The sequence below is a fragment of the Paracidovorax valerianellae genome, assembly GCF_900102625.1.
Classification (GTDB): Bacteria; Pseudomonadota; Gammaproteobacteria; order Burkholderiales; family Burkholderiaceae_C; genus Paracidovorax; species Paracidovorax valerianellae.
Genome location: NZ_FMZC01000018.1, coordinates 1 through 83,915, shown reverse-complemented (window position 1 = coordinate 83,915; position 83,915 = coordinate 1). Strand labels below are relative to the sequence as shown.

The following is an 83,915-nucleotide window of genomic DNA, read 5'->3' as shown; positions in this document are numbered from 1 at the left end:
AAACGCCCACGCTTATCGGCTGTATATTTTTAAGGAACCGAAACCAGAATTTCTTCTTTGTTTCAAACTCTACCGCAATCAGCAGAGCCTCGAATTCTAACAGGTTTTTTTAAGTCCTGTCAAACTTGAAGGTCTTTCGCTTTTTTGATCAACTGCCACTTTCAGCAATCAACCCAACCAGCGAAGCCTCGAATTATATACCGAATTTTTACCCGGCCACAACTCAAAACCAACCTTTCTTGTCAGACACTCCAGACAACTTGCATCGCCCTTCCCTCCTGCCAAGCCCGCTAGTATAGACCACAAACCCCTGCAACGTAGGAATTCGATGACAGGAAGATGTCTATTTCGGCTCTCATGGCGTAAGAGCGAAGACATTTAAAGCTAGCCCGGATAATTGAGCTATGGCACTTATTACCTTACTTGACGCCCAACTGGCCTTTGGGCATGTTGCACTACTAGACCATGCTGGATTTTCTCTGGAGGCGGGTGAGCGTGTCGGACTCATCGGGCGCAATGGCGCTGGGAAGTCATCACTGCTGAAGATCCTAGGCGGCCTTGCCAAACCTGATGACGGAGCCATGCAGCTTCAGCAAGGCCTTCGAGTTGCTTATGTTGCACAAGAGCCTGCGCTCGAGATGAGTGCCAGTGTTTTTGCCGCTGTGTCCGAAGGGCTACAGGCGGTCGCGCAGCTGAGAGAGAAATATCTTTCTGGCGAACCTGGATTGGATCTCGATGTTTTGCAGTCCCAGATAGAAGCGTACGACGCATGGAACTGGGAGCAACGAGTGGAAGAGACCCTTCAGCGCCTTCGCCTGGATGCCGATTCCATCGTGAGCACTCTGTCTGGGGGCACGAGGAAAAGAGTGGCGCTCGCCCAAGCTTTAGTTACCCGTCCCGACGTGCTACTGCTTGACGAGCCTACCAACCATCTTGATCTGGACTCAATTGAGTGGCTTGAAGACTTGTTGACCGATTTCAAGGGAAGTGTGATCACCATCACGCACGATCGCTCATTTCTAGACAGAGTAGCCACAAGAATCGTCGAGCTTGACCGGGGGCATCTTCGTTCCTATCCAGGAAATTTTGCTCAATACGTTATTCAAAAAAGTGAGCAACTTGCGCAAGAGGCAGTCATCTCTGCAAAAGCTGACAAGCTACTTGCACAAGAAGAAGTTTGGGTTCGAAAAGGGGTCGAGGCACGAAGAACCCGGAGCCAGAGTCGCATTGGGCGCCTTGAAGCTTTACGTGCTGATCGCAATGCTCGAAGAGAAGTGCTAGGCAGCGTAAAAATGGACCTCGCATCAGGCGCACAGAACGGTTACCAAGGAAAAATCGTCGCTGAACTCTCAGATGTCAAAAAATCTTTTGGCGATAAAGCGATCGTCAAAGGCTTCACTGGGACGATCCTGCGTGGCGACAAGGTCGGCTTGATTGGCCCTAACGGGGCTGGAAAGACCACGCTTCTAAAACTCATCCTCGGCGACTTAGCGCCCGATGAAGGTACGGTTCGGAGAGGTGGCAAGTTACAGGTCGCGTACTTCGATCAGATGCGCCACTCCATCAACTTAGATGCAACCCTTGAGGACTTCATCAGTCCAGGTAGCGAATGGATTGAAATTGGTAGCCAGCGTAAACACGTCAAAAGCTATCTCGGGGACTTTCTCTTCTCTCCAGCTCGCGCACATTCTCCGGTGCGATCTCTTTCGGGGGGCGAACGAAACCGGTTGTTGCTAGCACGCCTCTTCGCACGTCCTGCCAACGTGCTGGTACTTGACGAGCCCACGAACGATCTCGACATCGATACGCTAGACCTGCTCGAGGAGTTGCTTCAGATGTACGACGGCACGGTATTTCTGGTAAGCCACGATCGGACCTTCCTAGACAACGTGGTCACCAGCACCATTGCTTACGAAGGAGATGGGCTTTGGCGAGAATACGAAGGAGGGGTTCAAGACTGGCTTACTCAATCGCGTCGTAGCCGAGCACTCAACGCCATTGCCCCGACTACCGCGAAAGCTTCTGCCGGGCCGGTCGTGACGGAATCACTGAAGAAGCCAGAGCAGCAAGCGAAAAAGAAGCTGAGCTACAAGGAGCAACGAGAGCTAGAACAACTTCCCACGCAAATCGCTGCGCTTGAAGCAGAACAGCAAACCATCCAAGCGGAATTGGCAGATGGTTCCTTGTATGTAAAAGACGGCGCTAAAGCTGCATCGCTCCATGCTCGCGAAGGCGAGATCGAAAAACAGTTGATGCTTTCCTTGGAGCGTTGGACTGCTTTGGGTGCTTGATTCAAGCAGTGAGGAGCCGAAGATCAGATGCGATGGTGCAATCGGTCCGTCGCTCCCCGCAGCCGGGCAATCAATGCTGATGCAATTTGCGTTAAGGGCAATACCTCGTCCGCAGCACCATGAGCGATGGCTTCGCGAGGCATGCCGAAAACAATGCAGCTGGCCTCATCCTGCACGTAGTTATAGCTACCCGCGTCTTTCATTTCTCGCATTGCGGCAGCTCCGTCATTTCCCATACCCGTAAGCATGATGCCGAAGACATTGCGCCCTGCTACAGCAGCCGCCGACTTGAACAAAACCTCTACCGATGGCTTATGCCTGTTGACAGGAGGCCCATCGTCGACAACGGCAACATAGTTGGCTCCACTGCGGGCAAGGTGAAATTGTTTTCCGCCGGGTGCGATGTATGCATGACCCGGCAAAATCCGCTCTCCACTCGACGCCTCTTTCACGGTGATCTGGCATAGACCGTTGAGTCTTGCGGCAAAACTCGTTGTGAAGCCAGGCGGCATGTGCTGGGTAATGACGATCGCAGGCGAGTCCGCAGGCATTTGCATCAACACTTCGCGGATAGCCTCAGTTCCGCCGGTAGACGCGCCAATACAAATCAACTTCTCGGTGGACAGGCGGCCCAGAAGTGTCGTTGTATGGGTTGGAGCGTGGGAGCCGTCCGGCGTAGAGATGGCCGGAGAATGAGCGCGAGCCGAATCCTGAACAGGGGCCCTTCGTACCCTCGCAACTGCCGCGACACGAATCTTCTCGACGATCTGCGTTGCCAGTTCATTCAATCCAGTGGACAAACCAACCCGGGGTTTGGCCACAAAATCCACAGCACCGAGTTCCAGTGCCTTCATCGTCACCTCGGCACCTCGCTCGGTCAAGGTGGAAATCATGACGACGGGCATGGGGCGCAGCCTCATGAGGCGACCCAAGAAGTCAATACCGTCCATGCGCGGCATCTCAACGTCCAGCGTAATGACATCGGGATTCATTTCCCGAATCATTTCTCGTGCAATCAATGGGTCATTGGCGGTTCCAATGCACTCCATATCACGCTGGCGATTGATGATTTCAGCCAGCAGGCTACGCACCAGCGCCGAATCGTCCACCACGATCACTCGGATCTTCCTGCTCATTCCCTCGTGTCCTTGTTCATTTCTCAAAAGAGGTCAACCGACCCGCCGGCGGTGGCCTTCGCCACGGTCGCAGCATTGCCTCGAACCTCTTGCTCCACCAGCGTCTCGGGGTGCGCATGGGCGAGACGCTTGACCATGGCTTTACCCGTCACGGGAAAGAAGACGACCTTGCGTGGATAGATGTCGAGCACATCTTCCGAAACGATCGGTATGCGCTCCGTCTGCAGGTAATTCAGCACGAAGCTCGTATTGCGCTCTCCAACGTTCATGGTCGTGAAGTTGTGCATCACTTGAGCGCCTCCAAAAATTTTGGCCTGCATACTTTCTCGCCGCGCGCCCAGCTTCAGCATTTCATTGATCAAAAGTTCCATGGCGTAGGAACCATAGCGACCAGACACATCCGAAGAATCTCCGTCTGGGAGCATGAAATGGTTCATACCACCGATTCGGCTGCGGCTGTCCCAAAGGCAAGCTGCAATGCACGAACCGAGAACGGTCATGATGACCAAATTTTCATCCGATACGAAGTACTCGCCTGGGAGCACCTTGACTGCGTTGTGCTGAAAATGATGATCGAAGAAAAAAAATGAAGCCTCGCCCGGGCGACGGGACTGTGACTTGAGTTCTGCCAGGCTGGACTGTTTCGTAACTGCGGCTGACGTTCCGGTATAGATATCAGCACTCAGCGGAGCGATCCGTGGAGCACGCCGACGCTCAACGCCACCCCCAAGGGCAGAAGGCGGCGCACCAGCGGGAGGAGGAAAGCCAGGTCGGGTATTGGTCATGGGGCTTCTTACAAGACTGTCCGTTCAACGGCGCTCGTACACGGTCTTGCCGCGCAGAGTAAAAAGATCACGTGACTCACTGAAGTTTTCGGCATGTCCCACAAACAGCATGCCTCCAGGTTTCAGCACGCGGTGGATACGCTCCAGCACTTTGCGCTGGGTGGGCGCATCGAAATAAATCATGACATTGCGGCAAAAAACGACGTCGAACGGCTCTCGAAAGGGCCAGTCGTCGCGGATCAGATTCACGCTCAAAAAGTCGATGCTTCGACGCAACTCCGGCTTGGCGCGGGCAAAGCCCGCATTGGAGGCTTTCCCCTTGAGGAAAAATCGCTGGAGGCGTTCGGCACTTAGACCTTTCACGCTATCAAGCCGGTATACGCCTTCTGCAGCAGTAGCCAACACGCGGGAATCAATATCGCTAGCCGTCAACTTGAATGCGTTATGGCTGCTCAACGACTCCATCGCCGTCATGACGATGGAATATGGCTCTTCACCCGTGGAAGCAGCATTGCACCAGACGCTCCACGGGCCAGCCGGCCGTGTACGAAGAAGATTGGCAAAAATCTCGAAGTGATGCTGCTCTCTGAAAAAAGCAGTGAGATTGGTCGTCAGAGCGTTGACGAACTCTTGCCACTCGGGACCGTCGTGGGTCTCCAACCAACTCAGATACTCGTGAAAACTCGTGTGGCCGGTGTCGCGCAACCGACGAGATAGGCGGCTGTACACCATTGCATGTTTACCGTCGTGCAGGCTGATGCCTGCCCTTTGGTAAATCAATGCCTGAACGCGTGAGAAATCTGCATTGGTCCAGACGAACTCTCGTCCCTGCGCCAACGGCCCCGATGTCGCTGCGCTCGGTGATTCAACTGCGCCTCGTGCAGAAGGAGAGTGACTGGAGGTCTGGCGCATGTTGCTTTTCACTTCACAAGTTCGGTGGTTCGCATGCCAGTTTTACTGACAGGGCAGGTCATTCAAGCCTTCGCAGGTTGCGCAATGCCGGCCTGTCTATCTCAGTCGTTGGAAGAGACCAGACCCATGTCCATGCTGGCCATCAGCTTTTCGATATCCAGCAGGATCAGCATGCGTTCACCCACTGATCCCAAGCCAAGAATGCAGTTGCTGTCGATCGTACTTTCCACGTCAGGAGCAACACGGATCTGATCAGACGCCAACTCCATTACGTCACTCACCGAGTCGACTACGATTCCCACAACCCGATTGCGCAAGTTCAGAATGATGACGACTGTGAAACTGTTGTATTCCGCTTTGGAACAACTAAATTTCAGACGCATGTCGACGATGGGAACAATGGTGCCACGCAGATTTGTCACGCCCTTGATGAAATCTGGCGCGTTCGCAATGCGCGTTGGCGGCTCATAGCCTCGAATCTCCTGCACTTTCAGGATGTCGATTCCATATTCTTCCTGGTCGAGCCTAAAGGTTAAATACTCCCGGGCGCCAGAGACAGTCGCTTCATTGGTTTTTTCCATCACTCCAGCCATGAGGGCTCTCCTTAAATCAATGGGTCACGGGTTCAGTGACGAGCACGTCGCACCAAGGCACCGGTGTCCAGGATCAGCGCCACAGTGCCATCGCCAAGAATGGTGGCACCCGACACATTGGGAACTTTGCGATAGTTGGTTTCCAGATTCTTGACCACCACCTGGTGCTGACCGAGCAACTCATCCACCAACAAAGCGACCCGGCTGCCGTCCGCTTCTACCACCACCATGATGTTGCTGGACTTGTTCTGGTCCAAGCGAGGAACCTGAAAGGTTTTCTCCAGCGCAATGACCGGCATGTATTCATCCCGAACCTTGACGAGTTGGGAGCCTTGCGCAACGGTATTGACGTCATCCGGATTGACCTGGAATGACTCGACGACTGAAGAAAGAGGAAGAATGTAGACTTCTTCTCCAACCCCGACCGACATGCCATCCATGATGGCCAGCGTCAGAGGCAGCCGGACGGAAACGCGCATTCCGTACCCCTCCGCGGAGTCGACTTCCACCGAACCGTTGAGCGCCGCGATGTTCCGCTTCACCACATCCATGCCCACACCGCGCCCCGACACATCGGTGACCTCGTCGGCAGTAGAGAAACCAGGCGCAAAGATCAGTCCCCACACATCTGCGTCTGTCATCTGATCAGACACGTCCAGGCCGCGTTCTCTGGCCTTGCGCAGGATTTTCTCGCGTGACAAGCCTCGGCCGTCATCCCGCACTTCGATCACGATGGAACCCCCTTGATGGGACGCCGACAGCGTAATCGTTCCATGCTCGGACTTGCCTGCGGCAAGCCGATCCGCCGGCATTTCAATGCCATGGTCACAACTGTTGCGAACCAAGTGCGTCAAAGGATCGGTGATTTTCTCAACCAGGCTTTTGTCCAGTTCCGTGGCCTCGCCCAGCGTGACCATCTCCACCTTCTTGCCCAGCTTGTTCGCCAAATCTCTGAGCATTCGCGGAAAGCGGCTGAAAACGATCGACATGGGAATCATGCGGATCGACATCACCGATTCCTGCAGGTCACGTGTGTTGCGATCCAGATCGGCCAGCCCTGCAAGCAATTGCTGGTAGGCCCCAGCGTCGAGTCCCCGGCTGTTTTGGGCCAGCATGGCCTGAGTGATCACCAACTCGCCGACCAGATTGATCAGCTGATCCACCTTGTTCACCGCCACACGAATGGTGGTGGACTCCATCTGCGCTTGGCTGACGGCCTTCGGCTCTGCAGCACGGGCCGCATTGGCAGGCTTGGCAGAAGGCACGTCCGCTACATTGCCCGCCGGCACCACTGCTTGATCGCCAGGCATTCCAGGAGAACCGTTGAAGAATCCGTAGGGTGCTTCAGCAGATGCTTCTGACCCCACTCCGTGCAGCAAAGCCGCCTCAGGATCCGGGTCTGCCTCCGCGCCTACGCCCTCACCATTGATCTTGACCTGATCTTTGGACACGTGAAATGCAAACAGATCCAACAGATCGTCGTTGGTCGAAGTCGTTTCGACCGCAAACAACCGGAAACCCGACTCAGCGGAAGGAACATCGCGGATCGAACCCAGCCCTGGAATATCGCGGAACAATTCCTTGATGGCATCGGCCTGCTCCAATCTGTCCAGCGGACCGATCCGGATCTCCAGCGATCGCGCACTTCCTGGTACAGGTGCCGCAGCAGAGAAAGAAGGTGCAGCCACAGCAGGCGCAGGTGCCGGCGCTGGCGGCGGTGGGGCAGCGATCGCTACGGATTCCTCAGGAACCTTGCCAGCCGCCAAATCGCTGATGCGGCGGACCAATTCCGCGGTAGATACCGCCTCGCCCTGACCGCCCGCCTGGTGGCGTGCCAGCAAGCTGCGGGATGCATCGGCAGACTCCAGCAGTACATCCACCATCTGTGGAATAGGCTGGAGTTCATGGCGGCGCAACCGATCCAGCAGCGACTCCATCTGGTGGGTCAACTCCGCTACGTCGGAGAATCCGAATGTAGCCGCTCCACCCTTGATGGAGTGGGCGCATCGGAATATTCCGTTCAGCTCTTCATCATTGGCAGCGCTCAGATCCAGATCCAGAAGCATGTGCTCCATCTGATCCAGGTTTTCGCCCGCCTCCTCGAAAAAGATTTGATAGAACTGACTGAGATCGAAGTCCGCGCCGCCGCCCGCGCCTTCTTGGTAGGTATCCGCCATTTAGGGGCTCCAGTACTTGAGTTATCTGCGCGCGATTGCGTTAACGAATCACTTTTTGAATGACTTCAATCAGGCGGTTCGGGTCAAAAGGTTTGACAAGCCATCCCGTGGCACCTGCGGAGCGTCCGGCTTGCTTCATCTGATCGCTCGATTCCGTGGTGAGAATCAGAATGGGAATGGTCTTGAACCGGGGATGCTCACGCAGCTTTCGGGTCAAGCCGATTCCGTCGAGCCTTGGCATGTTCTGATCAGCCAGCACCAGATGGATGTCATGGGTTTCGGCCTTCTCGAGCGCATCCTGCCCGTCCACCGCCTCCACCACGTGATACCCCGCCCCAGTCAGGGTGAAGGACACCATCTTTCGCATGGACGGTGAATCATCAACGGCGAGAATCGATTGCATGTAGGGCTCCACTCACTTGAATATATAAAGTAACCGGTTACGGGCGCGTGCTCAGAACAGGTCAATAGATCCTGCGTCCATTTCGCTCTGCGTGACAGGATTGGGACGGTCGGGTGCCATTTCGGCGAAAGGTGCGGCTTCTTCGCCTTCTTCTGTGCCCATGGCTTCGGAGGCCAAGCGGAAAGCACAGCCCTGGAGCACCTTCGTGGTGTGCCAGATCAATTGGGAAGCCATGTCTTGGAATTGCAATTCGGTCACCGCGCTGCGCAAAGCGGTTCGCAGAGCGGCCAATTCGGCGGAGTTACCCACCACGTCATCGGTCAATGCGCCATTGGCTTCGCCGAAACGCGCCAGTAGATTGTCGGTGGCGTGGCTGAGGAGGCCTTCCAAACGGTGTAGATCATGCATGACAACCAACAACGAATCCTGCAATTCTGCGGCCACCATGACTGGCACCTGAACCCCTGGGCCGCCAGGGCTAGTTAGCGTAGATTGCATCGTTTCTCCAGAGCTGCAAGCGGCTGCAAGGCACACAAAATCCAATCCAAGACGCTGGTGACGAAGTCATCAGCAACACGTCCATGCAAACCATTCTCACGGCTTTCGTCGGTGACCGCCGCAGGGGACAAACACCCTTGTTTGTTCCAATATGTATCCTATGATAGCGTTCCCCATGACATCAGGAGTAACGGATCGACCCTTGCGCATCCTGCATCTAGAAGATTCTGTAGCGGATCATGAGTTGGCCTGTATTACGTTGCGCCGCGCCAACGTGGTGTATGAAATCCACCACGTAGACACCCTTGATACGTTCATACAGCAGCTAGAGGCAGCGTCGTTCGATCTGATCCTTGCGGACTACCGGCTGCCAGGCTTTACCGCGCTCGATGCCTGGCGTCTGGTGGCGCAACGGGAGCGCCATCCTCCATTTGTGTTGCTTTCCGGAGCCATCGGAGAAGCGGCTGCAGTCGATGCCATGCGGTTGGGTATTGCCGACTATCTTCTCAAGGACGACATGTCGAGGCTGCCCCACGTCATCGATCGTGCCATCGAAGTGCATGAGGCCAGGCGAGCTCGTGAGCAGGCCACCGCTGAATTGGCGGCATCCGAACGAAGGCTTGCTGAACTCACTGAACATCTGCAGAGCTCGATTGAAAAGGAACGCGCCGCGATAGCCCGCGAGATTCACGACGACATCGGTGGCGCATTGAGCGCGGTCCGCTTCGATGTAGGCTGGATCAGCCGGCATGCGAAAGATGACGGCACCCAGGCCCACGCTGCAGCAGCGACAGAGATGCTGCAGCACGCGATCGAAGCCAGCCAGAGAATCATGATGAATCTCCGGCCTCCTATCCTGGACCAGGGTCTGGTCGCCGCAGTGCAATGGTTGGCCGAGAGTTTTGAGCGACGCACCGGTATTCCCACCAGGGTACACACCAGCAAAGACACCATTCATGTGGATGCGGCCATTCAACTCGTGGCCTATCGCACCGCGCAGGAAGCACTGACCAATGTCTTTAAATACGCCGATGCTAGGCAGGTGGGTGTAGATTTGTCGGACAGCGAGGGCGTGCTGACGTTGGAAGTCACGGACGATGGCCGCGGAATGGAGCCTGCCATGCGGGAAAAACCCAAATCTTTCGGGCTCAAAGGTCTTCAAGAGCGAGCACGCATCGTCGGGGGCTGGCTCGACATCAGCAGCCATCCGGGCCGTGGCACGGCTGTCATCCTGTCAGTGCCGCTGACACCCCAGAATATTTCGGAGGAGGAGGCGCCATGATGATTCAGGTCGTACTTTGCGATGACCATGCAGTCCTGCGACGGGGCATTCGCGACACGCTGTCGGAGGCGCCGGATATCCAGGTCACTGGCGAAGCCGGCGGCTATTCTGAATTGCGGGATGTCTTGCGCACAGCCCCCTGCGATGTGCTGCTGCTCGACTTGAACATGCCGGGCCGCAGTGGCCTGGAGGTATTGGCCAGTCTTCGAGAGACGGACTCCGCCGTGAAAGTTCTCGTCGTATCGATGTATCCGGAGGACCAATACGCACTGCGCTGCCTGCGTGCCGGGGCGCAGGGCTATGCCAACAAAGCGGGAGATCCCGTGGAGCTGATCGAAGCGGTTCGAACCGTGATGAAAGGGCGCAAGTACCTTACCCCCGAGGTGGCGCAGATGCTTGCCGACAGCTTGGCGCAACCCAGCCCCGAGTTGCCGCATGAAGCTCTATCGGAAAGGGAGTTGCAAACCCTGGTGAAAATCGCCTCCGGCAGGCGCCTATCCGACATTGCGGAAGAACTTATGCTCAGCCCCAAGACAGTCAGCGTGTATCGCTCTCGCGTGTTGGAAAAACTCAAGCTCTCGAACAACGCAGAGTTGACGGTTTACGCCATTCGCAATCAACTCGTCTGAATGGCCGGGCGCTGCGCTACCGCTGCGAAGCGAAGAGGTCGATGGACTGCTGCATCAAGGCCATGACCGGTTGCTCCAGCATGGGCAGCGTTGCGGCAATGCCTAAAAGGCCCACCGTCAGAGTGACCGGAAAACCAACGGCATAGATATTCATCTGGGGCGCAACGCGCGAAATGATCCCCATCGCCATGTTCACGAACAGCAGGAGCGCGATCATGGGCAACGCGATCCACAAAGCGCTGGAGAAAAGCGACGCACCCAGATCGTGCAAACGCAGTTGGCCCAGCGCCTGCATGAAATGGCCATCCACGGGAAAGCTGTCAAAACTCTTCACCACGGCCATGAGTACCATCAGATGCCCGTTGATCACCACGAACAGCAGCATGGCCATATGCCCGAAAAAGCGGGCCACGGCACTCACCTGCGTGTTGCTGGAAGGATCGAAGAACGAGGCAAAGTTCAACCCCATTTGCAGGCCGATGACTTCTCCCGCGAGCTCGACAGCGGTGAACACGAGCCGCACCGCAAAACCGATGGCGGCGCCCACCGCCAGTTGCTGCGCCACCGCACCGAGCGCTTCACGGCCGTTGACGCTGATGACCGGCTGTTCGGGCAACGCGGCCTGCGCGCACACCGAAATGAGGAAGGCCAGCCCTATCTTGACGCGCATCGGTATCACACGCATCGAAAACACAGGCGCCACCATGAACATGGCCAGGATGCGCAAGAAAGGCCACAAGATCGGTGACAGCCATGCCACCAGTTGCGCCTCTGAAAAGGTGATCACGACACGACCGAAGGAATGGATTCGATGGTTCTGCGAATGAAGTCCACCAGCGAGGTGATCATCCAGGGACCGGCGATGGCGAACACCACCATGGCCGCAATCAACTTGGGCACGAAAGCCAAGGTCGCCTCATTGATCTGGGTGACGGCTTGAAAGATGCTGACCAGCAGGCCCACCACCATCACGGCGCCCAATACCGGCATCGAAATCATGAGCAGCAGGGTCAGGGCATCGCGCCCCATTGTCAGAACCATCTGCGAGGTCATGCGCACTCCTCAGGTTGCAAAGCTGGCGGCGAGAGAACCGATCAGCAGGTTCCAGCCGTCGGCCAGCACGAACAACATCAATTTGAACGGCAACGCGACCAGCACGGGGGACAGCATCATCATGCCCAGCGACATCAGAATGCTGGACACCACCATGTCGATGACGAGGAAGGGGATGAAGATCATGAACCCGATCTGGAACGCGGATTTGAGTTCGCTGGTCACGAACGCCGGCACCAGCACACGCAAGGGTGCCGTTTCAGCCGTGGCGCCAGGCTGCAACTTCGCCAAGCGTGCGAACAGGGCGAAGTCAGACTGACGCGTTTGCTTCAGCATGAAAGTCCGCATGGGTGCCTCCGCTTTTTCCAGGGCCTGCTCGAACGTGATGGTGTTCGCGGTGTAAGGCACATAAGCATCCTGGTACACGCGATCAAAGGTCGGCCCCATCACGAAGAACGTGAGGAAAAGCGACAACCCCACGATCACCTGATTCGGCGGCGCGGACTGCGTCCCGATGGCCTGGCGCAGCAGCGATAGCACGATCACGATGCGGGTGAACCCCGTCATCATGAGCAGTACGGCCGGCAGAAACGACAGCGCCGTAAAAAACAGCAGCGTCTGGATGGGCACCGAATAGCTGGCGCCGGCATTGCCGGTTCCCACCAGCACGGGCAACGAGCCTGCCGCTGCCTGTGCAAACGCCGCGGGGGCAGCCGCCGTCGCTGTGGCCGCTACCGCCCAGGTGCTCCAGGCGCGCAAGCGATCAGACATTACGGGGCGCCTCTTGCTCTCTCAACCGGGCTGCGGCAACCTCCTCCGCAAAGGAAGCGGTTGGCACGGTTCCGGCGCTGACCCGCGCGGATGAGGGATCGATCACGTGAAGGCATCGAATCTGTTGGGCCGTTACGCCCAGGACCAACCAGGTCCGCTGGTGTTCCGGGCCCACTTCCACGGTGATCACACGCTGCTGCGGACCGATGCCAACCGTCGACACGACCTTGGAGGCCGCAGTGGCTGCGGCCCCGAGTCCAACGCCATGACGTTGTTGCAGGCGCCGAATCCACCAAGGCAGCGTCGCAATAGCCGCCACGAACAGAACGACGATGACCAGCGTCTGCGTCATGTTGCCGCCTGCGCTATCCACGGCTGACCCTTCGCAAGCGCTCTGAAGGCGTGACCACATCGGTCAAGCGGATACCGAACTTGTCGTTCACCACCACGACTTCGCCTTGGGCGATCAGGTAGCCGTTGACCAGCACATCCATGGGTTCGCCCGCCAACGCATCCAGCTCGACCACCGAGCCCTGAGCCAGTTGGAGGATGTATTTGATCGGCACCTTGGTTCGGCCCAGTTCCACCGACAGCTGAACCGGAATGTCCAGCACCATGTTGATGTCATTGACCGGAGAGTCGGCGTTGCCGGAAAAAGGTCGTATGGGGTCGCCCGCCAACGGTCCGCCCTGATCGGCAGTGCCCGGTTCGTCGGTGCGCTTTTGCTCTTCCAGCGCTTCGGCCCAGCCTGCGAACGGATCGTCCGCGCTGGCATCCTTGTTGTCGTTATCGCCTTCAGTTGACATTCTTTTCTCCCAACCAGCTCATGTCGGAATTGCGCAGGCATTCCTCGATGCGGATGGCGTATTTCGCGTTGTGCGTGCCGTACTGGCACTCGAAGATAGGTACGCCTCCGATGGAGGCGAGGATGCGAGGCTCCCGGTCGAGCTCGATGAAATCGCCCGGTTTCATGGCTAACAACTGTTCCACCGTGGCATCGGCCTTGGCCAGTTCGGCCACCAGCGTCACCTCGGCGGCCTGGATCTCGCGGGTCAGCACCCGCACCCAGCGGCGATCCACTTCGATGGAGTCGCCCTGGGTGGATGAATACAGTACGTCGCGAATGGGCTCCAGCGTCGCATAGGGCATGCAGATATGGATCGCGCCGGACAGGTCGCCGATTTCAAGCTGGAACGCCGTAGACACCACGATTTCGCTGGGCGTGGCGATGTTGGCGAACTGGGGCTGCATTTCCGAGCGCTGGTATTCCAGGTCGAGCGGATAAATGCCATGCCACGCCTTCTTGTACTCGGCGCAGATCACATCGACCAAACGGTTGATGACCCGTTGCTCGGTCGGGGAAAAATCCCGCCCTTCGATGCGCGTCTGAAATTTGCCCACGCCGCCGTACAAAGTGTCGATGATGCCGAACACCAAGGAGGGCTCGCACACGATGAGGCCGCTGCCGCGAAGGGGACGGATGGCAACGATGTTGAAATTGGTCGGCACCGCCAGTTCGCGCAGAAAAGCGCTGTAACGCTGCACGGACACGGTTCCGACCGAAATTTCCGGACTGCGGCGGATGAAATTGAACAGGCCGATTCGGAAGTTGCGTGCAAACCGCTCGTTGACGATTTCCATCGTCGGCATGCGGCCACGCACGATCCGCTCTTGGCTGGAAATGTCGTAATTGCGAACCGCGCCGGTCTCGGCCACTTCCTCGACCGACTTCTGGCTTTCGCCGGTGACACCCTCCAAAAGGGCATCGACCTCTTCCTGCGACAGAAATGAATCACTCATGGCAGTCTCCCGTCGCCGTCACTGGATGATGAAACTGGAGAAAAGGACCTGCCGCACGGGATTCGTATCGGCAGCGGGCTTGGCGCGTGGCGCTTCTTCCTCGTCTTCGGCCTCTTGGCTGGCCGGGCGTTTGCGGGGCTTGGGCACCGTGAACCCCAGGGGTTTGGAGACTTCACGCCGGATGTCGGTCGCCAGCTTTTCCTTGCCTTCACGTCCCAGCAGTTCTTCGGAGGTGCGCTGCGACACCAGCATGAGCACCGCGCTGCGGATGCTCGGCAGATAGAGCTTGACCTGCTCTGCGGTTTTGGCATCGGCCAGTTCCAGCGTGATGCCGATCTGCGCAAACCGCTCACCACCCGGGTCCGCCAGATTGACGACCATGTTGTCGATCGGCAAGAACGTGGGCGCCACCTTCGGCGCAGCCGGGGCATGCGGCTTGGCCTCGGCCCCTTCTTCGTCGTCGGCAGCATGGCGGCTGCTCATGACGAACCAGGCAGCCGCCCCGCCAGCAATGACCAGCAGGGCAACGACCACACCGATGATGAGCATCTTCTTGCTCTTGGCCTTGGGCGGCGCTGCGGCGGCAGGATTGGCAGACACGTTGGGGTTCCTTGCGCAACAAATTCAGGAAATGGCGGCACAGCAAAGGCAGCACATGCGGCGCACTTCGCTCGATGGCCCCATTATTGGGCGCCCTGGCTTTCGATAATAGCCAGAATAAAAGCCCAAAACCATGGCTTTCAGCCACGTAGGGCCGGCGCTACCTCTGAACCGGTGCCAGAACCGTCGCCACGATTTTGTAACGCGTGACGCTCAGCCGGCCAAGAACGCAACCCGCCTGCAGCCTCAGGCGAACACGTCCAGGGCTCTGGTAGAGGCTGCCGTACTTTTCATGCCGAGGCCGTTTACGCTGACACCTGTGGCCGCCTGGACCTGGGTGTGGCGGGCAGTACCATCGCGATCCGGCGGCGAGCGGCGGCCATCTCCCGCCGAAGCGCTGGCGCCCTCGCTGCCTGATTGGCCCACGGTCACGCCGGACAACTCCAGCCCCTCGCCGCGGAGCAGATCCCGCAACTGCGCTGCACTGGCGTCCAACCACTCGCGCGTTTGGGCCTGGTCGCTGCGGAATGTGACATGCGCTTCATTGCCGGACAGCGAAACCATGACCTCCACCGGCTGGCCGTCGCGGTCGATAGTGAGTTCGGCGTTCTGCGTGTTCTGGTGGACCCAGTACGCAACCTGCTCTGCAATCTGATCTTCCGCCCCCACTTGCGAAGGGTCAGCCAGTACGCCGGTGCCGTCCGTAGCGATCGGCGCATCGCCCATGGAAAAGCCCATGCCGCCCTCGGCGCCGGAAGCGCCGCCCTGTGACGACGGATTCCCAGAGCCCTGCTCGCCGCCGCGCTCCGAGCGAAACGCCACCGCCTCTGCCAACACCCCTGCGACAGGAGCGGGCGATAAGGCATCGCTGGTTCCCCGCGCAAACGCGGGACCACCAGCCGCGCCAGCACCGTCACGCCGATCGGGCGCGATGGAGGCGACGGCCGAGGCCAACACACTGGGCATTTCTGCCGACGAAAGCTTTCTGTCTTCTTTCCCCAATGCACTGCGCAGGGCTGATGCACCCACAGCGCCCCCAGTGGTATCCAGGCCCATGGCAGAACCAGCAGCCGAGGAAAGCCTCGCCTGCAGTCCTTTGTACGGCGCGGCGCCCGGCGCTGTCGGCGCAGGTGCATCGGACAAGTCCGTGGCTCGGTCCATCCACGCGGTTTGCCCCACCAGACTGCCGGAATCCATCAAACTGCTGAACGCGGTGTGCCACGGTGTGCTGATGCTCGCCAGCGAAGCCGCGGAAAGCGATTGGCCCACGATCCCCTGTGACGCACTGCCCTGCGCCGGCAGGGCGCCTTGTGCCTGAACAGACAACTGCCCGGGCAATGCCCCTTGCAGGGCAGCCAGCGTGGCCGGGTCGCCGGACACAGGCAAGGCAGCAGCATCGGCCGTCATGGACAAAGGGGAAAGCCCGGCGCCGGCATCGGCAGTCAGCGACCCGGGAGCAACATCCGTGGCCTGGGTATCCATGGCAGCCAGCAGAAGAGAAAAACCGCCCTGCCCTGCTGCCTGCTGCGTTCCGTCTTGTGCTGACGTGCCCGCTTTGCCGGCAGCGCGGGCACCGCGCGTTTCGTGGGCGGTATGCGAGCTGTTGATGCGTGTTGGTTCCATGTTCACCACTCCTGCGGCCCCTGATGGCCCTGGGTTGCGTTTTCCTTGCCGAACTGCAGCGCTGCGCGCTCGTCGGTTTGCTTCTGATCGCGGCGCGCCTGGAGCCTGTCCATCTCCAGTCGCCGCTTTTCGACCACTTTCTTCAGTGCCGCCAGCCGTAATTCGGCTTCCAGCACGGCCCGGGTGGCGTTCTCGACACGTCCGGACTGATCGCCCACCACTCCGGTCTGCAGCCCGATGGCGTGCGCGAGCCGGTCCATGAACTGATAGTGGTGGTACATGACCTCGGGCTTCACCGTAGTGTCGGCCTGTGCGCCCCAACGGCCTTGTGTTTCCAGCGAATAGCCTTCCAGCTGCTGGAGCTGCGCCTGCGATGCCTGGCGCGCCCGCTGCACGTCCTGCAGCACCTGCCGCGCCTCGTCGCGCTTGCGCTCGGCCATCTCGACCGCCACCAGGAACGCATTCAAGGAAGACATGGAAGGATCACCCCAGGCCCATCAATGGTTGACCACCGAGGCCATGAACCCCAGGCTTTCGCCCATGGGAGCCGCTTCGAACATGTTCTGCTGCAGGAAGTCGGCCATGGCCGGCTGCAGGCGGATCGCCTCGTCCAGTGCAGGGTCGGAGCCGCTCATGTAGGCGCCGACCTGGATGAGGTCGCGGCTCTTCTGGTAGCGCGAATACACCGCGCGAAACCGCCGCGCCAACTCGAAGTGTTCGCGCGAAACGACGTTGTGCATCACGCGCGAGGCGGATTGTTCGATGTCGATGGCCGGGAAATGCCCCGTTTCCGCCAGCGCGCGGGACAGCACGATGTGCCCATCCAGAATGGCGCGCGCAGCGTCGGCGATCGGGTCCTGCTGGTCATCGCCTTCGGAGAGCACCGTGTAGAAGGCAGTGATCGAGCCCACTCCGTGCAATCCGTTGCCGCTGCGCTCCACGAGCGCAGGCAGTTTGGCGAAGCAGCTGGGGGGATAGCCCTTCGTGGCCGGTGGCTCCCCGATGGCCAGAGCGATCTCGCGCTGCGCCATGGCGTAGCGGGTCAGCGAATCCATGAGCAGCAACACGTGCTTGCCCTTATCGCGAAAGTGCTCGGCGATCGCCGTGGCATAGGCTGCACCCTGCATGCGCAACAGGGGCGGCGCATCGGCGGGCGCAGCCACCACGACGGCGCGGCCCCGGTCTTCCTCACCGAGGATGTCCTCTACGAATTCCTTGACTTCGCGGCCGCGCTCGCCGATCAGGCCGACGACGATCACATCGGCCTGCGTATAGCGCGCCATCATGCCCAGCAACACGCTCTTGCCCACGCCAGAACCTGCGAACAACCCCAGGCGCTGGCCGCGCCCGACGGTGAGCAACGCATTGATGGCCCGCACGCCCGTGTCCAGCGTTTCCCGGACGGGATCGCGGTCCATGGCATTGATCTGGCGCCGGTCCATGGGCTCCGAAGTCACGTTCAGCACGGCACCGCCATGGTCCAGCGGCACGCCCTGCGAATCCACCACACGCCCCAGCAACCCGTCGCCCATGGGCAGACGCAGCACGCCGGCCGTCGGCGATGGCCGGCGGCTCTCGCCCAACCGAGGCTGGGGCACGTAAGCGGCCGCAGGAACGACGCTCGCCCCGCTCGACAGCCCATGGATATCGCCGGCCGGCATCAGAAAAGCGCGATCGGCCGAGAACCCGACCACTTCCGCCAGTACCGGTTCGTGCCCAGGCATCTTCACCATGCACTGCGAACCCACCGGCATGCGAATGCCGGCAGCCTCGAGCACCAGCCCCGTCAGCCGGGTGAGCGTTCCGCGGGTTTCCAGCGGCGCACCCTGCGCCACGCGGGCCCGCGCATCCGCCATGAACTGGCTCCAGGCGCTGTCCGCAGGAAGCGCCGAGCCCGCTTCGGCATCCGCACTCGAAGGCGCTTCAACAGCGGAAAGCGAATCAGCCATGGTCTTCATCCTTGCCGGCGTCCCAAGGCGACGACAGGCCCAGCGATGCGATGGCACGCTCCCAGCGACGGCCCAGCGAGCCATCGATCACCGTGCCGGCCGACTCGACGAAACAGTCGCCTTCGGCCACGGCCGCGTCGGGCAGCCACTGCACCTTGGCACCGGCATACGCTTCGCTCAAGGGTTTTTCCAGCACGTTGAAATCCGCCGGGTTCATGCGCACCGTGGCGGGGCGGCCTTCAGCCACCAGCATGCCCAAAGCCTCACGCACCACCGGCAGCAAGGTGAGGGGCTGACCTGCCAGTTCCTGGCGGATGACCTGGCGGGCGATGTCGCACGCCAGCTGAAGCACTTCCTGCGCGACGTGCTGCTGCATGCCGGCCAGGCTGGCATCCGCCGCCTGCACCGCCTGCTCCAGCCGCTGAGCGACTTCGCGGCCTTGGCCTGCGATGTAGTCGTCCATGCGCTGCTGCCATTCCAGCCCGGCCTTTTCTTCGCCATGGGCCTGCCCCTGTTCGAAGCCTTCGGCACGCGCGGCCTCCAGGGCCGCCAGATGGGTCGGCTCGTCGAAAACCACCGGCAGCGGCTCAGGCTCGGGTTCCGCCACCGGAGGCAGCAGGTCCGACCCGTCCACGGCGCCGAACTGCCATTGCGTGACGTCCCCGACCTCTTCGCTCGGGATGAAGCGGCTGTAACTGCGAGGGTTATACGAATGCGTCATCACCGCCGCCTCCGATCACGATCTGGCCTTCATCCGACAGGCGCCGCACCGTCTTGAGAATTTCCTTCTGCTGGGCTTCCACTTCGGACAGCCGCATCGGACCGCGCGATTCCAGGTCTTCGCGCATGGCTTCGGCAGCACGGGACGACATGTTGGCCAAAAACTTCTCGCGCAACTCGGGCACAGCACCCTTGAGTGCCACGATGAGGGTTTCGGACGCCACTTCCTTGAGCACCGTCTGGATCGCACGGTCGTCGAGCTTGAGCACGTCGTCGAAGACGAACATCTTGTCCATGATCTTCTGGGCCAGATCGGGGTCGTACCCGCGGATCGACTCCAGCACCACGCTGTCCATGTTGGAGCCCAGCAGGTTGATGATTTCGGCCGCGGCCTTGACGCCACCCAGCGAGCTCTTGCGGATCTTGTCGCCGCCGGCGAGCACCTTGAAGAGCACCTCGTTGAGGTCCTTGAGCGCGGTGGGCTGAATGCCTTCCAGCGTGGCCACCCGCAGCAGCACTTCGCTGCGCTGCCGATCAGTGAGCTGCATGAGCACGGCGGCCGCCTGCTCCGAATCCAGGTGCACCAGAATGGCCGCGACGATCTGCGGGTGCTCGTTGCGCAGCAACTCGGCCACCGACAGCGGGTCCATCCACTTCAGGCTTTCGATCCCGGACACATCGCCGCCCTGCAAGATGCGGTCGATCAGCAGCGCGGCCTTGTCGTCGCCCAGCGCGCGCTTGAGCACCGCCCGCACGTAGTTGCTGGTGTCCGACACCAGCAGGCTCTGGGCAGCGGCGTCACCCGAGAAACGGTTGATGACCGAATCCACCTTCTCGCGCGAGACGGAGCGCATGCGGGCGATGGTCTCGCCCAGTTTTTGCACTTCCTTCGGCGACAAATGCTTGAAAACCTCGGCGGCTTCCTCTTCGCCGAGGGACATCAGCAAAATCGCGGCATCGTTCAGGCCTTGGTCATCCATGGAAAGCTCGTGGTTTCATGCGTCGGTCGGAAATCATCGCATGCGTTGCATCACGACTCGCCGTTAACCCACGTCTTGAGAATGTTTGCCACCGCCATCGGGTTCTCCTTGGCCAGCACACGGGCTTCTTCAAGGCGCAGTTGCTCGGGCGTCTGAACCGCGTCCTCGGGCTTGGTCGGTGCGGCCAGCGCGGGGCGCTGGGGCTCTTCGGCCTCGATGGCATCCAGCTGGCCGCCTTGAGCCACCACCGGAATGGCACGTGGCTTGCCCATGCCCTTGATGGCGGGGCGCACCAGTCCGAGCAGCACCATGGCGGCGAACAGCGACATTCCCACCGGCCAGCCCAGGCTCTTGGCCAGTTCGATCATTTCAGGCTGCTTCCACAGCGGCAGGTCCACCACGGGCGTGACATCCACCAGAAACGGCGTGTTCATCAGGTTGACGGAGTCGCCACGGTCCTTGTTGAAGCCGATGGTTTCGCGCACCAGCGCCGTCATCTGCTCCAGTTGCGCGGCCGACAGCGCCTTGTTGGTCGGCGCCTTGCCAGCGCCTTCGGCCACGGCCTGGTAATTGACCACCACCGCCGCGCTCACCCGCTTGAGGGCTCCGCTGCCACCGCGCGTCACACGGACCGTCTTGTCCACTTCGTAGTTGGTGATGGACTCGCGTTTTGCGCCCGTTCCCTGAGCGCCCTGCTGGCCGTTCGCGGTAGTCGGGGCGGGATTTGCGCCGTTGATGGGCGCCGTCGAAGGCTGGGGCGGCTGGTTGCTCGTTGCGCCAGGCACGCCGCTGGGCGGCTGGTTGCCCTGGGCACCGCCGCTTTCCACGACCTGCTGGCTGCGCACCGCACTCGCGTCGGGCGTCTGGTTAGGGCGGTGCTGCTCGGACGTGGATTCGGTCTGGCTGAAATCGACCTCGGCCGTGACCTGCGCCTTGACGTTGTTCTTGCCCACCACCGGCTCGAGGATGTCCAGAATGCGGCGGGTGTATTGCTGCTCGATCTGCTGCACGTAGCTCAGCTGCTGCGCATCGACGCCCGAGCCCGCTGCCGTGTCGGGCGATTGGGACAGCAGCTTGCCGGTGTCGTCCAGCACGCTCACGGCCGCCGGAGACAGCTCAGGCACGCTGGAGGCCACCAGGTGCACGATGCCGGCCAACTGGGTGCGGTCCAGAAAACGGCCGGGAAACAAGCTAAGCAGCACGGAGGCCGAAGGCTTTTGCTGCTCCCGGAAAAATCCGTTCTGATTGGGCAGGGCCAGATGCACGCGTGCGCTTTGCACGGAAGACAGCGCCTGGATGGAACGGGTGAGTTCGCCTTCGAGGCCGCGCTGGAAATTCAGACGTTCCTGGAACTGGGTCACGCCGAACCGGTTCGTCTCCATCAATTCGAAGCCCGTCACCGAGCCCTTGGGCAAGCCTTGGGTGGCCAAGCGCAACCGCACGTCGTGCACGCGGTCGGCAGGAATCAGGATGGCGCCACCGCCCTCCGCATACTTGTAAGGCACGTTCATCGTCGAGAGCTGGGCCACGATGGCGCCGCCATCCTTGTCGCTCAGGTTGGCGAACAGCACCCGGTAGTCCGGCTGGCGACTGAACACAGCCGCAGCGATCACCGCAGCGATGAGCAGCACCATGCCGGCACCCAGCCGCATCCGCTGGCCCCGTTCGAGCGCGGAAAACCGCTGCATCCACGAAGGGTTGGCGGGAGTGATGACAGGGATTTCAGCAACTGCGGACATGGTGCTTTCCAAAAGGACCGACCCGGCAGAGGGTTGGCGTGGGGCGATTATTGGACGAGCCCGGTTCCCGCATCGCCGAGATAAGGCCGTCGTTTCACCATCTATTCCCCAGGATGAAGCGCCGCGGCGCCCCTAGGATTGCACCATCCCGCCATACCTTCGGACACAGCCATGGACCTCCGCATATCAAGCCCCACCACGCCACTAGCAGGCGCTGGCCTGGCGCGCCGTGCCACGGCGCCGCAGGACTCTCAGGAAGTCGGTTTTTCCTCAGCGCTCAAGGGAGCCCTGCAGTCAGTCAGCGCCTCGCAGAACAAGGCAGCGGACTTGCAAAAGGAAGTGCAGATGGAAAACCCGGCCGTGAGCCTGGAAGAAACCATGGTGGCGATCCAGAAGGCCCAGATCGGGTTTCAGGCCACGCTGCATGTACGCAACCGCATGGTTCAGGCCTACACCGACATCATGAACATGCAGGTGTGATGCCTGACTGCAAAACGCATTGAAAGCGCGCCCGCGCCATTTGCTATTATTTTCATAGCGCACTGCCGTTGATTTCATTGCGCTAGAGGCCAATTTGGCTGATATAGCCATCAGCTTGCCTCGTTCATCCCGCCACCCCATCCAGCTTTGCACTGGTGCGGCGTTGGCGGGATTTTTCATCTTCGCCGTACCCAACAGGACCAGCGCCACGGCTGTTCCATAAAACAACACTGCGTGGTCTCAGGGTCTGAGGCTTGCGCCGACGGTCGCCGGCCCATCACGCAGGAAGCAAACCCTGCCAACGCCTGCCCGAGCCCGAGGCCCCGGGGCAGGCAGGCATCCGTCAGTGCATCATCTGCGGCTGTCGCTCCAGCAGATGCTCGAACTGCGACAACCAGGGTTCCGCCAGGCAGCGGATCTGCGCGTCGTTGCTCAGGATGCGCTGCATGATGCGCGTCTTTTCCCGGCGGTGTTCAGGCAGCAGGTCGTGCTCCTGGGCCTTGAAGCGCAGTTGCTCGATCAGCACGGCACAGGCGCCTTCATAGCGCACCACCCCGTCCCAATCCTTGAGCTTGGCAGCCTCCAGCATCTTGGCGCTGCTGTCTTCGATGGCTTTGTAGTAATCGATGAGCATTTCAGACATTCTTAATTTCCTCCGCCCTGGCCCGCTGGACGGCCACCAGAACCGATCTCTCCCCAACCTTGCGCCACCGGCGTGATCAGGTTGACGACTTCTTCCACCAGCGTCACGTCGTTGCGCAGGTTGGCCATGGTGAGCCGACTCACACAGTAGTCGTACAGCGAACGCAGGTTGGCGGCCAGTTCCCCGCCTTGTACGGGGTTGAGGCCGCCCTTGAGCCCCTCTTCGATGATGCGCACCGCCTTGCCCAGATGGCGACCCTTCTCCTCGACGTCGCCACGCTGCATGGAGCCGCGGGCGGCGTTGAGCGATTGCACCAGGCCATCGAACAACATCTGGATCAACTGATGGGGGGATGCACCATCCACACTGGATTGCACACCGACCTGCCGATAGACCGAGGCGGCGCGGGAACTGACTGGCGTGTACATCGAGAACTCCTTCATGCTACTTACAGTCAATATCGGCAAATCAGGAAGGAACTCAAGGACATTTGCGAGGTGTTTTGGCGTTTCGGCAAGGCAGTGTTGCAGTGCATCGTCCAGCGCTCAGCCGAGCCGAAAAGTGTCGGCTGGCGTGAGCGAAAGACTCACTTGTTCCACTGCGCGACCTGCTGCGTGATGTAGCTGTTGAGCGCAGAAAGATTGCCCATCTGCTTGTCGAGCGCTGTGTACTGCGCTCGCATCCGTTTTTCCAACACGGCCGCGCGGTCGTTCACTTTGTCTTGGTCGGAAGTGTTGCGCTTGACTTCGAGGTCCAGTGCGTCGGACTTGTTGTTCATGAGCCCGTCGAGCGCCAGCAACCCGGACGTGAACGTCTTCATGCGCACGGCGGCCCCCGTGCCGACACCCCCCGTAGCGGGATCGGCGGCGAACAATTGCTTGAGCGTGTCGGGCGTCTTCAGAGCGTTGTCCAGCTTGGTGTTGTCCACCGTCATCTTGCCGCCGCGCTGCAATTCCAGCCCGATATCGGAAAGCGTCTGCAACGAAGAGCTACCGCCCGTCGCGGCACCAATGGCCGCGCGCAGCGAATTCTGCAACCCCACCGCAGTGCTGTCGCCTTGCAGTACGCCCTTGGATTTGGTCTCGCTGTCGTATTTGGTGGAAGACCCCAGCAGATCGTTAACGGCGTTGTAGGCGTTCACGAAGTCCTGGACGTTCTTCTTCATCGTCGCCGTATCGGCCTTCACGCCCATTTCCACATCGGCCGTGGTGACCTGCGATACCGTCAGCGTGAGACCGGGGATGGCTTCGGTGAACGTGTTGTCCTTGGACGAAACGCTGATGCCATTGATCTTCGCCAACGTGTTCTGCGCGTACTGAACGGTATTGGCAGCAAGGCCCACGCCCGGAGAGTTTTGCGGATCGAACGCCAGCTTCGACAATCCTGGCGCTGCAGAATCTTCGGAGACCTGCACCCGGAACCCGGACTCTTCACCCGTGGTCTTGGAGCGCAATAGAAGCCGCTCGCCCGATGCATCGCGCAGCACGGTCGCGGTAACGCCAGCGTCGCCCTCATTGATCTTGGCTGCGATATTGGTGATCGTGTCGGTCGCGCTGACCGAGATATTGACCGGCTTGCCAGACCCGACACCGAACGTCGGCGGGTTGGCAGTCGAATCCCAGGTACCCAGCTGAATGCTCATGCTGCCGGCGCCGACCACGGAATCCTTGGCCACCGCAGTTGACGCATTCGACTGCGCACGGGCCAGTTGCTGCACGCTGACGCCGAAGGATGAGGCGCTGGCGATGCCCGACACCGTGGCCGTGACCGCTGCACTGTTGGAAGAACTGACCGCCATGCCATTCCAGGCGCTGTCCCGGGTGAGCTTGGCCGCCGCATCCGACAAGGTCGACAGCAGCGATTTCACCTGGGAAAACGTGGAAATCTTGGTCTGAATGGTGTCCGCTCTGGATTGCAGCTGCACGAGAGGCCGCTTTTCCAGCGCCACCGTCTGGCTGACGATGTTTTCCACGTTGAGCCCGCTGCCAATGCCTATCGAGGTAATACCCATTTTTGGTCTCCCAGGCAGCCGAGGCCACCATCAACAATCAATACACGATTGTGGCGAGAATCGCTTCGATCTAAAAGCAGGAAAAGCGGCGACAGGAGTGGCCCTGTCGCCGCTTAAGAGGGTTCGGACCGATCCGTTACCCCTTATAAGCCACCGATTAACGCAGCAGGGACAGCACGCCCTGGGGCAGCTGGTTGGCCTGGGCCACCATCGCGGTGCCAGCCTGTTGCAGGATCTGCGTGCGCGACAGGTTGGCCGTTTCCTTGGCGAAGTCGGCGTCCACGATACGGCCGCGCGATGCGGACAGGTTTTCAGCCTGAATGTCGATGTTGCCGACCGAATTCTCGAAGCGGCTTTGCAGAGCGCCGAGGTCGGCACGGGCGGAGTTGACCTGGTCGATCGCGCTGTCGATCTTCTTCAGCGAAACCCAAGCGTCCTTTTGCGTCGCGACGGTCACGGTGTCGATACCCTTCTTGTCGGTGCCTGTGGCTGCCGCGAGCGTGGGGGCTGCAAAGCCCGTGTTCGCTACGGAGAAGCCGGTGGTGCCGCCGAACGTGATGGTTTCAGGCACTGGAGGCGTTGCGCCAGTCAGCTTGGAAGACGCGAACTCCAGGTCATACGTGCCGTCGTCCTTCTTGGTCAAGAAAGCGGTCACACCGGTATCGGCGGACTTGTTATTGATTGCGGATACCACTTGGCCCAGGCGTTCCACGCCAGAACCCGCTGCCTTGATCTCGCCCAGATCGATGGCGGACGACGAGCCCACCTGGATCGTCAGGCCACCGGTTGCGATCTTAGTGCTGAAGCCCGTGACCGTGGCATCGGAAGCGTTCAAAGCCGTCACGCTGCCCGTGGAGTATTCGATGTTCGACAAGCCGGAAGCCGAAGAATTCGTCAAAGCGCCGACAGTGATGTTTTCACCAGAGTTGGCACCCACTTGGAACAGGGCTCCAGCGAAGCTGCCGTCCAGAATCTTTTGGCCGTTGAAGCTGGTTTGCTTGGCAACGCGGTCGATTTCATCGGTGAGCTGCTTCACTTCGGACTGCAGGGCTGCGCGGTCCTTGGTGCTGTTGGTGGCATTGCTGGCCTGCACCGACAGTTCACGCATCCGTTGCAGCATGTCGCCGACCTTGCCCAAGGCGCCTTCAGCCGTTTGAGCCAGCGAGATGCCGTCGTTGGCATTGCGGGCTGCCACGGTCAGACCCTTGATCTGGGTGTTCATGCGCTCGGCGATCGACAGGCCGGCGGCATCGTCCTTGGCGCTGTTGACGCGCAGGCCGGAAGACAGGCGCTGCATCGAGGTGGTGAGAGAGTTCGCCGACATGCCCAGATTGCGTTGAGCGTTGAGCGAGGCAACATTGGTGTTGATGGTAGAGGCCATTGAAATGCTCCTTGGTAACTTAAATTCCGGCTAGACCGCCGATCACAACGCTGACCCCCATGGTCAGCTGCCAAGACCGGGGCGGCAGTCACGTGAACCAATCCATCGCTTGCCGGTCAACAAATTCGCTTGAACCTGTTGGTTAGGTTATCGGGCAGCCCCTGCAGAACTTGAGCCTCCTCGTGCAAAAAAAATGCGCGTTCCCTCTGAGCGGCATCTGCGCCGTAGCCATACAAGGGTGGAGATGGGCGGTTTTCTGCCCTTTTTTCCCAACGCCGGGAAACAGCCATCTAGAGAGAATTCTCCCAACGCTAGGGTTACCGCTGACGGAGAGGTGTCCTTGGCCACGGCAACTGTGCCTTGTCCCTTTTGCGAAGGAGTTCCGTAATGGCCTCGACGATCAACACCAACATCGCTTCACTCAACGCCCAGCGCAACCTGGGAATGTCGGCTGCATCCTTGACGACTACGATGCAGCGGCTGTCTTCCGGCCTGCGCGTCAACAGCGCCAAGGACGATGCCGCCGGCCTGGCCATCGCCGAACGCATGAATACCCAGGTCAAGGGGCTGGCGGTGGCATCCCGCAATGCCAACGACGGCATTTCCCTGGCCCAGACCGCAGAAGGCGCCCTGGGCAAGGTCGGCGACATGCTGCAACGGATGCGCGAACTGGCCGTCCAGGCCAGCAATGCCACCAACAGCAAAGCCGACCGGGCTGCCTTGCAATCCGAAGTCAAGCAGCTCACCGACGAAATCGACCGCGTCTCCAAGCAGACCAGCTTCAACGGCCAGAAGATTCTGGACGGCAGCTTTGCTGGTGCCTTGTTTCAAGTTGGCGCCAACTCCGGCGACAACGTCACGCTGGGCGCCCTAGCAGACACGCGCGCCTCGGGACTGTCCAGCATCATGTTCTCCAGCACGAGCACGGCCATTGCCGTAGATGCCTCCGACGCATCCATCTCGGCCTTCGGAAGTGCCATTCCGGCAGGTGGGCTGACCATTCAGGTCGGTACCGCCTCCGCCATTGATCTGGGCAGCATCAAAGCAGCCGGCTCCGGCGTGGAGCGCCTGGGCCAGGTGATTTCGGCCATCAATAACAAGACGGCCGACACCGGCGTGACCGCGTTCCTCACCAAGAACGACGACGGCAGCTACGGGCTCGAATTCGCATCGTCGAAACTGACGAATGCCATCCCCCCCGTGCCAGAGGCCGTCACATTTGGCGGAACGACCGGGTTTACCGTGGCCACTACGGGTTTTGTTCCTCCCACGCTGACAAATGCCACGGGCAGTGCACAAAAAGGGATCGACAGCGTCAATATCGGGACGCAAAGCGAAGCCTGGGTGGCCTTGAAGAAGATCGACAGCGCGATCGACCAGGTGAACTCGGCCCGTGCCGATCTGGGCGCCCTGCAAAGCCGCTTCGAGAACGCGATTGCCAACATCGACATCCAGGGCGAGAACATGTCGGCGGCACGCGGCCGGATCATGGACGCTGACTTTGCCAAGGAAACGGCCAACCTTTCGCGCACGCAGATCCTGCAACAGGCTGGCACCGCGATGGTGGCCCAGGCCAACCAGTTGCCACAGCAGGTGCTGAAGCTGCTGCAGGGATAAGGAGCCGCTGAAATTCGCGGCTACACTGCCGCGCAACCATTTCAAGCCTTGCCCGGCGGCATTCGCCACCCGGGCTCTTTCTTTGCCCTGGAGCCACTATGTCCACCCCCACCATCGAGCAATTCATCGAAAGTTTTCTGGTCGCGGTCGACTTCCAGGACCCGGTTGAGGTCACGCCTGAGACACCCTTGCTCAGCCTGCCCGAGTGGGACTCGCTCGCCGCTTTGGGCGTGATCGTCATGTTCGATGTCGACTACGGCAAAACGATCGTCGGAGACGATCTGAAGAACTGCGCCACAATCACCGATCTGTACAAACTCTTGGGTTAGCACCATGGGGCTGTCCACGCTACGCAATGTCCGGTTCGCAGGCATGGCCAGCTGCGTTCCTAAACGCATCCTGCACAACATCGACGACGCCGCCCCAAAAATCCGATCGGAGCGCGAGCGTCTGGTACGCAACATCGGCATCCAGCAACGCCGCATTTGTCAGGAATGGCAGACGTTTTCCGATCTGGCATTCGACGCCACAGGCACCTTGCTCGACACACTGAATTGGCAACGCGAGGAAATCGACGCGCTGATTGTCGTTACCCAATCGCCGGACTACCTTATTCCGGCGACAGCCATCATCCTGCAAGATCGGCTCAAACTTTCGCAAGCTACCATTGCCTTCGATGTGAATCTAGGCTGTTCTGGCTATCCGTTCGGATTGCATATCTTGGGAAGCATGATTGCCTCCGGTGCAATCAAAAAAGGGTTAGTGCTGGTGGGCGACCGTTGCGCCACCTTGAACGATCCACTTTTTTCGGATGCAGGGACAGCAACTGCGCTTGAGTTCGATCCCGCTGCGCCGCCAATGCACTTCGACCTCAACAGCGACGGCAGTGGCTACAAAGCCATCATGCTGCCGGTAGGCGGGCATCGTGAACCTTTTGGTCCCCAGCACAGCGTTCCGACACGCGACGAAGACGGCACCCTGCATTGGCCGTCCGAACTGATTCTGGATGGCCCTGCCGTATTGAGTTTTTCAACGCAACAGGTTCCTCCTTCCGTGCGGCGCGCGCTGGAATACGCGAATCTCACTGCGGAAGACATCGACTTCTTCATCTTTCACCAAGCCAACCGGATGATCAACGAGACCATTCGCAAGAAGCTGGCGCTTCCCCCTGAAAAGGTGCCTTCCACTTTGGCGGATTTTGGCAACACCAGCGGCGCGTCGCTTCCGGTGACTATGACAGCCCGCATCGCTGAGACGTTGGCTCACGGGAGCCACAAGCTCTTGCTGGGCGGTTTCGGAATCGGCCTGTCCTGGGGGACATGCATTCTTGACATCGAAAACGCGGTGTTCCCACCGCTTTTGATCTCGTGATTAACGAGCCCACGGCCCATTTCAGCCTGCATGGCCGCCGGGTTCTTGTGACGGGGGCTTCTTCCGGAATCGGTGCTGCTGTAGCCAAGCTCTGCTCAGAACTCGGCGCCGAGCTGTGCCTGAGCGGACGGGATTCCGAACGGCTGGAAATTACTCACGCCGGTTTAGCGGGATCAGGACACACCGTGGTCGCGGGCGACATCACCGACCCTGCCACGCTCGATGCGCTGGTGCAGTCGGCCCCGCATTTCGATGGTCTGGTCTCGTGCGCCGGCGTCGCGACCCTGGTGCCGATGCGCATGGCCAGTGAAAAATACCTGCAGCAAATGCTTGCGGTCAACTATCTGGCGCCGATCGGGCTGGCGCAACGCTTGCTGCACAAGCGCAAACTGCGCGAAGGAGCTTCGCTGGTTTTCATCAGCGCTCTGTCGGCTCGGGCTGCGCCGCAGGCCGCTGGTGCTTACGCTGCCTCAAAGGCAGCGCTCGAGGCAGCATCTCGGACTTTGGGACTCGAGCATGCAAAGCAACGCATACGCTCCAACTGCATTGCGCCTGGTTATGTCGATACCCCCATGCTCCAACGCCTGGGAAGCGCCGCCGACATGAGTGAAAAAATCGCATTGACCCCTCTCGGCACAGTGACCCCGGATGATGTCGCTCCTGCAGCGGCTTGGTTGCTTTCTCCTGCCAGCCGCTGGATCACGCGAACCACGTTGACCCTTGATGGCGGCATCTCTCTGCCGATCCGGCTATGAATACCGTCGTCACCACTGATGCCGCGTTCGCCGCAGCCAGGCGCATCTTCGGTCTGGAAGGCAAAACAGTGCTGGTGACCGGCGCCTCGAAAGGCATCGGTCAAGAGGTAGCGAGGCAATGCGCCGCTGCCGGCGCACAGGTGGTAATTGCAGGACGCGACGCCGCACGCCTGCAAGAGACGCTGGACAGCCTGGAAGGTTCCGGCCATCGGGTGTTGGCGGCTGAGCTAACCGATGTGGCTGCTCGCAAACAATTTGCCTCCGACTGCGGCCCGCTCGATGGAGTGGTGCATAGCGCCGGGATTCGCGGTCTTGCGCCCATGAAGATGGTGGGTGACGCTTTTCTGGCCCAGGTCATGGAGACGAATTACGTCGCGCCGATGATGCTGACACGCCACCTGCTAGCCAAAGGGCAGATTCGTCCCGGGGGATCATTGGTATTTCTGTCATCCATCGCAGCGCTGACGGGCACCGTCGGCGTCGGTCCCTATGCGGGCTCTAAGGCCGCGCTGGTGGGGACGCTACGCCCACTGGCGCTCGAACTGGCCAAGCGGGGAATTCGCGCCAACGCCCTTTGCCCAGGCCTGGTAGAAACCACGCTGATCACCGAGGACAAAGATTGGTTTGAGGAAAGCCGTAAACGCTACCCGCTGGGAATCGGTCTGCCTGCCGATGTAGCTCACGCTTGCTTATATTTCCTGAGTGGAGCCAGCACCAAGGTCACTGGCGCCGTTTTCAGCATGGATGGGGGCGTGGAGTTTGTATGACCACGGAGCAAAAGACTGTCTCCAATCATGTGCTGATCGTTGGCGCAGGCGGCTTTGGCCGTGCAACTGCCAGCTTGGCGCGCTCCGACCTGGCCTGTGGCGTGGCCTGGGACGTCAAAGGGTTTCTCGACAATCGAGTGGACCTTCACAACCCCAGTGACTTGCCTATCCTCGGCGACCCTCTGACGTATCAAGTGCAAGAGGGCGACATTTTCGTTTGCGCATTGGGTGACCCAGCTGCCAAACGACAGTACAGCGCCAACCTGCGAAAGCAGGGCGCCAATTTCATCATTCTGCGGCCCGACCTGACAACAGGTGAGCGGGTACAGCTTTCGCCCGGTGGACTTTTTGAACGCAAGGTATCGTTGGGCCCCGACGTGCAGGTCGGTGAACTCGTCACTATTTTGTCTACCACCATCGTTGGATACGATGTGCAAATCGGCGACTACTGTCAAATCGCCAGCTTCGTCTTCATCGGCGGTGGTGCACGGATCGGAAACGACGTCGTGATTCATCCCCATGCCACTATCCTTCCAGGAATCACCATTGGTGATGGAGCCGTAGTTGGTGCAGGCAGCGTTGTCATTCGCGATGTGGCGCCAAGAACTACCGTAATGGGCAACCCTGCCAAGCCATTTTCCTTTCGGTAGCACCATGCTGTCGCGGCTCTCACCAGCGCACTATTTGGATCAGGAAATCTTCGCGCGCGAGCAGACCCAGGTCTTTCGCAAGCTGTGGCTGTTTGCAGCCTTCCGCACGGCTTTGGCAGAACCTGACGCATTCGCCACCCGCGAACTGGGAGGCCTCCCGGTACTGCTGCAGAACTGCGATGGCGAAATCCGAGCCTTCGAAAACCTGTGCCCGCATCGCCAAATGCCTTTGCAAAAGGAAGCATTCGGCCAGGCACGCATGGCATGCCCTTACCACGGATGGGTCTTCGACCCTGAGGGCAAGGTCAAGACGATTCCACACGAACAGCGCCTATACGCCTATTCCCCAGAAAAGCGTAAAGACCTTTGCTTGAAGCGATACGCGGTGCGGGAAGTCGGCAACCTGATTTTTGTGAACCTAGATTCCGAACCGCTACCCTTTGACGAGCAGTTCAGCCCTGAATTACAGCGGGCACTGGCGGACATCACCAGTCACTTCGGTACGCAGGCAGTGCATGCCGATCTGCCCGCACGCTACAACTGGAAGCTCAACTATGAGAACGTGCTCGATTACAACCATGTTCCATATATTCATCCGAAGACCTTCCAACCGCTGTTGCGAGAAGGCATTTCGGATATCCGCCAGGACGCGGACGCAGCCGATGGGAACTCAACATCAAGCACTGCCCATCCATTGACCCGTAGCTTGGCAGCACAGAGTTTCTGGACCCGATCGCCCATTCGTATAGAGCCGTGGCCCTGGCATGCTGCAGTGCGCCGATATGGCGACGGTGACTTTTACTACAACTTTTTTCTATACCCGAACGTCAACTTCATTTCGCTCGGGGGCCTGACTTTTCTGCTGCAGCAGTTCCACCCCGTGGCACCCGATCGCACGGAAGTGCGCTTCACTTTGTGTGCAGCCAAGGAAACACGTCGACTGCCCGCTCTGCCTGCCATCCTGTGGGGCCACCTCAAAAGCGAGGTGGCGGTATTGCATGAGGATTTGGGCCATTTGGAGGCACTCCAATCTCATCTGTATGTTGGCGCACCGCGTGCAAGGCACGGCATCTACGAAGAGCGGCTGATAGCTGCGGCCGATACTTATCTGCGCTTGATGGGAGAGGACGTTTAATGAATCCCACCAAGAGCTTTTGCCTAATCGGGGTGGGCGAAGTGTTCCAGGCGATCGCCAGCGATGCTCCGGGCCATGGGCTGCCAGAGGGCTGGCAATTGCGGGCGGCCAGCAGTGTGGCGGCTCTGTCAGCCTCCGCGAGCGAATTGATCGAAGGGCTGGATCCTGCAGCCACGACTCTCTTTGTGGCGGTGGACCACAATGCACTCAACTACGCCCGGCTCGAACTCTATGGGGCAGCACGTCTGCGCGGATTGCGTATGGCCACACTGGTACATGCAAAAGCCATTGTTGCGCCGGACGCCCGATTGGCTGACAACGTTTGGATTGGCGCAGGTACGCTGATTGGTAGAGCAGCGAGTATCTCCAGCGACGTGCTGATTCATCCTGGCACACGCATCGATGCAGGTGCCAAGATCGGGATGCACAGTTGGCTAGGGCCGGGCGCCTCAGTTGGAACAGGCGCCGAAATCGGAGCGCACAGCGTGATCGGAGCGGACCAGCGTTTGCGAGCGGGTTTGCACATCGGCCGCCACTGCGTCATAGATGGGGTGGATGCACCATCCGAACACTTGGGGTCTGGCACTTTCATTGCCCCGCACTTTGCGCGTCCAGCACGGATGATTGGTGCTGGGTACAGTTTCGAAAAAAGACGCTAACAGCATGCGCTCGACCATTCCTGCAGAAGCCTATATCGACGAAACCTGGTTCGCACGGGAGCAGCAATTGCTTATGCGCCCGCTTTGGCAATTCGTGACGCCGCGCATGCTGCTTGCAAAACACAATGCCTTTGTTACCCGAAACATCTGTGGCATTGAGGTCGTAGTTCAGAACTTCCATGGGGAATTGAAGGCGTTCGAAAACATATGCCTTCATCGGCAAAACCCGTTGCAGCAGCAGCCTCAGGGTATCCGGCCTCTCGTGTGCAGTTACCACGGCTGGGGTTACGACTCGGAAGGTAGGGTAGACAACATACCCTTTCAGGACGCGGCTTACCGGCTACCAAAGCAGGAGCGCGCATGTTTGCGGTTACGGCGCTTTCCGGTGGAATGCATCGGCAACTTAGTATTCGTTAATGTGGCAGACCGTCCCCTGTCGATTGAACACCAGTTTTCGATGGAGGCGTTGTCTTCGCTACGCGATGCATCCGAGCATTTCGACAGCGAGGTTTTGGTGGCTACGCTACCGAGCCACTTCAACTGGAAACTTGCCTATGAGAACCTCCGTGACAGTTTGCATCCTCGCTATCTGCATCAGCAGAGCGTCTATCAACAGGTGAAATTTCAAGTCCAGATGGATGAAGCTGCAGTGGCCCAAGCGCACCAGTACCATCGTTTGGGAGCTTCAAGCCAAGCTGAACACTTGTATGTATTGCGCACTTTAAGCAATGGAGGGCTGAACGAGCCGCTGGTGCATGCCACCCATTACGCTTGGCATGATCATGTAGAGCGCTACGGCACTGACGACTGGTACTTGAACTGGCTGGTCTTCCCGAACCTTCATGTCGCTTCAGGTTCGGGCGGCTATTCCTTCATCATTGAGCACCACCAACCAGTGTCCGCCAACCGCACCGATTTGGTCATTTATTACGTCACTGCGCGCAAAACACGCCGCTACTCCACATCGGAAGCTGTATTGCTGGCCCACTTGGAAGGGGCCGAAAAGGTCCTAAAGGAAGATATTGCGGTGATGGAAAAGGTGCAGTCTGCATTGCATGCAGACGCACCACGGGCCACACTTGGCGACTTCGAGTTTGCCAACATCGGAGTTGAGCGCTGGTATATGGACGTAATGGAGGGCCGTCATGTCCTCTAGAAAATATGTCATCGGGACAGGTCCGTCACTCGATTGGGCAATGGCCCACTGGGCCGAGGCAGCCACGGAAGAAACCCTCTCCCGAATCGATGTGGGCCAAGACAAGGACTATCGCTTTGATCGCTCGGGGCTAGATGCTTTGTCTTCACAGGGAGCAACAGCTTTCGTCGCTTGGGGTCCGCAATTTCTTAACTACCGCAGGTTGGAGTTGATGGGAGAACTCAAGGGGCGGGGTTTCCGTCTACCTCCACTCATTTGCCGAGGGGCAATAATTGCCCAAAGTGCCGTGATAGGAGAGAACTGTGCTATCGGCCCCGGGGCAGTGATTGGAGCGCTCTGCAAACTAGACTTCAACGCAGTGATTGGATGTGCAGCAGTGATCGGCCATGGATGCCGCGTTGGCGCGTCGGTTTGGATCGAGGATGGTGTTCAAATCGGCGCAGGCTCGATCATCGGCGCCCATGCCACCCTTGGCAGTGGCGTACTTCTCGAAGCCGGCATTCAGGTCGGCAAACGCTGCGTTGTCGATGTGCCCCGTCGTTACACGGCGTCAATCGCGAACGGCACTTTTCATTTGCCAGCGTTTCCTTCGCCTGTCGTAATACTGAACGGCTGAATTCCCACCGCTATGAAAACCGCCACACCGTACAGTTTCGAAGGTTTTGATTTCGACCTGCTCCGCCATTCCTACATTACCCGCGCGAACGCCTTGCAACTTAACCCATGGGTGGATTTGCCAGATTGGGTCCAAGCCGATCCTGGCGGAAGCCTGAATGGCTGCAAAATCGTGTTGTGCGGCAGCAAAATGCCGGGCGAACTCAGATTCCTTGCTAATCACTGTGAGGTGATTGGCATCGTGGACGATTTCCTCTTGCGTTCGCAGCAGGAGTGCATGGGAATTCCTGTGTTGTCCACAGACCAATGGATAACACTTGCTCAAAGCGATGCAGACATCGTCTCGATCATCGCTGTGGCCACCGTGGCAGGGGACAACCACTTCTCTCGAGCTATGGCACAGAATGGCTTACGGGGACTGCGAATGCTCGAGGCTTTCCGCATTCTCACAGCGAACACTAAGCGGGTGTCAGGTGTTGGTAACACTTTCGTATATGGCTTGCCCTTCTTTCGACATGCAGTGCAGCATGTCGATCAATTCCTGCGCTGCGCACAATTACTGGACGATCCGTATTCAAGATTTACTTACTTCAGCATCTTGAATTACCGGCTGAGCGCCGACCCTCGCATATTGCAGCAGTGCGCCGTGGGGTACAACACCGACCGTATCGGACACGGCAGCTATCTTTTCAATCGTTCATTTTTCACTTTTTCCGATGAAGAGATTTTCGTGGATGGAGGCGCTTTTGACGGGGACAGCGTGGAGCAATTCCTGCGTGCTGTGAAGGGGCGTTTCCGTAAGATCTATGCGTTCGAGCCCTCCCCAGATGTCGCACAGCGTTGCCGCGAGCGTATTTGCAGGTTGCAGGCCGAATACCTTCCCGAACTGGTAAGCCGCATCGCAGTCGTCGAACGTGGTCTCTGGAGCAAAGAAGCGAACCTGCTGTTCAATCCCACTCAGTACGCTCCCAAGGAAACGGCGCTTGCTAGCCAAGCGCCTCTGGCAGGGCATGTGATCGAAGCTGGAATGAGCCAGCATCTCTACGCCCCGGAAGAAGAAAGCGATGGCAGCTTCAGCATCCCTACGACATCGATCGATGCTGCTTGCGAACTTCCTCCGAGTCTTATCAAGCTGGAGGTGGAGGGTAGCGAATTAAAAGCGCTAGAGGGCGCGCGCAATACGATCGAGCGCCATCGACCAAAGATGGCGATTTCGGTCTATCACAAACCCGAGGACTTGATCACGCTGTTGGACTTCGTAGCGCAGACCGGTAAGGAATATCGCATGAGCCTACGCCAGCACAACCCTCATGTGCCGGACGCGATGGTTTGCTACTGTTATTGAACTGGGCTGCTCTGCTCTTCACGCCCTCCACCTCAAGCGGCTCTTACACAACTGCTTTCATGAACTCCACCCCGCTTCCTGCATGCGATCTGGTCACCCACCTTAACCTAGGAAGATTGACTAATGAAGAAATTCTCCAGCAAACTTTAACTGCCTATAAAGACGATCCTCTATTCTGCATCCCGGAAAAAGCCCGTGAGATTTTTGCACGGCGGGGCTGAAACACCTTTCATTTTGCTAGGTACCAAGGATTTTGCAGCCATCTTCATTTCGAATGTCGGGGACCGAGCAAGGGTACTTTACGTAGTGGATGACTTTAAATGCCACCGGGGCGAGCTCTTCTATGGCATAGAAATTATCTCAACCGACAAATTTTTGGAACTCGTGCGGCAGAGCCCTGACGTGGTGGCATTGAACTGTTGCCGCGTCGATTTTTCACGCCGCTTTTTCGAAAATCTTTGCCGCTTTCACGATGTGCCATGTCTGAATCATGAACAAGCCATACGGCTTTTGGGCATGAACGATATCATCGATTACCGCATCTGTGACTGGGGACCTTCTATCGCATCCAGGTTCCATGACTATTTGGCGATAGGCCAGCGGTTTGCAGACCCATACTCGCTGGAAACCCTGCATGGGGTAATGATGTTCCATTTAACTTGCAATCCGGAATGGCATCTAAACATTGCTCGACCATATTCAACGCTATATTTTCGTTCTGGACTTTTTTCTCTCACGAATAAAGAGAAATTTGTCGACTGCGGTGCTTCTGTGGGTGAATCAACGAGTGGCCTGATCGATGTGACCCGAGGTCAGTTCACCCACTCATGGATGATTGAACCTGATCGCCAAAACATCGAAACGCTGCGTAAACTGCAACGAAAGTACGCGGGCACGCCATTGGAAAGCAAAATCACATTGCATCCAGTAGCCGTAGGTGACCGCGTCACTGAGGTCCCCTTCCATCATTTAGGTGGTCATGCTGGCGTAGTTGCGCCAAACTTGGATGCCACTCCAGACCGCGTCAGCGTTCAACCGGTCGACATGATCATTGATGACATTCCTACTTTCATCAAAATAGATATTGAGGGTTTCGAACTGGCCGCCTTGCGCGGCAGTGCCAAGGCAATTGCAGGGGGAAAACCGAAGCTTGCGTTATCGGCTTACCACCGCCCGACCGATCTGCTTGATTTAACAAACTATGTCGATAGTATTTCGACCGGGTACGTACTAGGTCTGCGTCACCACACTGAGGAACGGTGGGACACCTGTTTGTACTTTTACTAAGCCGCTTGATTTAAGTATTGAAATCTGCGCTGGAGAAGAGAACCATGGCCATCGTCCGAGGAGGACTATCTCGCGTCCTCATGAAATATGCCGATCTCGACCTGGCCAATATCCGCTTGATTGGCTGGGGAGCAGGACAAGCTTTCCGCGACTACTTCCCCCACACGGCCCTGCCGCTCGAATACACCGTTTGTCCTCGCCAAGAAAACCAGGGAAAGACGATCCACGGTATTCCGGTCCGTCCACCGGAAGCGCTGCTGGAGGAAAAGCACGACGAAGTACTGGTCGTGGTTTTCTCGGCCTATGCGCCCGAGATCATGAATGCCATACGCAATACCTATGGCAACTACCGCACGGTGCGTGCGGTGGACTTCGGCGATGACGCAGGGCTGATTGAAGAATTGCAGGCTTTTCAATCCGCCGTCCGGGGTGGTATGCGGCTGGAGAAACCGCATGCTGTGCAGCCTGCGGAGCTAGGTCTATTCGTGCAAGGGCCCATCACCGAATTCACGCTGCTGGCACTGGCTTATCACCGCATGCGCTACCCTGCAGCGCACCTTGCGCTGGTGACATGGACCACAGAAGATTCGGCGTTGGTCGATGCCTGCCGTCCATGGGTGGATGAGCTCGCACAAATAGATCCACCGCCTCCCAACGGCTATGACACTCGTAACTACATCACCCGGTCGTGCAAGGCTGGCAGCCAATTGATGTTGAAGGCCGGCGTGCGCTATGTCGTTCGGCTGCGCTCCGATGCTGTGCTGGTTGGGTCGGTCTATCGCACGCTGGATCGGCTCTTCGGCAACGGAGGCAAGAACGTGGGAAAGATGGGTGTGCTGCTGCAGGCTTCATGGGCTTACATGCCGTTCCACTTCTCGGACAAGCTGATGATTTCGCGTGCAGAGGACATGGCGCAACTGTGGTCCATGCCCGAAGACCCCCGCGGTGCGGAGAGCTTCCCGGCTTCGCTGGCCGATCCGGCATTCCTCGACATGCCGTTCTTGGATTTCCGCCATTTGTCCTATGAGTCCTCGCTTTGGATGCACTATGCGCAAACGCTGGGATACCCCGCGGATACGCTGGAAGACGCCTATCGTTTCGCTCGCGACCGGTTGGTGGAAATCGATTCCGACACACGGATGTTCTCCATCAAGCATGTACCCCTTTTCAACCTAAAGCTGCGTCCCATGCTGGAGCCCTCGCTGGGATGGTGGCAAGAGATGCAGGGTGATTTTGAAGGCACGCTGGAGCAATTGCGCAGCGTGTCGTCCTCGGGAATGACGATGGCTGATTTTTTTGCCCGTCGGATCGGATGACCTTCACCTTCCATTTTCAAGAGCGGCGCAAACCTCAGGATTGGCGATGGCCCCGGCTTTGACCGTATTGGGTGCGGGAATTGCGGGCTTGGCCGCCAGTCACGCGGCGGCAGCGCTTGGGCGCGATTGCATTTTGTACGAAGCCGCACCGCGTGCTGGCGGGCTCCTTGATTCGATCACGGTGCACGGCTACCGTTTTGACCGCGCAGTGCACCTCTCGTTCGCCGACCAACCCGAAGTACGTGCGTTCTTTGACCAGACAGAGCATGCGACATTCGCGCCCAGTCCTCGCTGCGTGGAGCATCCTTACTGGCTCAAACACCCCGTGCAGAACAACCTTTACCCTCTACCGGTGGACCAGCGGATAGAACTGATACAGGGTTTCGTGGAGCGGCCCGACACGCCAGCCGGAAACTACAGGGAATGGCTGATTGGCCAATACGGACGACCAATCTCTGCGCGCTATGCCGAGCGCTACACCGAAAAATACTGGACGGTGCCTGCCGACAAATTGGGCATCGACTGGGTGGGCCCCCGCATCCACCGCCCGGCCCTGCCAGAGGTGCTGCTCGGTGCAATGACTGAGGACACGCCCAGCGTTTATTACGCTCCGCAAATGCGCTACCCCGCACGCGGCGGCTACCGGGCCTTCATCGAACCCCTGATCGCACAAGCCGACATTCGACTGGACCATCGCCTTTGCCGCATCGACGTCCAGAGCCGCCACTTGCATTTCACCAATGGGGAATGGGCAGGCTATGAGCGCCTGATTTCGACCCTGCCGCTGCCTGTCTTGGCGGGAATGGTGGATGGCATGCCGGAATCGATTCGACAAGATGCCGACAGCTTGGTTGCGACCACGGTGGACCTGGTGTGCATTGGCATTGCGCGCCAGGACGTCTTCAAGGACTTGTGGTTTTATATCTATGACGAGGACGTAGCAGCAGCACGCGCCAGTTGCCCAGGCGTGCAGGCTGCCGACAACTGCCCGCCGGGATGCTCCTCGATCCAATTTGAAATTTATGGATCCTCCCGGCGCCCCGTGGCGCAGAGTGTGCAGGCGCTCCAGCGCAACTGCGTTCAAGCCCTGCAGAAATGGGGCTTTGCGATCGAAGCCGACATCGCAGTGATTCACCATCAGCATGTGCCCCATGCCAATGTGGTGTTCGAGCAGGGTATGGAGCAACGCCGCAACCGTGTGCTCGATTGGCTCGCCAGCCTAGGCATCGCCAGTGCTGGCCGATTCGGCGAATGGGACTATTTGTGGAGCCACCAAGCCTTTCAGAGCGGTGCGGATGCTGCACGCCGTGTGCTTGCGGTGTGAGGCTGAAACCGATCGCAGGTTCAGGCCTACATCAGCCCACCAGCAAATCCGGACCGGATCGCGGGACGCAGCGCATCAACTCATTGGGCCGGTACGGCAAGGCCCCCACCAGCAAACGCCCCGGTGCATTCCAGCGACTCCACCAATGCTCGGCAAATGCCTTCATCGACACTGGCACGCCGGAGCCCACATTGCGCACCCACGGCACGCCAGCCTTCACATCGCCAGCCTCGATCGCCCGTAGGAAGGCACGCCCAACCTGCTGCACGTCAACATAGTCTCGTACCTGCGCTCCAGGTGTCATCGGGAAATCCTCGCCCGCATGGGCAGCTTTGTGCAAGGCAGGCCAGAAGTTCTGCGAGTACTGTCTTTCGCCGAATGCCGAGAAGATGCGCAAGTAGCAAAGTTCGATACCGCGTTCGATGGCAAATGCGCTGGCAGCGTGAAAGGCAGCCGCCTTGGAGGCTGCATAGCCGTGGGTAGGCTGCAGCGGAGCTTGGCAAGGAATGGTGTCGTAATCCTCGAACGAACGCCCATATTCGGCGAAGGTCCCCGCGATGACTATCCGGCGTACACCGCCAGCCTCAGCAGCTAAAAGCAGCCGCACCAGGATCTCGACGTTCCAATAAAAAAGAGATTGCCATTCCGAAGGTCGAGGCGGCACGTTCGGCGATGCCAGATGCACAAGCACGTCGATGCCACGCAAATCAGCGGCCTCCAGCGTGTCCATCGGTTTGCACAGCCAACTTCTGCGTAAGGCTGGCTTCTCGGTGAACAGCTCAGGCCGGCGGCACAGTGCAGTCAACTGATGGTCTGTCTTGTCCAATAGGTCGAGCAGATGGCCGCCGATGAAACCCGTGCCGCCCGTGATGAAGAGGCGCATGGTCAATCTCTCAAAGCGTCAGCCATCGTGAAAGGCGTGGCGTAATCCCGCCAGTGTGGCAACGCCAAATCCTTCGCAGAAAGGATAGGAGCGCGGTCAGGCCAGGGTATCCCAAACGAGTCCCATCGCACGCCAGCGTCGTGATCAGGCGCAAATTCCGTGGTGACTTGATAGGCTACGGCTGCGTGGTCCGTCAGCGCATAGAAGGCGTGGGCAAACCCGGCCGGAATGTAGAGCATGGTGGCTTGCTCGGCAGTCAATTCAAGGGTGAAAAACTGACTTGCTGTCGGAGAGCCCCGGCGAATGTCCACTACCGCGTCCAGCACAGCACCGGCCGTGCAATGCACCAGCTTGGCGTGCGCGTGCGGAGGTGTCTGAAAATGAAAGCCTCGCAAAACCCCTTTGCGTGACACGCTGTAGAAGGTTTCGGTAAACCGATCCTCCAGTCCATGAGCACGAAAGATGCTGGCCTGAAAGGTTTTGACGAAGTGGCCTCGATGATCGTCCATCACACGGGGCTGGATCCGGTAGCAGCCGGGAAGTGAGGTAGGTTCGATCTTCATGAGTGGAAAGCACTGATCACTTCAGACGAGGGGTCCGGTTCATTGAAAGTGCAAGCCGAAATACGATTCGAGCCGGTCTGCCATGAAATCGATCATGTCGCTGCTTAACCCAGGATGCACCCCGATCCAAAAGGTATCGTTCATGATGATGTCGCTTTGGGTCAGGGGGCCGACGACGCGGTAGTGTTGCCCTTGCATGGAGGGTTGCCGCGTCAGATTGCCGGCAAACAGTAAGCGGGTGCCAATTCGGCTTTGCTCCAGGTACTGCAACAGATCGAGGCGCCGGCTTCCGGCGGCCTCGCGCAGGGTCAACGGAAAACCGAACCACGACGGTATGGCCTCTTCCGTCGCGCGGGGCAGAACCAGGAACTCTTCACAACGCTCAAGACGTTTGTAGAGGTGATCGAAGTTCATCTTGCGGGCGGCAATGAAGCCTGGCAATCGATCCATTTGCGCCAAAGCACAAGCAGCCTGCATGTCCGTGATTTTCAGGTTGTATCCAATGTGCGAGTACGTGTACTTGTGGTCGTACCCCGTTGGCAGATCGCCCAGTTGCCATTCATAGCGCTTGCCGCAGGTGTTGTCCTTGCCAGGCTCGCAGTAGCAGTCACGCCCCCAGTCTCGAAAGGAGGTGACGATGCGGGCAAGCTCGTCGTTGTTGGTGAATACGGCCCCGCCCTCTCCCATGGTGATGTGGTGCGCCGGGTAAAAGCTCAGCGTCCCGATATCGCCGAACGTGCCGACCAGTTGGCCGTTATACGTGGAACCGAGTGCGTCGCAGCAGTCTTCAATCAGCCACAAACCGTGCTGGCGGCACAGTGCTTGTACGGCTCCGAGGTTGTAGGGATTGCCCAGCGTATGAGCGAGCATGATCGCTTTGGTCTTGGGCGAAATGGCAGCTTCCAGCTGCTGTACATCGACGTTATAGGTGCCAAGTTCCACATCGACAAATACGGGCACCGCGCCGGCTTGCAGGATGGGATTGACGGTCGTGGGAAAGCCGGCAGCCACTCCGATCACCTCGTCGCCTGGACATACCCTGCGCTCTCCCAGCAGTGGGGAGGTCAAGGCAGAAAACGCCAGCAGATTGGCCGACGACCCACTGTTGGTGGTCATCACATGCTTCACCCCCAGAAATTCCCGCATGCGCCCTTCGAAGGCGTCGTTGAATCTCCCTGTAGTCAACCATCCGTCCAGCGCGGCCGACACCATGTTCTGCAGTTCGGCCTCTCCGATCACCTTTCCGGATACCGCCACGGAGGTGGCTCCGGGCAAAAAAGGCTGTGGGCGGTACGCGCGTGCCGCGTATTCCTGGACAAGCGTGGCGATCTGTTCGCGAATCTGGTTCAGTGGATCCATCAGGAGAAATCTGGAATATCGGTTGCGTGAAAGCCCGGAGCCACCGTTGGCAAAGTGGCTGCTGCGCGGGTGTATTGATCGATCTGCGCACGGGTCACGGTGCCCATGCAGTGCCCTGCAAGATGAGCCAAGTGCCAGTCCGCTGTGCGGCTCAGTGCGCGCTCAAGGTTCCAGCGAGGCTGCCATCCCAGTTGGGTACGGGCCTTTGTACTGTCCAGGCGAAGGACACTGGTTTCGTGCTGCGAAGGGTCGCCACCACTGCAAAGAACCTTCACATGTGCCGGCCACTGGGTGGCCAGTTGCCGAACGACCTCACCGACGGTTTGCAGGCCGTCGCCGTTCGGACCAAAGTTCCATGCGCCTGAAACCAGAGGCCCACGTTCCATCAGTTGCTGCGCCAACCGGAGGTATCCGGCCAGCGGCTCCAGCACATGCTGCCAAGGACGGACTGCATCGGGATAGCGCAACTCCAATGCAGTGCCGCCTTGCGCCGCCCTCAGAAAATCAGGCACCAGCCGGTCCACGGCCCAGTCGCCTCCTCCGATCACATTGCCAGCACGCGCCGTGGCGATGGCAACGCCATGATTGCCGTAGCGTGTGATCGGAAAAAAAGAATCCCGAAAACTCTGTGCGGCCAACTCGGCGCAGGCCTTGCTGTTGCTGTAGGGGTCGCGCCCTCCCAGCAGATCATTCTCCCGGTAGCCCTCAGCCCATTCCCGGTTTTCATAGCATTTGTCCGTGGTCACGATCACAACAGCCCGCACGCTCGGTGTGGAACGCACCGCCTGAAGAAGATGCACGGTCCCCATCAAATTGGTGGCGTAAGTCTCTACCGGATCGGCATAGCCCTGACGGACCAAAGGCTGAGCTGCCAGGTGGATCAAGACCTCCGCCCCACTGCCCGTCAAAGCTTTCTGCAGCGCAGCCCCGTCACGCACATCCCCCAGCAGCGAGTGCATTCCGGCCTCAACACCTGCCAAGCGGAAAAGTGACAACGCTTGGGGCTCCAAGGCGAATCCTGTGACGTGTGCTCCCAGTGCCTGCAGCCACAAGCTGAGCCAGCCGCCCTTGAAGCCGGTGTGCCCTGTCAGAAAAACACGCCTTCCCTGCCAAAACCCGGTGTCGATGACAGGTACTACCACGTCTTCCATGGTGCCTTCCCCGCAGCCCACAGCCCTTCCAGCAAGACCTTTTCGCGCAGCGTGTCCATCGGTTGCCAAAAGCCTGGATGGCGGTATGCGGCAAGCTGTTTGCGCTGCGCCAGAGTTTCGAGTGGCCCACGCTCCCACACGGTGCTGTCGTCTTCGATCAGATTCAGCACTTCCGGAGAGAGTACGAAAAATCCTCCGTTGATCAAGCCGCCATCGCCTTCCGGCTTTTCTTTGAACAGGGTGACGAACTGCTGATCGTCCAAATCCAACGCTCCGAATCGTCCGGGCGGCGGTGTAGCCATCAGGGTGGCGAGCACGCCTGCGTTGCGGTGAAACGCGATGAGCGCGCCGATATCGATATCGCTCACTCCGTCCCCGTAAGTGAAGCAGAAAGCCTCTTCGCCACGCACATGCTCGCTGACGCGCTTGAGGCGCCCGCCGGTCATCGTCGCTTCGCCGGTATCCACCAGCGTCACCCGCCAAGGTTCGGCGTAGCGCCCGTGTACTTCCATGCGGTTGTTTGCCAAGTCGAAGGTCACATCCGACATGTGCAGGAAGTAGTTGGCGAAATACTCCTTGATCATGTAGCCCTTGTAGCCGCAGCAGATCACGAAGTCGTTAATGCCGTGGTGGGAATACATCTTCATGATGTGCCAAAGGATCGGCTTGCCGCCGATCTCCACCATGGGCTTGGGCTTTTGCAGGGTTTCTTCGCTCAGCCGTGAACCGAACCCGCCAGCCAAAATGATCGCCTTCATGCGCTGCGCCGTCTCTCGCCCCGCGCGGCGCTACCCTGCGCACCCGTAGCGGCATGCACCGCTTCGGCTATCCGCTCTGCATCCCCCTCTTCCATGCCCAAGTAGAAAGGCAATCCACAAAGATCGGTGGCAATGCTTGTCGCGGCAGGTGCAGGCAGGCACACACTGTGCCCATCGAGCGCAGGCATGGCATTGAGCAACGGCTGGTACCAGCGCCTCACCATGATGTTTCGCTCAGCGCAAACTCGCTCCAGACGCTCGCGGCTTTTTGCACTTGGCAACCGCACGCACAGCAAGGTGGGGGCAGCTACTGGCTCCGCCATTGCCTGCCATCGCAGTAAGGCGGGGGTGGCCGCTGCATCCAGCCGGGCACACAAATCCGCGTGTGCCGACCGGCGCAGCGCAGCGCGTGCGTCCCAGTGGTCCAGCGATGCCAAACCTACGGCGGCGTGGTATTCACTCATTTTCGCGTTCGTACCGATGCGGGCCAGCATTCCCACCGGTACGCCCGCGGCGGGATTCAGATTGATGCCGAAGTTGGTCAACTGCCGCACTCTGGCGATCAATTCCGGCCGGGTGGACACCACGAAACCGCCCTCTCCAGCAGGAAGGCACTTGGTGGCGTGCAGGCTGAACACAGCGGTTCCAGTGGGTGCATCCAGCCATTGGCTACCGAAAGCGGCGGCTGCATCGATCACTACAGGGATGCCAGTGTCCAACTCGAACTCGTGCCAGCCAGCCATGCCGTGGGGCACACCAAAGGTGGCGACCGGCAGCACCGCATCGACTTTTCCCTGCGTGGCCGCCTGGCGCGCAATCTCGGGAGTGAGCAGCCAACTCTGCGCGTCTACATCCGCCAGAACTGGAAGATGCCCCGCCCGCAGAACGGCAGTGGCCGTGGCCACGAAGGTCAGCGCGGGCAACAATACGCGGCTGCGGGGCGGAAGATCCAGCGCCGTCAGTGCAAGCTCCAACCCCAGCGTGGCGTTGGCCACGGTCGTCAGCCGCAAGGGCACAGGCGACTGCGCCGAAAAACGGGACCGCAAGCTGGTTTCAAATTCGCAGACCAACGGACCGAAGTTGGAATACTGCCGCGCTGCGTGCATGCGCTGCAAATAAGGCATGAGTGCCTCAGGCGCAGGCAGGTCCGGCACCAAAAGAGGAATGGCGGCGGGGACTGGCGCAGCAGGCATGGGTGTCATCCGTTGCCCACCAAACGCTGCGATGCAGGCACTACGTTCTCAGTTTGGGCCATGGCAGCCTCCAGATCCACTTCCACATCCAGCCAGCGCGGGGCGCGGTTCAGGTAGTTCAGCCACATGAGGCGGTAGGCTTTCTCCAGCTCGGCGGTGCGTGTTGCGTAGTCCATCAACACGCTTTTACCCATCCATTCGCGCGCATTGCGGCGCAACTGGAGCAAGCCCTCGGGGTCGGCCATCAGCCGCAGGGCGGCAGCCACGTATGCGTCTTCGTCTTGCGCCACTTCGCCACCGAAACCCAGCCCCTGCAGAGTGCGGGCGGACGAGGCATCGATGCCCCGTTCGGCATCCATGGCGACGATGGGCAAGCCCATCCAAAGCGCATGCAGCGTTGTCGTTCCGCCCGAGATCGGAGAGGTGTCCAACGCCACGTCTGCAATGTGGCCCAGTTCCATGAACTGGTTCAGGGGCTGCTGGTGCAAAACGAATACGCGATCGAGCGGCATGCCGGCGGCTTCGACACGCATCTGCATGTTGGCCTGTGCGGCTTCAGCAGATCGCTCCTTCACCATGATGACGAGGCGCGCGTCGGCACGCTGCTGCAGGATTCGCGCCCATAGACCCAGCATGCGATCGGTGACCTTGGCGGAGTTATTGAGCGAGATGAGCGTGGGGTAGCCATTGCCCAGCATCGGCGACGCCTCGCATAAAGGCGCATACGTAGGGGGGGCATAGCTTGCCATGCACGCCAGCCGGAACAGCCGCTCGCTGTATAGCGGTTCATGGCCCGCCGGCGTGATGCCCGCGTCGGTCAGCCGGTAATCCATGGCCTTCATGCCCAATGGGTTCATGAACCCCAGCCATGTCACCTGGACAGGTGCCGTGCGGCGTGCAAAGACCAGCAGCCGATTGCCCGCCGTATGGCCCGAGAGGTCTACCAAGATGTCGATGCCGTGCGAGCGGATCAGCGCATGAAGATCGTCGTCCGACAGGTGCATCATCTCGTGCCAGTGGGGCACGCACTGCTGCAAGGTGTCGGTAATGGCGTCGCGCCGGCCCCCTGAGTACACATGCACCTCGACCTTTTCAGGATCGTGGTGGCGAAGCACGGGCAGCATGAAGAACGCCACCGAGTGTTCCCTAAAATCGGCCGTGACATAGCCGATTTTCAGGCGCTTGCCTGGCCGGCGGTCGGCCACGTTCAGCGACGCCGCCTTGCGCGTCAGTGGATCGGCGTAGCGGCGGCCCCAGTCCCGGTAGACCTCCAGTGTCTTGACGGGATCACGGTTGATCTGGCTGTGCAGAAAGGCCCGCATGACCCACATGGCCGGGTTGTTGCCTCGGCGACACACATCGTCGATCATTTCCAACGCTTCGGCGTGCCGCCCCAAATTGAACAGCGCAAACGACAAGCCATGCTGGGCATCCGGCATACCCGGTTGCAGGGTGATGGCGGTTTCCAGTGCTGGAATCGCCTGCGCCCAGTTCTCCATCTTGAGATAGGTGCGCCCCACCTGCATCCAAACATCCGCGTTGCGTGGCTCGAACGCGAGGGCTGCAGTGAACTTCGTCAGCGCGCCCACCAGGTCCTGCTGCGCGAGGCACTGCTCCGCCTGGTAGAGCGCGATCAGCAACTCGGCATGCGCTTGCACATCGGCATCGTCGGAAGAAGTGGGCATGGAGCACATCGGCGGCGGCAATGGGAAGAAAGAGGAATCTTTAGCGAAGAAGAACCGAAACGGCCGGGTTCCATCTTAGGCGTTGGAATGCAATGTGATGGCCTCAATAAACCATGGTTTGCCCGGCTGTTCCAGCGCGTGTACATCCGGTTTCATCATCAGGCTGCGCGCTTGTCAAGGGGAACGAAATAGGGTGTATCCCACCCGCATTTCCGTTTTTGCGCTTCAAAAGGACTCTGCCAGAATGGCCGCATGTTTGTAATCATCGGTTACCTGGTCTGCCTCGGGTGCATTTTCGGCGTGTACGTGGTGCACGGCGGAAACGTGAGCGTGATCGTCAAAGCGCTGCCCTTCGAGATGATCACGATCTTCGGCGGCGCGCTGGGTGCTTTCGTGGTGAACAACCAGCCGAAGGTGCTCAAGTCCACGCTGAAGGCGCTGCCCATGGCGCTCAAGGGGTCCAAGTACACCAAGGCGCGGTACATGGAGCTGATGGCCATGCTGTACGACATCCTGCAGAAAGCGCGCAAAGAGGGCCTGATGGCCATCGAAAAGGACGTCGAGACGCCCCACGAGTCGGAAATCTTCAAGAAGTATCCGACGGTCGGCAACGATCACCATGTGATCGAGTTCATGACCGATTACCTGCGCATGATGGTGTCCGGCAACCTGAACGCCCACGAGATCGAAGCGCTGATGGACAGCGAAATCGAAACCCACCACCAGGAAGCACATGCCCCCGTGGCGGCGCTGGCTCGCCTGGCGGGCGCCCTGCCCGCCTTCGGCATCATCGCCGCCGTGCTCGGCGTGGTGAACACCATGGGCTCAGTGGGCCAGCCACCTTCCGTGCTCGGCGGCATGATCGGCTCGGCCCTGGTGGGCACCTTCCTCGGGATTTTGCTGGCCTATGGCGTGGTGGAGCCGCTCGGCGGGCTGGTGGAGCAGAAGCTCGAAGACGCTGCCAAGGAACTGCAGTGCATCAAGACCACGCTGCTGGCCAGCATGCAGGGCTACAACCCCGCCACCGCCATCGAATTCGGCCGAAAGGTTCTTTTCTCCACCGACCGTCCGAGCTTTGCCGAACTGGAAAGCCACGTGAAGGGCAAGAAATAAGCTGCGGACGCCATGGCAGACAAGAAACTCCAGCCGATCATCATCAAGCGCGTCAAGAAGGGCGGCCATGCCGTGCATGGCGGCGCCTGGAAGATCGCGTACGCCGACTTCGTGACGGCCATGATGGCGTTCTTCCTGCTGATGTGGCTGCTCGGCTCGACCGCCAAGGGTGAACTGCAGGGCATTGCCGCCTATTTCAGCTCGCCGTTGAAGGTGGCCATGCAGGGGGGCGACGGCGCGGGCAACAGCTCGAGCGTGATTCCCGGCGGCGGCAACGATCTGTCGAAGGTGCACGGTCAGGTGCGCCGTTCCGACTCGGAAACGTCGACCAGCCGACGCGCCAACCTGGAAGCCGCGCGCGCCGAGCGCGCCCGCCAGGATGAGATGCGCATCAAGGCGCTGCAGGCCAAGATCGATGCGCTGATCACCGAAAATCCCAAACTGAACGAGTACCGTTCTCAAATACGCATGGATGTGACGCCCGACGGCCTGCAGATCCAGATCGTTGACGACCAGAACCGGCCCATGTTCGACAGCGGCAGTGCGTTGGTAAAACCCTACATGCGCGACATTCTTCGAGAAATCGGCACAGCGCTCGGCGGGGTGCAAAACCGCATCAGCCTGTCCGGCCATACGGACGCCACGCCCTACGGCAACGGTGACCGGGGCTACAGCAACTGGGAGCTTTCGGCCGACCGCGCCAACGCATCGCGCCGCGAGCTGGTGGCCGCAGGCATGCCGGACGCCAAGCTGGGCCGCGTCGTTGGGCTGGCAGCCAGCGATTTGCTGGAGCCCAAAGAGCCCCGGGCGCCGTCCAACCGGCGCATCACGATCACCGTTTTGACGCAGGAAGCCGAGGAACGTTTGCTCGGCAAGAAATCTGCCACCATCACTTCCACGGAGTTCGCCGCCGAAAAGCGGGAGAATCCGGCATCCGCCCCTCGGCCGTAACGTCTTGTCACCAAACCTGCGGCCCATGACAATACACACTGCAATTTCCGACCGAAAGGGTCCCACGTGACCACTGCACTCCGCTTTTTGATCGTTGACGACTTCTCCACCATGCGACGCATCGTGCGCAACCTGCTCAAGGAAAGCGGCTTCGCCGATGCCGACGAGGCCGAAGACGGCGTGGTGGCCCTGAACAAGCTGCGCAACAGCAAGTTCGATTTCGTCGTCACCGACATCAACATGCCCAACATGAACGGGTTTCAGTTGCTGGCCGAAATCAAGAAAGACGACAAGCTCAAGCACTTGCCTGTGCTCATGGTGACGGCGGAAGCCCGCAAGGAAGACATCGTGGCTGCCGCCCAGAACGGGGCTGCCGGCTACATCGTCAAGCCGTTCACCAAGGCCACGCTGGAAGAGAAAGTCACCCTGATCCTCAAGAAAATGGGCCTGTGATCATGGACACCTCGGACAACACCCCTGCGGAAACAGGCGCCGTTCACAACAAGATCGGCCAGCTCACCCGCCAGCTGCACGATTCGCTGAACGAACTCGGCTATGCCGACAAGCTGCGCGGCACCATGGGCGAGTTGCCCGATGCGCAAAGCCGTCTCTCCTATATCGCGCGTCTCACGGGCGAAGCGGCGGAAAAAGTGTTGAGCCGGGTGGAACAGGCCAAGGCCCAGCATGATTTCATCGCCGAGGAAACCCGTCGCGTGGTCTCTTCGCTGGTGAAAGACCCGGTGGCGGCCGTCGCCAAGGGCGAGATCATGAATTTCCTGCATGACGTGGAGCGCGTCACCAAGGAAGCCGATGGCCACCTGACCGAAATCATGATGGCGCAGGATTTCCACGACCTCACCGGCCAGGTGATCGCCCGCGTGGTCAACCTTGCAGCCACCATCGAAGAGCAGCTCGTGCAACTGCTCATCCAGACCGCCCCACCCGCCGCGCAAGCCCAGGTCGCACCCGTGGTGGAAGCGCGCCGCGAGCACCTCGCAGGCCCGGTGGTCGATCCCGACGGCACGCCCGACGTGGTCACCGACCAGTCGCAAGTGGACGATCTGCTGGCCAGCCTGGGCTTCTGATCCATTCGGATTGCCGGATTGCTCCTTAAACAGGAGCAGCCACCGCTTACTCCAGTAGTCTTTGAAAGCCTTTTTCCATCGAAAGGCAATGAATCCGGCGGCAGTCTGCTATGGTTTTTGATAAAACCAACGGATTGCCTGCCAGCGGCCTGCCGGCTTGCCCCAGCCCGCCGCCCTGAATAGCTGCCCGACAAGCCGTCTATTCGCGCTTTAGATTTTCCGAGCGCTCACGACAATGGCATGACCCAACCCGTCATGCCACCATGGACTCCAGCCAAGACAAAGACCTCCCCGCGACAGAGCACAAGCTCCAGAAAGCGCGCAAGGACGGCCAGGCTGCGCGCTCGCGGGACCTGTCCCACATCGCCGTGCTCGGCATGGGCGCCTGCAGCGTCCTCGTCCTGGCCCCGACGCTGACCGAGCACATGCAGCTGGCCGTGCGGGAGCAGTTGGTGTTCAACGCCGCCACCGTGCAGGCCACGGGTTCCATGGTCACCCGGCTGCAGCAGATGGCGCTGATCGGCGTGGTCGCCAGCATCGTCTTCGCCCTGCTGACCGGCGCAGCGGCCGTCGCCAGCGCCATCGGTGCCGGCGGCTGGGTGTTCAGCTTCCAGCCGATCACGCCCCAGTTCAACCGGCTGAACCCGATTTCGGGCTTCACCAACCTGATGTCCAAGCAGCAGATGGTCAACGTGGGCAAGATGGTGCTCATGACCGGCGTGATCACCGCCGTGGCCTGGAACTTCCTGGGCAACAGCATCGACAAGCTGTCCATGCTCGTGCTGCAGCCCTCGCCGGTGTCGCTGCGCTGGGTCGGTGAATGGATGACCTCGGGCGTGAGCCTGATGCTGCTGGTGGTGTTCCTCGCGGCGGTGGTGGACGTTCCGCTCCAGGCCTTTTTCTTCAAGTCGCGCCAGAAGATGTCGCACGAGGAAATCAAGCAGGAGCACAAGGAGTCCGAAGGCAGCCCCGAAACCAAGGGCCGCCAGCGCCAGCGGGCCCGCGAGATCGCCGACCGCGCCAGCATCGCCTCCGTGCCCAAGGCCGACTTCGTGGTGATGAACCCGACCCACTATGCCGTGGCGCTCAAATACGACGAGGGCACGATGAGCGCCCCGCAGGTGATCTCCAAGGGCACCGACCTGCTGGCCTTCAAGATCCGCGAAATGGCCACCCAGCATTCCGTGCCCGTGCTGCAGTCGCCCATGCTGGCCCGTGCGCTGTATGCGCATGCCGAGCTGGACCAGGCCATTCCCGCCACGCTGTACGCCGCCGTGGCGCAGGTGCTGGCCTACGTTTACCGCCTGAAGGCCGCAATGCGCGGCGAAGGCCGCATGCCCGATGCGCAGCCCGATCCGTTCGTGCCGCCTGAACTCGATCCGCTGAACCGCACCACCGACGCTGGGACCGCACCATGACGCCCTCCATGAAATCCGTCCGGCAATGGGCCGGCACCAACGCCTCGGCCGTGCAGGGCATGTCCGCCCCGCTGCTGGTGGTGGCCATCCTGGCGCTGATGGTGCTGCCCATCCCGGCCTGGCTGCTGGACACCTTCTTCACGCTGAACATCGCCGTCGCGCTGATGGTGATGATGGTGGCGGCCTACATGCTGCGGCCGCTGGACTTCGCGGCGTTTCCGTCCGTGCTGCTGCTGACCACGCTGATGCGCCTTTCGCTGAACGTGGCCTCCACCCGGGTGGTGCTGCTGGAAGGCCACACCGGCCCGGGCGCGGCCGGCGCGGTGATCGAGGCCTTCGGGCACTTCCTGATCGGTGGCAATTTCGCCGTCGGCCTGATCGTTTTCGCAATCCTGGTGGTGATCAACTTCGTGGTGGTGACCAAGGGCGCGGAACGCATCGCCGAAGTGTCGGCCCGCTTCACCCTGGACGCCATGCCCGGCAAGCAGATGGCGGTGGACGCCGACCTGAACGCCGGCCTCATCGACGAGAAGGAAGCCAAGCGCCGGCGCCTGGAAGTGGCGGAAGAAGCCAACTTCTTCGGCTCGATGGACGGTGCCTCGAAGTTCGTGCGCGGCGATGCGGTCGCCGGCATCTTGATTTTGCTGATCAACATCGTCGGCGGCTTCGCCATCGGCATGCTGCAGCACGACCTGTCGGCCGGCCAGGCGGCCAACAGCTACATCCTGCTGGCCGTCGGCGACGCGCTGGTGGCGCAGATTCCGGGCCTGCTGATCTCGGTGGCCGCGGCCATGGTGATCTCGCGCGTGGGCAAGGAAGAGGACATGGGGCACCAGATCGTGCAACAGCTGTTCATGTCGCCCCGCGTGCTGGGCGTGACCGCCGGCATCCTGATCCTGCTGGGCCTGATTCCCGGCATGCCGCACGCCGTGTTCCTCATCATGGGCTCGGCCCTGGGCTACGCCGCCTGGACGCTGATGAAGCGCGCCAACGCCCCGCAGCCCGTGGTGGAAGCGCCCCCGCCCGCCCACGACGGCGAAGCCAGCTGGGACGACCTGCAGCCCGTGGACCTGCTGGGCCTGGAGCTGGGCTACCGCCTCATCACCCTGGTGGACAAGAACCGCCAGGGCGACCTGCTCACCCGCATCAAGGGCGTGCGCCGCAAGTTCGCCCAGGAAGTGGGCTTTCTGCCCCCGGCCGTGCACGTGCGCGACAACCTGGAACTCAAGCCCAGCGCGTACCGCATCACCCTGCGCGGCGTGGTGGTGGGCGAGGGCGAAGCCTTCCCCGGCATGCACCTGGCCATCAACCCCGGCGGCATCACCACACCCCTGATCGGCACCCCCACGACCGACCCCGCATTCGGTCTGCCAGCGCACTGGATCGACGAACACCAGAAGGAAGCGGCACAAATGGCGGGTTTTACCGTCGTTGATTCAGAAACCGTGATGGCGACGCATTTGTCACACTTGATGCAAGTTCAAGCCGCAAAGCTCCTGAGTCGCACGGAAACCCAGCAACTCGTGGAACACGTGGCCAAACTGGCCCCCAAGCTCATCGAGGAAGTGGTACCCAAAATGGTGTCGATCGCAACGTTCCAGAAAGTCCTCCAGCTGCTGCTGGAAGAGTCTGTGCACATCCGCGACATCCGCACCATCATCGAAACGCTGGCAGAGCATGCCGGCGCCACCACCGATCCGATCGAACTGGCCCGCCGCGTGCGCATCGCCCTGTCGCCGGCCATCGTGCAGCAGATCTACGGCCCGACGCGCGAACTGAACGTGATCGCCATCGAACCCGGCCTGGAGCGCCTCCTGGTCCAGGCGCTGAGCAACAGCGCCGGCCCATCGCTCGATCCGGGCGTGGCTGACATCCTCACGCAGAAGGCGGCCGAAGTCGCCATGAAGCAGGAAGAAATGGGCATGCCCGCCTGCCTGCTGGTGCCCGACGCCATCCGCAACGCCATTTCCCGCCTGGTGCGCCGCGTCGCGCCCCGGCTGCAGGTGCTCGCCCACAGCGAGATCCCTGAAACCCACACCATCCGCATTGGTCCGATCCTCAAAGGTGCATCCGCATGAACATCAAACGCTTCACCGCCCCCACCTCGCGTGAGGCCCTGGCCAAGGCGCGCATGGCCTTCGGGGACGGCACCCTCATCCTGTCCAACCGGCCCACGGCCAACGGCGTGGAAGTCATGGCCACCGCGGAAGACACGCTGTCCAGCCTGGAAAACGCACCCGAGCCGGCACCCGCGAGCCGTCTGCAGGAACGCGCTGCCGACATGGCCGCCAGCCCCGCACGCACCCTTGCCCGCCCCCAGCCGGCCGCAGCCCGCATCGAACCGCAGCGCAGCGCGGTGGCGCAGGACACCGAGCAGCTGGCGATGAGCACGCTGTCGTTCCAGGACTACGTGCGCGAACGCATGCTGCGCCGCCGCCACGAAGCCCTGACCGGCACGGCCGAAGCCCCGTCGATCAACGAACGCAGCCGCGAACGCGCTCCGGAGCGTGAACGCGAACGCATGCCCGCAGCAGCAGCGGCCCCGGCCGCTCCCGTCGTGCGCCACAACCCGCTGCGTTCCATTCCCATGGACATCGCACCCGAGCCCGTGGCCCCGCGCCGCGTGCAGGTGCCCGTGCCCTCGCTGGCTCCCGCAGCCGGGCAGCAGAACCTGATGAGCGAGTTGCAGTCGATGAAGGACCTCATCGAAGACCGCTTCAACACGCTGGCGTGGCTCGGCCAAGCCAAGCAGAACCCCATCCAATCGAACCTGATGCTCAAGCTGATCCGCGCCGGCTACTCGCCGTCGCTGGCCCGCGCCGTGCTGGAGCGCCTGCCCGAAGAGCTGGGCGCCGGCGATGCCGTGCGCTGGCTGATGGAAGTGCTGGAGCGCAACCTGAAGACCGACGCGCACGTGCGCCCTTTGTACGAAGAAGGCGGCATCTACGCCATGGTGGGCTCCACCGGCGTCGGCAAGACCACCACGACGGCCAAGCTGGCCGCCATGTGTGCCCGCATTCACGGGCCTGGCAGCGTGGGCCTGATCACGCTGGACACCTACCGCGTCGGCGCCCACGAGCAGCTGCGCACTTATGGTCGCATGCTGGGCGTCGTCGCCCATCTGGCGCACGACCGCGCCGCGCTGCAGGACCTGCTGGGTCTGCTGGGCGGCAAGAAGATGGTGCTGATCGACACCACGGGCGTCGCCCCGCGCGATCCGCGCAAGCGCGACATGCTCGACGTGCTGGACCTGCCCAACGTCAACCGCCTGCTGGTGCTGAACGCCGGCTGCCATGGCGACACGCTGGACGACACGCTCAGCGCTTTCAAGACCGAAGGCTCGCAGCAGGCCATCCTGTCCAAGGTGGACGAAGCCGTGAAGCTTGGTCCCTCGATCGATGCGCTGATCCGCCACCAGATGGTGCTGCGCGGCGTGACCAACGGCCAGCGCGTGCCCGAAGACTGGGAAGCCGCCGATGCGCACCGGCTCATCAGCACGTCGATGCGCTCGCCGGCCAAGTCGGCCTTCGATCCCAAGGCGTCGGACCTGAATTTCTTCTTCTCGCACTCGCCCGAGCTGGCCTCGGAAAGGGGAATGGTCGATGCTTGATACCGGTTTTCACCAGGCCGCGAGCCTGCACAGCATCACGCCCCAGTCCGATCTGCGGATCGTGGCGGTGGTGGCGCAGCCCGACGCGGCGTACGGGCTGGAAACCCTCTGGCAGGTGTGCTCCAGCCTGCAGCGGCTGGGCTACCCCGTCGCGGTGCTGGACGGTACCGCCCGCGAGACCGACGAGGCTCCCGGCCTGGCTCACTTGTTGGCCGAGCCCTCCTGGCAGAACGGCGCTCCGCTGGAAACCGGCCCTGCGGCCTCGTCGCTGGCCGTGATTCCGGCCGGCTACGGCATGCAGCGGCTGGCGCGCCAGACCGCCGACGGCCCGGCCGCGCTGCAGGCCCTGCAACCCTTCTTTCGCGCGTATGCGCTCCTGGTGCTGTACGCCAGCGCCGAAGTGCTGGCACCGCTGGTGCGCGCCACCGCCGCCGTTCCGCTGGTGATCGCCGAGGGCGGGCCGGACAGCGTGGTGCAAAGCTACCGCCAGCTCAAGCACCTGGCGATGCACGCCGGCGTGCACTGCTCGGTGGCCTCCATCCTGCCGCCCGGCGGACCGGCGCAGGCCGATCTGACGCATGCGGCGCTCCATACCCTGCAGCGCTGCGCCGAGCGGCACCTGGGCAGCGGCATCCTCACCAGCACCGTGCGCGCCAACCATTCGCAGGACGTGCAGCGGCTGGCCTTGCAACTGCTGGAAAACGCGTGCACCATTGGCGCCGCGATGCCAGCCACCCAGCCCTTCGGCATGACGGAGACGGCTGCGCATTTCGCCCGGAGCCATTGACCCGATGTACACCGCCAAAGGCCAGCTCGACCGTGATGCGCTGATCCGCCAGCATGTACCGCTGGTTCGCCGGATTGCGCACCACATGATCGCCAAGCTCCCGCCCAACGTGGAGCTGGACGACCTCATCCAGGTGGGCATGATGGGCTTGAGCGAGGCCCTGTCCCGCTACGAAGCCGCGCAGGGCGTGCAGTTCGAGACCTTCGCCACCCAGCGCATCCGCGGCGCCATGCTCGACGAGCTGCGCGAGGGCGACTGGATGTCCCGCAGCTCGCGCAAGAGCCAGAAGGAGATCGAACACGCAGTCCATCGGCTGGAGCAGAAGTTCGGGCGCAGTCCGCTCGAATCCGAAATCGCCGCCGAACTGGACCTGAGCCTGGCGGAATACCAGACACTGCTGGGCAAGGTGCGCGGAACGCAGCTGGTCTATCTGGAAGACATGACGCGTGGCGACGATGGCGACGACAGCTTTCTCGACCGGCACGTGGCCGACGGCGAAGCCGATCCCATGGCCGTGCTGCGCGACCAGCGGCTCAAGGCCTCGCTGGTGACGGCCATCAAAAGCCTGCCGGAGCGCGAGCAGCACATCATGGGCATGTACTACGAGCACGACATGAACCTGAAAGAGATTGCTGCGGTGCTCGGGGTGACCGAATCGCGCATCTGCCAGCTGCACAGCCAGTCGATCGCGCGCCTTCGGGCCAAGATGCGCAGCCATTAGCCGACGCACAACCGTCGGGCGGGGCACTCTTTCTGAGTTGCTTCATCCCCTTCCAAAACAAAAACGCCGCATCGATGTGCGGCGTTTTTGTTTTTGGGATCGGGGTCGCCGATCAGCCCTGCGAGCGGTAGATGCGGGCCGCGCCGCCCGAACGCCCTGGCGCACCGTTTCCGTAGGTGGAGGCTTCCTGGGGCGGCAACACGGTCGCCACCTGGCGCTCGGTCAGGGCGGTCAGGCGCGCCAGATGTTCGCGCTGCTGGATCAATTGGGTGCGGATGGCCTTAATACGGCGCTGGAGGTCGGCCGGCAGTTCCGCCGGGCGGGCGATTTTCTGGAGCGCATTGGACAGATCGAGGGCTGCCTGGCGCAGCAGGGGGGCGGTGCGTTCCACCGCGAGCGCGTCGGTGGCCAGCAGGGCCGCGCCGACGTCTTTCAGACGGGATTCGACTTCGGAGAGCGTGGTTTCGAGTTGCATGGGTGGATCCTGTGCCGATCAACCCCGCAGGAAACCGGGATCAATGGCTGTTGCTGTTGTGGGAAATGATTTCCTGCGCATTGGACAGCAGCTTGTCCGCGATCGCATCGGCGTCCACCGTGAACGTGCCCTTTTCGATGGCGGCACGCACGGCCTTCACCTTGTTGGCATCGAAATCGGTGCTGGCGCGGCTGTTGGCATCCAGGGCGCGGGCCGCGTTGGAAAACGTGACGGGCACGCCAGCAGCCACGGCAGCGGCCGGCGCGGCGGTCTTGGCGGCCGTTTCGGCGGCAGCCGCAGGGGCCTTGGCCTGCTTGGCGGCAGTGGCGGCTTGCGACACTGCATTGGCAACTTCTGGGTTCTGACCTATCTTCATCGCTCTCTCCCACCCCGCTCGATGTGGGGCACAGTAGCAATGTTTTCGACCACTTCCGCGGCGACTTTAGGCTTTTCTTGGCCCCCATCGCCTACAAAGTGATCTCTACTGTTCCATTTTCAGACACAACACCGGCGACGACGCGGCCATTCTCCATACGGATGCGCACAGTCTCACCCACGGCGCCGGCGGTGATCGCCTGGCCTGCGGATGTTACCGAATAGCCCTTCCCCTGCGCGACGACCCGCACGGCCGCCCCTGCCTTGAACAGGGTGGGTGCCTTGACCATGTGCTGGCGCACGGCCTGGCCGGCCATGAGCTGGCGCGAAGCCACCATGCCGACCCAGCTTTCTGGATTGGCCACGATGGCGGTGGTTTCAGCCGCCCAGTCGACTTCAGCCTCGGTCGCGTCGGCGGCCGTGAGCACGGCGCCGGACGCCACGTTGCCCGTCAGCACCCAGGCGGGGCCATAGGCCTTGATGGTGACCGGCAGGAACACGTTCCAGGCCGTGGCGCCATCGACACAGCGCAGCCCCAGGCGGGTGCGACCCCACAGGCGCGAACCGGCGGGCAGGTAGGGTTCCACCCGGGCGCAGGGCGCCAGGCGAAGCCGGGAATCGAGGGCGCCCACGCTCACTTCCATGCGCAGCGGCATGTTGGCCGTGCCGGACTGGCCGCGCTGCAGCGCATCGTCCAGCCAGCGCTGGGTGATGCCGCCCAGATCCGCCGACGGTTCGGCCACGGCCTGCGCCCGCAGCGCTGCGGCGGGCAGGGCCAGAGCAGCCGCCAATGCGGCCATGCGGACCAGTGGCAGTGCGGTGAAAGATCGGTGAGCGGTGTGACGTGACATGGGGAGGCCTCCTGTGGCGGCGAATGCTCCATCCCGCAGGGAAGGCCATTCGACCCCTGGCACTTTAGGGCCGCGGGGCGCGGACGAAGCACCGAACTGCGCGCCAATCGCCGCGTTCTTCGCGCTTTAGAAAAACCGGCCCATTTCCATAATCGAACCCACGCCGGAACACCGTTGTCCTCCGGCCAGGAACCCACCGCTGTGCGAGGCTGACATGCTGAACAAGATGACCGAAAAGCTGGATTTTCACGGTAACGCGCTTTTGCTGCGTGCCGAGCGCCAGCGTGCCATCGCCAGCAACATCGCCAACGCCGACACGCCCGGCTATGTGGCCCGCGACTTCAATTTTGCCGATGCCATGCGCGACGCGACCGGCGGCAGCTCGACCACCCTGAGCACCGGATCGGGTTCCAGCATGTCGCTCGCCACCGGCCAGCGCCAGCAAAGCGCCACCGACCCGCGCCACATTCCGCTGCCGGCCGCCACGACGGGCATGGGATCGGGCAGCACGCTGGGCTATTCGGTGCAGACCCAGCCCAACCTGGACAACAACACGGTGGACCTGGACCGCGAGCGGGCCGCCTTCGTGGACAACGCGGTGCGCTACGAAGCCACGCTGCGGTTCATCAACGGCAACGCCAAGACGATGCTGAGCGCCATTCAAGGCCAGTAAGCGACGCCAGGCCCAGATCCACGGAAAGCGAAAACCGCCATGTCCATGTTCTCCATCTTCAGTGTCTCGGGCAGCGCCATCAGCGCGCAGTCGCAGCGGCTGAACGTCGTGGCCAGCAATCTGGCCAACGTCGAAGCCGTGGCCGGCCCGGACGGCCAGGCCTACAAGGCACGCCAGGTGGTGTTCCAGACCACACCCATGGGCGCGGAAAGCTCCTCCGGCGTGCGGGTGAGCGCCATCAGCGAAAGCAACGCGCCGGGCAAGCGGGTGCACGACCCGAGCCACCCTTCCGCCGATGCGGAGGGCTACGTCACCCATTCCAACGTGAACGCGGTGGAGGAGATGGTCAACATGATCTCCGCCTCGCGCTCCTATCAGAACAACGTCGAGGTCATGAACACGGCCAAGTCGCTGCTCCTCAAGACCCTGCAGATGGGCCAGTAACTTTCGGGAAGACCCTCGCCATGATCCTCAATCCCATCGGCTCCACCGCCACCGTGAATTCGTCGGGCACCAGCGCCAACTCGGCCACCGACCCCAATGCCGCGCAGGACCGCTTCCTGAAGCTGCTGGTCGCGCAGTTGAACAACCAGGATCCGATGAATCCGATGGACAACGCGCAGATGACGTCGCAGATGGCGCAGATCAACACCGTTACCGGCATCCAGACGCTGAACCTCACCATGCAGACCATGGCCGAGCAGTTCTCCACCATGCAGACGCTGCAGGGCACCGCCATGATCGGCCGCTCGGTGCTGGCCGAAGGCTCCAAGATGACCTTCACCGAAGGCACGGGCAAGGGCTACTTCGAACTGGCCGGCGCGGCCACCAGCACCAAGGTCGAGGTCGTCACCCCCGGCGGCGCCGTGGTGGGCACCGTGGACATGGGCGCGCAGGACAAGGGCCGCCACGATTTTGAATTCGATGCCAGCAAGTACGCCGGCAACAAGAGCGACCTGCAGTTCCGCGTGGTCGCATCGACCAAGGACGGCACGGTGCAATCCACCGCGCTCATGCAGGCCAAGGTGGTGGGAACGGGTTCCAGCAGCGGCGCGCTCACGCTCGACCTGGATACCGGCAGCACCGTCAACTACAACCAGATCCGCGCCGTGCTCTGACCGGCACGCTCTGATCGCCCCTCCCCCGCCTTCCCCTTTTCCACGCGCTTTCTTCTTCCTTTCAGGAGAACACCATGAGCTTTCAGCAAGGCCTGTCCGGCCTCAACGCCGCCAGCAAGAATCTGGACGTGATCGGCCACAACATCGCCAACTCCAACACGGTAGGCTTCAAGGCCTCCCGCGCCGAGTTCGCTGAAATGGTGGCCTCCGCCATCGGCTCCGCCGGTGGGACCAACGCCGGCATCGGCGTGGAAACCGCCGACGTGGCGCAGCAGTTCAACCAGGGCAACCTGTCGATCACCGGCAACAGCCTGGACGTGGCGATCAACGGCGACGGCTTCTTCAAGCTGCAGCAGCCCGATGGCACCAATGCCTACACCCGCGCCGGCAACTTCAAGCTCGACGACCTGGGCAACGTGATCACCAACAGCGGCGCCAGGGTGATGGGCTACGCGGTGGACCCGGCCACGGGCCTGCGTTCGTCGAGCAACGCCGCACCGCTCACCTTCCCGACGTCCCAGCCGATCCCGGCCAAGCAGACGACGTCGATCACCGCGTCGTTCAACCTGGATGCTCGCGCACCGGACGCCGCCGGCGATTCGACCGCCACGCCGCCCGTGCCCGCCACGCCGCGCGCCACCTACGGCACTTCGATCAACGTCTATGACAGCCAGGGCGTCGCCAAGCCGGTGAGCCTGTACTTCCAGAAGAACGGCGCCAACACCTGGGACGTGTACGACAAGCTGGACGACCCCACCGCCACGCCACCCGTGGTGGCCACGGCCGTCGGCCAGATCACGTTCGACAACAACGGCAAGATCACCGCGCCTGCCGCGACGCCGCCCGCCACCGGCTTTCAGCTGCCGCTCACGGTCTCGCCCTCGCCGCCGAACCCGAACAACCTCACCGACTACAGCGTGAACGTGAAGCTCGACGACGTGACGCAGTTCGGCACCAAGTTCGCCGTGTCCGACCTGTCGCAGGACGGCTACACCGCCGGCGAGCTGACGGGCATCAACATCGAAAACAACGGCATGGTGATGACGCGCTACTCCAACGGCGTCACCCGCGCCGAGGGACAGCTCGCGCTGGCCAGCTTCCGCAACACGCAGGGCCTGGCCTCCATCGGCAACAACAACTGGGCCGAAACGTTCGAGTCCGGCCAGGCCGTGATGGGCTCGCCCACCGACGGCAAGTTCGGCGCCCTGCGCTCGGGTGCGCTGGAAGATTCCAACGTCGACCTGACGGCCGAGCTCGTGAACATGATGACGGCGCAGCGCGCCTACCAGGCCAACGCGCAGACCATCAAGACGCAGGACCAGGTGATGTCCACGCTGGTCAACCTGCGTTGATCCGCCCCTGACGCCGCCCCCTGCCACCACCGACTGAAACGCCTGCGCGAGACCCACCATGGACCACCTCATCTATACCTCGATGACGGGCGCCAACGCCGCCGCACAGCGGCAGTCGGTGCTGTCCAACAACCTGGCCAACGCCTCCACGAACGGCTTCCGGGCGGAGATGTCCACCTTTCGCGCCGTGCCGGTGCAGGGCGACGGCGCCAAGACCCGCGTGTTCGCGCTGGAGGCGACCTCCGGCCACTCTGAAGCATCCGGCCCGGTGCAGCGCACGGGCCGCAATCTCGATGCCATGGCGGTGGGCAATGCCTGGTTCGCGGTGCAGGGGCTTGACGGCACCGAGGCCTATACCCGCAACGGCAGCCTGGAAGTCTCGGCCACGGGCCAACTGCTCACGAGCAACGGCCTGACCGTGCTCTCGGACGGCGGCGGCCCCATCGACGTGCCCCAGGGCGCCGAGATCGCGCTGGGCTCGGACGGCACCATCACCGCCAAGGTGGGCACGCAGCGGCCCGCGGCCGTGGGGCGCCTGAAGCTGGCCACGCCCAACCTGGAAGACCCGCTCAAGCGCGGCGACGACGCCCTGTTCCGCACCACCTCTGGCGATCCCATGCCCAGCGACCCCAACGCGCGCCTGCTTTCGGGCGCCCTGGAGGGCTCCAACGTGAATGCCGTGGAGAGCATGGTCGGAATGATCGCCGCCTCCCGCCAGTTCGAGGCGCAGTTGCGCCTGCTGCAGACGGCCGAGACCAATGACAAGTCGGCCAGCCAGCTGCTGAGCCTGAACGGCTGACCCCCGACGCCGACAACGACGCAACCGCCTCCCCAAAGGAACCGCCATGATCAATTCCCTGTGGATCGCCAAGACCGGCATGTCCGCCCAGCAAACCCAGCTGGATGTCATCTCGCACAACCTGGCCAACGTTTCGACCAACGGCTACAAGCGCAACAACGCGGTCTTCGAAGACCTGATCTATCAGAACCAGCGCCAGGTCGGCTCGCAAACGACCGAGCAGAACCAGCTGCCCACCGGCCTGCACCTGGGCCTGGGCGTGCGCACGGTCGCCACCAGCCGCAACTTCACGCAGGGCAGCCTGCAGCAGTCCAACAACAACCTGGACGTGGCGATCAACGGCAACGGCTTCTTCGAGATCACCCAGCCCGACGGCACCATCGGCTACACCCGCGACGGCTCGTTCCAGCTCGACGCGCAGGGGCGCATGGTCACCTCCAGCGGCCTGCCGGTGGCCAATGGCATCACGGTGCCCGCCAATGCCACGGCGATCAGCATCAGCACCGAAGGCGTCGTCTCGGCCACGGTGCCAGGCTCCACGGCGCCCCAGCAACTGGGCAGCATCGCCATGGCGAACTTCATCAACCCGGCGGGCCTCGAGCCCATCGGGCAGAACATGTACAAGGAATCGGCCGCCTCCGGCCAGCCCCAGCAGGGCACCCCCGGCACCAACGGGCTGGGCTACATGCGCCAGGGCTTCCTTGAGACCTCGAACGTGAACGTGGTGGAAGAGCTGGTGACCATGATCCAGACCCAGCGCGCCTACGAAATGAATTCCAAGGCCATCCAGACATCGGACCAGATGCTGGCCAAGCTCGCGCAGCTTTGATGCGCAACGCCGACCGTTCCCACGAAGAACGCCCACGCCCCCACCGCTTGCAGGACTTCGCCATGCGTACCGCCTCCATCCTCCTTCGCCCGTTCACCCTGCCGGCACAGCCCGCTCGCCTGGCCGCCGTCGCAGGCCTGGTACTGCTGTGCACCGGCTGCGCCACGCTGTCGCCCCCGCCGCCCGTGGACCTGCTGCCCACCGCGCCACCGCCCGTGGCCGCCACGCCCCGCCCTTCAGGCCCGGCGACGGGCAGCCTGTTCCACGCGGCCAGCTACCGGCCGGTGTTCGAGGACCGCCGCGCGCGCCTGGTGGGCGACGTGGTCACCATCCAGATCATCGAGACGGTATCGGCCAGCCAGAAATCGACCTCCACCGTCGACCGCAAGTCGGGCACGGCATCGGGCATCACCGCGCTGCCGTTCATCAGTTCGACCAACCTGGGCAAGGCCTCGCTGGGCGCGACCAGCACCAACAACTTCGAAGGCAAGGGCGGCACCGAAAGCACCAACACCTTCACCGGCACCATCACCACCACCGTGATCGACGTGCTGCCCAACGGCCACCTGGTGATCGCTGGCGAAAAGCAGATCGGCGTGAACGACAACGTGGACGTGCTGCGCTTTTCCGGCACGGTGGACCCGCGCGCCCTGCAGCCGGGCAGCGTGATCAGCTCCACGCTGGTGGCCAATGCCCGGGTGCAGTCGCGCGGGCGCGGCGCCCAGAGCGAGGCCCAGGCCATGGGTTGGCTGTCGCGCGCCTTCAATTCGGTCACGCCGTTCTAACCCGCGCCGCCACCGCTCCACTTTCCCCGCAAACTGCCGCCGCGGCCCGGCGGCAGATTGCTATTTTTTTCATAGCATACCGCCCTGGTGCTTATTGCGCTGGCGGCATTTTTCGTTCATAACCCCGGTGGGGCGGCCGCCCCAATTGACCGGTAATCCGGCATCTTTTTGGCCCATCCCGTGAGGCGCTCCGCTTTCACAATCGAGGCCATGAAAGCCCTGCCCTCCCTCCTGATTTCGCGCGCGTCGCGGCTCGTGTGGCTGCTGGCTGCCGCAGCCACCCTCTGTGCAGCCCTTCCCGCCCATGCCTTGCGCATCAAGGAAGTGGCGGCCGTGCAAGGCGTGCGAAGCAACCAGTTGACGGGCTACGGCCTCGTCGTGGGACTGGACGGCACGGGCGACCAGACCACGCAGATGCCTTTCACCACGCAGGCAATGACCAATTACCTGCAGCAGATGGGCATCAGCCTGCCGCCCGGCACGGCGGCGCCCCAGCTCAAGAACGTGGCGACGGTGATCGTCACCGCCCAGTTGCCCGCCTTCGCCCAGCCCGGCCAGTCCATCGACGTGAGCGTGTCCTCCATGGGCAACGCCAAGTCGCTCAAGGGCGGCACACTGATCGCCACGCCGCTGCGCGGCGCCGACGGCGAGATCTACGCCATGGCGCAGGGCAACATGGTCGTGGGCGGTGCCGGAGCCTCGGCCGGCGGCAGCAAGGTGCAGATCAACCATCTGAGCGCCGGCCGCATTCCCGATGGCGCCCAAGTGGAGCGCTCGGTCCCGACCCCGCTGAACGACAGCGACACCATCACCCTGGGCCTGAACGCCTCCGACTTCCAGACCGCCCGCAAGGTGGCCCAGGCCATCAACGGCAAGCTGGGCAACGGTGCCGGCATCGCCACTGCGCTGGACGGCCGAACGGTGCAGGTCCGCGCGCCTCTGGACCCCGGTGCCCGGGTGAACTTCATCGCCGACCTGGAAGAGTTGGCGGTGGCCGACTCCATCCCCTCCGCCAAGGTCGTGATCAACGCCCGCACCGGCTCCATCGTGCTGAACCAGGCCGTGACGCTGGGCCCCTGCGCCATCGCGCACGGCAACCTGTCCATCACCATCAGCACCACGCCCGTCATCAGCCAGCCCAATCCGCTGTCGCAAGGGCAGACCGTGGTGGCGCAAAAGAGCGACATCAGCGTCAAGCAGGAGCCGGGCAACATCATCCAGATGCCGCCATCGCCGCAACTGGCCGACGTGGTGCGCGCGCTCAATACCCTGGGCGCCACGCCGCAGGACCTGCTGGCGATCCTGCAGGCCATCAAGGCCGCGGGCGCCCTGAACGCCGAGCTGGAGGTCATCTGATGACCACGGCCGCTCCTTTGCCGCCCCTGCGCTCCGCGGGACGGCGCCCGACCTGACGGGAGACCGCACATGGCCATGACCCTGCCCTCTGCCGCGACCACCACCGCCAGCAATGCGCTGGCCGTCGATTCGCGCTCGCTCAACGCGCTCAAGTACGAGGCCGGTCAGAACAGCCCGCAGGCCGCCAAGGAAGCGGCCAAGCAGTTCGAATCGCTCTTCATGCGCGAGATGATCAAGAGCATGCGCGAGGCGACCATGAAGTCCGGCCTCATGGAAGGCGGCCAGGCGGACCTGGGCACCGACATGCTCGACCAGCAGTTGTCCATTCAGATGTCGGGCCGCCAGGGCGGGCTTTCGGAAGCCATCCAGCGCCAGCTCACGCGCCAGATCGGCGGCGGCGATGCCGGCGCGGCTGGCGGTGCCGAGCCCACGTTTTCGGTGCCCTCCACGCTGAGCCTGGGCGCTGCCAGCCAGCGCAGCGCCGCCATTGCGGCCGACCCGTCCGCCCCCGCGCCCAAGGGCCGCGAGAGCTTCGTGCAGCACCACCGCGATGCAGCCGAGCGCGTGGCCAAGGAAAGCGGCATTCCCGCCAGCTTCATGCTCGGCCAGGCCGGCCACGAAACCGGCTGGGGCAAGAGCGAAATCCGAGCCAAGGACGGCGACAACTCGTTCAACCTGTTCGGCATCAAGGCCGGCAAAGGCTGGACGGGCAAGGTGGCCGAGATCACCACCACCGAATACATCGGCGGCGTGCCGCGCAAGGTGACGGCGAAGTTCCGCGCCTATGACTCCTATGAAGACTCCTTCAAGGACTACGCCAAGCTGATCAACGACAACCCGCGCTACGAAAAAGCGCGCGAGAAGACCCATTCCGCCGTGGCCTACGCCACCGAGCTGCAGAAGGCAGGCTACGCCACCGACCCCGAATACGCCAACAAGCTGAGCCGGGCCATCAACAGCACCTTGCGCGTTTCGCGCACGGCGGCGTGACGGGACGCACCCCATGAGCCTGCTCAACGTCGGCGCCCGCGCCCTGCTCGCCAACCAGGTGGCCCTGCAGACGGCGGGCCACAACATCGCCAACGTCAACACCGCCGGCTACTCGCGCCAGACACTGTCGCTGCAGACCGTGCAGGGCCAGTTCACGGGCGGCGGCTATATCGGCCAGGGCGTGGACGTGCAGACCATTCTGCGCAACCACAACGAACTGCTCACGCGGCAGGCCGCCGCGGCCAACTCCACGCAGGCCGCCGACCTGACGCGCGGCGAGCGGCTGTCGCAGATGCAGGACGTGTTCAGCGGCGGCACCAGCGGCCTGGGCGCCTCGATCACCGACATGCTGAACGCGCTGTCCGACGTGGTGGCGGCCCCCACCGACATCACCGCGCGCACCGTGGTGCTCACGCGCATGGACGAAACCGCCGGGCGCATGCGCTCCGCGGCCGACCGCCTGTCGGAAATCCAGTACACCGTCACCGAGCAGCTCAACAGCAACGTCAACGCGATCAACAGCCTGGCCAGCCGCATGGCCGGCGTGAACGAGCAGATCGCACGCGCCACGGGCAATGGCCAGTCGCCCAACGACCTGCTGGACCAGCGCGACCAGATCATTCGCGAGCTCAACCAGTACGTGCAGACCACCCAGGTGCAGGCCGACGACGGTACCGTGGGCCTGTTCGTGGCGGGCAGCCAGCCGCTGGTGCTGGGCTCCACGGCCACGCAGCTGTCGGTGGGCGAGGCCACGGCCTTCCCCGGCAGCGGGCAGACCAAGTTGTTCTTCAACCGCCCCGGCGTCGCGCCGGTGGAGCTGGACGAGAACATGCTCGGCGGCGGCGAGGTCTCGGGCCTGCTGCGCTTCAACAACACCGACCTGGCCGAAGGCGCGAACCTGCTCGGCCGCATGGCGCAAGCCATCGGCATGACGATGAATGCGCAGCACAAACAGGGTCTGACGCTGGACGGGCAGCCCGGCAAGGACCTGTTCTCGGTGCCGGCCAGCATGCCGGGCTACACCAAGGGCTCCGCCGTGGGCAACGTGTCGTTCACCGACGCCACGAAATTCGCGGCGTCCGACTACGAAGTGCGCTTCACCACACCGCCCGCCGGGCAGGTGGTGCGCATGTCCGACGGCAAGGCCACCGCTTTCACCGACCTGACCGACCTGGCCGGCAAGCAGATCGACGGGCTCAACTTCAACATGACGACGGCCGGTGGCACTGGCGAGCGCGTGCTGTTCAAGCCCTTCAGCACCGCGGCCGCGAACATCCAGGCCAAGGTGCTGTCGCCGCGCGACCTGGCCGTGGCCAGCCCGGTCAATGCATCCATGGGCAAGACCAACGGCGGCTCGATGCAGCTCACCGGTGTGCAGGCGACCTCCACCGGATTCACGGCGCCTCCCATTCCGACCGGTGTGAGTCTGAGTTTCGCCGCCGGCCCGCCCACCACCTACACGGTGACGGGCTCGACCACGCCGCCTTCGGGCACTGCCGGCCTGGCCTACACGCCGGGCCAGCCCATCAAGATCGATGGCTGGGAACTGACGCTCAAAGGCACGCCCAACACCGGCGACACCGTGACGGTGGGCAACGCACTCGATCCGCAATACGGCGACGCCTTCACCCGCAACGCCGGCAACGCCACGGCTATGAATGCGCTGCGCGACGTGAAGATGTTCGACGAATCCACCATGAGCGACGGTTACGCCGGCCTCATGGCCCAGGTGGGCACCCGCACGCAGAGCGCGCTGAACTCCGCCAAGCTGTCCACCACCATTGCAGGCAATCTTGAGAAGGACCGCACCGCCGTCTCGGGCGTGAACCTGGACGAAGAAGCGGCCAAGCTGATCCAATACCAGCAGGCCTACCAGGCGTCCGCCAAAGTGCTGCAGATCGCCCAGAGCATCTTCGACAGCCTGATCCAGACGATGGGCCGATAAACCGCGCCGGAGCAAGACATGGCCAACTTCTACCGCACCTCCACCGCCAACATGTACGACAACGCCCTGCGCAATCTGGGCACTCGGCAGACGGCGCTGTCCAACCTGCAGGAAAACCTCACCTCCGGCAAACGCGTGGTGCGCGCCAGCGACGATCCGGTGGCCGCCGCGCAGGCCGAGCGCGCCATGACGCGGCTGTCGCGCGTGCAGACCGACCAGCGCGCGCTGGAGAACCAGCGCAACTCCATCGCCCAGGCCGAATCGACCATGGGCGAGGCCGTGGACCTGGTGCAGGAAGCCCGCCAGCTCATCGTGAGCGCCGGCAACGGGTCGCTCACCCCCAACGACCGCAAGACCATCGCCAACCAGTTGCAGGGCCTGCGCGAGCAGCTATCCGCCATGGTCAACCGCAAGGACAGCAACGGCATGCCGCTGCTGGGCGCCCTGGGCAGCGCACTCACGCCCTTCCTCGGCCCGCAGTCGGGCAGCCCCGACTACACCTTCTCCGGCCAGCCCGGCCAGGGCTCGGGCACCGACAACTCGCTGCCGCTGTCGCTGGACGGCGAGTCGGCCTTCATGTTCGTGCCGCAGCGCGACGGTGCCTACAACGCGGCCGTCACCACCAGTTCGACCGACCATCTGCTGACCACCGACGGTATCAAGCCCACCGACACCAGCCTGATCACCGGCAACAACTACCAGATCGTCTTCAGCGGCGTCGGGCCTGGCGCCACGGCCGGCACCACCACGGCCACCTACACCATCACCAACACCACCACGGGCGTGTCTTCCGCGCCTGTCACGGTGCCCGACTTTCCGTCGGACAAACCGGTGAGCATCGGCGTGACCGGCATTCCGGGCATGAGCTTCAACATCACCGGCACGCCCGTGAAGAAGGTCGACGGCACCTTCAGCTTGTCGCCCGCCAACGGCGACAGCATTTCGCTCAAGCCCAGTGCCAGCATCTTCAGCACGCTGGACAGCGCCATTCGCGACATCGGCGGCGCCACCACCAGCGGTGCCGCATCGCAGGCCGTGGGCCAGGCCCTGAACAACATCGACATCGGCATGGAGCGCATGCACAACATGCGCGGCTACGCGGGCGAACTGCTCAACCGCGCCGACCGCATCACGGGCGACCAGGACAAACGCGCCGTGCAGCTGGAAGCCGACCGTTCCCGCGCGGAGGATCTCGATATGATCAAGGGCATTTCCGACTTCCAGAACAACCAGGTCGGGTACGAAGCGGCACTGAAGTCCTATGCCCAAGTGCAAAAGCTGTCCCTCTTCAACTACATCGGCTGAGCCCGCGCGGTAACGGCCGCCCCCGCATCCCATGGTCCAATCCGTTCTTGGCAGCCTCCTCCTCGGTTACCGCCCCCTTTGGAACCAGTCACGGCGCCTCGCCGCCGTGCAGCTTTACGTGCAAAGCGACGGCGCCGCCGTGGTGGACGCCCCCCATCTGCTGCGCACCTTGCAGGAACTGTGGAGCGCCAGTTCGCCACCGCTGCTGCTTTCCCCGCAAACGCCGCAACTGCTCAACGACCTGCTGGCGCAAGCCCCGCGCGGCTCCCCCTGGATCGAAGTGCGCAGCGAATGGCTGGACGATGCCGCTGTGCTCGCCCAGGTGCAGGCCGCCCACCAGCGTGGCCTGAAGCTCGTGTGGCGCGGCGAACTGCATCGCCTGCCCGAACCCGGCATCGCAGGCTGCTTCGACAACAGCCTGCTCACCCTGAGCGCCGCCGACGCCATGGCCGCGCTCAAGACCGGCGCTGCCGCTCCGCGCGCCGGATCGGCCGCAGCCCAACCCGCCCCAGCCCAAGCCCAGACGCAGCCCAGCCCCGTGCTGGCCGGGCAGATGTACGAAAACGTCGCCAGCCGCGCCCTCATGGCGCATTGCCTGGACCGGCACAAGGCCCTGGCCCTCGCCGGCTGGCCGTCGGAAGACGTGCTGTATGAACAGCGCCACCAGCCACCGCAGCCCGGCCACGAAACCGTGCTCAAGCTGATGAAGGCCATCGACGCCGAGCAATCGCTGGAAGCCTTCGAGCAGATCCTGGGCGAAGACCCGTTGCTCGCCTACCGCTTCATGGTCTACACCAACTCCGCCGCGCTCGGCCTGCGCACCGGCGTGGATTCGCTGCGGCGTGGGCTGGTGATGATGGGCTACGGCTCGCTCAAGCGCTGGCTCTCGGACCAGCTGCCCCACGCCAGCACCGACCCCAACCTGCAGCCCATCCGCGAATCCATGGTGCTGCGCGCCCGCCTGACCGAGCGCCTGCTCGACGCCGGCGTGGAAAACGACCTGCGCCGCGAAATCTATCTGTGCGGCCTGCTCTCGCAGATGGACGACCTGCTGGGCGAACCCCTCGGCGCCATCCTGCGCCGCCTGCCCCTGTCCGAACGCATCTACGACGCCACCGTGCTGCACACCGGGCCGTATGCGGCCAGCCTGGAGATGGCGTGTGCGCTGGAAACGGACAACGCCGCGGCGATCCGCCAGTTGTGCGAAACGCATGAGATGGACCTGGAAGAGGTGAATCGGGGGTTGCTGCGGGTGCTGGCGGATCTGGATGTGAAGCGCGGGGGCTGAGGGCGCCAAGCGTTCGGCAGTAGCCCGGGGCATGGCGTTAGGCCCCGTGATCAGAAAAGCGATGGCGGGACAGCAATTGTTCCGTTGGCACCGCGTGGTGCTCGTTTGCCCTAGCTGCAATGCCATCGAGATTCCGCGTCCGAATCTCCCCCTACAACCCACTTGCAAAGCTTTTAAGTAGCAGAAGATGCATACCTGACAGTGGTTTGAGGGGCTGCCGCCGGGCCATCAGCTACGGCCGAATACTCACTTTACGCGCCGCCCACTTCCAAAAACCGCTCTCTGCGTCAGCTACGTCCGTATCGCCAGCGGCTGCCCATATGGGGCAATGTCGGGATTATTTGTGCATTTAATCCTCGACTCCTCCAGCCTAGTTCACATTATTTTTTATCTCCACCCAATCCCCTTCCCCGGCCACTTGATCGGAAAATCCGTGTTCAGCCATATCTGACATCACAGCCCATCCTGCCGCACCTCCATATATTGCCACACCATCTCCGGGCAGCAAATTATTAATCAAATCAATATCGGAGAGCTCGCATCCAATTTCTATTTTTTTAAATTCAGGCCACAGGGCACTACATTCATCACAAGACAGAGCAAGTGTTTTGCCATCTGCACACCGCCAGACAAACAAGTTACCTTCTTCTGCGCAATATGGACAATTTTTCTTTATAAAGTAAGCCATGGCAAGTCTTTCTGTCGAACCGCTTTTTTCAAGCCGGTCACTCGCAAAATATTAGCCACCAACAATTTTTATTTCAAAACCCAATTTTTTGCCTCTCCCTGCAAATTTATAACATACCAATTCACAGAAACTAAAAAAGTTGCATTTTCATCCGATACAAAATACTCCATCCCATAACAATTATTCATTACAAAAGACAGCAAGCTTATATCTTTCAAGAAAATTGCACCTTCATAGTTATCCTCTCCGAAAAATATGAAGCCCTCGATTGATGGGAAGCTATTAGAGAAAGAGAATTCATGATCTTCCGCGATTAAGACGTCAGAATCGCCTCCGATCGAATAATGATTAGAAGTCTTCTCGGGGCGAAATTTCGCAAAAATAACCTGCTTTACAATTTCAAAGGAAGAGGCATCAATCGCTTTCGCATCAATGCCTAAGTCAGCGCACGTGGAAATTATTTCCTCAGCTTTTCTATTTATTTTCACATCCCATCCTATGCAGAGAGCTCTCAAAACATAATTCCAGCGCTTCCGAGATTAGAACCCTTCTTGCAGTCATTAATCTCAACACGGCAATGCATGATTAAGCATTTCGACGAATATTCAAAACCAAATATTCAGCCCACAACACCGTCTTCAAAATGAAAATGCTCCATGCCGGCAGACGTAAAATTACCTATAAAACGTGCAGAAAAATGCTCTTCCTTCTTCGGTTCAAAAATTCCTTTTTCTATCGCCCAGTCGTAAACAGAAATATCAATGGGGTATTTCGTTAAAACTCCCGTTAACTTCATATCAGCGATCCATCTGCATGCGCTTTCGCGATCTGAATAAACCGCACTGGGAAACCTACCTGAGGCGGATACAAAAATCCATACAAACTTACTCACCACACCCCCAAAATTGCCAATGAATTAAATATCAACGCCCACCTAAATCCATTTACGCTCCAAAAATTTAATCATATTTTTGTTTTGAAATAACTTGAGGCGGAGGCCGACTGACTTCAGAAAAAAGCCACTGGTATACCGTTTGCTGTGAGAATTCTCTAAAAACAGGAGTGAAAAGCTCGCTGTGATCAAAAATATAAAAACCAAAAGATTCCAATAAACTCAAAATTTGCGACCCTGTAGCAGCGCTCTTAGCCGATTTCTCCAAATCGACAATAACAGCGTACCTTCCGACTGCGGAAAGTTGAACAGAAAAACCTCCTTTGCACTCAATCGAGTTTACTAGCCAAAAAAAAGCAACGTCATCATTCGCGTCAGTAAAATCAAATACTTGCCCGAAGACTTGGAGGGCTAACCAAACATCCTGGTAAATATTTGACTCAAGCAAGTCGTTCACAACCTTATATTCAGGCACTCTTGGGTTAATATAATTAACACCTATATCTACTTTTATTTTCGCAATATCCATGAAAATGCCTTATGGTGTTTCAGGACCAACTGGATGGCCGTGAATTTTACCGCTCGCGTCTTGATTAACTCGAACTTTTAACTGGGTTCCACCGTTAGGGCCAAATCCATCAGGACGCTGAAAATCATAATATTTGACACTTGGACGGCCGGGCGCTGGGGTTCCCTTAGCCCAAGCCTTGTCTGTTTATTTCACAGCATCAATCCAATTGACAAAGACGGAAGTTGGTTTATTTACTTTCGCACGATTCATCTGCTGCGATTAGCCCGGCACATGACCAGCTTGTTTCTATTGAGAAATATGTGACGGGCAAGGAGCCCATCCCGAGGGTCCACCAATTGAATGGATTAGCCGTGTATTCGTGAAGATTTACGCCCCCGCCAACCCAATCGCATCAGGCGTCGTAAACGCCCCCAGGTCCGGGTCGTGATACCGGAACGTGTTGTTGTGCACTCCCGTTTCCCGGTCCAGATATTGCCCCGCAATCGAACAACTGAGGCTGTATTTTTAGAGACTCCCGCCTCATACTATTTCAGCAAAAAATGCTTCAAATATATTTGCAGGCAAACCATCCATCTGCGTTAAATAGCCGGCAGCTTCTTGGTCGTAAAATTCATAAAGCACCTCTTGGTAGCCGTTTTCAATAAGAAAATATTTTATTTTAGAAATTAAGTTCTGAGTTTTTTTCCGGCAGAAGATCAATTGAAATGGGATGACTCTTCCCGATGTTATTTTTTATCCTTTCTTTTTTGTCATTTATATATACAAAGAATAGATTGGCTTTCGATGAAATGTAAAATTTCATCTCGAAAATATAATTTATCTTTGACGGATGGTCTATCTGGCCATTTAAATAAATTTCTATGTATTGCGCTGGACAGTAATCCATGCTTTCACAGTGAGTTACTTCAAGATAGGTTAATTCCCTGACGCTTTGCGCGAGTGCCGATATTTTACAGAAGAAGGATTTTGAATAATCGGGTTCATTTTTTATGGCCCTCAGCATGAAATCAGGAATACTTTTCATTCGGGAATTGGGTTTAGGTGATGATTTCGCGAACCGCCCTTATGCATCAACCCATTGGTCACTGCCATTTTTCTCAGTTGCAGGCCCACATTCGGCGCATAACTGTGCAGATTGCTCCACCCAACCCAACCCAACCCAACCCAACCCAATCAGATCAGATCAGATCAGGCATGGTAAGCGCCCCACAGGTCCGGATCGTAGAACCGTAACGTGTTGTAGTGCAGCCCGTTTCCCGGTCCAGATACTGCCCTTGCATCCTCAAGTTTTGTGGCGCGGTCGCCGTTTGCAGACTCTCCTGCCCCAGCTTTCGGGAGCCGCACCCCGACCGGTGGACACGGCGTTGGGCGCCTGCCACTCTTAGGCCACCGCGCCCCCAAGTCCTACATTGAGCACACTAGACGGGATTGCCTATTCGATTCGAAATTTTTCCCGAAGCTAATTGGCTTGATTTTAAAAGTAATAGATGCGCCATCGCCCACTTCCCAAGTGGCTGATTCGGCTTCTTCCGCTGATACGGATTGTGAATGCCTAACAACATCCAATCGATCTCACATAATATCATCCCTATACGCGCTTATTGAATTCAGCATTAAAAACTCAGCCTGCAGAGAAAAATCAAAGCCGTCGCATCCTCCCCACGCATTTATGCACCCACCCCGCCTTTCAATGTTCAAATCTATTTTTGCATCCGTTTTAATCCCACATATCTTTAAATCACAAACAGATACCAGCATTAAACTAATCTGGACTTTATTAGCACCTGCGATTAGCCATTTTTTTGGAGGTTGGCTTGGAAATTCAGCCAGATCAAATCGCAAAGAAACTCGTGGGCCATCTTGATGGACAATCAACTCGTGAAATTCTAGATTGTTCAACTTGGGAACCAGATCGCCATAAATAGCTTTTACAGCAGCGGACCCGTCCGTGAGTATCTCCAACCAATTTTTAGCAACCTCTACCATGAATAATGATCCTTAGTTCCTGGAACCGAACCAGTCCGAGTTTTCTCTGGAGGCCTAACATTAAAATGCGGCCCTTGATCACCAACGCCCCCTTGACCAAACTGATGCCCTGCCGAGTGATCTTGGATAACCACCTTGGTCCCATCCGGACGCGTATATATGTACTCGCGAGTCATCAATGGTTTTCCATCAGCTCCCAAAATAGTTTTCCCGTTTCGATCTGTCATGGGAACTTTGGTAACGGCATCTGGATGCTGTGAGCGTGGAATACCCAAGTCACGCTTTGCCTCATTAAGCGCGGCATTTCGCCCACGAGAAGTCCCTTGCGCATTTTGGGCACACCATCCCCATGGGTCTATCCAAGTAATAGGACTGGGGGCGTAACTGTGTAAATTTGCCCCCCCGCCAACCCAATCGGATCAGGCGTCGTAAACGCCCCCAGATCAGGGTCGTAATACCGGAACGTGTTGTAGTGCAGCCCCGTTTCCCGGTCCAGATACTGACCCTGCACCTCAAACTCTGAGGTGCCGCTGCCGTCTTTTGACTCGCCACTGCCCCAGCTATCGGCAACCGGCGGCCCCACCGAGCGACTCCCGGCGTCGAGTGCTTGCCACTCTTCGGCCAGCGAACTGCCCAGCCCAGTATTGCACACGCTAAGCTAATTCATGCAATGGCTTACACACGCGATAAATCATTACTGCCCCTCCGAATTAACAATATTCAATTGATGTATATGTTATGCTTACACATTTTTTATTCTCCCAACAAAAAAAACCTCTTCATATGAAAATATTTTTTTACCGCTATTGGGTATGAATATCACCGAACTTTCATCGGATGGATAAAAAAAATCAGTCCAATGATTGACCAATATATTTTTCCGGACTAGGCAGGCGCTACGAGCGCCCCAGAAGAAAACCACCAGACTGTAGCGTTTCAATTCCTTTAAAAAAAAATTTCGGCCCTCATCCTCCAGCGAAAAATCCAACTTTAACTTGCTAGAGACTTGAATATCATCTGCCAAAATTTTCATTAAATGAAGAGATTTACTCGAGACATGATTTTTCCATAACTCAAGACTTTGATCTGGGTGAAAAAATACGATGCTCCTTTTTTCATCGTCTGAAATTTTGCAGTCTTGGGAGTTTATACGCCAAGCATCTGGGAATATTTTTTCATCGAATGTAAAGGCCACTTTAATCACCTTCATAAAATACGTGACCGGCACCTCCAGAAGCCTTTCCACTTTCCCAATCTTTCCACTTAATGTGTGGAATATTATTCTCTGGCGCGTTCGCTGTGTGAGACTCATTGGGATGGTGCTCATATCCCTTTTTGTAGGGAGTATCTGTATAGGTAGGTTTATTTTCAATATTACCTTTAGCAGCTTTCAGCAAACTCTCCGCATCAGCCTTATTTGCTGTTCGAAAATTTGACTTCCCACCAGATTTAATTGATTCAACGGCCTTTTTCCACTGGGGGCTACCAGGGCGAACTACTGGCAGGTTCGTGGCATTTCCCACTTCATCGCCAGTTAGTCCGCATTTGATCCATCCCCACGGATCTACCCATACAACAGGGTTCGGCGCATACCCATGCAAGTTGATGCCCCCCGCTAACCCAATCGGATCAGGCGTTGTAAACGCACCCAAATCCGGGTCGTAATACCGGAACGTGTTGTAGTGCAGCCCCGTTTCCCGGTCCAGATACTGGCCTTGCATCCTCAAGTTCTGCGGCGCCGCCGCTGTCTGTTGACTTGCCCGCGTCCAGCTTTCGGCAACCGGCGCACCAACCGGGCGGCCCACGGCATCGAACGCCTGCCACTCTTCGGCCACCGCACTGCCCCAGGCGCGATATTGCGCACGCCAGACCAGATTGCCGTTTCGATCCGACATCTCTTCCGGGAGCCCATTGGCCTGGGTGTGAAAGTAGTAGATGCGGGCGCCGGGCGCCGCTGCCGCACCGGTCACTTCTTCACGCGTGGCCGGTGGGATTTCTGCCGTCGTTGCCGATTGCCCGGCATGGGCCTCGTTCATGGCCGCGAGCTTGCGCGCCAGCCCGCCCACCGGACCTGACACCGCATGGTGCGCATCCGCCCAGTCGCCGTTGGTCGTCGGCACCGAGTTCTCCTTGCCACGCACAGTGTCCACATCGCCCAGGGCCAGCGCCGCTGCCGGGTGCTCCGGCTCCAGGGCTCCGTGACCATCGATGCGTGCCAGGGGCGTGTAGCTGCCTGGCTCGTAGATGTAGCTGCTGCATTGCCCGCCGCGGCGCTCTTGCAGCAGGCGCAGGCCTTCCCACACGAATGTGGTTTCGCCGAAGGCGTCGGCCTTGGCGATGCGCCGGCCCAGGGCGTCGTAGCGGTAGCGGAAGACCTGGCTCACCGGCTCGCCGTTCTTGCCTGCGCGCACCACGGCCGCCTGGGTCATGCGGTGCTGGGCGTCGTAGCGAAAGTGCTGCTCGGTGTGCGCGCCGATGCGCTTTCTCACCAGCCGGCCGAAACCGTCGTAGTCGAAGCGTTTGTCTTCCAGCACCTTCACACGGTTGTTGCGCACCCAGCCGCGGCCGGCGCTGTCCGTGGCGCGTTCCCGGTCGATGACGCGGTTGCCGGCCGGGTCGTAGTGAAAGACTTCGTTGAGCACGGCCGCGGCGCTATCGCCGGCAGCACCGGGGCCAGAGCCGATCAGCGCCGATGGCAGGCCGGCGTGCACGGTCGATAGCAGTCGCCCGACCGGGTCGTAGCGGTATTCGGTTTCGCCGTGGCGGCTGTGCCGCGCACGCGCCAGCTCACCCGCGCTGTCGTATTCCCATTGCTTGAGCAGGCTGTCGGTGGCGGCAGGGCGCTGCAGGCGCTGGGCCCAGGCTGCGCCGTGAGCGGTAGCAGAGCCAGGGGCCCAATGGCCGTTGACGCGCAGGGCTGCCGATTGGGTCCACTGCGCGCTGCGCCGCCCCAGCGCGTCGTAGGCGTAGCGGCTGGCCAGCCGGCCCTGGGTGCGCAGCACCTCGCGGTGCAGGTCGTCGCGCTCGATGTCGGCCACGACCACGCCGTCCAGGTGGATCTGGTGCAGGTGGCCGCTGCCGTAGTAGAGGTGGTGCAGCGTGCGCCCATCGGGCAACCCGGCCGCCGTGCGGTTGCCCAGGGCATCGTGGGCATGGTGCAGCTCGGTGCGTTCGCCGGTGGTGGCATCGGTGGCGGTTTCTTTCACCACATCGCCCAGGGCGCTGTACGCATATTCCACGGTGTGCACCGGGGCCTGTGTGCTGGCGTCCAGCATCTGCGCGCGCGTCAGCCGGTGCAGCGGGTCATAGGCAAAGCGCTGCAGCAGGGCGCCGCCCGGCGATTCATCGCCCGCAGAGGGAAGAATCTGCTTTTCTTGCAGGCGTCCCAACGGATCGCGCCGATAGAGGGTGCGGATGGGCGAGGCCGGCACGTGCCCTGCAATGGCTTGCAACCGGACGTCGTCTTCTCCGGGGTGCTCCACCAGGGCCACGACGCGGCCGGCGGGGTCGTATTCGAGGGTGTGCCGGCTGCTGTCGGGCCGGCGCTCTTCCACCAGGCGGTCGGCATGGTCGTAGGCGAAGTGGTAGCTGGCGTGGTTCTCGTTCACCAGCGTGGAGAGGCGGTGCGCCGCGTCGTAGCCCAGGTGGACGGCGCGGCCGTTGGGCGCCTGCAGGGTCAGCAACTGGCCGTGCAGGTTGTACTGATAGCGGGTGGCCCGCTGGCTGGAGTCGCTGGTGGAGACGAGCCGCCCGGCGGCGTCGTACGTGTAGTTCTGCACGCTGCCGTCGGGGCGCTGCACGCTCAGCAAGCGGCCCAGCGGGTCGTGGATGTATTGGGTGGTCTGGCCCAGCGCATCGGTGCGTGCGCGCAGATGGCCATTGGCGTCGTACTCGAAGCGGGTGGCCTTGCCGGAGCAGTCGGTGTGGCTGGCCAGCAGGGCTTCGGGCGTCCATTGCCATTGCTGGCGACCGCCATTGGCATCGGTCGTCAGGACGGGCAGGCCCCGTGCGTCGTACACCGTGGCTTCGCGGTAGCGGACCGGGCTGGACGGAGCGTCATCCTCTTGCGGCTCCAGCGGCGGGCCCAGCACTTCGGTGCAGTTGCCGCGATCGTCGTATTCGTAGTGCCAGCGCGAGCCGTCCACCGCCGTCGTGGCGCGCACGCGCTGCAGGCGCTCGTGCCAGTCGATGCGGGCGCTCTGGCCCAGCGGGTCGGTGGCGTGCACGAGGTTGCCCAGGCGGTCGTAGTCGAAGGTGAAGCGGCCGCCGTCGGCGCGCGTCCAGGCCAGCAACTGCCATTGGCCGTTCCATTCCATGCGCTGAACGTGGCCCAGCGGGTCTTCGTAGCGGGTGACGTTCTGGTCCGCGTCATAGTCGAACAGCTGTACGCGCCCAAGGTGGTCGGTCACCCGTGTGCGGCGGTCGCCCTGCGCTTCGCCGGGCAGGTCGTATTCGAAAGTCCAGGCGGTGGCGGGCAGGCCGCCGCCCGCATCGTCCAGCCAGTGGCGCAGGACGCGGCCCCCTGGCCCGGCCTGGTCCCAGTGGTAATGGGCGACCAGCCCGCTTTCGAAGGTTTGGGCCACCATCGTGTGCTGCACCCACTCGAAGCGGCGCACGGTGCGGCCAGCGCGGTCGGTGACCTGGACCAGATCGCCGTCTGAGCTATAGCGGTATTCGACCAGCGGGCCGGGCATTCCTCCCGCGGTGAGGTCGATGCGCAACAGGCGCGGTCCGCTCCCGGCCACTGCGCTTTCGGTGTAGTGCAGGGCCAGGCGATGGCCGCTGGTGTCGGTGATGTGTCGTACCAGGCCACCGGCATCGCGGTGGTAGTCGATGGTGTTGTGGTTCAGGTCCGCCCACTGCAGCAAGGACAGGCGTTCGCCCTCCATCTGGCTCTGGCGGGGCCCGAAGGTGTACACCCAGCCCACCGAAGGCATGCCGATGTAGTACACGCCGCCTTCGCTGCGGCTCAGTTGCAGGCCCTCGGGCACGCTGAACATCTGCCCGCCCGGCGGCAGGTCTTCAAACGGAATGTCGCGCCCCTGCTCGTCGATGTAGTGGGCCTTGCCGCCCTCGAAGACCAGTTCGACGCTGAATGGAAGGCTCCAGCCCGTTCCCAGCACCCCCGTGCGCGCATCGTTGGAGGCATAGGTGCGCTGCCACACGATGGGCAATGCGCCGCTCAACGCGAAGTCGGTGTCGTCGTCTCCCAGCAGCACCTTGGCACCGGTCACGGCGTGCACCGGTTTGCCCTGCAGCAGGTTGCCGAGGGCCGTTCCTGCGCTATTGCCTGCGTTTTTCGCAGCGCTCTGCCCGCCATCGAACGAAGGCATGACTTCACCCATCACCTTGGCACCGACGACTCCCATGCCCACGGCGATGCCGAAGCACTTGATCCCGGCTTTCAGGGCACCGGCGGCACCGCCCAGGATGCCGGCCCAGAAGCGGGCCTTGGAGGCCAGTTCGCGGTCGGAGTCCGGCACTTCCTGCGCGCGGAAATTGGCGACCGGCACCGACTCGCCACCGAAGAAGACGTCCTCCGAGCCCTTGCTGATCTTGGCCTCGCAGTCCACGTAGTCGCCCTCGCGGCCGGCGCGGAAGGTGTCGATGAAGATGTTCTCGCTGCCGAAGTTGACGAGGCTGGGCGGCATGCTGTGCTTGTCGCACATGGCCACGTCCAGCCCGGCCCGGATGGCCGGCAGCTTGTTGACGAAGACGGTGGTCGATCCGGTGGCGGTGAGCTCCCCGCAGTCGGAGCTGAAACTTCGCCCCAGCGCCTCCCCGAAGGATTGATAGAAATCCCCCACCAGGCTGAACATGTGGCTCACCACCAGCGTGCCCACGAACACGGCCGCGCCGATCAGAAAGCCCGCCAAGGTCCCAAGGCCGGGGCAGGCGATGGTGCCCACCGCAGCGCCAATGGCCACCGCAGCCCCGAACTCGATCGCCACGGCCGCGGCAGATCCCGCCGCGTGGCCCTCCCGGGCGTAGGTGTGGGCAATGGGATCGTGCAGGCGGGCGGCTTTGGGCATGGAACGCGGACGGGGTGTGCGCCGGTGGGGCGGGATGAAAAGGCCGTGCTGTCTGGGGCGATGAGGGCGTCAAACCGGGCGCGTGGCTACTGGGGCCGAGCGCGCACGCTTTGCAGGATGGACGCCCACTGCGCTTCATGGTGCGGCTTCCAGGGCGCGGCATGGGTGCCGGTGAGCACCAGCGCCTTGCGCTCGGGCAACTCGATCAGAACGATGCGCTGGTGAATCGTGTGGCCCTGCTTGCTGTACGAGACATACGCGCCCACGGCGTTGGGAGCGTCGGTGTCGTTCACCAGCTGCGCGCCGGCAGGCCCGTGCAGCGGCAGGCGTGTCTTGCTCACATCGATCTGCTTGTAGCTCTTGCCCACGGTGGACAGCGATCGCAGCTGCTCTTGCAGCAGTGCTTCGATGCCGCTGCCTTCGTCGAAGTAGTCGCGCGTGATGACCACGTTGAATGGAAGCGCCGGGTCTCCGAAGATGAACACGTTGACGCTGCGGTCGATGAAACCTTCGGACGGCAGCTCGAGCGCCGCCTCCTGGATGTGGTACTGCATGGGTGGTTCCTTGCTGCCGCCGGTGGTGATCCGGCGGTCAGCAGTTCATGTTGATGGGCTTGCCGAACTCGTCGAGGCTGTCCGTGAAGCGCAGCAGGCCCTTGCGGACGCCAACGATTTCGATGTCGCCGTCCTTCGTGAGCTTGATGTACGCCTTGCCCTTGCCGCACACGAGGGTGATGCTGTCGGCGGCCTCCAGGCGGATGTGCTGCCCGGCATCGACCAGCACCGAATCCTCCGTGGCCTTGATGTTGACGTTCTCATGGCCCAGCACGCTCGCATCGAGCGTTTTGGACGCCATGGTGATGTTCTGGTTGGCCGTGAGGTTCATGTGCCCGGCCTGCGCCTCGGACGCGACGTCGCCCTGGGTCACCGTGTTGCGCTGCCCGCCCTGGGACACGTGGGTGAGCATGCCGCCCTTGGCCAATTGGGTGAGCTGGGCGCCGCTGGACACCGTGATGTGCTGCGTGGCATGCATCGACGCGCTTTGCCCGGAACTGATCACGATGGGCTTGGGGCTGATCATCGAATGCCCTTCGGGGCTGACGATGGACACGATGGGTTTCGTGATGTCCTTGGACAGTTCGCGCAGCGCCTGGGCCTGGGGCATGGCGGGGTCGGTATTGGTCGGCATGCTGACTTCCGGCCCGCCACCGCCATCGCCACCCGCGTCGGCAAAGGCCGCGACAGCGGCTGCCGCCTTGGCCAGCGAGGACGCTCCGGCCTGTCCGCCGACCATGGAGGCGACGCCCGCGCCCAGCGCCATCATGTGCGAGGTCTTGAGGCCGTTGATGGCGCCGATGGCCGAGTCCATGGCTTTCACGGCGCTACCGGCGTCTTTCATCAACGCCGCAGTCCCCGCCAGCCCATCCCCCAGCTGATCGAACCCATCCGGATTGTTGCTCGCCACCTTGGAGGTGAAGTCCTGCGGGTAAGTGGTGATCAGCAGACCCTTGTCCGCCCGGATCGAGCCCCACAGGTCCGTGCGCAGTTCAAACCCGTACCCGCGCTGCGAGCCGCTGCCCTGGTGCATCAGGTAGCCCATGTTCAGGTACGTGTTGCCGTAGGTGTTGGACAGCTCCAGGTGCTCGATGCCCTTCTTGTCCTCGAAGCGCAGCATGCTCGCCCCGCCGCCGCCCTTGCTCCAGTTGGTGAGCGTGCCCGACTGCGTCTTGTTGTCCGGCAGCTTCCAGGGCGGCATCTGGATGCCGTTGTAGACGCGCCCGGTGATGATGGGGTAGTCCGGATCGCCGTTCAGGAAGTCCACGATCACTTCCTGGCCGATGCGCGGGATGTGGATGCTGCCGTAGTTCAGGCCCGCCCAGGGGTGGGACACGCGCACCCAGCAGCTGGAGTTCTC

At 60.9% G+C, this 83,915-nt stretch carries 86 protein-coding genes and 2 pseudogenes; 40 read left to right on the top strand and 48 right to left on the bottom strand.

Translation table 11 applies throughout. The features are described from left to right. The first annotated feature begins 404 nt into the window (after positions 1-404). Positions 405-2,291 carry an ATP-binding cassette domain-containing protein gene (locus BLT03_RS20960; RefSeq protein ID WP_092745711.1) on the top strand — a complete coding sequence of 629 codons (1,887 nt, stop codon included), beginning with the start codon at positions 405-407 and terminating at the stop codon, positions 2,289-2,291. Positions 2,292-2,314: 23 nt separating this feature from the next. Here the strand turns inward: BLT03_RS20960 and BLT03_RS20955 are convergent, their stop codons facing one another. The 7 genes from BLT03_RS20955 to BLT03_RS20925 form a co-directional block, all read right to left on the bottom strand. Continuing rightward, positions 2,315-3,427 (bottom strand): protein-glutamate methylesterase/protein-glutamine glutaminase, encoded by a 1,113-nt coding sequence (locus BLT03_RS20955; protein WP_092745710.1) that lies wholly within the window; start codon positions 3,425-3,427, stop codon positions 2,315-2,317. Positions 3,428-3,450: 23 nt separating this feature from the next. Beyond that, positions 3,451-4,212 carry a chemoreceptor glutamine deamidase CheD gene (gene cheD / locus BLT03_RS20950; protein ID WP_092745709.1) on the bottom strand — a complete coding sequence of 254 codons (762 nt, stop codon included), beginning with the start codon at positions 4,210-4,212 and terminating at the stop codon, positions 3,451-3,453. Positions 4,213-4,236: 24 nt separating this feature from the next. Next, positions 4,237-5,124: a CheR family methyltransferase gene (locus BLT03_RS20945; RefSeq protein WP_092745708.1), complete on the bottom strand. Its 888-nt coding sequence runs from the start codon at positions 5,122-5,124 to the stop codon at positions 4,237-4,239. A gap of 101 nt (positions 5,125-5,225) precedes the next feature. After that, on the bottom strand, positions 5,226-5,717 hold the full coding sequence (locus BLT03_RS20940) for a chemotaxis protein CheW (protein WP_092745707.1): 492 nt from the start codon (positions 5,715-5,717) through the stop codon (positions 5,226-5,228). Positions 5,718-5,749: 32 nt separating this feature from the next. Next, on the bottom strand, positions 5,750-7,894 hold the full coding sequence (locus BLT03_RS20935; protein WP_092745706.1) for a chemotaxis protein CheW: 2,145 nt from the start codon (positions 7,892-7,894) through the stop codon (positions 5,750-5,752). Positions 7,895-7,934: 40 nt separating this feature from the next. Continuing rightward, positions 7,935-8,297, bottom strand: a complete 363-nt coding sequence (locus BLT03_RS20930) for a response regulator (protein WP_092745705.1) — start codon at positions 8,295-8,297, stop codon at positions 7,935-7,937. A 51-nt stretch (positions 8,298-8,348) separates the two neighbouring features. Then, a complete protein-coding gene (locus BLT03_RS20925) occupies positions 8,349-8,795 on the bottom strand; it encodes a hypothetical protein (protein WP_092745704.1) in 447 nt (148 codons plus the stop codon). 160 nt (positions 8,796-8,955) lie between these two features. Between BLT03_RS20925 and BLT03_RS20920 the strand changes: the two genes are divergently transcribed. Together BLT03_RS20920 and BLT03_RS20915 are read left to right on the top strand one after the other, a co-directional pair. After that, positions 8,956-10,077, top strand: coding sequence for a hybrid sensor histidine kinase/response regulator (locus tag BLT03_RS20920; protein ID WP_092745703.1), 1,122 nt, complete (start codon positions 8,956-8,958; stop codon positions 10,075-10,077). Then, positions 10,077-10,706 carry a response regulator gene (locus tag BLT03_RS20915; RefSeq protein ID WP_092745722.1) on the top strand — a complete coding sequence of 210 codons (630 nt, stop codon included), beginning with the start codon at positions 10,077-10,079 and terminating at the stop codon, positions 10,704-10,706. The genes BLT03_RS20920 and BLT03_RS20915 overlap by 1 nt, the downstream gene beginning before the upstream one ends. Positions 10,707-10,722: 16 nt before the next feature. Here BLT03_RS20915 and fliR read toward each other — a convergent pair whose 3' ends face one another. The 13 genes from fliR to fliF form a co-directional block, all read right to left on the bottom strand. After that, the gene (fliR, locus tag BLT03_RS20910) at positions 10,723-11,493 is read right to left on the bottom strand and encodes a flagellar biosynthetic protein FliR (RefSeq protein ID WP_092745702.1); all 771 of its coding nucleotides are present in this window, start codon (positions 11,491-11,493) and stop codon (positions 10,723-10,725) included. After that, positions 11,490-11,759: a flagellar biosynthesis protein FliQ gene (gene fliQ / locus BLT03_RS20905; RefSeq protein ID WP_092745701.1), complete on the bottom strand. Its 270-nt coding sequence runs from the start codon at positions 11,757-11,759 to the stop codon at positions 11,490-11,492. The genes fliR and fliQ overlap by 4 nt, the downstream gene beginning before the upstream one ends. A 9-nt stretch (positions 11,760-11,768) precedes the next feature. After that, the gene (fliP, locus tag BLT03_RS20900; RefSeq protein WP_092745700.1) at positions 11,769-12,530 is read right to left on the bottom strand and encodes a flagellar type III secretion system pore protein FliP; all 762 of its coding nucleotides are present in this window, start codon (positions 12,528-12,530) and stop codon (positions 11,769-11,771) included. Continuing rightward, on the bottom strand, positions 12,523-12,882 hold the full coding sequence (locus BLT03_RS20895) for a FliO/MopB family protein (protein ID WP_092745721.1): 360 nt from the start codon (positions 12,880-12,882) through the stop codon (positions 12,523-12,525). Before BLT03_RS20895 ends, fliP begins: the two co-directional genes overlap by 8 nt. Before the next feature lie 13 nt (positions 12,883-12,895). Next, the gene (fliN, locus tag BLT03_RS20890) at positions 12,896-13,336 is read right to left on the bottom strand and encodes a flagellar motor switch protein FliN (protein WP_092745699.1); all 441 of its coding nucleotides are present in this window, start codon (positions 13,334-13,336) and stop codon (positions 12,896-12,898) included. After that, complete coding sequence (fliM, locus tag BLT03_RS20885) at positions 13,326-14,330, bottom strand: flagellar motor switch protein FliM (protein ID WP_092745698.1); 1,005 nt, start codon at positions 14,328-14,330, stop codon at positions 13,326-13,328. The genes fliN and fliM overlap by 11 nt, the downstream gene beginning before the upstream one ends. 18 nt (positions 14,331-14,348) lie before the next feature. Continuing rightward, a complete protein-coding gene (locus BLT03_RS20880; protein ID WP_245711487.1) occupies positions 14,349-14,930 on the bottom strand; it encodes a flagellar basal body-associated FliL family protein in 582 nt (193 codons plus the stop codon). Positions 14,931-15,176: 246 nt separating this feature from the next. Beyond that, on the bottom strand, positions 15,177-16,412 hold the full coding sequence (locus BLT03_RS24930) for a flagellar hook-length control protein FliK (RefSeq protein WP_245711486.1): 1,236 nt from the start codon (positions 16,410-16,412) through the stop codon (positions 15,177-15,179). Positions 16,413-16,555: 143 nt separating this feature from the next. Then, positions 16,556-17,029: a flagellar export protein FliJ gene (gene fliJ / locus BLT03_RS20870; RefSeq protein WP_092745697.1), complete on the bottom strand. Its 474-nt coding sequence runs from the start codon at positions 17,027-17,029 to the stop codon at positions 16,556-16,558. Positions 17,030-17,050: 21 nt separating this feature from the next. Further along, positions 17,051-18,409 (bottom strand): flagellar protein export ATPase FliI, encoded by a 1,359-nt coding sequence (fliI, locus tag BLT03_RS20865; protein ID WP_245711491.1) that lies wholly within the window; start codon positions 18,407-18,409, stop codon positions 17,051-17,053. A gap of 85 nt (positions 18,410-18,494) precedes the next feature. Further along, positions 18,495-19,223 carry a FliH/SctL family protein gene (locus tag BLT03_RS20860; protein ID WP_092745696.1) on the bottom strand — a complete coding sequence of 243 codons (729 nt, stop codon included), beginning with the start codon at positions 19,221-19,223 and terminating at the stop codon, positions 18,495-18,497. After that, positions 19,207-20,202: a flagellar motor switch protein FliG gene (gene fliG, locus BLT03_RS20855; protein ID WP_092745695.1), complete on the bottom strand. Its 996-nt coding sequence runs from the start codon at positions 20,200-20,202 to the stop codon at positions 19,207-19,209. The genes BLT03_RS20860 and fliG overlap by 17 nt, the downstream gene beginning before the upstream one ends. Before the next feature lie 50 nt (positions 20,203-20,252). Next, positions 20,253-21,941 (bottom strand): flagellar basal-body MS-ring/collar protein FliF, encoded by a 1,689-nt coding sequence (gene fliF, locus BLT03_RS20850; RefSeq protein ID WP_092745694.1) that lies wholly within the window; start codon positions 21,939-21,941, stop codon positions 20,253-20,255. Between the two features lie 171 nt (positions 21,942-22,112). Between fliF and fliE the strand changes: the two genes are divergently transcribed. Then, a complete protein-coding gene (fliE, locus tag BLT03_RS20845; protein WP_092745693.1) occupies positions 22,113-22,421 on the top strand; it encodes a flagellar hook-basal body complex protein FliE in 309 nt (102 codons plus the stop codon). 343 nt (positions 22,422-22,764) lie between these two features. On the opposite strand, the gene BLT03_RS20840 is transcribed toward fliE, so the two are convergent. The 4 genes from BLT03_RS20840 to BLT03_RS20825 form a co-directional block, all read right to left on the bottom strand. Then, positions 22,765-23,064 carry a flagellar protein FliT gene (locus BLT03_RS20840; RefSeq protein WP_092745692.1) on the bottom strand — a complete coding sequence of 100 codons (300 nt, stop codon included), beginning with the start codon at positions 23,062-23,064 and terminating at the stop codon, positions 22,765-22,767. A gap of 2 nt (positions 23,065-23,066) precedes the next feature. Beyond that, positions 23,067-23,492 (bottom strand): flagellar export chaperone FliS, encoded by a 426-nt coding sequence (gene fliS, locus BLT03_RS20835; RefSeq protein ID WP_092745717.1) that lies wholly within the window; start codon positions 23,490-23,492, stop codon positions 23,067-23,069. Between the two features lie 158 nt (positions 23,493-23,650). Further along, the gene (gene fliD, locus BLT03_RS20830) at positions 23,651-25,075 is read right to left on the bottom strand and encodes a flagellar filament capping protein FliD (protein ID WP_092745691.1); all 1,425 of its coding nucleotides are present in this window, start codon (positions 25,073-25,075) and stop codon (positions 23,651-23,653) included. Between the two features lie 157 nt (positions 25,076-25,232). Next, a complete protein-coding gene (locus BLT03_RS20825; protein WP_092745690.1) occupies positions 25,233-26,456 on the bottom strand; it encodes a flagellin in 1,224 nt (407 codons plus the stop codon). A gap of 387 nt (positions 26,457-26,843) precedes the next feature. Here BLT03_RS20825 and BLT03_RS20820 point away from each other — a divergent pair, with 387 nt between their 5' ends. The 15 genes from BLT03_RS20820 to BLT03_RS20755 all read left to right on the top strand — a co-directional run bounded on the left by BLT03_RS20820 (position 26,844) and on the right by BLT03_RS20755 (position 40,453). Beyond that, the gene (locus BLT03_RS20820) at positions 26,844-28,073 is read left to right on the top strand and encodes a flagellin (RefSeq protein ID WP_092745689.1); all 1,230 of its coding nucleotides are present in this window, start codon (positions 26,844-26,846) and stop codon (positions 28,071-28,073) included. 98 nt (positions 28,074-28,171) lie between these two features. After that, positions 28,172-28,402 carry an acyl carrier protein gene (locus tag BLT03_RS20815; RefSeq protein ID WP_092745688.1) on the top strand — a complete coding sequence of 77 codons (231 nt, stop codon included), beginning with the start codon at positions 28,172-28,174 and terminating at the stop codon, positions 28,400-28,402. Between the two features lie 4 nt (positions 28,403-28,406). Next, complete coding sequence (locus BLT03_RS20810; RefSeq protein WP_092745687.1) at positions 28,407-29,444, top strand: ketoacyl-ACP synthase III; 1,038 nt, start codon at positions 28,407-28,409, stop codon at positions 29,442-29,444. Then, on the top strand, positions 29,441-30,199 hold the full coding sequence (locus BLT03_RS20805; protein WP_217640192.1) for an SDR family NAD(P)-dependent oxidoreductase: 759 nt from the start codon (positions 29,441-29,443) through the stop codon (positions 30,197-30,199). Before BLT03_RS20810 ends, BLT03_RS20805 begins: the two co-directional genes overlap by 4 nt. Then, entirely contained in the window at positions 30,196-30,966 is a 771-nt protein-coding gene (locus tag BLT03_RS20800; protein WP_092745686.1) for an SDR family NAD(P)-dependent oxidoreductase, read from the top strand. Before BLT03_RS20805 ends, BLT03_RS20800 begins: the two co-directional genes overlap by 4 nt. Then, positions 30,963-31,616, top strand: coding sequence for a NeuD/PglB/VioB family sugar acetyltransferase (locus tag BLT03_RS20795; RefSeq protein ID WP_092745685.1), 654 nt, complete (start codon positions 30,963-30,965; stop codon positions 31,614-31,616). The genes BLT03_RS20800 and BLT03_RS20795 overlap by 4 nt, the downstream gene beginning before the upstream one ends. Positions 31,617-31,620: 4 nt before the next feature. Beyond that, positions 31,621-32,751, top strand: a complete 1,131-nt coding sequence (locus tag BLT03_RS20790; RefSeq protein ID WP_092745684.1) for an aromatic ring-hydroxylating oxygenase subunit alpha — start codon at positions 31,621-31,623, stop codon at positions 32,749-32,751. Then, the gene (locus BLT03_RS20785; protein WP_092745683.1) at positions 32,751-33,410 is read left to right on the top strand and encodes an LbetaH domain-containing protein; all 660 of its coding nucleotides are present in this window, start codon (positions 32,751-32,753) and stop codon (positions 33,408-33,410) included. Before BLT03_RS20790 ends, BLT03_RS20785 begins: the two co-directional genes overlap by 1 nt. 4 nt (positions 33,411-33,414) lie before the next feature. Next, positions 33,415-34,566 carry an aromatic ring-hydroxylating oxygenase subunit alpha gene (locus BLT03_RS20780; RefSeq protein WP_092745682.1) on the top strand — a complete coding sequence of 384 codons (1,152 nt, stop codon included), beginning with the start codon at positions 33,415-33,417 and terminating at the stop codon, positions 34,564-34,566. Further along, complete coding sequence (locus BLT03_RS20775; RefSeq protein ID WP_092745681.1) at positions 34,556-35,182, top strand: DapH/DapD/GlmU-related protein; 627 nt, start codon at positions 34,556-34,558, stop codon at positions 35,180-35,182. Before BLT03_RS20780 ends, BLT03_RS20775 begins: the two co-directional genes overlap by 11 nt. A 12-nt stretch (positions 35,183-35,194) precedes the next feature. After that, positions 35,195-36,526, top strand: coding sequence for an FkbM family methyltransferase (locus BLT03_RS20770; protein WP_092745680.1), 1,332 nt, complete (start codon positions 35,195-35,197; stop codon positions 36,524-36,526). 59 nt (positions 36,527-36,585) lie between these two features. Continuing rightward, positions 36,586-36,747 carry a hypothetical protein gene (locus BLT03_RS24580; protein ID WP_175537823.1) on the top strand — a complete coding sequence of 54 codons (162 nt, stop codon included), beginning with the start codon at positions 36,586-36,588 and terminating at the stop codon, positions 36,745-36,747. Further along, positions 36,722-37,813 (top strand): FkbM family methyltransferase, encoded by a 1,092-nt coding sequence (locus BLT03_RS20765; protein ID WP_139160470.1) that lies wholly within the window; start codon positions 36,722-36,724, stop codon positions 37,811-37,813. Before BLT03_RS24580 ends, BLT03_RS20765 begins: the two co-directional genes overlap by 26 nt. Before the next feature lie 44 nt (positions 37,814-37,857). After that, positions 37,858-39,129, top strand: a complete 1,272-nt coding sequence (locus BLT03_RS20760; RefSeq protein ID WP_139160469.1) for a hypothetical protein — start codon at positions 37,858-37,860, stop codon at positions 39,127-39,129. Between the two features lie 46 nt (positions 39,130-39,175). After that, positions 39,176-40,453: a protoporphyrinogen/coproporphyrinogen oxidase gene (locus tag BLT03_RS20755; RefSeq protein ID WP_092745677.1), complete on the top strand. Its 1,278-nt coding sequence runs from the start codon at positions 39,176-39,178 to the stop codon at positions 40,451-40,453. A gap of 31 nt (positions 40,454-40,484) precedes the next feature. On the opposite strand, the gene BLT03_RS20750 is transcribed toward BLT03_RS20755, so the two are convergent. From BLT03_RS20750 to BLT03_RS20720, 7 genes are read right to left on the bottom strand one after another with little or no spacing between them, the layout of a single operon-like run. After that, positions 40,485-41,336 carry an NAD-dependent epimerase/dehydratase family protein gene (locus tag BLT03_RS20750; protein WP_092745676.1) on the bottom strand — a complete coding sequence of 284 codons (852 nt, stop codon included), beginning with the start codon at positions 41,334-41,336 and terminating at the stop codon, positions 40,485-40,487. A 2-nt stretch (positions 41,337-41,338) separates the two neighbouring features. Beyond that, positions 41,339-41,899 carry a dTDP-4-dehydrorhamnose 3,5-epimerase gene (gene rfbC / locus BLT03_RS20745; protein ID WP_092745675.1) on the bottom strand — a complete coding sequence of 187 codons (561 nt, stop codon included), beginning with the start codon at positions 41,897-41,899 and terminating at the stop codon, positions 41,339-41,341. Between the two features lie 39 nt (positions 41,900-41,938). Then, the gene (gene rfbH / locus BLT03_RS20740) at positions 41,939-43,258 is read right to left on the bottom strand and encodes a lipopolysaccharide biosynthesis protein RfbH (protein WP_175537822.1); all 1,320 of its coding nucleotides are present in this window, start codon (positions 43,256-43,258) and stop codon (positions 41,939-41,941) included. Then, positions 43,258-44,409 carry a CDP-glucose 4,6-dehydratase gene (gene rfbG, locus BLT03_RS20735; RefSeq protein ID WP_092745674.1) on the bottom strand — a complete coding sequence of 384 codons (1,152 nt, stop codon included), beginning with the start codon at positions 44,407-44,409 and terminating at the stop codon, positions 43,258-43,260. Before rfbG ends, rfbH begins: the two co-directional genes overlap by 1 nt. Then, complete coding sequence (gene rfbF, locus BLT03_RS20730; protein WP_092745673.1) at positions 44,394-45,167, bottom strand: glucose-1-phosphate cytidylyltransferase; 774 nt, start codon at positions 45,165-45,167, stop codon at positions 44,394-44,396. Before rfbF ends, rfbG begins: the two co-directional genes overlap by 16 nt. Further along, on the bottom strand, positions 45,164-46,360 hold the full coding sequence (locus BLT03_RS20725; RefSeq protein ID WP_245711485.1) for a DegT/DnrJ/EryC1/StrS family aminotransferase: 1,197 nt from the start codon (positions 46,358-46,360) through the stop codon (positions 45,164-45,166). Before BLT03_RS20725 ends, rfbF begins: the two co-directional genes overlap by 4 nt. Positions 46,361-46,365: 5 nt before the next feature. Beyond that, entirely contained in the window at positions 46,366-48,045 is a 1,680-nt protein-coding gene (locus BLT03_RS20720) for an O-linked N-acetylglucosamine transferase, SPINDLY family protein (RefSeq protein ID WP_245711484.1), read from the bottom strand. 252 nt (positions 48,046-48,297) lie between these two features. Between BLT03_RS20720 and motA the strand changes: the two genes are divergently transcribed. From motA to BLT03_RS20675, 9 genes are all read left to right on the top strand, one after another. Continuing rightward, entirely contained in the window at positions 48,298-49,158 is an 861-nt protein-coding gene (gene motA, locus BLT03_RS20715; RefSeq protein ID WP_092745671.1) for a flagellar motor stator protein MotA, read from the top strand. Positions 49,159-49,170: 12 nt separating this feature from the next. Then, entirely contained in the window at positions 49,171-50,109 is a 939-nt protein-coding gene (gene motB / locus BLT03_RS20710) for a flagellar motor protein MotB (RefSeq protein WP_092745670.1), read from the top strand. A 66-nt stretch (positions 50,110-50,175) separates the two neighbouring features. Further along, complete coding sequence (gene cheY / locus BLT03_RS20705; protein WP_092745669.1) at positions 50,176-50,562, top strand: chemotaxis response regulator CheY; 387 nt, start codon at positions 50,176-50,178, stop codon at positions 50,560-50,562. Positions 50,563-50,564: 2 nt separating this feature from the next. Then, positions 50,565-51,194, top strand: coding sequence for a protein phosphatase CheZ (locus BLT03_RS20700; protein WP_092745668.1), 630 nt, complete (start codon positions 50,565-50,567; stop codon positions 51,192-51,194). A 263-nt stretch (positions 51,195-51,457) separates the two neighbouring features. After that, positions 51,458-52,612 (top strand): EscU/YscU/HrcU family type III secretion system export apparatus switch protein, encoded by a 1,155-nt coding sequence (locus BLT03_RS20695; protein WP_092745667.1) that lies wholly within the window; start codon positions 51,458-51,460, stop codon positions 52,610-52,612. Next, on the top strand, positions 52,609-54,690 hold the full coding sequence (gene flhA / locus BLT03_RS20690) for a flagellar biosynthesis protein FlhA (protein WP_092745666.1): 2,082 nt from the start codon (positions 52,609-52,611) through the stop codon (positions 54,688-54,690). The genes BLT03_RS20695 and flhA overlap by 4 nt, the downstream gene beginning before the upstream one ends. Further along, positions 54,687-56,222 carry a flagellar biosynthesis GTPase FlhF gene (gene flhF, locus BLT03_RS20685; protein ID WP_092745665.1) on the top strand — a complete coding sequence of 512 codons (1,536 nt, stop codon included), beginning with the start codon at positions 54,687-54,689 and terminating at the stop codon, positions 56,220-56,222. The genes flhA and flhF overlap by 4 nt, the downstream gene beginning before the upstream one ends. Beyond that, complete coding sequence (locus BLT03_RS20680; RefSeq protein WP_092745664.1) at positions 56,215-57,009, top strand: hypothetical protein; 795 nt, start codon at positions 56,215-56,217, stop codon at positions 57,007-57,009. The genes flhF and BLT03_RS20680 overlap by 8 nt, the downstream gene beginning before the upstream one ends. Positions 57,010-57,013: 4 nt before the next feature. Further along, entirely contained in the window at positions 57,014-57,730 is a 717-nt protein-coding gene (locus BLT03_RS20675; protein ID WP_092745663.1) for an RNA polymerase sigma factor FliA, read from the top strand. Between the two features lie 112 nt (positions 57,731-57,842). On the opposite strand, the gene BLT03_RS20670 is transcribed toward BLT03_RS20675, so the two are convergent. The 3 genes from BLT03_RS20670 to flgA all read right to left on the bottom strand — a co-directional run bounded on the left by BLT03_RS20670 (position 57,843) and on the right by flgA (position 59,431). Next, entirely contained in the window at positions 57,843-58,205 is a 363-nt protein-coding gene (locus BLT03_RS20670) for a hypothetical protein (protein WP_092745662.1), read from the bottom strand. 40 nt (positions 58,206-58,245) lie between these two features. After that, positions 58,246-58,581, bottom strand: a complete 336-nt coding sequence (gene flgM / locus BLT03_RS20665) for a flagellar biosynthesis anti-sigma factor FlgM (protein WP_092745661.1) — start codon at positions 58,579-58,581, stop codon at positions 58,246-58,248. A 91-nt stretch (positions 58,582-58,672) separates the two neighbouring features. Beyond that, positions 58,673-59,431: a flagellar basal body P-ring formation chaperone FlgA gene (gene flgA, locus BLT03_RS20660; protein WP_092745660.1), complete on the bottom strand. Its 759-nt coding sequence runs from the start codon at positions 59,429-59,431 to the stop codon at positions 58,673-58,675. A 214-nt stretch (positions 59,432-59,645) separates the two neighbouring features. Between flgA and flgB the strand changes: the two genes are divergently transcribed. The 12 genes from flgB (at position 59,646) to BLT03_RS20600 (ending at position 71,871) form a co-directional block, all read left to right on the top strand. Then, positions 59,646-60,104: a flagellar basal body rod protein FlgB gene (flgB, locus tag BLT03_RS20655; protein WP_092745659.1), complete on the top strand. Its 459-nt coding sequence runs from the start codon at positions 59,646-59,648 to the stop codon at positions 60,102-60,104. Between the two features lie 39 nt (positions 60,105-60,143). Next, entirely contained in the window at positions 60,144-60,548 is a 405-nt protein-coding gene (gene flgC / locus BLT03_RS20650; RefSeq protein WP_092745658.1) for a flagellar basal body rod protein FlgC, read from the top strand. A 20-nt stretch (positions 60,549-60,568) separates the two neighbouring features. Further along, a complete protein-coding gene (locus BLT03_RS20645) occupies positions 60,569-61,222 on the top strand; it encodes a flagellar hook assembly protein FlgD (protein ID WP_092745657.1) in 654 nt (217 codons plus the stop codon). A 74-nt stretch (positions 61,223-61,296) separates the two neighbouring features. Next, on the top strand, positions 61,297-62,574 hold the full coding sequence (flgE, locus tag BLT03_RS20640; protein WP_092745656.1) for a flagellar hook protein FlgE: 1,278 nt from the start codon (positions 61,297-61,299) through the stop codon (positions 62,572-62,574). A gap of 58 nt (positions 62,575-62,632) precedes the next feature. After that, on the top strand, positions 62,633-63,373 hold the full coding sequence (gene flgF, locus BLT03_RS20635) for a flagellar basal-body rod protein FlgF (RefSeq protein WP_092745655.1): 741 nt from the start codon (positions 62,633-62,635) through the stop codon (positions 63,371-63,373). Between the two features lie 46 nt (positions 63,374-63,419). Beyond that, positions 63,420-64,202, top strand: coding sequence for a flagellar basal-body rod protein FlgG (gene flgG, locus BLT03_RS20630; RefSeq protein WP_092745654.1), 783 nt, complete (start codon positions 63,420-63,422; stop codon positions 64,200-64,202). A gap of 62 nt (positions 64,203-64,264) precedes the next feature. After that, the gene (locus tag BLT03_RS20625; RefSeq protein WP_092745713.1) at positions 64,265-64,987 is read left to right on the top strand and encodes a flagellar basal body L-ring protein FlgH; all 723 of its coding nucleotides are present in this window, start codon (positions 64,265-64,267) and stop codon (positions 64,985-64,987) included. A 210-nt stretch (positions 64,988-65,197) separates the two neighbouring features. Beyond that, a complete protein-coding gene (locus BLT03_RS20620; protein ID WP_092745653.1) occupies positions 65,198-66,343 on the top strand; it encodes a flagellar basal body P-ring protein FlgI in 1,146 nt (381 codons plus the stop codon). 69 nt (positions 66,344-66,412) lie between these two features. Further along, the gene (flgJ, locus tag BLT03_RS20615; RefSeq protein ID WP_092745652.1) at positions 66,413-67,333 is read left to right on the top strand and encodes a flagellar assembly peptidoglycan hydrolase FlgJ; all 921 of its coding nucleotides are present in this window, start codon (positions 66,413-66,415) and stop codon (positions 67,331-67,333) included. A gap of 13 nt (positions 67,334-67,346) precedes the next feature. Further along, positions 67,347-69,278, top strand: coding sequence for a flagellar hook-associated protein FlgK (flgK, locus tag BLT03_RS20610; protein ID WP_092745651.1), 1,932 nt, complete (start codon positions 67,347-67,349; stop codon positions 69,276-69,278). Between the two features lie 18 nt (positions 69,279-69,296). Further along, positions 69,297-70,583 (top strand): flagellar hook-associated protein FlgL, encoded by a 1,287-nt coding sequence (gene flgL, locus BLT03_RS20605; RefSeq protein WP_092745650.1) that lies wholly within the window; start codon positions 69,297-69,299, stop codon positions 70,581-70,583. Between the two features lie 31 nt (positions 70,584-70,614). Next, complete coding sequence (locus BLT03_RS20600; protein WP_092745649.1) at positions 70,615-71,871, top strand: HDOD domain-containing protein; 1,257 nt, start codon at positions 70,615-70,617, stop codon at positions 71,869-71,871. A gap of 370 nt (positions 71,872-72,241) precedes the next feature. Here BLT03_RS20600 and BLT03_RS24140 read toward each other — a convergent pair whose 3' ends face one another. From BLT03_RS24140 to BLT03_RS20560, 14 genes and pseudogenes are all read right to left on the bottom strand, one after another. Next, positions 72,242-72,559, bottom strand: coding sequence for a hypothetical protein (locus BLT03_RS24140; protein ID WP_139160468.1), 318 nt, complete (start codon positions 72,557-72,559; stop codon positions 72,242-72,244). A gap of 68 nt (positions 72,560-72,627) precedes the next feature. Continuing rightward, complete coding sequence (locus BLT03_RS24135; RefSeq protein WP_139160467.1) at positions 72,628-73,047, bottom strand: hypothetical protein; 420 nt, start codon at positions 73,045-73,047, stop codon at positions 72,628-72,630. A gap of 131 nt (positions 73,048-73,178) precedes the next feature. Then, entirely contained in the window at positions 73,179-73,451 is a 273-nt protein-coding gene (locus BLT03_RS25165; protein ID WP_434802422.1) for a DUF7710 domain-containing protein, read from the bottom strand. Between the two features lie 67 nt (positions 73,452-73,518). After that, positions 73,519-73,980, bottom strand: coding sequence for a hypothetical protein (locus tag BLT03_RS24130; RefSeq protein WP_139160466.1), 462 nt, complete (start codon positions 73,978-73,980; stop codon positions 73,519-73,521). Positions 73,981-74,349: 369 nt separating this feature from the next. Then, positions 74,350-74,433, bottom strand: a complete 84-nt coding sequence (locus BLT03_RS20590) for an RHS repeat-associated core domain-containing protein (RefSeq protein WP_245711489.1) — start codon at positions 74,431-74,433, stop codon at positions 74,350-74,352. Positions 74,434-74,641: 208 nt separating this feature from the next. Then, entirely contained in the window at positions 74,642-75,007 is a 366-nt protein-coding gene (locus BLT03_RS24125; protein WP_139160465.1) for a hypothetical protein, read from the bottom strand. 185 nt (positions 75,008-75,192) lie between these two features. Beyond that, positions 75,193-75,284, bottom strand: a pseudogene (locus BLT03_RS25175) (RHS repeat-associated core domain-containing protein); the annotation flags it as partial. A 271-nt stretch (positions 75,285-75,555) separates the two neighbouring features. Beyond that, entirely contained in the window at positions 75,556-75,969 is a 414-nt protein-coding gene (locus BLT03_RS20585; protein ID WP_092745646.1) for an Imm50 family immunity protein, read from the bottom strand. Continuing rightward, positions 75,963-76,145, bottom strand: coding sequence for an HNH/endonuclease VII fold putative polymorphic toxin (locus BLT03_RS25125; protein WP_353615286.1), 183 nt, complete (start codon positions 76,143-76,145; stop codon positions 75,963-75,965). The genes BLT03_RS20585 and BLT03_RS25125 overlap by 7 nt, the downstream gene beginning before the upstream one ends. Before the next feature lie 165 nt (positions 76,146-76,310). Further along, positions 76,311-76,480: pseudogene (locus tag BLT03_RS24925) on the bottom strand (RHS repeat-associated core domain-containing protein); the annotation flags it as partial. Positions 76,481-76,711: 231 nt separating this feature from the next. After that, positions 76,712-77,215 (bottom strand): hypothetical protein, encoded by a 504-nt coding sequence (locus BLT03_RS24115; RefSeq protein ID WP_139160464.1) that lies wholly within the window; start codon positions 77,213-77,215, stop codon positions 76,712-76,714. Then, entirely contained in the window at positions 77,166-82,001 is a 4,836-nt protein-coding gene (locus BLT03_RS20570) for an RHS repeat-associated core domain-containing protein (RefSeq protein ID WP_092745643.1), read from the bottom strand. The genes BLT03_RS24115 and BLT03_RS20570 overlap by 50 nt, the downstream gene beginning before the upstream one ends. An 86-nt stretch (positions 82,002-82,087) precedes the next feature. Beyond that, entirely contained in the window at positions 82,088-82,555 is a 468-nt protein-coding gene (locus BLT03_RS20565; RefSeq protein WP_092745642.1) for a DUF1795 domain-containing protein, read from the bottom strand. Positions 82,556-82,592: 37 nt separating this feature from the next. Continuing rightward, the coding region (locus BLT03_RS20560; RefSeq protein WP_139160463.1) for a type VI secretion system Vgr family protein at positions 82,593-83,915 on the bottom strand (1,323 nt) is incomplete at its 5' end.

Coding starts and splice junctions, on each gene's coding strand:
- flgM (WP_092745661.1), bottom strand. CDS start 58,581: ATGAAGATAGGTCAGAACCCAGAAGTTGCCAATGCAGTGTCGCAAGCC.
- BLT03_RS20925 (WP_092745704.1), bottom strand. CDS start 8,795: ATGCAATCTACGCTAACTAGCCCTGGCGGCCCAGGGGTTCAGGTGCCA.
- BLT03_RS20960 (WP_092745711.1), top strand. CDS start 405: ATGGCACTTATTACCTTACTTGACGCCCAACTGGCCTTTGGGCATGTT.
- fliE (WP_092745693.1), top strand. CDS start 22,113: ATGGACCTCCGCATATCAAGCCCCACCACGCCACTAGCAGGCGCTGGC.
- BLT03_RS20815 (WP_092745688.1), top strand. CDS start 28,172: ATGTCCACCCCCACCATCGAGCAATTCATCGAAAGTTTTCTGGTCGCG.
- fliQ (WP_092745701.1), bottom strand. CDS start 11,759: ATGACCTCGCAGATGGTTCTGACAATGGGGCGCGATGCCCTGACCCTG.
- cheD (WP_092745709.1), bottom strand. CDS start 4,212: ATGACCAATACCCGACCTGGCTTTCCTCCTCCCGCTGGTGCGCCGCCT.
- BLT03_RS20945 (WP_092745708.1), bottom strand. CDS start 5,124: ATGCGCCAGACCTCCAGTCACTCTCCTTCTGCACGAGGCGCAGTTGAA.
- BLT03_RS20725 (WP_245711485.1), bottom strand. CDS start 46,360: ATGCCTGCTGCGCCAGTCCCCGCCGCCATTCCTCTTTTGGTGCCGGAC.
- BLT03_RS20645 (WP_092745657.1), top strand. CDS start 60,569: ATGATCCTCAATCCCATCGGCTCCACCGCCACCGTGAATTCGTCGGGC.
- BLT03_RS20720 (WP_245711484.1), bottom strand. CDS start 48,045: ATGCCCACTTCTTCCGACGATGCCGATGTGCAAGCGCATGCCGAGTTG.
- rfbF (WP_092745673.1), bottom strand. CDS start 45,167: ATGAAGGCGATCATTTTGGCTGGCGGGTTCGGTTCACGGCTGAGCGAA.
- BLT03_RS20860 (WP_092745696.1), bottom strand. CDS start 19,223: ATGACGCATTCGTATAACCCTCGCAGTTACAGCCGCTTCATCCCGAGC.
- BLT03_RS20940 (WP_092745707.1), bottom strand. CDS start 5,717: ATGGCTGGAGTGATGGAAAAAACCAATGAAGCGACTGTCTCTGGCGCC.
- BLT03_RS20780 (WP_092745682.1), top strand. CDS start 33,415: ATGCGCTCGACCATTCCTGCAGAAGCCTATATCGACGAAACCTGGTTC.
- BLT03_RS20790 (WP_092745684.1), top strand. CDS start 31,621: ATGCTGTCGCGGCTCTCACCAGCGCACTATTTGGATCAGGAAATCTTC.
- fliM (WP_092745698.1), bottom strand. CDS start 14,330: ATGAGTGATTCATTTCTGTCGCAGGAAGAGGTCGATGCCCTTTTGGAG.
- BLT03_RS24130 (WP_139160466.1), bottom strand. CDS start 73,980: ATGGATATTGCGAAAATAAAAGTAGATATAGGTGTTAATTATATTAAC.
- BLT03_RS24125 (WP_139160465.1), bottom strand. CDS start 75,007: ATGAAAAGTATTCCTGATTTCATGCTGAGGGCCATAAAAAATGAACCC.
- flgJ (WP_092745652.1), top strand. CDS start 66,413: ATGGCCATGACCCTGCCCTCTGCCGCGACCACCACCGCCAGCAATGCG.
- rfbC (WP_092745675.1), bottom strand. CDS start 41,899: ATGAAGATCGAACCTACCTCACTTCCCGGCTGCTACCGGATCCAGCCC.
- BLT03_RS20670 (WP_092745662.1), bottom strand. CDS start 58,205: ATGCAACTCGAAACCACGCTCTCCGAAGTCGAATCCCGTCTGAAAGAC.
- BLT03_RS20915 (WP_092745722.1), top strand. CDS start 10,077: ATGATTCAGGTCGTACTTTGCGATGACCATGCAGTCCTGCGACGGGGC.
- BLT03_RS20585 (WP_092745646.1), bottom strand. CDS start 75,969: ATGGTAGAGGTTGCTAAAAATTGGTTGGAGATACTCACGGACGGGTCC.
- BLT03_RS25125 (WP_353615286.1), bottom strand. CDS start 76,145: ATGACTCGCGAGTACATATATACGCGTCCGGATGGGACCAAGGTGGTT.
- BLT03_RS20625 (WP_092745713.1), top strand. CDS start 64,265: ATGCGTACCGCCTCCATCCTCCTTCGCCCGTTCACCCTGCCGGCACAG.
- flgC (WP_092745658.1), top strand. CDS start 60,144: ATGTCCATGTTCTCCATCTTCAGTGTCTCGGGCAGCGCCATCAGCGCG.
- fliS (WP_092745717.1), bottom strand. CDS start 23,492: ATGTACACGCCAGTCAGTTCCCGCGCCGCCTCGGTCTATCGGCAGGTC.
- motA (WP_092745671.1), top strand. CDS start 48,298: ATGTTTGTAATCATCGGTTACCTGGTCTGCCTCGGGTGCATTTTCGGC.
- BLT03_RS20955 (WP_092745710.1), bottom strand. CDS start 3,427: ATGAGCAGGAAGATCCGAGTGATCGTGGTGGACGATTCGGCGCTGGTG.
- fliG (WP_092745695.1), bottom strand. CDS start 20,202: ATGGATGACCAAGGCCTGAACGATGCCGCGATTTTGCTGATGTCCCTC.
- BLT03_RS20770 (WP_092745680.1), top strand. CDS start 35,195: ATGAAAACCGCCACACCGTACAGTTTCGAAGGTTTTGATTTCGACCTG.
- BLT03_RS24140 (WP_139160468.1), bottom strand. CDS start 72,559: ATGGCTTACTTTATAAAGAAAAATTGTCCATATTGCGCAGAAGAAGGT.
- BLT03_RS20785 (WP_092745683.1), top strand. CDS start 32,751: ATGAATCCCACCAAGAGCTTTTGCCTAATCGGGGTGGGCGAAGTGTTC.
- BLT03_RS20840 (WP_092745692.1), bottom strand. CDS start 23,064: ATGTCTGAAATGCTCATCGATTACTACAAAGCCATCGAAGACAGCAGC.
- fliF (WP_092745694.1), bottom strand. CDS start 21,941: ATGTCCGCAGTTGCTGAAATCCCTGTCATCACTCCCGCCAACCCTTCG.
- BLT03_RS20935 (WP_092745706.1), bottom strand. CDS start 7,894: ATGGCGGATACCTACCAAGAAGGCGCGGGCGGCGGCGCGGACTTCGAT.
- BLT03_RS20620 (WP_092745653.1), top strand. CDS start 65,198: ATGAAAGCCCTGCCCTCCCTCCTGATTTCGCGCGCGTCGCGGCTCGTG.
- fliN (WP_092745699.1), bottom strand. CDS start 13,336: ATGTCAACTGAAGGCGATAACGACAACAAGGATGCCAGCGCGGACGAT.
- BLT03_RS20695 (WP_092745667.1), top strand. CDS start 51,458: ATGGACTCCAGCCAAGACAAAGACCTCCCCGCGACAGAGCACAAGCTC.
- rfbG (WP_092745674.1), bottom strand. CDS start 44,409: ATGGAAGACGTGGTAGTACCTGTCATCGACACCGGGTTTTGGCAGGGA.
- flgG (WP_092745654.1), top strand. CDS start 63,420: ATGATCAATTCCCTGTGGATCGCCAAGACCGGCATGTCCGCCCAGCAA.
- BLT03_RS20565 (WP_092745642.1), bottom strand. CDS start 82,555: ATGCAGTACCACATCCAGGAGGCGGCGCTCGAGCTGCCGTCCGAAGGT.
- BLT03_RS20895 (WP_092745721.1), bottom strand. CDS start 12,882: ATGACGCAGACGCTGGTCATCGTCGTTCTGTTCGTGGCGGCTATTGCG.
- BLT03_RS20675 (WP_092745663.1), top strand. CDS start 57,014: ATGTACACCGCCAAAGGCCAGCTCGACCGTGATGCGCTGATCCGCCAG.
- fliI (WP_245711491.1), bottom strand. CDS start 18,409: ATGGCGGATGCGCGGGCCCGCGTGGCGCAGGGTGCGCCGCTGGAAACC.
- fliD (WP_092745691.1), bottom strand. CDS start 25,075: ATGGGTATTACCTCGATAGGCATTGGCAGCGGGCTCAACGTGGAAAAC.
- flgK (WP_092745651.1), top strand. CDS start 67,347: ATGAGCCTGCTCAACGTCGGCGCCCGCGCCCTGCTCGCCAACCAGGTG.
- BLT03_RS20930 (WP_092745705.1), bottom strand. CDS start 8,297: ATGCAATCGATTCTCGCCGTTGATGATTCACCGTCCATGCGAAAGATG.
- BLT03_RS20810 (WP_092745687.1), top strand. CDS start 28,407: ATGGGGCTGTCCACGCTACGCAATGTCCGGTTCGCAGGCATGGCCAGC.
- BLT03_RS20755 (WP_092745677.1), top strand. CDS start 39,176: ATGGCCCCGGCTTTGACCGTATTGGGTGCGGGAATTGCGGGCTTGGCC.
- BLT03_RS20760 (WP_139160469.1), top strand. CDS start 37,858: ATGGCCATCGTCCGAGGAGGACTATCTCGCGTCCTCATGAAATATGCC.
- flgE (WP_092745656.1), top strand. CDS start 61,297: ATGAGCTTTCAGCAAGGCCTGTCCGGCCTCAACGCCGCCAGCAAGAAT.
- flgB (WP_092745659.1), top strand. CDS start 59,646: ATGCTGAACAAGATGACCGAAAAGCTGGATTTTCACGGTAACGCGCTT.
- BLT03_RS20680 (WP_092745664.1), top strand. CDS start 56,215: ATGCTTGATACCGGTTTTCACCAGGCCGCGAGCCTGCACAGCATCACG.
- flgL (WP_092745650.1), top strand. CDS start 69,297: ATGGCCAACTTCTACCGCACCTCCACCGCCAACATGTACGACAACGCC.
- BLT03_RS24580 (WP_175537823.1), top strand. CDS start 36,586: ATGAACTCCACCCCGCTTCCTGCATGCGATCTGGTCACCCACCTTAAC.
- BLT03_RS20750 (WP_092745676.1), bottom strand. CDS start 41,336: ATGCGCCTCTTCATCACGGGCGGCACGGGTTTCATCGGCGGCCATCTG.
- fliP (WP_092745700.1), bottom strand. CDS start 12,530: ATGTCTGATCGCTTGCGCGCCTGGAGCACCTGGGCGGTAGCGGCCACA.
- BLT03_RS20920 (WP_092745703.1), top strand. CDS start 8,956: ATGATAGCGTTCCCCATGACATCAGGAGTAACGGATCGACCCTTGCGC.
- rfbH (WP_175537822.1), bottom strand. CDS start 43,258: ATGGATCCACTGAACCAGATTCGCGAACAGATCGCCACGCTTGTCCAG.
- flgA (WP_092745660.1), bottom strand. CDS start 59,431: ATGTCACGTCACACCGCTCACCGATCTTTCACCGCACTGCCACTGGTC.
- flhA (WP_092745666.1), top strand. CDS start 52,609: ATGACGCCCTCCATGAAATCCGTCCGGCAATGGGCCGGCACCAACGCC.
- BLT03_RS20795 (WP_092745685.1), top strand. CDS start 30,963: ATGACCACGGAGCAAAAGACTGTCTCCAATCATGTGCTGATCGTTGGC.
- BLT03_RS20700 (WP_092745668.1), top strand. CDS start 50,565: ATGGACACCTCGGACAACACCCCTGCGGAAACAGGCGCCGTTCACAAC.
- BLT03_RS20820 (WP_092745689.1), top strand. CDS start 26,844: ATGGCCTCGACGATCAACACCAACATCGCTTCACTCAACGCCCAGCGC.
- BLT03_RS20825 (WP_092745690.1), bottom strand. CDS start 26,456: ATGGCCTCTACCATCAACACCAATGTTGCCTCGCTCAACGCTCAACGC.
- flhF (WP_092745665.1), top strand. CDS start 54,687: ATGAACATCAAACGCTTCACCGCCCCCACCTCGCGTGAGGCCCTGGCC.
- fliJ (WP_092745697.1), bottom strand. CDS start 17,029: ATGTCTTCCTTGAATGCGTTCCTGGTGGCGGTCGAGATGGCCGAGCGC.
- BLT03_RS20800 (WP_092745686.1), top strand. CDS start 30,196: ATGAATACCGTCGTCACCACTGATGCCGCGTTCGCCGCAGCCAGGCGC.
- flgF (WP_092745655.1), top strand. CDS start 62,633: ATGGACCACCTCATCTATACCTCGATGACGGGCGCCAACGCCGCCGCA.
- BLT03_RS20570 (WP_092745643.1), bottom strand. CDS start 82,001: ATGCCCAAAGCCGCCCGCCTGCACGATCCCATTGCCCACACCTACGCC.
- BLT03_RS20775 (WP_092745681.1), top strand. CDS start 34,556: ATGTCCTCTAGAAAATATGTCATCGGGACAGGTCCGTCACTCGATTGG.
- BLT03_RS20600 (WP_092745649.1), top strand. CDS start 70,615: ATGGTCCAATCCGTTCTTGGCAGCCTCCTCCTCGGTTACCGCCCCCTT.
- motB (WP_092745670.1), top strand. CDS start 49,171: ATGGCAGACAAGAAACTCCAGCCGATCATCATCAAGCGCGTCAAGAAG.
- BLT03_RS24930 (WP_245711486.1), bottom strand. CDS start 16,412: ATGGATACCCAGGCCACGGATGTTGCTCCCGGGTCGCTGACTGCCGAT.